This window comes from Pseudomonas sp. D2002, from assembly GCF_013385735.1.
Classification (GTDB): Bacteria; Pseudomonadota; Gammaproteobacteria; order Pseudomonadales; family Pseudomonadaceae; genus Aquipseudomonas.
Map to the genome: position 1 here is coordinate 1 of NZ_JACAPL010000009.1, position 99905 is coordinate 99905.

At 60.4% G+C, this 99905-nt stretch carries 95 protein-coding genes and 1 other RNA gene; 55 read left to right on the forward strand and 41 right to left on the reverse strand.

What is annotated here, in order from left to right; genetic code table 11:
* Positions 1-324: hypothetical protein (locus HX783_RS17700; RefSeq protein ID WP_177017758.1), on the forward strand; the 324-nt coding region annotated here is incomplete at its 5' end.
* Here HX783_RS17700 and HX783_RS17705 read toward each other — a convergent pair.
* On the reverse strand, positions 321-785 hold the full coding sequence (locus tag HX783_RS17705; RefSeq protein WP_177017759.1) for a TIGR02444 family protein: 465 nt from the start codon (positions 783-785) through the stop codon (positions 321-323). The genes HX783_RS17700 and HX783_RS17705 overlap by 4 nt on opposite strands.
* 50 nt (positions 786-835) lie before the next feature.
* Here HX783_RS17705 and abc-f point away from each other — a divergent pair, with 50 nt between their 5' ends.
* The 3 genes from abc-f (at position 836) to HX783_RS17720 (ending at position 4040) form a co-directional block, all read left to right on the forward strand.
* Positions 836-2746 carry a ribosomal protection-like ABC-F family protein gene (abc-f, locus tag HX783_RS17710; protein WP_177017760.1) on the forward strand — a complete coding sequence of 637 codons (1911 nt, stop codon included), beginning with the start codon at positions 836-838 and terminating at the stop codon, positions 2744-2746.
* The gene (locus HX783_RS17715; RefSeq protein ID WP_159960888.1) at positions 2746-3318 is read left to right on the forward strand and encodes a mechanosensitive ion channel family protein; all 573 of its coding nucleotides are present in this window, start codon (positions 2746-2748) and stop codon (positions 3316-3318) included. The genes abc-f and HX783_RS17715 overlap by 1 nt, the downstream gene beginning before the upstream one ends.
* Before the next feature lie 89 nt (positions 3319-3407).
* Positions 3408-4040 (forward strand): LysE family transporter, encoded by a 633-nt coding sequence (locus HX783_RS17720; RefSeq protein WP_159960886.1) that lies wholly within the window; start codon positions 3408-3410, stop codon positions 4038-4040.
* 154 nt (positions 4041-4194) lie between these two features.
* Here HX783_RS17720 and HX783_RS17725 read toward each other — a convergent pair whose 3' ends face one another.
* From HX783_RS17725 to HX783_RS17740, 4 genes are read right to left on the reverse strand one after another with little or no spacing between them, the layout of a single operon-like run.
* Positions 4195-4935, reverse strand: a complete 741-nt coding sequence (locus HX783_RS17725; protein WP_177017761.1) for a penicillin-binding protein activator LpoB — start codon at positions 4933-4935, stop codon at positions 4195-4197.
* Between the two features lie 3 nt (positions 4936-4938).
* Positions 4939-5526, reverse strand: a complete 588-nt coding sequence (lpoB, locus tag HX783_RS17730) for a penicillin-binding protein activator LpoB (RefSeq protein WP_159960883.1) — start codon at positions 5524-5526, stop codon at positions 4939-4941.
* 35 nt (positions 5527-5561) lie between these two features.
* Complete coding sequence (locus HX783_RS17735; RefSeq protein WP_008439304.1) at positions 5562-5933, reverse strand: YcfL family protein; 372 nt, start codon at positions 5931-5933, stop codon at positions 5562-5564.
* A gap of 10 nt (positions 5934-5943) precedes the next feature.
* Positions 5944-7338: a COG3014 family protein gene (locus tag HX783_RS17740; RefSeq protein WP_177017762.1), complete on the reverse strand. Its 1395-nt coding sequence runs from the start codon at positions 7336-7338 to the stop codon at positions 5944-5946.
* A 267-nt stretch (positions 7339-7605) separates the two neighbouring features.
* Here HX783_RS17740 and HX783_RS17745 point away from each other — a divergent pair, with 267 nt between their 5' ends.
* Complete coding sequence (locus tag HX783_RS17745) at positions 7606-9501, forward strand: FTR1 family protein (protein ID WP_177017763.1); 1896 nt, start codon at positions 7606-7608, stop codon at positions 9499-9501.
* A gap of 2 nt (positions 9502-9503) precedes the next feature.
* Entirely contained in the window at positions 9504-9959 is a 456-nt protein-coding gene (locus HX783_RS17750) for a YaiI/YqxD family protein (protein ID WP_177017965.1), read from the forward strand.
* Positions 9960-10130: 171 nt separating this feature from the next.
* On the opposite strand, the gene elbB is transcribed toward HX783_RS17750, so the two are convergent.
* Positions 10131-10796, reverse strand: a complete 666-nt coding sequence (gene elbB / locus HX783_RS17755; RefSeq protein WP_159960877.1) for an isoprenoid biosynthesis glyoxalase ElbB — start codon at positions 10794-10796, stop codon at positions 10131-10133.
* A 116-nt stretch (positions 10797-10912) separates the two neighbouring features.
* Between elbB and HX783_RS17760 the strand changes: the two genes are divergently transcribed.
* The gene (locus HX783_RS17760; protein ID WP_177017764.1) at positions 10913-12148 is read left to right on the forward strand and encodes a sterol desaturase family protein; all 1236 of its coding nucleotides are present in this window, start codon (positions 10913-10915) and stop codon (positions 12146-12148) included.
* Here the strand turns inward: HX783_RS17760 and HX783_RS17765 are convergent.
* Positions 12129-12776, reverse strand: coding sequence for a DedA family protein (locus HX783_RS17765; protein WP_159960873.1), 648 nt, complete (start codon positions 12774-12776; stop codon positions 12129-12131). The genes HX783_RS17760 and HX783_RS17765 overlap by 20 nt on opposite strands.
* Positions 12777-12984: 208 nt before the next feature.
* Here HX783_RS17765 and hemB point away from each other — a divergent pair, with 208 nt between their 5' ends.
* Positions 12985-13998: a porphobilinogen synthase gene (hemB, locus tag HX783_RS17770; protein WP_177017765.1), complete on the forward strand. Its 1014-nt coding sequence runs from the start codon at positions 12985-12987 to the stop codon at positions 13996-13998.
* 18 nt (positions 13999-14016) lie between these two features.
* A complete protein-coding gene (gene ppk1, locus HX783_RS17775; RefSeq protein ID WP_159960869.1) occupies positions 14017-16239 on the forward strand; it encodes a polyphosphate kinase 1 in 2223 nt (740 codons plus the stop codon).
* Between the two features lie 138 nt (positions 16240-16377).
* On the opposite strand, the gene ppx is transcribed toward ppk1, so the two are convergent.
* Positions 16378-17880, reverse strand: a complete 1503-nt coding sequence (gene ppx / locus HX783_RS17780; RefSeq protein WP_177017766.1) for an exopolyphosphatase — start codon at positions 17878-17880, stop codon at positions 16378-16380.
* 483 nt (positions 17881-18363) lie between these two features.
* On the opposite strand from ppx, the gene HX783_RS17785 reads away from it, so the two are divergent.
* The 4 genes from HX783_RS17785 (at position 18364) to HX783_RS17800 (ending at position 22865) form a co-directional block, all read left to right on the forward strand.
* Positions 18364-19005 (forward strand): DUF1120 domain-containing protein, encoded by a 642-nt coding sequence (locus HX783_RS17785; protein WP_177017767.1) that lies wholly within the window; start codon positions 18364-18366, stop codon positions 19003-19005.
* A 105-nt stretch (positions 19006-19110) separates the two neighbouring features.
* Positions 19111-19815 (forward strand): fimbria/pilus chaperone family protein, encoded by a 705-nt coding sequence (locus tag HX783_RS17790; RefSeq protein WP_177017768.1) that lies wholly within the window; start codon positions 19111-19113, stop codon positions 19813-19815.
* A gap of 7 nt (positions 19816-19822) precedes the next feature.
* Positions 19823-22330: a fimbria/pilus outer membrane usher protein gene (locus HX783_RS17795; RefSeq protein WP_305729337.1), complete on the forward strand. Its 2508-nt coding sequence runs from the start codon at positions 19823-19825 to the stop codon at positions 22328-22330.
* Positions 22314-22865, forward strand: a complete 552-nt coding sequence (locus HX783_RS17800; RefSeq protein ID WP_177017769.1) for a hypothetical protein — start codon at positions 22314-22316, stop codon at positions 22863-22865. Before HX783_RS17795 ends, HX783_RS17800 begins: the two co-directional genes overlap by 17 nt.
* On the opposite strand, the gene HX783_RS17805 is transcribed toward HX783_RS17800, so the two are convergent.
* From HX783_RS17805 to HX783_RS17820, 4 genes are read right to left on the reverse strand one after another with little or no spacing between them, the layout of a single operon-like run.
* A complete protein-coding gene (locus HX783_RS17805; protein WP_159960863.1) occupies positions 22837-23574 on the reverse strand; it encodes an amino acid ABC transporter ATP-binding protein in 738 nt (245 codons plus the stop codon). The two genes, HX783_RS17800 and HX783_RS17805, sit on opposite strands and share 29 nt — an antisense overlap.
* Entirely contained in the window at positions 23561-24211 is a 651-nt protein-coding gene (locus HX783_RS17810; protein WP_159960861.1) for an amino acid ABC transporter permease, read from the reverse strand. The genes HX783_RS17805 and HX783_RS17810 overlap by 14 nt, the downstream gene beginning before the upstream one ends.
* Positions 24208-24876, reverse strand: a complete 669-nt coding sequence (locus HX783_RS17815) for an amino acid ABC transporter permease (protein ID WP_177017770.1) — start codon at positions 24874-24876, stop codon at positions 24208-24210. Before HX783_RS17815 ends, HX783_RS17810 begins: the two co-directional genes overlap by 4 nt.
* 17 nt (positions 24877-24893) lie before the next feature.
* Positions 24894-25679: a transporter substrate-binding domain-containing protein gene (locus tag HX783_RS17820; protein ID WP_159960857.1), complete on the reverse strand. Its 786-nt coding sequence runs from the start codon at positions 25677-25679 to the stop codon at positions 24894-24896.
* Positions 25680-25934: 255 nt separating this feature from the next.
* On the opposite strand from HX783_RS17820, the gene HX783_RS17825 reads away from it, so the two are divergent.
* From HX783_RS17825 to HX783_RS17850, 6 genes are all read left to right on the forward strand, one after another.
* The gene (locus HX783_RS17825; protein WP_159960855.1) at positions 25935-26630 is read left to right on the forward strand and encodes a FadR/GntR family transcriptional regulator; all 696 of its coding nucleotides are present in this window, start codon (positions 25935-25937) and stop codon (positions 26628-26630) included.
* Between the two features lie 121 nt (positions 26631-26751).
* Positions 26752-27081, forward strand: a complete 330-nt coding sequence (gene trxA, locus HX783_RS17830; RefSeq protein WP_003213989.1) for a thioredoxin TrxA — start codon at positions 26752-26754, stop codon at positions 27079-27081.
* Between the two features lie 234 nt (positions 27082-27315).
* Positions 27316-28575 carry a transcription termination factor Rho gene (gene rho, locus HX783_RS17835; protein WP_159960853.1) on the forward strand — a complete coding sequence of 420 codons (1260 nt, stop codon included), beginning with the start codon at positions 27316-27318 and terminating at the stop codon, positions 28573-28575.
* Between the two features lie 156 nt (positions 28576-28731).
* Positions 28732-30735, forward strand: coding sequence for an acyltransferase family protein (locus HX783_RS17840; RefSeq protein WP_177017771.1), 2004 nt, complete (start codon positions 28732-28734; stop codon positions 30733-30735).
* 59 nt (positions 30736-30794) lie between these two features.
* Positions 30795-32261 carry a 4-hydroxy-3-polyprenylbenzoate decarboxylase gene (gene ubiD, locus HX783_RS17845; RefSeq protein ID WP_056860766.1) on the forward strand — a complete coding sequence of 489 codons (1467 nt, stop codon included), beginning with the start codon at positions 30795-30797 and terminating at the stop codon, positions 32259-32261.
* The gene (locus HX783_RS17850) at positions 32261-33229 is read left to right on the forward strand and encodes a CDP-6-deoxy-delta-3,4-glucoseen reductase (protein WP_159960849.1); all 969 of its coding nucleotides are present in this window, start codon (positions 32261-32263) and stop codon (positions 33227-33229) included. Before ubiD ends, HX783_RS17850 begins: the two co-directional genes overlap by 1 nt.
* Before the next feature lie 47 nt (positions 33230-33276).
* Here HX783_RS17850 and HX783_RS17855 read toward each other — a convergent pair whose 3' ends face one another.
* Positions 33277-33753, reverse strand: coding sequence for a sn-glycerol-3-phosphate transporter (locus tag HX783_RS17855; RefSeq protein WP_159960847.1), 477 nt, complete (start codon positions 33751-33753; stop codon positions 33277-33279).
* A gap of 287 nt (positions 33754-34040) precedes the next feature.
* Here HX783_RS17855 and HX783_RS17860 point away from each other — a divergent pair, with 287 nt between their 5' ends.
* Positions 34041-36428, forward strand: coding sequence for a TonB-dependent siderophore receptor (locus HX783_RS17860; RefSeq protein WP_159960845.1), 2388 nt, complete (start codon positions 34041-34043; stop codon positions 36426-36428).
* A 52-nt stretch (positions 36429-36480) separates the two neighbouring features.
* The gene (locus tag HX783_RS17865) at positions 36481-37134 is read left to right on the forward strand and encodes a gamma-glutamylcyclotransferase (RefSeq protein WP_177017772.1); all 654 of its coding nucleotides are present in this window, start codon (positions 36481-36483) and stop codon (positions 37132-37134) included.
* Here the strand turns inward: HX783_RS17865 and glpT are convergent.
* Both glpT and HX783_RS17875 read right to left on the reverse strand, forming a co-directional pair.
* The gene (gene glpT, locus HX783_RS17870; protein WP_177017773.1) at positions 37131-38468 is read right to left on the reverse strand and encodes a glycerol-3-phosphate transporter; all 1338 of its coding nucleotides are present in this window, start codon (positions 38466-38468) and stop codon (positions 37131-37133) included. The genes HX783_RS17865 and glpT overlap by 4 nt on opposite strands.
* Before the next feature lie 291 nt (positions 38469-38759).
* Entirely contained in the window at positions 38760-39737 is a 978-nt protein-coding gene (locus HX783_RS17875) for an NADPH:quinone oxidoreductase family protein (RefSeq protein WP_177017774.1), read from the reverse strand.
* A 150-nt stretch (positions 39738-39887) separates the two neighbouring features.
* On the opposite strand from HX783_RS17875, the gene HX783_RS17880 reads away from it, so the two are divergent.
* Positions 39888-40295: a flagellar basal body-associated protein FliL gene (locus HX783_RS17880; protein WP_159960837.1), complete on the forward strand. Its 408-nt coding sequence runs from the start codon at positions 39888-39890 to the stop codon at positions 40293-40295.
* Between the two features lie 119 nt (positions 40296-40414).
* On the opposite strand, the gene HX783_RS17885 is transcribed toward HX783_RS17880, so the two are convergent.
* The 4 genes from HX783_RS17885 to HX783_RS17900 form a co-directional block, all read right to left on the reverse strand.
* A complete protein-coding gene (locus tag HX783_RS17885) occupies positions 40415-41533 on the reverse strand; it encodes an ABC transporter permease (protein ID WP_177017775.1) in 1119 nt (372 codons plus the stop codon).
* Entirely contained in the window at positions 41533-44250 is a 2718-nt protein-coding gene (gene rbbA / locus HX783_RS17890; protein ID WP_177017776.1) for a ribosome-associated ATPase/putative transporter RbbA, read from the reverse strand. Before rbbA ends, HX783_RS17885 begins: the two co-directional genes overlap by 1 nt.
* The gene (locus HX783_RS17895; RefSeq protein ID WP_177017777.1) at positions 44247-45212 is read right to left on the reverse strand and encodes an HlyD family secretion protein; all 966 of its coding nucleotides are present in this window, start codon (positions 45210-45212) and stop codon (positions 44247-44249) included. Before HX783_RS17895 ends, rbbA begins: the two co-directional genes overlap by 4 nt.
* A gap of 141 nt (positions 45213-45353) precedes the next feature.
* Positions 45354-45803 (reverse strand): EVE domain-containing protein, encoded by a 450-nt coding sequence (locus HX783_RS17900; protein WP_159960829.1) that lies wholly within the window; start codon positions 45801-45803, stop codon positions 45354-45356.
* Positions 45804-45997: 194 nt separating this feature from the next.
* Here HX783_RS17900 and HX783_RS17905 point away from each other — a divergent pair, with 194 nt between their 5' ends.
* A complete protein-coding gene (locus HX783_RS17905; protein ID WP_165861623.1) occupies positions 45998-46147 on the forward strand; it encodes a hypothetical protein in 150 nt (49 codons plus the stop codon).
* A gap of 7 nt (positions 46148-46154) precedes the next feature.
* Here HX783_RS17905 and HX783_RS17910 read toward each other — a convergent pair whose 3' ends face one another.
* The 4 genes from HX783_RS17910 to HX783_RS17925 form a co-directional block, all read right to left on the reverse strand.
* Positions 46155-46784, reverse strand: a complete 630-nt coding sequence (locus HX783_RS17910) for a 5-formyltetrahydrofolate cyclo-ligase (protein WP_177017967.1) — start codon at positions 46782-46784, stop codon at positions 46155-46157.
* 58 nt (positions 46785-46842) lie between these two features.
* Positions 46843-47021: non-coding RNA, 6S RNA (gene ssrS, locus HX783_RS17915), on the reverse strand.
* A 30-nt stretch (positions 47022-47051) separates the two neighbouring features.
* A complete protein-coding gene (locus tag HX783_RS17920; protein WP_003213956.1) occupies positions 47052-47369 on the reverse strand; it encodes a cell division protein ZapA in 318 nt (105 codons plus the stop codon).
* Positions 47366-47575, reverse strand: coding sequence for a TIGR02449 family protein (locus tag HX783_RS17925; protein WP_003177365.1), 210 nt, complete (start codon positions 47573-47575; stop codon positions 47366-47368). Before HX783_RS17925 ends, HX783_RS17920 begins: the two co-directional genes overlap by 4 nt.
* 138 nt (positions 47576-47713) lie before the next feature.
* Between HX783_RS17925 and HX783_RS17930 the strand changes: the two genes are divergently transcribed.
* The 9 genes from HX783_RS17930 (at position 47714) to gcvH (ending at position 57086) form a co-directional block, all read left to right on the forward strand.
* The gene (locus HX783_RS17930; protein ID WP_017135268.1) at positions 47714-48271 is read left to right on the forward strand and encodes a YecA family protein; all 558 of its coding nucleotides are present in this window, start codon (positions 47714-47716) and stop codon (positions 48269-48271) included.
* 20 nt (positions 48272-48291) lie between these two features.
* Positions 48292-49614 (forward strand): Xaa-Pro aminopeptidase, encoded by a 1323-nt coding sequence (pepP, locus tag HX783_RS17935; RefSeq protein ID WP_159960827.1) that lies wholly within the window; start codon positions 48292-48294, stop codon positions 49612-49614.
* On the forward strand, positions 49611-50798 hold the full coding sequence (ubiH, locus tag HX783_RS17940; RefSeq protein ID WP_177017778.1) for a 2-octaprenyl-6-methoxyphenyl hydroxylase: 1188 nt from the start codon (positions 49611-49613) through the stop codon (positions 50796-50798). The genes pepP and ubiH overlap by 4 nt, the downstream gene beginning before the upstream one ends.
* Positions 50791-51276, forward strand: coding sequence for a DUF4442 domain-containing protein (locus tag HX783_RS17945; protein ID WP_177017779.1), 486 nt, complete (start codon positions 50791-50793; stop codon positions 51274-51276). The genes ubiH and HX783_RS17945 overlap by 8 nt, the downstream gene beginning before the upstream one ends.
* A gap of 9 nt (positions 51277-51285) precedes the next feature.
* Complete coding sequence (locus HX783_RS17950) at positions 51286-52503, forward strand: 2-octaprenyl-3-methyl-6-methoxy-1,4-benzoquinol hydroxylase (RefSeq protein ID WP_177017968.1); 1218 nt, start codon at positions 51286-51288, stop codon at positions 52501-52503.
* A 120-nt stretch (positions 52504-52623) separates the two neighbouring features.
* Positions 52624-53628 carry an extracellular solute-binding protein gene (locus tag HX783_RS17955; protein WP_159960819.1) on the forward strand — a complete coding sequence of 335 codons (1005 nt, stop codon included), beginning with the start codon at positions 52624-52626 and terminating at the stop codon, positions 53626-53628.
* Positions 53629-53794: 166 nt separating this feature from the next.
* Positions 53795-55411: an iron ABC transporter permease gene (locus HX783_RS17960; RefSeq protein WP_159960817.1), complete on the forward strand. Its 1617-nt coding sequence runs from the start codon at positions 53795-53797 to the stop codon at positions 55409-55411.
* A 156-nt stretch (positions 55412-55567) separates the two neighbouring features.
* Positions 55568-56650, forward strand: coding sequence for a glycine cleavage system aminomethyltransferase GcvT (gene gcvT / locus HX783_RS17965; protein ID WP_177017780.1), 1083 nt, complete (start codon positions 55568-55570; stop codon positions 56648-56650).
* A 52-nt stretch (positions 56651-56702) separates the two neighbouring features.
* Positions 56703-57086, forward strand: coding sequence for a glycine cleavage system protein GcvH (gcvH, locus tag HX783_RS17970; protein WP_177017781.1), 384 nt, complete (start codon positions 56703-56705; stop codon positions 57084-57086).
* Between the two features lie 125 nt (positions 57087-57211).
* Here the strand turns inward: gcvH and HX783_RS17975 are convergent, their stop codons facing one another.
* The 7 genes from HX783_RS17975 to HX783_RS18005 all read right to left on the reverse strand — a co-directional run bounded on the left by HX783_RS17975 (position 57212) and on the right by HX783_RS18005 (position 63295).
* A complete protein-coding gene (locus HX783_RS17975) occupies positions 57212-58354 on the reverse strand; it encodes a DegT/DnrJ/EryC1/StrS aminotransferase family protein (RefSeq protein WP_177017782.1) in 1143 nt (380 codons plus the stop codon).
* Positions 58355-58511: 157 nt separating this feature from the next.
* Positions 58512-59177 (reverse strand): outer membrane protein, encoded by a 666-nt coding sequence (locus HX783_RS17980; protein ID WP_159960809.1) that lies wholly within the window; start codon positions 59175-59177, stop codon positions 58512-58514.
* Positions 59178-59343: 166 nt separating this feature from the next.
* Entirely contained in the window at positions 59344-59658 is a 315-nt protein-coding gene (locus HX783_RS17985; RefSeq protein WP_003176799.1) for a DUF2388 domain-containing protein, read from the reverse strand.
* Positions 59659-59727: 69 nt separating this feature from the next.
* Positions 59728-60174: an NfeD family protein gene (locus HX783_RS17990; protein WP_159960807.1), complete on the reverse strand. Its 447-nt coding sequence runs from the start codon at positions 60172-60174 to the stop codon at positions 59728-59730.
* A gap of 10 nt (positions 60175-60184) precedes the next feature.
* Positions 60185-61105: an SPFH domain-containing protein gene (locus tag HX783_RS17995; RefSeq protein ID WP_024077991.1), complete on the reverse strand. Its 921-nt coding sequence runs from the start codon at positions 61103-61105 to the stop codon at positions 60185-60187.
* Positions 61106-61182: 77 nt separating this feature from the next.
* Positions 61183-62874, reverse strand: coding sequence for a GspE/PulE family protein (locus HX783_RS18000; RefSeq protein WP_177017783.1), 1692 nt, complete (start codon positions 62872-62874; stop codon positions 61183-61185).
* An 82-nt stretch (positions 62875-62956) separates the two neighbouring features.
* Positions 62957-63295: a hypothetical protein gene (locus HX783_RS18005; RefSeq protein ID WP_159960803.1), complete on the reverse strand. Its 339-nt coding sequence runs from the start codon at positions 63293-63295 to the stop codon at positions 62957-62959.
* Positions 63296-63422: 127 nt separating this feature from the next.
* On the opposite strand from HX783_RS18005, the gene HX783_RS18010 reads away from it, so the two are divergent.
* Positions 63423-63893 carry an Lrp/AsnC family transcriptional regulator gene (locus HX783_RS18010; protein ID WP_003195279.1) on the forward strand — a complete coding sequence of 157 codons (471 nt, stop codon included), beginning with the start codon at positions 63423-63425 and terminating at the stop codon, positions 63891-63893.
* Between the two features lie 110 nt (positions 63894-64003).
* Here the strand turns inward: HX783_RS18010 and HX783_RS18015 are convergent, their stop codons facing one another.
* Positions 64004-65371, reverse strand: coding sequence for an inorganic triphosphatase (locus HX783_RS18015; protein WP_177017784.1), 1368 nt, complete (start codon positions 65369-65371; stop codon positions 64004-64006).
* A gap of 158 nt (positions 65372-65529) precedes the next feature.
* Here HX783_RS18015 and argE point away from each other — a divergent pair, with 158 nt between their 5' ends.
* Entirely contained in the window at positions 65530-66678 is a 1149-nt protein-coding gene (argE, locus tag HX783_RS18020; protein WP_177017785.1) for an acetylornithine deacetylase, read from the forward strand.
* Between the two features lie 133 nt (positions 66679-66811).
* Positions 66812-68110 carry an amino-acid N-acetyltransferase gene (gene argA, locus HX783_RS18025; RefSeq protein WP_159960799.1) on the forward strand — a complete coding sequence of 433 codons (1299 nt, stop codon included), beginning with the start codon at positions 66812-66814 and terminating at the stop codon, positions 68108-68110.
* 130 nt (positions 68111-68240) lie between these two features.
* Here the strand turns inward: argA and tauA are convergent, their stop codons facing one another.
* Positions 68241-69227 (reverse strand): taurine ABC transporter substrate-binding protein, encoded by a 987-nt coding sequence (gene tauA, locus HX783_RS18030; protein ID WP_177017786.1) that lies wholly within the window; start codon positions 69225-69227, stop codon positions 68241-68243.
* Positions 69228-69597: 370 nt separating this feature from the next.
* On the opposite strand from tauA, the gene HX783_RS18035 reads away from it, so the two are divergent.
* The 8 genes from HX783_RS18035 to HX783_RS18070 all read left to right on the forward strand — a co-directional run bounded on the left by HX783_RS18035 (position 69598) and on the right by HX783_RS18070 (position 76871).
* Positions 69598-70968, forward strand: coding sequence for an OprD family porin (locus HX783_RS18035; protein ID WP_177017787.1), 1371 nt, complete (start codon positions 69598-69600; stop codon positions 70966-70968).
* Between the two features lie 273 nt (positions 70969-71241).
* Entirely contained in the window at positions 71242-71880 is a 639-nt protein-coding gene (locus HX783_RS18040) for a peroxiredoxin (protein WP_177017788.1), read from the forward strand.
* A gap of 316 nt (positions 71881-72196) precedes the next feature.
* A complete protein-coding gene (gene ssuE / locus HX783_RS18045; RefSeq protein ID WP_159960795.1) occupies positions 72197-72790 on the forward strand; it encodes an NADPH-dependent FMN reductase in 594 nt (197 codons plus the stop codon).
* 93 nt (positions 72791-72883) lie between these two features.
* On the forward strand, positions 72884-73852 hold the full coding sequence (locus HX783_RS18050) for a sulfonate ABC transporter substrate-binding protein (RefSeq protein ID WP_177017789.1): 969 nt from the start codon (positions 72884-72886) through the stop codon (positions 73850-73852).
* 25 nt (positions 73853-73877) lie between these two features.
* Positions 73878-75026, forward strand: coding sequence for an FMNH2-dependent alkanesulfonate monooxygenase (gene ssuD, locus HX783_RS18055; protein WP_177017790.1), 1149 nt, complete (start codon positions 73878-73880; stop codon positions 75024-75026).
* A 9-nt stretch (positions 75027-75035) separates the two neighbouring features.
* The gene (gene ssuC / locus HX783_RS18060) at positions 75036-75824 is read left to right on the forward strand and encodes an aliphatic sulfonate ABC transporter permease SsuC (protein WP_159960789.1); all 789 of its coding nucleotides are present in this window, start codon (positions 75036-75038) and stop codon (positions 75822-75824) included.
* Entirely contained in the window at positions 75821-76627 is an 807-nt protein-coding gene (ssuB, locus tag HX783_RS18065) for an aliphatic sulfonates ABC transporter ATP-binding protein (protein ID WP_017139537.1), read from the forward strand. The genes ssuC and ssuB overlap by 4 nt, the downstream gene beginning before the upstream one ends.
* A gap of 28 nt (positions 76628-76655) precedes the next feature.
* Positions 76656-76871 (forward strand): molybdopterin-binding protein, encoded by a 216-nt coding sequence (locus tag HX783_RS18070; RefSeq protein WP_003213899.1) that lies wholly within the window; start codon positions 76656-76658, stop codon positions 76869-76871.
* A gap of 136 nt (positions 76872-77007) precedes the next feature.
* Here HX783_RS18070 and HX783_RS18075 read toward each other — a convergent pair whose 3' ends face one another.
* Entirely contained in the window at positions 77008-77637 is a 630-nt protein-coding gene (locus HX783_RS18075) for a TetR/AcrR family transcriptional regulator (RefSeq protein WP_159960785.1), read from the reverse strand.
* 250 nt (positions 77638-77887) lie between these two features.
* Positions 77888-79264: a glutamine synthetase family protein gene (locus HX783_RS18080; RefSeq protein ID WP_010207341.1), complete on the reverse strand. Its 1377-nt coding sequence runs from the start codon at positions 79262-79264 to the stop codon at positions 77888-77890.
* Between the two features lie 608 nt (positions 79265-79872).
* On the opposite strand from HX783_RS18080, the gene HX783_RS18085 reads away from it, so the two are divergent.
* From HX783_RS18085 to HX783_RS18115, 7 genes are all read left to right on the forward strand, one after another.
* A complete protein-coding gene (locus HX783_RS18085) occupies positions 79873-81231 on the forward strand; it encodes a glutamine synthetase family protein (protein ID WP_017139534.1) in 1359 nt (452 codons plus the stop codon).
* A 59-nt stretch (positions 81232-81290) separates the two neighbouring features.
* On the forward strand, positions 81291-82655 hold the full coding sequence (locus HX783_RS18090) for an aspartate aminotransferase family protein (protein WP_177017791.1): 1365 nt from the start codon (positions 81291-81293) through the stop codon (positions 82653-82655).
* Positions 82656-82862: 207 nt separating this feature from the next.
* Positions 82863-83957 carry a polyamine ABC transporter substrate-binding protein gene (locus HX783_RS18095; protein ID WP_159961672.1) on the forward strand — a complete coding sequence of 365 codons (1095 nt, stop codon included), beginning with the start codon at positions 82863-82865 and terminating at the stop codon, positions 83955-83957.
* 143 nt (positions 83958-84100) lie between these two features.
* Entirely contained in the window at positions 84101-85195 is a 1095-nt protein-coding gene (locus HX783_RS18100; protein ID WP_177017792.1) for a polyamine ABC transporter substrate-binding protein, read from the forward strand.
* A 72-nt stretch (positions 85196-85267) separates the two neighbouring features.
* On the forward strand, positions 85268-86410 hold the full coding sequence (locus HX783_RS18105) for an ABC transporter ATP-binding protein (protein ID WP_003195240.1): 1143 nt from the start codon (positions 85268-85270) through the stop codon (positions 86408-86410).
* Positions 86407-87327, forward strand: a complete 921-nt coding sequence (locus HX783_RS18110; protein ID WP_145157884.1) for an ABC transporter permease subunit — start codon at positions 86407-86409, stop codon at positions 87325-87327. Before HX783_RS18105 ends, HX783_RS18110 begins: the two co-directional genes overlap by 4 nt.
* Positions 87324-88208: an ABC transporter permease subunit gene (locus HX783_RS18115; RefSeq protein WP_034116303.1), complete on the forward strand. Its 885-nt coding sequence runs from the start codon at positions 87324-87326 to the stop codon at positions 88206-88208. The genes HX783_RS18110 and HX783_RS18115 overlap by 4 nt, the downstream gene beginning before the upstream one ends.
* A gap of 124 nt (positions 88209-88332) precedes the next feature.
* On the opposite strand, the gene HX783_RS18120 is transcribed toward HX783_RS18115, so the two are convergent.
* Positions 88333-88971 carry an HD domain-containing protein gene (locus HX783_RS18120; RefSeq protein ID WP_177017793.1) on the reverse strand — a complete coding sequence of 213 codons (639 nt, stop codon included), beginning with the start codon at positions 88969-88971 and terminating at the stop codon, positions 88333-88335.
* Positions 88972-89272: 301 nt separating this feature from the next.
* Between HX783_RS18120 and HX783_RS18125 the strand changes: the two genes are divergently transcribed.
* On the forward strand, positions 89273-90238 hold the full coding sequence (locus HX783_RS18125) for a GlxA family transcriptional regulator (RefSeq protein WP_177017794.1): 966 nt from the start codon (positions 89273-89275) through the stop codon (positions 90236-90238).
* Here the strand turns inward: HX783_RS18125 and HX783_RS18130 are convergent.
* Entirely contained in the window at positions 90216-90569 is a 354-nt protein-coding gene (locus tag HX783_RS18130) for a carboxymuconolactone decarboxylase family protein (RefSeq protein WP_177017795.1), read from the reverse strand. The two genes, HX783_RS18125 and HX783_RS18130, sit on opposite strands and share 23 nt — an antisense overlap.
* A gap of 99 nt (positions 90570-90668) precedes the next feature.
* Here HX783_RS18130 and HX783_RS18135 point away from each other — a divergent pair, with 99 nt between their 5' ends.
* Complete coding sequence (locus HX783_RS18135; RefSeq protein WP_177017796.1) at positions 90669-91571, forward strand: AraC family transcriptional regulator; 903 nt, start codon at positions 90669-90671, stop codon at positions 91569-91571.
* A 134-nt stretch (positions 91572-91705) separates the two neighbouring features.
* Here HX783_RS18135 and HX783_RS18140 read toward each other — a convergent pair whose 3' ends face one another.
* On the reverse strand, positions 91706-94060 hold the full coding sequence (locus HX783_RS18140) for a penicillin acylase family protein (protein WP_177017797.1): 2355 nt from the start codon (positions 94058-94060) through the stop codon (positions 91706-91708).
* 159 nt (positions 94061-94219) lie between these two features.
* Between HX783_RS18140 and HX783_RS18145 the strand changes: the two genes are divergently transcribed.
* Both HX783_RS18145 and HX783_RS18150 read left to right on the forward strand, forming a co-directional pair.
* On the forward strand, positions 94220-95326 hold the full coding sequence (locus HX783_RS18145; RefSeq protein WP_177017798.1) for a GNAT family N-acetyltransferase: 1107 nt from the start codon (positions 94220-94222) through the stop codon (positions 95324-95326).
* Positions 95323-96201 (forward strand): hypothetical protein, encoded by an 879-nt coding sequence (locus HX783_RS18150; RefSeq protein ID WP_177017799.1) that lies wholly within the window; start codon positions 95323-95325, stop codon positions 96199-96201. The genes HX783_RS18145 and HX783_RS18150 overlap by 4 nt, the downstream gene beginning before the upstream one ends.
* Here the strand turns inward: HX783_RS18150 and HX783_RS18155 are convergent.
* From HX783_RS18155 to HX783_RS18170, 4 genes are all read right to left on the reverse strand, one after another.
* A complete protein-coding gene (locus HX783_RS18155) occupies positions 96179-97402 on the reverse strand; it encodes a DegT/DnrJ/EryC1/StrS family aminotransferase (protein WP_177017800.1) in 1224 nt (407 codons plus the stop codon). The genes HX783_RS18150 and HX783_RS18155 overlap by 23 nt on opposite strands.
* On the reverse strand, positions 97399-97812 hold the full coding sequence (locus HX783_RS18160; RefSeq protein WP_159960761.1) for a multidrug efflux SMR transporter: 414 nt from the start codon (positions 97810-97812) through the stop codon (positions 97399-97401). Before HX783_RS18160 ends, HX783_RS18155 begins: the two co-directional genes overlap by 4 nt.
* Positions 97812-98168, reverse strand: coding sequence for an EamA family transporter (locus tag HX783_RS18165; RefSeq protein WP_065902270.1), 357 nt, complete (start codon positions 98166-98168; stop codon positions 97812-97814). The genes HX783_RS18160 and HX783_RS18165 overlap by 1 nt, the downstream gene beginning before the upstream one ends.
* Before the next feature lie 90 nt (positions 98169-98258).
* Entirely contained in the window at positions 98259-98837 is a 579-nt protein-coding gene (locus HX783_RS18170) for a DUF6436 domain-containing protein (RefSeq protein ID WP_177017801.1), read from the reverse strand.
* Between the two features lie 99 nt (positions 98838-98936).
* On the opposite strand from HX783_RS18170, the gene HX783_RS18175 reads away from it, so the two are divergent.
* Positions 98937-99878: an alpha/beta hydrolase gene (locus tag HX783_RS18175; RefSeq protein WP_177017969.1), complete on the forward strand. Its 942-nt coding sequence runs from the start codon at positions 98937-98939 to the stop codon at positions 99876-99878.
* The last annotated feature ends 27 nt before the right edge of the window (positions 99879-99905 follow it).

Consider the following 99905-nt stretch of genomic DNA (forward strand, 5'->3'; position numbering starts at 1 on the left):
GCTGCCAAGCCAGCCGCTAAAACCGCTGCTGCAAAACCAGCTGCCAAGCCAGCCGCTAAAACTGCTGCTGCAAAACCAGCTGCCAAGCCAGCCGCTAAAACCGCTGCTGCAAAACCAGCTGCCAAGCCAGCCGCAAAACCAGCTGCTGCGAAACCAGCCGCCAAGCCGGCCGCAAAACCAGCTGCCGCCAAGCCTGCACCGGCCAAGCCAGCAACTCCAGCAGCTCCGGCTGCTACCCCCGCAGCTTCCACCGCTCCAACCGCATCGGCCAGCAGCACACCTGCACCGGTAGCGCCAAGCACCACCCCAACCAGCGCTTCCTAAGTGCTGGTGGCCATGACGCGCAGCAACTGCAGCGCGTCAGGGTCAAGGCTGGCGGCTTCGGTCGCCAAGCCTTCAAGCCATCCTTGTTGACCCTCGCTTTCTCCGATCGGCCATGTGTGCGCCAGCGCTTCCAGGCGCGTCAGCAACTGCCGTTCAGCTTCCAATTCCAGGGCTTTGAGCCGTTCGCGTAACGCCGCCAATTGCGCATCCTGTTGCGCCATGGCTCGCCATTGCACGCGCACCTGCCGTAAGGGTTCGACCACTTCTTTCTGCCACGGCTGGGCAATGCGCTGCAGCGCCTGCATGCGTTCGGGTGTCGACGCCACACTGCGCTGTTCAAGCCACGCGCCACAGAGCAACAGGCATACATCCGCGCCTTGCGCCTGCAGGCGCAGGCAAGCGGCTTCGCACCCTGGGCGGGCGTAAGTCGAGAGGGCAAAGCTCCACAGGTCAGCGCACATATTCACACCCAAGCCAGCGGCCAACGAAGCTGGTAGACTCCGCCGCCATTATGATCCGACTTCAAAGCCTAACATTACAGCGTGGCCCGCAACGTCTTCTTGAAGACGCCGAGCTGACCCTGCACGCCGGTCACAAAGCCGGCCTGATCGGTGCCAATGGCGCCGGCAAATCCACGTTGTTTGCGCTGTTGCTGGGCGAGCTGACCCCGGATTCCGGGGATTGCCTGCTGCCGGCCGACTGGCGCATCGCCCATATGCGCCAGGAGATCGACACCCTGGACCGCATCGCGATCGACTACGTGCTCGATGGCGACCTGCGTCTGCGCCAGGTGCAACACGACCTTGCCGAGGCCGAGAAAGCCCAGGACGGCGCCGCCCAGGCCCGCCTGCACGCCGAACTCGACAGCGCCGACGGCTACACCGCCGACGCGCGTGCCCGCAAGATGCTCGCCGGCCTTGGGTTTACCAACGAGCAGATGGATCGCCCGGTCGCCGACTTCTCCGGTGGCTGGCGCATGCGCCTGAACCTGGCCCAGGCACTGATGTGTCCGTCGGACCTGTTGCTGCTCGACGAACCGACCAACCACTTGGACCTCGATGCGATCCTGTGGCTGGAAGATTTCCTCAAGAGCTACCCGGGCACCTTGCTGCTGATTTCCCACGACCGGGATTTCCTCGACGCCGTGGTCGACAACATCGCCCACGTCGAACAAAAGAAAATCACGCTCTACCGTGGCGGCTACACCGCGTTCGAACGCGCGCGTGCCGAGCGTCTGGCCCAGCAGCAACAGGCCTTCGAGAAGCAGCAGGCGCAGCGTGCGCACATGGAAAGCTACATCGCCCGGTTCAAGGCCCAGGCCACCAAGGCCCGTCAGGCCCAGAGCCGAATCAAGGCGCTGGAGCGCATGGAAGAGCTGTCGGCAGCCCACGTCGATTCGCCGTTCGACTTTGTGTTCCGCGAGTCGGTGAAGATCTCCAGCCCGTTGCTGGACCTGTCGGATGCGCGCCTGGGTTATGGCGACAAAACCATCCTGGAGAAGGTCAAGCTGCAGCTAACGCCGGGTGCGCGCATCGGTTTGCTCGGCCCTAACGGTGCGGGCAAGTCGACACTGATCAAGAACCTGTCGGGTGAGTTGCAACCCCTGGCCGGCCGCCTGACCCGGGGTGAGAACCTGGTGGTGGGCTACTTTGCCCAGCATCAGTTGGACTCTCTCGATTCCAAGGCCAGCCCGCTGTTGCACCTGCAACGTTTGGCGCCGACCGAGCGCGAGCAAACCCTGCGCGATTTCCTCGGCGGTTTCGACTTCCGTGGCGCGCGTATCGATGAGCCGGTGCTGAATTTTTCCGGTGGCGAAAAGGCCCGACTTGCCCTGGCGTTGATCGCCTGGGACCGGCCGAACCTGTTGCTGCTCGACGAACCGACCAACCACCTGGACCTGGAAATGCGCCTGGCGCTGACCATGGCCCTGCAAGAGTTCAGCGGTGCGGTACTGGTGGTGTCTCACGATCGCCACTTGCTCAAGAGCACCACCGATAACTTCCTGCTGGTGGCTGACGGCAAAGTCGAAGAGTTCGACGGCGACCTGGACGACTACGCACGCTGGCTGACGGATTACCGCCTGCGCAACGCGCCGACCAGCAACACGCCGGTCAACCCGGACAAAACCGACAAGAAGGCCCAGCGCCAAGCCGCCGCCGCACTGCGCCAGCAGTTGGCGCCGCACAAGCGCGAAGCCGACAAGCTGGAAGCCGAGCTGGGCAAGGTGCACGAGCGCCTGGCCAAGATCGAAGCCAGCCTGGGCGACAGCGCCGTGTACGAGGCCGCGCGCAAGGACGAGCTGCGCGACCTGCTGGCCGAACAAGCCAAGCTCAAGGTGCGTGAAGGGCAGTTGGAGGAAACCTGGATGGAAGCCCTCGAACTGCTCGAAAGCCTGCAAGCGGAGCTGGAGGCGCTGTCCTGATGGAGGCGCTGCAGCTGCCGTTGCCCACCCAGTGGGTCGAGCCTGCCTGGGTTGGCGTGCAAATCCTGCTGATCCTGCTGGCCGGTTACCTCGCTCAACGCTTCGTCGCCAAGGGCCTCACTCGCCTGGGTGAGCGTTACCCGTTCCCGCCGCAACTGCTGATGCCCCTGCGTGGCGGCCTGCGCTGGCTGATCATGGGCAGTGCGCTGATCTTCGTGCTGGGTCGCCTCGGTGTCTCCGCCACAGTGTTGTGGACGGCGCTGTCGGGGTTTGTCGCGGTCGCCGCCGTGGCGTTCTTCGCCATGTGGTCGGTGCTGTCCAACCTGTTGTGCGCCATTCTGATTTTCACTGTCGGGCCATTCCGCCTCGGTGACATCGTCGAACTGGTGGATACCGTCGACAAACCCGGCGTAAAAGGCCGGGTGGTGGCAATCAATCTGCTCTACACCACGTTGATTGAAGTCGAAGAAGCAGGTTCCGACAGCGCGATGGTGCAGGTGCCTAACAGCTTGTTCTTCCAGCGCTCAGTACGGCGTTGGCCCGGCACCCACGTGTTTCCGGGCGACCGCTGACATCCCGCGCGATTAAAAATAGATAGCCAGCCTTTGGGCGGTGGAGTTAGCTTTAGGCATAACCGCTAACTCTCCCTCAGAGGTGTGTAATGGCACTCGACACATGGCTGGCCTTTTTCCTGGCCAGTTGGATCATCTCCCTTTCCCCCGGCGCCGGGGCCATCGCTTCGATGTCCAGCGGCCTGCAATACGGTTTCCTGCGCGGTTACTGGAACGCCATTGGCCTGCAGCTGGGCCTGGCGATGCAAATTGCCGTGGTCGCGGGTGGCCTGGGTGCCATTCTGGCGGCGTCTTCGAATGCGTTCTATGCGATCAAATGGTTTGGCGTGGCGTACCTGGTGTACCTGGCGGTCAAGCAATGGCGTGCCCTACCCATGGACATGAGCGAGGACGCGGCGATTCGTCCGATCGGCAAACCGCTGGCGATGATGTTCCGCGGGTTCCTGGTCAATGCGAGCAACCCTAAAGCCCTGGTGTTCATGCTGGCGGTGCTGCCGCAGTTCGTGGACCCGCACGCGCCGCTGCTGATCCAGTACCTGATCCTGGGTGCGACCATGATCAGCGTCGATATGATCGTGATGGCGGGTTATACCGGGCTGGCGTCGAAGGTCTTGCGCCTGTTACGTACGCCTAAGCAGCAAAAACGCATGAACCGTACGTTTGCCGGCTTGTTCGTCGGGGCTGCGGGTTTCCTGGCCAGCTTGCATCGCGCAACGACGTAAGCCGCAATTGAACTGAAGGAACCCAATCCAAAATGTGGGAGCGGGCTTGCTCGCGAAAGCGGAGTGTCAATCACAGGCTGTATTGACTGATCTACCGAATTCGCGAGCATGCCCGCTCCCACATTGGTTTTGCGTTGTCTGTGAACGCTTTGGGTCAGCGCAAAATCTTCGGCGCTTCATCCCTCGGCAGGTTATTGCGCAACGCAGGCTTGCCGGGGTCTTGATAGCCGCCGCCCAGCTGCTCCGCCAATTGCCGCGCCACATCCTCACCCAAGGCTTTCGACACTTCCTTCACCACGCGCGGCCGGTTCAGGCTCACGCGCACATCGCGGCTGTTCACCAGCTTGGTGTCCTGGCCTTCGCCCATGGCGGTAAACGCCGAGGTAATCTCGAAGGTGCGGGTGTTGATCAGGCTGAAGTCCGCCACCAGTGTCAGGCCCAGTACGGCCGAGTAGCTGTTGGTGTGGTCCAGGGCGTTGATGTCCTGGGTGAAGTCGATGTCTGACAGCGTGCCGAACAGCACGTAGTCTGCGCCCTTGAAGTTACCGGCCTTGATGCGCTTGATCACGTCATACACGTCGCCCTTGGCGTCGGCGGTATAGGGCGTGCCTTGCACCAGCTGAAACTGGTGCGATTTGAGAATTTCGCCCTTGATATCACCGCTGAATTTACGCAGCTCGGTCTGTTCGATGTAGCTGGTGCGGCTCTCGTACTCGCTGTAGTTCGACGCACCACTGGCGTGATACGCGCTGGCCTGGAAGTTGTTGCTGGCCGAGACCGCGTGGATGTATTCCTCAACCCGCGCCTCGTAGGCAAGGTCAGTCACCGCGATCTTCGGGGCGGCCGAGGCGCCAAAGGCGCACAGCAGGCCGATCATGCCGATCCATGCACGCATTGTTTAGCGCTCCGTGGTTTTGCGGATTTCTTTCTCGTCCATCCATTCGGCCAGGCCGCTCTCGACGTCGATCAGCTGCAGGCTGAACTTGTAGAACACGTCCTTGTAGTCCGCGCTGCGCTTGACGATGGAGCTGATCGAGCCTTCCAGGCGGTACTTGGCGGCCACCATGTTGCCGGTCTTGCTGACGGTCGACTTCTTGTACAAGCCGCTCTGGTTCTGCAGCTTCAACTGGTCGACCTGGCTCTGCATGTCGGTGTTGTCACTGGCGAAGCGCGCGGTGCCGGTCTTCATCAGCTGGGTCTTGATCGACGTGGTGATCTCGCGGGTGTCGATGTACTCGCTGGTCTTGTTCTTCACGTCGTACACCTGCACCACCGGGCGGCCTTGCAAGATGCCGGACTGGGCCAGGGAGCGGGTCATGCTTTCGGCGATCATCTGCAGGTCGGTGGAACCGAACTCGTTGGTCACCAGTTCCACGGCCTTGGTGTCGCCATAGCTGATGTTCTTGCCGCCGAGTACCGGCGAGGTGTTTGAGCAGCCGCTGGCGAGGAGGGCAACGACGGCGATAATCGAAAAGCGTGCAAACATGGGGAAATCTCTCTGAATACGGATTGAGCCGCGGCTCAAGGGGTTTTCACTTCAAGGCGGAAGTCTGCGGCCTGGGGCAGGTTGGCGATTGCCGGCAGGAAGGTCGCCTGGTTGGCGTACAGGTTCAGCACTTTCCAGGTTTCTTCATCGCCTACCGGGAAGCCGTCGGCACCCAGCCAGGCGAAGCGGTAATACATCATCTGGTTGCTGCTGGTGATGTTGCTCAACTGCACCTTGGCCGTGAGGAAGCCGTTTTCACGGGCGACACGAATGGCACCGACGGCGATGCCTTTGAATTTGCCCATCACCACGATTTTGCTGGCGGCGCTGCCGGGCTCTGGCGGCGGTGGGGTGGCGCAGCCCGCGAGCAGGACCAGCGCCAGGGCGCCGAGGATGAAATGACGCATAGCGTGTTCCTTAAGGTTGTTTGAGGGCGATGGCTTGAGTGGAAGTGCTCGGCACTACATGGGCCGCGAGGCCGCCAGCGAATACTTGGTTGCCGACCACGCGCAGGGTGATCACCTGGTAGCGCTGGTCGGCCTTGACCGTTACCAGCGTGCCGCCCAGGGCGTTGGGCAGGCTGACCTGATGGTCGCCGTGCTTGAGGCGCAGGCGCGTCACTTGGGTCATGTCCGGCAGGGTGCGCCAGGTGCGGGTGTCGGCGCCTTCGGTCACGGCCGAGGCGATGCCCAGCACCAGGCCTGCCATGGGGTTGGTCTTGTTCAGATTGTTCTGCGCGATGCCTCGGCTGACGGCACGCACCGTGGTGCGCAGGATGATCCCCGGCATGTCGTCACGCAGGGCGCGGCGCGACATGGCGGTGGTGCTGTTGAGTGCGGTGAGGTTCTGCTGCTTGCCATCCACGCCGATCTGGGCAAATGGCGCGGTGGAAGTGTCGGCCTTGATCACCGGGAACGACAGTGGCGTAATCACAAAGTGACCGTCGATCGGGATCGGCAGTGGCAGGCGAATCGAATCACGCGCCGGTGCCAGGCCGCTCTGGACCACGATCAGCACGTCAGTCTCATCGGCGCCGACCGTGGACTTGTCCAGGTCGAGCAATGCCTGTTCCAGCAGCGGTGTGTTGGGGCGCAGTTCGGCGGCCTTGCGATAGCCGGGTGCAGCCAGGTCTTTTTCGCCCAGGGCTTCGTAGACAAAGCCTGCCAGGTAATGGCTGAACGCACTTTGGTAGCTGTTTTTCAGGCCGATCACTTCCGGCGCGTTCAAGGTTTCAACCGGGTAACCGCGCAGGTCTTTGAGCTGGGTGGTGACGCCTTGGCGCTCGGCTTCGTTTTCGCGCTTGAGGTATTCCTTGTCACGCAGGTCGGCGATCACGGCTTCGCGTTCGTGGGTTTTCTTGATCTCGGTGCGGGCGCCGTCGAAGTCATTCAGGGCCAGCAGGTTCAAGGCCATCTGGGTGGTCAGCATGACTTTTTCGTAGTCATAGCCTTCGTAACGACGCACTTTGTCGTTGACCATGAAGCTGCCGAATTGGGCGAGGTATTTCTCGCTGTCGAACTTGACCGACTCTTCCCACTTGTAGACTTGCAGGTCGGCGCTGCGCCAGGCGGTCTGGCTGCCGGTGAGGTCGCCCTTGGCCCGCAACAGCTCGCCCTTTTCAAAGAAATAGAGCAAGTCCTTGTCTTCGCTGGTGTTGTTTTTTTCCAACAGGGTCAGGGCGCCTTCGACATTGCCGGTGGCCAACTGCTGGTTGGTGGCTTGCAGCTCAGTGTCGTAGCTGCGGAACATCGAGCAACCGGATAATAAGGTCACCACCGCGAGTGCGAGCGGGGTTAGGGCGCGAAAAGCCATTTAAACGTCTTCCCTGAAAGTAATCAGCTGATGCTCTAATTCCTCATAAGAAAGAGGAAATAAATTCCCTTTCGCAATAACAGGGCGCGGCATTATAGGCACCGAGACTGGCAAAACAATGGCTTTTTGCTCTGATGTGATCGTCAAGTGCCACCATCGCTGTTTTCGAAATGAGTCATCCTTTCCACGCGAAATCATTAACGCCTTGAGTCAAACCTTTTAACGATAAACAATGTGTTACTTCGCATTTCCACTTGAGATTCATTCATGACTGCCCCCTACCGTTTTCTCGCCTGGCTGCTGCTGCCAGCGTTGATGTCGTGCAGCGTCAACCTGCTGGCTGCGACTGCCGAGGGCGCCCCGCAAGCCCTGCATTTGCTGGATTACATCGGCGCTGACTACCCTCCGACGGTGGAGGCGGGCGAGGTGGTCGATGAGTCTGAATACCGCGAACAATTAGAGTTTCTCGGGGTGTTGCAGGGCCTGGTGGCTGAACTGCCGCAAAGGCCGGAGCGTGTGGAGCTGGTCAAGGGCGTCGATGAATTGTTAGCGGCGGTAACCGCTCGCCAGGAGGGCACGACAGTCGCCCGCCAAGCCCGCCAATTGGGCGCCAAGCTCGCGGTGGCGTATGAAGTCAGCCAGGCTCCGGCGATCACACCAGACCCCGCGCGTGGCGCGCCGCTCTACGCCCAGCATTGCTCGGTGTGCCATGGCACTGCCGGCGCGGGTGATGGTCCTGCGTCAACGGGCATGACGCCGCCGCCTGCTAACCTGCGCGACGCGGTGCGCCTTGATCGCCTCAGTCTTTATGCGATCTACAACACCCTTGGCCTGGGCGTCGAAGGCACCGACATGCCGTCCTTTGCCGATCAACTGGATGATCGTCAACGCTGGGACCTGGCAACCTATATCGCCGGCTTCACTGCCGACCCGGCCGCAGCAAACAGCGCACAACCTTTCAACCTCGCCGACCTGGCGCGCCAAACCCCCAATGAAGTGCTGGCCGCTGACGGCCCGGCCGCGGCCGCCACATTCCGCGCCCAGCGTGCACAACCGCCGCAGGTCAAGCGTGGCCCGGCGCAGTTGCTCGACTACACCGCGACGACCCTGGACAAAAGCCTCGCCGCCTTCCGCAACGGTGACCACGAACAGGCTTATGACTTGTCGGTAGCGGCTTACCTGGAAGGTTTCGAGCTGGTGGAAAGCTCGCTGGATAACGTCGACGCCAACGTGCGCAAGGACACCGAGAAAGCCCTGATGGCTTACCGGCAGTCATTGCAGGACGGCCTGCCGATCGAGCAGGTGCAGCAGCGCCTGGACGTGGCCAAGGGCAAGCTCACTGAATCGGCCGGCTTGCTGGGCAGTGATGGCTTGAGCTGGTCGTTGAGCTACATCTCCGGCTTGCTGATCCTGTTGCGCGAAGGCCTGGAAGCGATCCTGGTGCTGGCGGCTATCCTGGCGTTCCTGCGCAACACCGGCCAGCAGTCGGCAGTGCGCAGCGTTAACGTCGGCTGGGGCCTGGCGCTGTTGGCTGGCCTGGCGACCTGGGCATTGGCGGCGTATGTGATTGACGTCAGCGGCGCCCAGCGCGAATTGCTCGAAGGCTGCACGGCACTGTTCGCCAGTGTGATGGTGCTGTGGCTGGGCGTGTGGATGCACGACCGACGCCACGCAGCGGCCTGGCAGGATTACATCAAGAGCAGCCTGGTGGGCGGCGGCGGGCGGTTCGGCTTCGCGATGCTGGCGTTCTTCTCGGTGTACCGCGAGTTGTTCGAAGTGATCCTGTTCTACGAAACCCTGTGGTTGCAGGCAGGCCCCGCTGGGCACAACGCGGTGCTGGCCGGTGGCGCCACGGCGCTGGTGCTGCTGGTGGGCCTGGCGTGGGTGATCCTGCGCGGTTCGGCGAAGTTGCCACTGGCGTTGTTCTTCGGCATCAACGCGGCGCTGTTGTGTGCGCTGTCGGTGGTGTTCGCCGGGCATGGCGTGAAGGCGTTGCAGGAAGCCGGCATCTTCGGCACGCGACCGGTGGCGTTCTTTGACTTCGACTGGCTGGGTATTCACGCCGATGCCTATTCGTTGAGTGCGCAGGCCTTGGCGATCCTGGCAATTGTGGTGCTGTATGGCCGCAGCCGCCTGGCGGAAAAACGCCGCGTGGCAGCATGACGATGCGCGTTTGGATCGATGCAGATGCTTGCCCGCGCGCAGCCAAGGACCAAGTCGTGAAGTTCGCTCTCAAGCGCCAGTTCGACGTGGTGCTGGTGGCGGGGCAGAGTCAGATCAAGCCGAGTTTTGCCTGTGTGAAACTGATCGTGGTGCCCAGCGGCCTGGACGCGGCGGATGACTACCTGGTGGAGCACGCGGTGCCCGGTGAGTTGGTGATCTGCAGCGACGTGCCGTTGGCCGACCGGCTGGTGAAGAAGGGCGTGACGGCCCTCGATCCTCGGGGAAAGGAATTCAGCCCGGCGAACATGAGTGAGCGGCTGGCGGTGCGTAACCTGTTCACCGACCTGCGAGAGCAAGGCCAGATGGGCGGCGGCCCGCCGCCCCATGGGGAAAAGGACAAGCAGGCGTTTGCCAATGCTCTGGATCGGATTCTTACGCGGTTGATGCGCCAGGCCTGATTTTGTGGCGAGCGGGCTTGTTGTGGCGAGGGAGCTTGCTCCCGCTGGGTGGCGAAGCCGCCCCAACCCAGACGATGCGGTTATTCAGTGAAAATACGGTTGCAGGTTTGGGGCCGCTCCGCAGCCCAGCGGGAGCAAGCTCCCTCGCCACAGCCGCGCGTTTATCACCGCTTAGTCATTCTCGTGAGTCAACTCGAGCACGCGATCCACCAGCTTATTGATACCTGACGCCACCTCACTGATGCGCTTGCCGAGCATGTAGGCCGGGGTGCTCACCAGTTTGCGCGCGGTGTCTTCGACAATATCCTCAACCCCGCATTCCTGGTGAGTGGCGCCCATCTTGTCGAGGGCCGCGGCGGTGTCGGCGCAGTTGCCAATGGTGCAGGTCACGCCGGGGCCGTAGATCTTCGCGGCCAGCGCCGGCGAGATGCAGATCAGTCCCACCGGTTTGCCCGCTTCGGCAAAGGCCTCGGCCAGCGCCAGTACTTGCGGGTTGACGCTGCAACGCGCGCCTTCCACGGCAAAGTTCGACAGGTTCTTCGCCGCGCCAAACCCGCCGGGCACGATCAGCGCGTCGAAGTCTTCGGCACTCGCCTGCGCTATATCCTTCACTTCGCCGCGAGCAATGCGCGCCGATTCCACCAGCACATTGCGTGACTCGGGCATCTCTTCGCCGGTGAGGTGGTTGATCACGTGGTGTTGCGCAATATCCGGCGCAAAACATTGGACCTGAGCACCACGCTGATCCAGGCGAAGCAAGGTGATTACGCTTTCGTGGACCTCTGCGCCGTCGTACACGCCACAGCCGGAAAGGATCACTGCAATTTTTTTGCTCATGAATATTTCTCCCTATTTCGTGGCGTTAAATGTCTACTAATTTGTCACCTGTTGCCAATGGGATATCACGCCGCTGCCCCTAATCTTGATGTAACAAAAATAGACCGGACTAGCCCATGGACTTCGTGCCTTACGCGGTACCGTTTTTCATCGCCTTGATCGTGGTTGAGTTGCTGGCAGACCGCTGGCGCGGCGAGCGCAATTACCGGGTCGCAGATGCCATCAACAGCCTCAGCACGGGTGTGCTGTCCACCACCACGGGCTTGTTGACCAAAGGCGTGGGGCTGCTGACTTACGCATTCGCCCTCAAGCACCTGGCGCTGGTCGAGCTGCCCGCCGAGAGTGTGTGGACCTGGGTGTTCGCCTTTGTGTTCTACGACTTCTGCTACTACTGGCTGCACCGCTGCGGCCATGAGCGCAACATTCTGTGGGCCGCGCACTCGGTGCATCACCAAAGTGAGGACTACAACCTCACCACCGCCTTGCGCCAGACCAGCACTGGGTTTCTGCTGAGCTGGGTCTTCTACTTGCCCCTGGCCGTGCTCGGTGTGCCGCTGGTGGTGTTTATCAGCGTGGCGTCGCTCAATCTTCTGTATCAATTCTGGGTGCACACCCGCCATGTGCCCAAGCTCGGCTGGTTCGAGTGGTTCTTTGTCACACCGTCCAATCATCGGGCTCACCATGCACAGAATGCTCTCTACATGGATCGCAACTACGGCGGGGTGTTCATTATTTGGGACCGTCTGTTCGGCAGCTTCCAGGAAGAAGACGAAAACGAACCGGTGATCTTTGGCGTGACCACGCCCTTGGCCAGCTGGAACCCGCTGTGGGCCAACCTGCAGTTTTATGCCCAGCTGTGGAGTGACGCGCGACGTACCGAGCGTTGGTGGGACAAGCTGCGCATCTGGTTCATGCGCACCGGCTGGCGCCCGGCGGACGTGAAGGCCAAGTACCCGCTGGCCAAGCCCGACTTGAGCCAGTTCCGTAAATTCGAAGTGCCGTTGGATGCGCGCCAGCAGGTTTACATTGCCTTGCAATTTGCCGCGTATGTGGGGTTTGGCAGCTATTTGATGAATTTCGGCGAAGGGCTGCCGACGGCGGCCTTGGTCTTGGGCTGGAGTGCGATGGCACTGGGGTTGTTCACGTTGGGCGTCGCCCTGGAAAACCGCCCCTGGGCGCTGAAGGCCGAGCTGGTGCGCCTGGGGCTGAATGTGCCACTGGTGTGGCTGGCGCCGCTGGTCGGGCTGTGGCCGGCCAGCAGTTTGGGCTGGCTGGGTCTGGTGAGTTACAGCTTGCTCAGCGTAATCGGACTCTACTGTTGCAGGGGCCGGATTACTCGATTGGCGTCTTAGGCGCGTCGATCTTGGCGGGCTCGGCGAGTTGCTCTGCGGCCAGCCGGGCCTTTGCATCCTCGCAAGCCTGGCGGGCAATGCGCGCGTTCTTGAAGCGGCGACGCAGCCACAGGGCCAAGCCCAGCAACAACAGCGCGCCCAACACCCACAGCTCATATTTCTTGATGCTGCCGAGCATGCCTTCCAGCACTGCGCCAAAATGGTACGCCGCAGCGCCAAGCGCTGCTGCCCATACTGCCGCGCCAATGCCGTTAAGCAGCAAATAGCGCAAAGGCGGATAACCGGACAAGCCAATCGCCACCGGCATCACGGTGCGCAGCCCGTAGACGAATCGGAAACTCAGCACCCAGATGTCCGGATGCTTACGGATATGTTCCAGCGCTTTGTCGCCCATCAACTGCCAGCGCGGCTTGCGTGCCAGCAGTTTGCGCCCGTGCTTGCGCCCCAGGAAGTACCACAGCTGGTCGCCGGCATAGCTGCCGCAAAAGGCAACGACCACCACCAGGTTGATATCCATGTATCCACGGAACGCCAGGAAGCCTGCGAGAACCAAGATGGTCTCGCCTTCGAAGAAGGTGCCCAGGAAGAGCGCAAAGTAGCCGAAGTCATGCAGAAATTGTTGAAGCATGGTCTGGGGTGCTGGCGAAATGAACGCGCAGCCTACGCCTTCGTGAACATTCATGAAAGTATCGAGATGTGTCACGAAGTGAACAATTCCTACATAAACGACGAATGCGACTACAGGTCGCATCGATAAGCACAACTGTCATTCCTTCGTCATAATGGCCGCTTATAACTGCAACGCTCGCCCGTAAACGCGGGCTCAGGAGTCTGTCGTGAGCTTTACCCCTGCCAATCGCCTGTTCCCCGCCACCCGTCTGCGCCGCAATCGCCGTGATGATTTTTCTCGCCGCCTGGTACGTGAAAACGTGCTGACGACGAACGATCTGATCCTGCCGGTGTTTGTGCTGGACGGTGAAAATCGTCGGGAAGCGGTGGCTTCGATGCCGGGTGTGGAGCGTTTGACCATTGATCTGCTGCTTGAAGAAGCGGCGAATTGGGTTGAACTGGGGATTCCGGCGCTGGCGCTGTTCCCGGTGACACCGTCTGAACTCAAGTCCCTTGACGCTGCCGAAGCCTGGAACCCGCAAGGCATTGCCCAGCGTGCCACCCGCGCGCTGCGTGAGCGCTTCCCGGAACTGGGGGTGATCACCGACGTGGCGCTGGACCCGTTCACCACCCACGGCCAGGATGGCATTCTTGACGAAGACGGCTATGTTCAAAACGACATTACCGTCGATGCGCTGGTCAAGCAGGCGTTATCCCACGCAGCCGCAGGCGCCCAGGTCGTCGCGCCGTCGGACATGATGGACGGCCGCATCCAGGCGATTCGCGAAGCCCTGGAGCTGGCCGGCCACGTCAATGTGCGGATCATGGCCTATTCGGCCAAGTACGCCAGCGCCTATTACGGCCCGTTCCGCGATGCGGTGGGCTCGGCGCTGAGCCTGGGCAAGGCCAACAAGGCTTCGTACCAGATGGACCCGGCCAACAGCCATGAAGCCCTGCACGAAGTGGCGGCCGACCTGGCCGAAGGCGCCGACATGGTGATGGTCAAGCCCGGGATGCCGTACCTGGACATCCTTTGCCGGGTCAAAGAGGAATTCAAGGTGCCGACCTTTGTCTATCAGGTCAGCGGTGAATACGCCATGCACATGGCCGCGATCCAGAATGGTTGGTTGAGTGAAGGGGTGATCCTCGAATCCCTGACTGCCTTTAAACGTGCTGGCGCCGATGGCATTCTGACTTACTTCGCCGCCCGCGCTGCCCAATTGCTTAGAGAGCAACAATAGCCCTCACAGGAACACTCGATGAATACCGAAGGACTCTCAGAAGTTGCCGTAAAAGACGCTCACCCGGTGGTGGAACAAGTCACCGAAACGCCGCCTGAAATGGAGCCGGCACCGCCTGCCGTGGTAGCCGAGGCGCCCGCGCCGGCCCCGGTAGCGGCGGTGACCAACCTGGATGACAGCAGCCTGTACATCCACCGCGAGCTGTCGCAACTGCAATTCAACATCCGCGTGCTTGAGCAGGCGCTGGATGAGTCCTATCCGCTGCTGGAACGGCTGAAATTCCTGCTGATCTTCTCCAGCAACCTGGACGAGTTCTTCGAGATCCGCGTTGCCGGCCTCAAAAAGCAAATCACCTTCGCCCGCGAACAAGCCGGCGCCGACGGCCTGCAGCCGCATCAAGCGCTGGCGCGCATCAGCGAGCTGGTGCATGGCCATGTGGACCGCCAATACGCGATCCTCAACGACATCCTGCTGCCGGAACTGGAAAAACATCAGGTCCGCTTCATCCGTCGCCGTCACTGGACCACCAAGATCAAGACCTGGGTGCGCCGTTACTTCCGTGACGAGATTTCCCCGATCATCACGCCGATCGGCCTCGACCCGACGCACCCGTTCCCGCTGCTGGTAAACAAGAGCCTGAACTTTATCGTCGAGCTGGAAGGCATCGACGCCTTCGGTCGCGACTCCGGCCTGGCGATCATCCCGGCACCGCGCCTGTTGCCACGGATCATTAAAGTACCGGAAGAGGTGGGTGGCGCTGGCGACAACTATGTATTCCTGTCGTCGATGATCCACGCGCATGCCGACGACTTGTTCCAGGGCATGAAGGTAAAAGGCTGCTACCAGTTCCGCCTGACCCGTAACGCCGACCTGGCACTGGACTCCGAAGACGTCGAAGACTTGGCCCGTGCCCTGCGCGGCGAGCTGTTCTCACGCCGCTACGGCGACGCGGTGCGACTGGAAGTGGCAGACACCTGCCCTAAACACCTGTCGGACTACCTGCTCAAGCAGTTCAACCTGGCCGAGTCCGAGTTGTACCAGGTCAATGGCCCGGTCAACCTGACGCGCCTGTTCAGCATCACCGGCCTGGACAGTCACCCCGAGCTGCAATACACGCCGTTCACGCCGCAGATCCCGAAACTGCTGCAAAACAGCGAGAACATCTTCAGTGTGGTGAGCAAGCAGGACATTCTGCTGCTGCACCCATTCGAGTCGTTTACCCCGGTGGTCGACCTGCTGCGCCAGGCCGCCAAAGACCCGCACGTTCTGGCCGTGCGCCAGACGCTGTACCGTTCCGGCGCCAACTCGGAAATCGTCGATGCACTGGTCGACGCCGCGCGTAACGGCAAGGAAGTCACCGCGGTGATCGAGTTGCGTGCACGGTTCGACGAAGAGTCCAACCTGCAACTGGCCAGCCGCCTGCAAGCGGCCGGTGCGGTGGTGATCTACGGTGTGGTCGGCTTCAAGACCCACGCCAAGATGATGCTGATCCTGCGCCGCGAAGCCGGTGAGATCGTGCGTTACGCGCACTTGGGCACCGGCAACTATCACGCCGGCAACGCCAAGCTCTACACCGACTACAGCCTGCTGACCTCCGACGACGCCTTGTGTGAAGACGTCGGCAAGTTGTTCAGCCAGTTGATCGGCATGGGCAAGACCTTGCGCATGAAGAAGCTGCTGCACGCACCGTTCACGCTCAAGAAGGGCATGCTCGACATGATTGCCCGTGAGACCCAGTTCGCCCTCGACGGCAAGCCGGCGCACATCATCGCCAAGTTCAACTCGCTGACCGACCCGAAGATCATCCGCGCGCTGTACAAGGCCAGCCAGTCCGGTGTGCGCATCGACCTGGTGGTGCGCGGCATGTGCTGCCTGCGCCCGGGCATTGTCGGCGTGTCGCACAACATCCATGTGCGCTCGATCATCGGTCGCTTCCTGGAGCACACGCGGGTGTTCTACTTCCTCAACGGCGGCGAGGAGCAGATGTTCCTCTCCAGTGCCGACTGGATGGAGCGCAACCTCGATAAGCGGGTGGAAACGTGCTTCCCGGTGGAGGGCAAGAAACTGATCATGCGTGTCAAGAAGGAGCTGGAAAGCTACCTGACCGACAACACCCACAGCTGGAGCCTGCAATCGGACGGCCGTTACGTGCGTAACACACCAACCGGCAACCAGAACCCGCGCAGTGCGCAGGCGACGTTGCTGGAGAAGTTGGGTAGCCCGATTCTGGCGGTGAATTAAAACCCGACAGGGTTCAACAATGTGGGAGCGGGCTTGCTCGCGAAAGCGGAGTTTCAGTCAACAGATTCATCGACTGATCCACCGCTTTCGCGAGCAAGCCCGCTCCCACATTTGTTTTGCAGTGTTCTTTAGATCGGCTTAACGCAGGTTCAGCGTGAACCCCACCCGCGTCAGCCATTCCGCTTCCTGGGCGAAGTCCGCCTGGGTCAGCTGGTTTTCGTCCAGCCAGCCTTTGGGGAACACCACGTCCAGGCTGTCGCCGTTGGCGCGCAGGGTCACCTGGGGCATTTCCTGGGTGCCACGGATGTGGTGGAACAGAATCGCAAAGCGCAGCAGCACGCACAGGCGAATCAGCTTGATACCTTCGCCGCCGAAGTCGGCAAACTTGTCCTTGGGGATGTTGCGGCGATGGCCGCGCACCAGCAGGGCGAGCATCTGTTGGTCTTCACGGGAGAAACCGGCGAGGTCCGAGTGCTCGATCAGGTAGGCGCCATGCTTGTGGTAATGGTAGTGGGCGATGTCCAGGCCCACTTCATGCACCTTGGCGGCCCAGCCGAGCAGCTCGCGCCACACGCCGTCTTCCAGGTCCCAGTCCTCGGCCACCTGGTCGAACGCGTGCAGGGCTTTGCGCTCCACACGGGCGGCCTGTTCCAGGTCGACGTGATAACGCTCCATCAGCGAGCTGAGGGTGCGCTCACGCACGTCTTCGTGGTGATGACGGCCCAGCAGGTCGTAGAGCACGCCTTCGCGCAGGGCGCCGTCGCAGTGGTCCATGCGTTGTAGTTCGAGGGCGTCGAAGATCGCCTCGAGAATCGCCAGGCCGGCCGGGAAAATGGTGCGGCGGTCGGGTTTGATGCCGTCAAAGTCGATCTTCTCGGCATCGCCCAGCTTGAACAGTTTGCGCTTGAGCCACGCCAGGCCTTCGGCGTTGACCTCACCGGTGCCATGGCCGCCGGCCTTGAGGGCCAGGCCGATAGCGCGAATGGTGCCGGACGAGCCGATGGCTTCATCCCAGGTCAGGCGGTGTAGAGCGTGTTCGATGCTCATGATCTCCAGGCGCGCCGCCGTGTAGGCCTGTGCATAGCGCGCCGGGGTGATCTTGCCATCCTTGAAGTAACGCTGGGTGTAGCTGACGCAACCCATCTGCAGGCTTTCGCGCAGCAGTGGCTCGAAACGCTGGCCGATGATGAATTCGGTACTGCCACCGCCGATGTCCGCCACCAGGCGTTTTCCGGGGGTGTCGGCCAGGGTGTGGGACACGCCGAGGTAAATCAGGCGCGCTTCTTCACGGCCGGAAATGACTTCTACCGGGTGCCCGAGGATTTCCTCGGCGCGGCGGATGAAGTCGCCACGGTTGCGGGCTTCTCGCAAGGCGTTGGTGCCCACGATTCGCACAGCGCCCAAGGGCATGCCGTTGATCAGTTGGGCAAAACGCTTGAGGCAATCGAGCCCGCGCTGCATGGATTCTTCATTGAGCTGGCGCTCGTCGTCGATCCCGGCAGCCAGTTGTACTTTCTCGCCGAGCCGCTCAAGGATGCGGATTTCGCCGTTCTGGGCCTTGGCCACGACCATGTGAAAGCTGTTGGAGCCCAGGTCGATGGCGGCGATCAGGGACAGATTCTTGGCTTGGGATTGCGGCATGGTTTGGGGGTCTCGGTCGATAACCCGACCATCGTGCCACGATCGACCGCTGGCGCCAACGCGTTGTGCTTCAGTAATTTTTGTGAGGCTGGCTGTAGGGAATTCTTGTGGGAAATGTAGGGCGGGTTTGTAAGCAATAGTTGAATAGGGCCTTCGAGGCTGTAGGAGTAGATAACCACGCTCCATTGTAAGACCTGCTCAGAATTTGCTTACAGTAAGCGAGTAAATGGACTCGGCGTTATTTGCTTTTGTACTACCCGATCAGCGAGTTAGAGGGACAGTTTGTTTATATGCCTCCTACAGCGACTGTTGTGTTGTCTGATTCATTAATCAAGTGCCAAGGCGACAGACTGTCACCCGGCAATTTTGCCTGGTGGTATTTATTTATTGTTATGCATGTCCCGGAAGATAAATGATTGGGCGATGGAGTCGCCAAACACAAATAAAGAACACCTGATAACTTATTTTAGTGACAGGATGAGCATGAAAAAAATTGTTGGTTTGACTCTCGGTATTACCTGCCTGGCTGCGGCTTTAAGTGCCCAGGCAAACACGAACAGTGCGACATTGACCGTCATCGGCACGATCAAGCCTGCAGCGTGCAGCCTTAATCTTACTGGCAACGGTGAAATCAACTACGGCAATATTCGCTCGGGCGAATTGTCCCAGACGGCGTTCAACCCGCTCACGGAGAAGACCGTTGGCTTGAACATCCTTTGCAATGCGCCGACCACATTCGGGGTCACCTTCACCGATTTGCAAGCGGGCTCCAAGGTGCCGGGCATCCTGGGTGCGGGCTATACCGAAGCGCAGAGCTTTGGCTTGGGCGCTGTGGGTACCCGGCGAACCGGCGGCTACTCGGTTGCGCTCACCAACCTGCGGGCATCCAATACAACGCTGTATCCCATCATGCGTACTGGCGCCTCGTGGCAGCACAGTGACGGCAAAGTTGCACACCTGACCCAGTACTCGTGGCGCAATGGCTCGGCCCTGACGCCCGCCTCAATCAGTCAATTGACCGGCACTATTGCAGTCAAAGCTGTTATCAACAGGGCGGCGGAGTTGGACTTGAGGAACGACGTCTCCCTTAATGGGCGTGCGACGATTGTACTGAACTACACCTAAGCAATATAAAACAACCGATCCGGAAACTAACGCGTTCTGGTCGGTTGTTTTTTTGTGGGCGTTTGTCTGCCGGAAATCAAATTTATACGTTGTGGGGAACATTCAATGCGGTGTTGTTCGATACTAAGTCGAGCGTTGTTTTTTAGCCTGTTGTTTACTGCAGTTGCTGCGGCGGACGGTATGCAGCCTGAAACAACGGTGGTACTGCTCTATGAAGAAGAGGGCGAAGCCACAATAAACATCAAGAATACGGATGCAGGCCCGGCGTTGCTTCATTCAGTGGTAGAGAATGTGCCCGAGGACCTGGAGCCGCTGTTGATTGTCACACCGCCCATTACCCGCGTGGAGGCGGGCGACACGCAATTGGTACGCTTCATCAGTACCTTGAAGGAGCCGCTCAAGACTCAGCGGCTCAAGCGTGTGTCATTCGAGGGCATTCCCCAGGCGCGTGCCGAACAGGGGGCCACGATTGGTATCACCATCCGCCAGAATTTGCCGCTGATCCTGCACCCAAAAGGCCTGCCCCGGCATCAAACACCCTGGGAGTTACTGAAGTGGAAGCGGGTGGGTGAGCGTCTCACCGTGCATAACGACAGTGCCTATGTGGTGCGCATGGCGGCGGATGTGCAGTTGCTTCCACAAGGCATCAAGGCAGCGTTACCGCGTGCCTATATTTTGCCGGGCGAAGCGCTCGCCGTGTCAGCCGCAAGCCCCTTGGGCGGTGTGGCCGAAGTCGAGTTTCAGCCGGCGACTGTCTATGGGTTTGCGGTAGACGAATATCGGGCCGCAATCAATGCTGATGAGAGTTGACCGGCTCATGGCACGCCCTTCGAATCACGTCGCCCCCGCGTCGTTTTTGTTTTGCCGGCCGACGCTGCTCATGGGGTTTGCGACGCTGTGGGGGGCACCCGGTCTTGTTTCTGCGCTGGAGCTTGGCGAAGGTTTCGACGTTGCGGCGCTGACGGCCCACGGTATCGACCCGAAAGTGTCGGATTACTTCCGTGGCGCGGCGCGTTTTCGCGAAGGCGTCCAGGTGGTCGGGTTGCGCGTCAATGGAAACCCGCTTGGGTTGGTGGACGCACGGTTCGATCATGAAGGCCGATTGTGTTTCACGCCCGGATTGCTGGATAAAGCCGGCTTGGTAAAGCCCCGCACGATCATTCAGCAAGGCCTCACCCCGGATCAGGCCTGTCATGACTTTTTCGGGGAGTTCCCAACCACCATGGTGCGGTTGCGTCCCGGCATTGACGAGGTGGCGCTGGTGGTTCCGACCCAGTCATTGCGTGACCCACAGTGGGAGGCCGGGCATTTCTCCAAAGGCGGTTCGGCGGCGATATTCAACTACAACGTACTGGGTTTCGACAGCCGTTCGCGCAGTGGGTCCAGTCGGTTCGTTTCAGCCTATACCGAGGCAGGGTTTAACCTGGATGACTGGATTTTGCGCAGTCGCCAGTTTTATGTGGCCGACAACGGCAAGGTCCGTACCGAGCATCTGAACGCCTATGCCCAGCGGGATCTGGCCGCCCTGCAATCGACTTTCCAGGTGGGCCAGATCTCCAGTAATAATCCGCTGTTTGATGGCGTCCAGTTATCCGGGCTGCAGTTTTTCCCCGATGGCCAATCACGCACGCCTGCGAGCAGCAACCATGCGGTCGTCGAAGGGCTTGCGCAGAGCCAGTCACGCATTGAAGTGCGTCAGTCCGGTGTATTGATCCACAGCACGTTGGTGCCCGAGGGGCCTTTTCGGCTGACGGGCTTGCCATTGCTCAATGGCACCAGTGACCTGCAAGTCAGCGTGATCGATGTGCGTGGCGCAAGGCGCAGTTTCGTAGTGCCGGCCGCTTCCTTCGCGGGGGCTGTGCCAGCGGTGCCTGGTTACTATTTTTCTGCCGGCAAGCTGCGCAAGAACGCGAATGAGGAAGGCCCGACACCGTTGGTCGCCATGGGCGGCGGCACTTGGGGGTTGGGGCGCGATTCGTCTGCGGGCTTTGGTTTGTTGAGCACCGATGACTACTGGGCGGCCGGTGGCACCCTGAGCAGCATATTTTTCCAGCGGGTTTCCGTGGGCACGCGGCAAAACCTGTCACGAGACAGCAAAAACCAAGTGTCCGGGGTGCGTAGCAGCGTGTCCGTGAGCAGCCCGGTAGCTGGCGGCATCGATGTGAGCCTCAGCGCAACTACCCAAACCCGCGGTTATCGCGAGGTCGTTGAAGCCGGCCGGTCATACAGGGCCGATGAGCTGGGTTCGCGTTCCAAAAACCAGTACACGGCAAGCATCAGCTGGGCCGATCCCACGTTGGGCGTTTTCTCAACGGGTTTTACCCGCAGTGCTCAATTTGACGGGCGAACGAGCGAACATGTGTCGGCCTCGTGGAATAAGTCATTCAGTCACGCCGAGGTTGCGTTGATCGCGGACTCGCAGGTAGGCGGCACTCGGTTGGGCCGCGACACCCCGTCTGCCGACAGGCGACGGGACAGCGCCCAGGAGAACGACCTGTCGCTGCGGTTGCAGGTCAGCGTGCCCCTGGGCGGTGATCGTCGTGTGACGAGCTACACCAGTCGTCGCGGCGACCGCTTTACCACGGGTACAGCACTCAGGGATCGGGTCAATGAGTATGTGAACTATGAGGTGGGATTCGACCGCGACCTCAGGGCGCGGGAGCAATCGATTCGCGGGCAGGTGGACGTGTTGCCGCGTTATACCCAGGTGGGGCTGGGTGTCAGTCGTGACCCTCGCGGCACCAGCTACACCGGACAGTTGCAGGGCGGCGTAGTGGCTCACGAGGGTGGGTTAACCTTCTCGCCTTATACCGTGCAGGACACGTTCGGCATTGTCTCGGTAGGCGACATAGGCGCTGCAAAAGTCGAGACACCCCAAGGCCCGGTGTGGACCGACTACAGCGGGCAAGCGGTGATCGCAGGTTTGCCGGCCTACACCAACAGCCGAGTCGAAGTGCAGACCCAGTCGCTGCCCAAGCGTGTCGACCTGAAAAACGGCACCCAGGTGCTCGCTGCGGGCCGTGGGTCGTTCAACACCGTGAATTTCGATGTGGTGAAAGTGCGTCGTGTGTTGCTCACCGCGAATGATGAGCAGGGCCAGCCCCTGCCTCAGGGAGCCGCCGTGTTCGGCAAAGCCAATCGCTTCCTGACCAGTGTTGTGGGTGAGGGCATGATTTTCCTGAACGACGTCGACGAGGTGCAAAACCTGCGGGTTTCGTTGCCGGACTCTTCCACCTGCCTGTTGCGCTTTAACCTCGAGGCCAAGCCAAACAATGACAAGTTCTATGAAACCACCTCGGCGGTGTGCCATGGCCGCGACGCTTAAAAGCCTGTCTTTGGCGCTGCTGTGCACACTGCTGACAGCGCCTTACGCCTGGTCTGAGAATTGCCGGTTGTCGGTGAGCCAGCCGCGCATTGACTACGGCGCTATTCGCACAGAGGCGCTTGTTGAAAGAGCCGCCGTGACACTTGGCACCCGTTCTTTGCAGTTGAATGTACTGTGCGTGGAACCTGCGCAAATGACGTTGCGCTTTATCGGCGTCGCAGCGGATGGTCAGGGCTTTCGGTTTGGCCGCCAAGGGCGTTTTCGCCTGAGCCTCAAACATGCCCAGGTGGACGGGCATGCTGTCGGGTGGGTGGCTGCGCATTTGCCCGGCGAGCCTGCCAGCGGGCAGTTGCTGCCCGGCCAGACGTTGATGGCACGAGTCGCAGGAATGCCAATGATAGGTCGGCGATTGACCGCTCAAGTCGATATCGACACCGACCTGCCCGCAGGTGACATGCACGTGCGCGACGAAACGCGCCTGGAGGGGCAGGGCAGTTTCGAACTGCTCAGCTCGGCTGTTCCACCGAGCCAATGAAGTTGGCGAATTCCGGCGTTTTAGGGTTGGCGAACAGCGTCTTCGGGTCGCCCACTTCATGCACTTTGCCCTGGTGCATGAACACCAGCTTGTCGCCCACTTCCCGGGCAAAGCGCATTTCGTGGGTCACCATGATCAACGTCATGCCGTCGTTGGCCAGTTGACGCACCACGCTGAGCACTTCGTTGACCAGTTCCGGGTCCAGGGCCGAGGTGATTTCGTCGCACAGCAGCACCTTGGGTGACATGGCCAACGCGCGCGCAATAGCCACGCGTTGCTGCTGACCACCGGACAGGCGATCAGGGAAGGCATCGAACTTTTCCCCCAGCCCGACCCGCTCCAGCATCTGCTTGGCAAGTTGTGCCGCCTTGGCCTTGGGCACTTTCTGCACCACTTGCGGTGCGAGCATCACGTTTTCGCCCACGGTCAGGTGCGGGAACAGGTTGAACTGCTGGAACACCATGCCGACTTTCTGCCGCAGGCTGCGCAAGTCGGCGCGCGCGGCGTCGAGGTATTCGCCATCGACTTCGATCACACCGTCGTTGATCGACTCCAGGCCATTAAGGGTACGCAGCAAGGTGGATTTGCCCGAGCCACTGCGGCCGATGATCGCCACCACCTGGCCTTCTTCGACTGTCAGGTCGATGCCCTTGAGTACGTGGTGATCGCCGTAATACTTATGCAGGGCGGAAATTCTAAGCAGAGGCATGCAGTCTCCTTTCCAGGTAACGGGCACTGAGGGACAAGGGGTAGCAGAGCAAGAAGTAACCGAGGGCCACCAGGCCGTAGACCATAAAGGGCTCGAAGGTGGCGTTGGCGAGCATGCCGCCGGTCTTGGTCAATTCGGTAAAGCCGATGATCGAGGTCACGGCGGTGCCTTTGACCACCTGCACCGAGAACCCCACGGTGGGCGCCACGGCAATGCGCAGGGCCTGGGGCAGGATCACGTAGCGCAGTTGCTCAAGCGGGTTGAGGGCCAGGCTGGCTGACGCCTCCCATTGCCCGTGGGCGATGGATTCAACGCAGCCGCGCCAGATCTCGGCGAGGTAGGCGCTGGTAAACAGGGTCAAGGCAATGGCTGCCGCCAGCCAGGGTGAAATATCCACGCCGAGCAGGGCAATGCCGAAAAACACCAGGAACAGCTGCATCAACAGCGGCGTGCCCTGGAACAGTTCGATATAGGTGCGCGCGACATTGCGCGGGAACGCTTTGCGGCTGATGCGCATCGTCATCACCAGCAAGCCGATCAGGCCACCGCCGACAAACGCCACCAGCGACAGCAGCAGGGTCCATTGCAGGCCGGTGGCCAGGTTGCGCACGATGTCCCAGAAGGAGAAATCACTCATTGGCTGTTCCTCATCACGAAGCGGCGGCCAATCCAGTTGAGCAACTGACGAATCATCAGCGCCATGCACAGGTACACCAGGGTGGTCAGCGCGTAGGTTTCAAAGGCGCGGAAGTTGCGTGACTGAATAAAGTTGGCGGCAAAGCTCAGCTCTTCGGTGGCGATCTGCGAACACACGGCCGAACCGAGCATTACGATGATGATCTGGCTGCTCAGGGCCGGCCACACCTTGCCCAGCGCCGGCAGCAGCACCACGTGGCGGAACGCTTCGAAACGCGTCATCGCCAGTGCGGCTGCGGCTTCCAGCTGGCCACGAGGGATTGCCTGGATGCCGGCGCGGATGATCTCGGTGGAGTAGGCCCCCAAGTTGATCACCATCGCCAGCACAGCGGCTTGCCATTCAGTGATTTTCAGCCCCAGGGATGGCAGGCCGAAGAAGATGAAGAACAGCTGCACCAGAAACGGCGTGTTGCGGATCAACTCGACATACACGCCAAAGAACCAGGCAAACGGCTGGATCTTCCACGCTCGCACCACCGCGCCGACGGTGCCCAGGGCAACGCCCAGGATCGCGCCGATTGCCGTCAGCTCCAGCGTGAACAGGGCGCCGCGCAGCAGCAGGTCGGTATTGGCCAGCACCGGCATAAAGTCAAATTGATACGCCATGAATCAGCTCCGTCGCTTCAAAGATCTGCAGGCAGCGGCTCTTTGAGCCACTGCATCGCATTCTTTTCCAGGCTGCCGTCGGCCTTGGCCGCCACCAGGATCTGATTGACCTTTTCCAGCAGCGCCGGCTCGTTCTTGTTCACGCCCACGTACACCGGCGAGTCCTTGAGTTTCACTTTCAGTTCCAGCGCGCGTTTATTGCTGCGCTCGCTGATCGCGACCATCACCACGTTGCCGCTGGCAATCAGGTCAACCTGGCCGGCCAGGTAGGCGGCGATGGTCGAGTTGTTGTCTTCGAAGCGTTTGATCGTGGCTTCCTTGGGCGCAACGGCGGTCAGCTCGATGTCTTCGATGGCGCCGCGCGTCACGCTGATGGTCTTGCCCTTGAGGTCATCGGTGGTGTGGATGGCTGCCTCAGGCGGGCCGAATACAGCGAGGTAGAACGGTGCATAGGCCTTGGAAAAGTCGATGACCTTTTCGCGCTCGGCGTTTTTGCCCAGGCTGGAAATCACCAGGTCGACCTTGCCGGTGGTGAGAAACGGAATGCGGTTGGTACTGTTGACCGGGGTCAGCTCCAGCTTGACCTTGAGCTGGTCGGCCAGCAGCTTGGCGGTGTCGATGTCCAGGCCGCGGGGTTTCATGTCAGGGCCGACCGAGCCGAACGGCGGGAAGTCCTGGGGCACGGCGACCTTGAGGGTGCCACGGGCGACGATGTCGTCCAGACCATTGGCCTGGGCGGGTGCCTGGCTCAGCATCAGGCTGGCAAACAGGGCAGTGAGCAGGGCGCTGTAGCGCTTGGTCATGGCAACTCTCCGAAAAAGGCGAAGGGATTTTCTGAGTTTGCTCAGTGCACAGCCCATGCCATCACCGCTCGAATCGCCTGCAACGCCGGGATTTGTTGAGGCGCGGTGGTCTTACTGGTCTGAACAGTGGTCGCGCTTTTCGCACCTTTTTCGAGCGTCGACAAAACCCCGCGAGCCCCTTTGGGTCGTGGCTTGCCGCCGGCTTCGAATAGCTTTACAACTAGCCGCTCAGTTGTCTGGAACTATGAGTTTTTTATGAATTCCATCGCCCAAGCCGTACCGGAAGCGGCCCTGCAGGCCATCCGCAAACTGATCAAGGAACAGGGCTTTGCAGCGGGCGATGCATTGCCGTCCCAGCGCGACCTGGCGGTGCAGTTGGGGGTCAGTCGGGCGTCGCTGCGTGAGGCGTTGTCGTCCTTGAGTGCCTTGGGGGTGGTCAGTGTGCAACCCGGCAAAGGCGTGTTTGTGCAGGCGGTTGACGAGTCACCCGGGTTTGCCTGGCCCTTTGCGGCCCAGGCGACGCCGCTGGATATCTTCCAATTACGTTACGCCCTGGAGGGCTTTGCGGCGGGGCTGGCGGCGGTGACGCTGAGCGTCGATGAGCTGGACAGCCTGCAAGACAACGTTGAGGCCATGCGCAAGGTGCTCAAGGCTGGCGACTTTGAAGCTGCTGCCCGGCTGGACTTCGAATTTCACCAGCGGATCCTGCTGGCCAGCGGTAACCAGGCGATGGTGAGCATCTTGAGTGCGAGTGCCGAGGTGTTTTTGGAGAGCCAGAAACTACCGTTCATCCGGCCGGAGCGGGCGATGGAAACCTGGCAGGAGCACCGCAAGATCCTGCGTGCCCTGGCCCGACGCGCCAGTGCGGCGGCGCAGAAAACCATGCAGGAACACGTGCGCAATGCGGCATTGCGCACGGGCATCGCATTCGTGACTCCCGTGTCGTCATGAGTTGAGCTATACCCAAACTCATGCACCACCATAGCAAGAGTCAATCAGAGGCGGCTTCCTGAACGGGGGAAGGGCGGCTATGATGGGCCACGTTTTTTTTGCTTACAATCCGGAGACATCCATGAGCAACGATCTTATCAAGCACGTCACCGACGCGACCTTTGAGGCCGAAGTACTCAAGGCTCAAGGCCCGGTGCTGGTTGACTACTGGGCTGAATGGTGCGGCCCTTGCAAAATGATCGCCCCTGTTCTGGACGATATTGCGACCACCTACGAAGGCAAGCTGACCATTGCCAAGCTGAACATCGACGACAACCAGGAAACCCCGGCCAAGCACGGCGTGCGTGGTATCCCGACGCTGATGCTGTTCAAGAACGGCAACGTCGAAGCCACTAAAGTGGGCGCACTGTCGAAGTCTCAGTTGCAAGCTTTCCTCGACGCGAACATTTAAGCGTCGTTAAAAAAGCCCCGCAAATTGCGGGGCTTTTTCGTGAAACAGGGCTAGACGCTCCGAAATTCAGGTGGTACATTCGGCCCCGCACTGGTTTCTCCACTGCCCCCTGCAAGCCGTCGCCGACGCATTCCTTTTCGATTAGTACGCGATCCTGTCGCCTTCTCTGCGGCGCGGCCTCATTAAGCCAAAAGCTTAATTTCCCCCCTCCATAAATGATTACGTCATTCCTATATGAATCTGACTGAACTCAAGCAAAAGCCGATTACCGACCTGCTCCAATTGGCCGAAGAAATGGGCATAGAAAATATGGCCCGTTCGCGCAAGCAGGACGTGATTTTCTCCCTGCTCAAAAAGCACGCGAAAAGCGGCGAGGAAATCTCCGGTGATGGCGTGCTGGAGATTCTCCAGGACGGCTTCGGCTTCCTCCGCTCCGCTGACGCTTCCTATCTCGCCGGCCCAGACGACATCTACGTCTCGCCGAGCCAGATCCGTCGCTTCAACTTGCGCACCGGTGACACCATCGTTGGCAAGATCCGTCCTCCGAAGGAAGGTGAGCGTTATTTCGCCCTGCTCAAGGTCGACACGATCAACTTCGATCGTCCCGAGAACGCGAAAAACAAGATTCTCTTCGAGAACCTGACGCCGCTGTTCCCGACCGTGCGCATGAAGATGGAAGCCGGTAACGGTTCCACCGAAGACTTGACCGGTCGTGTCATCGACCTGTGCGCCCCTATCGGTAAAGGCCAGCGTGGCCTGATCGTCGCACCGCCGAAAGCCGGTAAGACCATCATGCTGCAGAACATTGCAGCGAACATCGCGCGTAACAATCCTGAAGTTCACCTGATCGTGCTGCTGATCGATGAGCGTCCGGAAGAAGTAACCGAAATGCAGCGCACCGTGCGCGGCGAAGTGGTTGCCTCGACGTTCGATGAGCCGCCAACCCGCCACGTGCAGGTTGCCGAAATGGTGATCGAGAAGGCCAAGCGCCTGGTCGAGCACAAGAAGGACGTGGTGATCCTGCTCGACTCCATCACCCGTCTGGCCCGTGCCTACAACACCGTGATCCCGAGCTCCGGCAAGGTCCTCACCGGTGGTGTCGATGCCCACGCCCTGGAGAAACCAAAGCGTTTCTTCGGCGCCGCGCGGAACATCGAAGAAGGCGGCTCGCTGACCATTATCGCCACCGCGCTGGTTGAAACCGGCTCGAAGATGGACGAAGTGATCTACGAAGAGTTCAAGGGTACTGGCAACATGGAACTGCCTCTGGACCGCCGTATCGCGGAAAAGCGTGTGTTCCCTGCGATCAACATCAACCGCTCCGGCACACGCCGCGAAGAGTTGCTGACCGCCGATGACGAACTGCAGCGTATGTGGATCCTGCGCAAATTGCTGCACCCGATGGACGAAGTCGCCGCCATCGAGTTCCTGGTCGACAAGTTGAAAGCCACCAAGACCAACGACGAGTTCTTCTTGTCGATGAAACGTAAGTAATACGACGCTTCAGGTCCGAAAAAATGGCGCCCTTTGGGGCGCCATTTTTTTTGCGTCACATTAAGGGAGGTTTGTTCGGCAGGGTTGTCAGTAAATAAACAACAAAGGTGGGCGCGCCTACGCTCACCTCAAACCGTCCCAGACTGACTACCATTTATGACCTCTCTTGCTTACCGAAGAGACATTGACGGCTTGCGTGCCATCGCTGTACTGGCTGTCGTGCTGTTCCATTTCGGGGTTCCAGGCGTTACTGGCGGCTTTGTCGGCGTTGATGTGTTCTTTGTGATTTCAGGTTTCCTGATCACCTCGATCATTTGGCGCGAACGTCAGGCCGGGCATTTCAGGTTTCTGGATTTTTGGGCCCGGCGGGCCCGGCGTATCCTGCCGGCGCTGATTGTCATGATGCTTGCGTCATTGGTGGTCGGCTGGTTTCTGCTGGCGCCCAAGGACTACGAAGAGCTGGGACGCTCAATTCACAATCAGGTGATTTTCATCTCCAACCTGTTCTTCATGCGTCAGGACGGCTACTTCGAGACCGCCTCCGATATGAAGCCGATGCTGCACACGTGGTCGCTTTCGGTTGAAGAGCAGTTCTACATCGCATTTCCGCTGTTGCTGGCGGTGCTGTCGCGCTGGCTGAAGCCTTGGCGCAGCGCGTTGTTTGTGCTGTTGCTGGTGTCATTTGCTGCCAGCGTGTGGGCGGTGTCCCATGAACCCGAAAAGGCGTTTTTCCTGCTGCCTATGCGTGCCTGGGAGCTGTTGGCAGGCGCCATGCTGGCGGTGTTGCCGGTACGCGCTGAGCGGGTAAGCCTGGGGTTGGCACAGGCCGTCAGCTTGATCAGCCTGAGCCTGGTTTTGGTCGCGGTATTCCGTTATGACGCCGATACGGCCTTCCCAGGGGCGGCGGCCCTGTTGCCGGTATTGGGTGTGGTGGGGCTGATTTGGGCCAACGGCCAACACACAACCCTGGTCGGGCGCCTGTTGGGCAGTCGTGTGTTGGTGGGCATAGGGCTGATTTCCTATTCCTGGTACCTGTGGCACTGGCCGGTGCTGGTGTTTGGCAAGTACGCCAGTATTTTTGGCCTCACGCCTTTGGAGCTGACGGCGCTGTTCTTCTTGAGCCTGCTGCTGGGTTATGGGTCCTGGCGGTTTATCGAAGGGCCGTTTCGTGAGCGGCGCCTGCTGGCAGGGAGCCGAGCGATCCTGGTGGCGGGTGTCATTGCCCTCGCCAGCCTGGGCCTGGCCGGAAAAGGCCTGGTGTGGTCGGATGGGTTTGCGCAGCGGCTGTCGCCTGAGGCATTGCAGTTTGCCCAGACGCACACCTGGAGCCCCAAGCTCATGAGCTGCCTGGGGGATGACAAGAAAAACAATCACCGTGAACCTTGCCATTTTGGCCCGCAAGCGAGCACGGCGCGGGCGCTGGTGTGGGGTGACAGCCATGCGTCAGCGCTGATTCCGGCGTTGAAAGATGGGTCAATCAAATACGACTTCAGCATCACTCAAGCGGGTTACGCCGGCTGCCTGCCTTTCTTTCGGGAAGAAAATACGCCCGGATGCAGAGCTTTCAACGAACGCACCGCAGCGTTGTTGAGCCGCGAGCACTTCAGCGATGTGGTGCTGGTCGCACGTTGGAGTCTCTACGTTTATGGGGAGCGCTCCGGCGATACCGGGGCTTCCATCCATGACCCGGCGACGGGGAAATATGACCGAGCCATCGCGCAGCAGCTGTTCGCCGAGGGTTTGAATGCGCAGGTGCAGCAACTGCGCGCCAGCGGTCACCGGGTATGGCTGGTCAAGGAAGTGCCGCTGCAGGATTTCAACGTGCCTTTCCGGCTCGCCCGTTTGGCGATGTTGGGGCGTCCGACCGACAAGGAGGGCTTGCCACTCGCCGAACACTTGGAGCGACAGGCCTATATAAGCGCCACCTTTGAACGACTGGCAGCGGCTGACCCAGGCGTTCGGGTGCTGGACCCGGCGCCCAAGCTGTGTGAGGTCAACAGCTGGTGCAGGGTCGAGCTTGATGGTCACGCGCTCTACACCGATGACAATCACCTTTCAATCGCGGGCTCGCGGCTTGTGGAAGGGTTCCTTGAACCGTTCTTCCGCACGCTGCGCAATACATCTGCTGACTCAGCCATGAGCCGCAATGACGTGCAATAAGCTGTCAGCGCTCGTAAGAGCAGGTAGGATGTACGCCTATTTTACGGGTGGCATGGTTAATGAAATTCAAGGATCTTCGGGATTTCGTGCAGCAACTTGAGCAGCGCGGAGAGTTGAAACGTATCCAGGTGCCGATTTCCCCGGTGCTGGAAATGACTGAGATTTGCGACCGTACCCTGCGCAACAAGGGCCCGGCGCTGCTGTTCGAGAACCCGACCGGCTTTGATATCCCGGTGCTCGGCAACCTGTTCGGCACACCGGACCGTGTGGCCTTTGGCATGGGCGCCGAGTCGGTCAGCGAGCTGCGCGAGATCGGCAAGCTGCTGGCTTTCCTCAAGGAGCCCGAGCCACCCAAGGGCCTCAAGGACGCGTGGTCGAAGCTGCCGATCTTCCGCAAGATCATTGCCATGGCGCCCAAGGTGGTCAAAGACGCCGTGTGCCAGGAAGTGGTCATCGAAGGCGATGACGTCGACCTTGGCATGCTGCCCGTGCAGACCTGCTGGCCCGGCGATGTCGGCCCATTGATCACTTGGGGCCTGACCGTCACCAAAGGCCCGAACAAAGATCGCCAGAACCTCGGTATCTACCGTCAGCAAGTGATCGGCCGCAATAAGGTCATCATGCGCTGGCTGAGCCACCGTGGCGGTGCGCTGGACTTCCGTGAGTGGTGCGAAAAACACCCCGGCAAGCCGTTCCCGGTGTCCGTGGCCCTGGGCGCTGACCCGGCGACCATTCTCGGTGCCGTCACGCCGGTGCCTGACAGCCTGTCCGAATACGCCTTTGCCGGCCTGCTGCGTGGCAATCGCACCGAACTGGTGAAGTGCCGTGGCAACGACCTGCAAGTGCCGGCCACCGCCGAAATCATCCTCGAAGGCGTGATTCATCCGGGCGAAATGGCCGATGAAGGCCCTTACGGTGACCACACCGGCTATTACAACGAAGTCGACAGCTTCCCGGTGTTCACCGTCGAGCGCATCACCCATCGGATCAAGCCGATCTACCACAGCACCTACACCGGCCGTCCGCCGGATGAGCCAGCCATTCTCGGCGTGGCGCTCAACGAAGTGTTCGTGCCGATCCTGCAAAAGCAGTTCCCGGAGATCACCGACTTCTACCTGCCGCCCGAAGGCTGCTCGTACCGCATGGCCATCGTGACCATGAAGAAGTCGTACCCGGGCCACGCCAAGCGGGTAATGCTGGGTGTGTGGTCGTTTTTGCGACAGTTCATGTATACCAAGTTCGTTATTGTCACCGACGACGATATCAATGCGCGGGACTGGAACGACGTGATCTGGGCCATCACCACGCGCATGGACCCCAAGCGCGACACGGTGATGATCGATAACACGCCGATCGACTACCTCGACTTTGCCTCGCCGGTGTCGGGCCTGGGTTCGAAAATGGGCCTGGATGCCACCCATAAGTGGCCGGGTGAAACCACCCGCGAGTGGGGCCGGGTGATCGTCAAGGATGAAGCCGTGACCGCGCGCGTGGATGCGATCTGGAAAGAATTGGGAATAGATTGATGCGTGTAACCCTGCAACCTTCCGGCGCGGTACTGGAACTGGTCCCTGGCGAGCGAATCCTCGAAGGCGCACGGCGCCTGGGCTACGAGTGCCCGCAGGCCTGTCGCAATGGCGTGTGCCATGTGTGTGCGGCGCTGCTGGTCGAAGGCCGGGTGCAGCAAGCCGGTGAAGTACGCGACCATGGTGAGTTCTACACCTGCATCGCCGAACCGTTGGAAGATTGCATTGTGTTGTGGGATGGCGTGCTGGCGCCGGGAGAGTTGCCGTTGCGCAAGTTGTCGTGCCAATTGAGTGAGTGTGTGGAAGTCGGTGGCGATGTATGGCGCGTGCGCCTGCGTGCTCCGGCCGGTAAGGCCGTGCGCTACCACGCCGGGCAATACCTGATGATCGAGCGGGACAATGGCGAGAAGTCGGCATTCTCCCTGGCCTCGGCGCCCCACGCCGGGCGTGAGCTGGAGTTGCATGTGCTGGTGCGCGAAGACAGTGCCCGCAACCTGATTGAGCAATTGCAGCGCAATCAAATGGCGCGTGTCGAGCTGCCGTTTGGTGACACACACCTGGCCGAACTACCCGACGGGCCGCTGGTATTGATCGCCGCCGGCACCGGCATGGCGCAGATGCACAGCCTGATCGAACACTGCCGCGCTTCCGGCTTCAAGCACCCGGTGCACCTGTACTGGGGCGTGCGTCGCCCGGAAGATTTCTACGAAATCGAACACTGGGACCAGTGGCAGCAATTGCCCAACCTGTTCCTGCACAAAGTTGTCAGCGACCTGTGCGGTTGGGAAGGGCGCTGCGGGCTGCTGCATGAGGCGGTGTGTGAAGACATCAGCGACCTCAAGGCCGTGCATGTCTATGCCAGCGGTTCGCCAGCGATGATCTACGGCACCTTGGATGCGCTGGTCGACGCCGGCATGGATGCGCACCAGATGCGCGCCGACGTGTTCGCCTACGCGCCGCGTCCCTGATTTTGTATCCCATCAAACTGTGGGAGCTTATTCAGCTTGCCTGATGGTCAGAAACGCACACCCGCCGTCAGCATTGCCGCATTGAAACCCAGCAACACCAACTCGCTGGCCACCGGGCCGAAGTTCACGCCCACAGAGGGAATGATCGCCGGTGCCACGCCAAAACGGTTGAGTGGGATTTTGTCGCGGTACTTGCCGCGATAGCCCTGAAGCGCGCCTGCAGTCACTTTCATATAGAACGGCGATTCGCCAATGTCATAGCGTTTGCCGGCGTAAACGTAATATGAACGTTGGCTGAACGAGTTGCGAAACGTCGCCCCGCCATACACCAGCCCGGAGGCTTCATTACGCTCCAGGTTGATCAAATCCTGATTGTTGTTGTGCTGCGGGTCTGGCGAAAAGTGCCGGGTGTAGACGCTCGTCTGGGCGTACCAGAAGCCCTTATCGTCTTCGGCGGCGGCCTCAGAGGCCAGGGCGGCAGCGGCTTGTGCCATCAGCAGTAAGCCAGAAAAAAAGTACTTCATGGTCCGACCTCGATAGTCGTTTGAGTGGGCGGCTAATGGGGGTCGCTAAACTTCTACAGTTTGGCGGCTAACGTTCTGCGCGGCCTGAACCTGCGCTGAAAACATGGCTGCCTATGCTTATTCTTTTTGGGTATTTTAGATGTAGGAATAATCTCATTAAGCTATAAGGCAACGGACTACCGACTATCAGCCAATAACCAATAAATGACCGCCACCGCCGCCAGCCGGATCGATCGTACGAACTCAGAGCATTGAAGTTCTGATTGTTGATTCAAAAGGGGAGCGGTATGGGGAGCTACAAGAAACACGCGCTGTACACAGCGATTTTGTCGGCCAATTTGCTGACCGCTGTGGGATTCAACTCAGTCCTGGCGGCCGAAACGGCCACCGCCGACGCACCAAAACTCGACACCGTGATCGTCACCGGCACCCGCGCCCAAGAGCGTACCGCCAGTGCTTCGCTGTCACCCATCGATGTGATTTCCGGCGATACCTTGCGCAGCACCGGCTCCGATGAGCTGGGTGCGGTGTTGGCGCGCCTGATTCCGTCGATCAACTTCCCGCGCCCAAGCCTGGTAGATGGTGCCGAACTGGTGCGCCCTGCGCAGTTGCGCGGCCTGTCGCCGGATCAGGTACTGGTGCTGGTCAACGGTAAACGTCGTCACACCAGTGCCTTCGTCAACCTTGGCGGCGCCGTGGGCCGTGGCTCGGCGCCGGCGGATTTGAATGCCATCCCGCTGTCGGCGGTCGACCATATTGAAGTGCTGCGCGATGGCGCCTCCGCGCGTTATGGCTCGGATGCAATTGCCGGGGTGATCAACGTGATCCTCAAGCACGCCGACCATGGCGGCTCGATCTCGACCAAGTTCGGCGAATACAAAAAGGGTGACGGCATCCAGCGCAATGTCAGCGGCAATACCGGGTTTGCCTTGGGCGACAACGGCTTTATCAACGTGTCGGGCGAAGGTGCCGACAACGACTACACCAACCGCGCCGGCGATGATTTGCGCCCAGGCAGCGTGGGTTCCACTACCTATGGCCAGCGTGTATTCCGCCAGGGTGAACCGGCCACCAACGAAGGCAAGTTCCAGTTCAACTCCGAATATTCCTTCAACGATGCAGCCGAGTTCTACACCTTTGGCGGCTACAGCAAACGGCGCGGCGAGACGGCGGCGTTCTACCGGGCGAGCAATGCGTCCAATAACATCCCCGCGCTCAACCCCAATGGCTACCTGCCGCTGATCAAGGGCAACCTGGAAGACACGTCATTGGTGGTCGGCCTGCGCGGCTTGCTGGCCTACGACTGGCATTACGATCTGTCGGCCAACTACGGCAAAAACCAGTACGAGCTGAGTACCGAAACCATCAACACCTCACTCGGCCTGGCCACGCCGCGCAAGTTCGACAACGGCACCTTGAGCAACGACCAGAAGCAAATCAGCCTGGACCTGTCCCGTGAATTTGACGTGGGTTTCCTGCCGTATCCGGTGTCCGTGGCATTGGGTGGCGAATACCTGCGCCAGGGCTATGAAATCGAAGCCGGCGACCCGGCGTCCTACTACCAGACCGGCAGCTCGGGCCTGGGCGGCTTCCGGGATGCCGACGCCGGCAGCAGCTCGCGGCACAACTGGGCCCAGTACCTCGACCTGGAAACCAACTTCACCGAAAAACTCAGCGCCTCGGCGGCCGTGCGGCATGAGGATTACAGCGACTTCGGCTCCAACGTCAGTGGCTCGCTGTCGGCGCGTTATGACTTCACCCCGCAAGTGGCGTTGCGCGGCAGTATTTCCAACGGGTTCCGCGCGCCGTCGCTGGCCCAGCAGAACTTTGCCTACACCTCGTCGCAGTTGATTGGCAGCACCATTCAGGAAGCGGGCACGTTCCCGGCCAACAGCAAGGTCGCCCGTCTGCTCGGCGCCGAAGACCTGAAGGCCGAGAAGTCGCGCAACTACAGCCTTGGCCTGGTGCTGGAGCCTGCGGATGACCTGACCGTGACACTCGACGTCTACCGCATCGACATCCGCGACCGCATCAGCCTGTCCTCCAACCTCAACTTGAACCCGGCGACCGTTGCGTACCTGCAAGCCAACGGTGTCGGCAACATCAACTACACCAGCGCGCGCTACTTCACCAATGCCACAGACACCAGCACCGACGGCGTCGACCTGGTGGCCAACTATCGCTACCAGTTCGATAACGGCATTCGTTGGAACAGCACCGTAGGCTACAACTACAACCACACCAAAGTGACAGACGTGAAGGCCAACCCGGCCATTCTGGACAGCCTCGGTGCCAACCTGGTGCGAGTGGACCGTCGCGAGCGGATCGGTTTGCTCGGCGACACCACCCCGCAGCACAAACTCAGCCTGGGCAACGATTTCACCTATGGCAATTGGGCACTGCACAGCAACCTGGTGCGCTATGGTGAGTTCACCAGTTACCAGGCCGACAAGGTCAACGACCAGACCTTCAAGGCCGCGTGGGTGCTGGACGTGTCGGCGGACTACAAGCTGAAGAACTGGACCTTCACCCTGGGCGGCGACAACGTTACCGACAAATACCCCGAGAAGGTCAATGCTTACGCCAGCAGCGGCGGCAACCTCGCCTATAGCACTTTTTCGCCGTACGGTTACAGCGGCGCGTTCTATTACGGTAAAGTTGCTTACAACTGGTAATAGCTTCTCATAGCAACATTTGCAGTCACACAGGAGACCTAAGCGATCCGCCATGACCGTTATTGAAACCGATCTTTTGCAATTGGCTTACCCTCCGCGGCTCGATTTGGGGCCGCAACTTACTCACGAGCAATTGATGAGTTCGATGCAGGCCACCATGGCCAAGCATAAGGGTGGGCCGGTCTGGCTGTTCGCTTATGGTTCGCTGATCTGGCGCCCCGAATGCTCGTCGACCCAGCGCATGCGCGCACGGGTTCATGGCTATCATCGGGGCTTGTACTTGTGGTCCCACGAGCACCGGGGCACGCCGGAGTCGCCGGGTTTGGTGTTCGGGCTGGATCGCGGCGGTTCCTGCAGCGGGTTTGCCTACCGCTTGCCGGACGATCAACTGGAGGCCTCGCTTTACGCCTTATGGCAGCGCGAGATGCCTTACCCTTCTTACCGGCCACACTGGCTCAACTGCCGTCTGGAAGATGGCACTCAGGTGCAGGCGTTGGGGTTTGTGTTGGAGCGGCATTTGCCCAGCTACGCCGGCAACTTGCCCGATATCGTGCTTAACCACGTGTTGGAAAGCGCTTGCGGGCGTTACGGCACTACGCGCGATTATGTCGAGCAAACCGTTAACGCCCTGCGTAGCCACGCCATGCCAGATAAAAATCTGGAGGCGCGGCTCAAGCGGTGTAAGAAGGATTGTTCCGGCGATTAACGCGCCGTGCTGACGCTGTTGGTGTGCCACAGCGTTGGGATCAGGAAGGCAATCGCCAACAGGCACGCGCCCACCAGCAGCACAAAACCACCATCCCAGCCGAAATGGTCAACGGTGTAGCCCATGGCCGCACTCGCTGCCACCGAACCACCCAGGTAACCGAACAACCCGGTGAAACCGGCTGCGGTGCCCGCGGCTTTTTTCGGTGCCAGTTCCAGCGCCTGCAGGCCGATCAGCATCACCGGGCCGTAGATCAGGAAACCGATGGAGAACAGCGCGATCATGTCGATCATCGGGTTGCCTGGCGGGTTGAGCCAGTAAACCAGGGTCGCCACGGTAACCAAGGCCATGAACACGATGCCGGTCAGGCCACGGTTGCCGCGGAAGATCTTGTCTGACATCCAGCCGCACAGCAGCGTGCCTGGAATACCGGCCCACTCGTAGAAGAAATACGCCCACGAGGTTTTATCCACGTCGAAGTGCTTGGCTTCCTTGAGGTACGTCGGTGCCCAGTCCAATACGCCGTAGCGCAGCAGGTAAACGAAGACGTTGGCAAAGGCGATGTACCACAGCATTTTGTTGCGCAGCACGTACTTGACGAAGATTTCCTTGGCGCTGAATTCGTCTTCGTGGCTGGCGTCGTAGCCTTCCGGGTAATCGTTCTTGTATTGCTCGATCGGCGGCAGGCCGACCGATTGCGGGGTGTCACGCATGGTGATGAACGCAAACGCCGCCACCATCAACGCTACGGTCGCCGGCACATAGAACGCTGCGTGCCAGTCGTTGAACCAGGCCATGCCGAGCAGGAACAGCGGGCCGATCAGACCACCGCCGACGTTGTGCGCCACGTTCCAGACCGACACCACGCCGCCGCGTTCTTTCTGCGACCACCAGTGCACCATGGTCCGCCCACTTGGCGGCCAGCCCATGCCCTGGGCCCAGCCGTTGATGAACAGCAAAATGAACATCATGGTCACGCTGGACGTTGCCCAAGGTGCGAAACCGAAAATAAACATCACCCCGGCCGAGATCAGCAGGCCGAAGGGCAGGAAATAGCGCGGGTTGGAGCGGTCGGACACCAGGCCCATAAGGAACTTGGACAGGCCGTAGGCAATCGCAATCGCCGACATCGCCAGGCCCAGCTCACCTCGGGTGTAACCCTCGTCGATCAGGTAGGGCATGGCCAGGGAGAAGTTTTTGCGCAGCAGGTAATAACCGGCGTAGCCGAAGAAAATACCGGCGAAAATCTGCCAGCGCAGGCGTCGGTAAGTACTGTCTATTTTTTCTTCAGGCAGAGGCGCCTGGTGTGCGGCAGGACGAAAGAAAGCAAACATTCAAGAGCTCCAAATTTCTTGTTTTGACTGCGGATGCGAATGTTACAGTTTCGTTACCGAAAATAGCATCGCCTCTTATCCGCAAACACAGGAAATGGGAGCAATTGCATGTTCTCTTATGAACATGTCGCGAATAGATAAGTGTGGGTCGGTATCAGTGCTTAAGGCCCATGCAGATCAACTGTGGGAGCTGGCTTGCCTGCGATTGCGGTCTGCCAGCTAAGTGGGTTTGGCTGACCCACCGCTATCGCAGGCAAGCCAGCTCCCACATTGGATTGCATTTCAAAGCGGTTAGCGGGTCTGGACGACAACCTTTCCGACAGCCTTGCGCTGCCCCAAGTCATTAATCGCCTGTGCCGCCTGCTCCAGCGGATACACCTGCGACACCAGCGGCTTCAACTTCCCCTCGGCGTACCAGGTAAACAACTGCTGGAAGTTCGCCGCATTGTCCTGCGGCTGGCGCTGGGCGAACGAGCCCCAGAACACCCCAACCACCGACGCGCCCTTGAGCAGCGCCAGGTTCACCGGCAGCTCGGGAATGCGTCCGCTGGCGAAACCGACCACCAACAGGCGGCCGTTCCAGGCAATGCCGCGCACGGCCTGGTCAAACAGGTCGCCGCCGACCGGGTCGTAGATCACATCGACACCGTTGCCGTCGGTCAGGCGCTTGATCTCATCCTTCAGGCTGGCTTCGCTGTAGTTGATCAGCTCATCCGCACCGGCGGCCTTGGCCACGGCCAGTTTGTCGGCGCTGCTGGCGGCGGCGATCACGCGGGCGCCCATGGCTTTGCCGATTTCCACGGCGGCCAGGCCTACGCCACCGGAGGCTCCGAGCACCAACAGGGTTTCGCCGGGTTGCAGGTTGGCCCGTTGCTTCAACGCATGCATCGAGGTGCCGTAGGTCATGCTGAAGGCGGCGGCGGTGTTGAAATCCATGCTCGGCGGGATCGGCAGCACGTTATAGCCGGGCACCGCGACCTGCTCGGCAAAGCTGCCCCAGCCGGTCAGCGCCATGACCCGGTCACCGACTTTCAGGTGGCTGACCTTCTCGCCCACTTCACTGACCACGCCCGCCGCTTCGCCACCCGGCGAAAACGGAAAGGGCGGCTTGAATTGGTATTTACCCTCGATGATCAGGGTGTCCGGGAAGTTCACCCCGGCCGCGTGCACGTCCAGCAGGATTTCGTTCTTCTTGATCGCGGGGCTGGCGATCTCTTCCAGCACCAGGGTTTCGGCGGGGCCGAAGGCTTTGCACAGCACAGCTTTCATCGGGCTATTCCTTTTGGTGTCGTGGCCGATAAGTGTAGGAGGGTACGCCCGTGGGTCAACGAGCATGCCCGGGCCTGATAAGTCGCCATAAGCTTGTGCTCAGCCTTGCTAGCGTTATGCTAGCCGGCAACCGAATTTGAGGAATGAACCGTGAAAGCTTGGATCCTGTTGATGCTCGCCCTGACCTTGCCGATGGCAGCCCAGGCCGAAGAAGCGAAAGAAGGCGAAGCGCCGAAGGTCAGCTACATCAGCCTGACGCCGCCATTCGTGGGTAACTACGGCCTGGATGGCAGCGCAAAGCTCAAGGTGTTCAAGGCTGACATCGCCCTGCGCGTGACCGGGCCTGAAGCTGCTGCCGCGGTCAAAGCCAACGATGCGTTGATCCGGAACCAACTGGTGGCGCTGTTTACCCAGCAGACCAACGAGGCCATGAGCACCGTTGAAGGCAAAGAAAAACTGCGCCAGGAAGCCCTGAAGCAAACGCAGCAAGTGATGAACGACGAAACCGGCAAGCCGATGGTGGAAGATCTGCTCTTCAATAACCTGATCATCCAGTAAAGCGGGCGCTTCGCGCCTTTCGCGAGCAAGCCCGCTCCCACATTCGACCGCATTCCTCTCGTTGAGCTCGGTCAAAATGTGGGAGCGGGCTTGCTCGCGAAGGGGCCTCTGCAGGCGCCTCAAGAAGCCAGGCTCTTCCTGAACCGAGCCAACGCCACCGCAAAAAACACTAACCCAATCCCCGCCAGCGCCAGCAAATCCGGCCACACCACAATCACGCCCGCATCCCTGAACAGAATCGCCGCGCTTAAACTCACAAAGTGCGTCGACGGCGAGCCCTGCATCACCCACTGCAACCACTCGGGCATGCTGTCCAGCGGCGTGCTGCCACCCGACAGCAATAGCATTGGAATAATCACCGGAATCGCCAGCAGCCCGAACTGCGGCGTCGAGCGCGCCAGGGTGGCGAGGAAGATCCCCAGCGCGGTACTCGCAAACAGATACAGTGCCGTCACAAACAGAAACAGGCTCAGCGATCCGGCCAACGGCACACCGAGCAAGCCTTTGACCACCAGCTCCAGCGACAGCCACGTACACAGCACCACCACCAGCATGTTGCTCCAGATTTTCGCCAGCATGATTTCCAGTGCGGTCAGCGGCAGCACCAGCAGATGGTCGAGCGTGCCGTGCTCACGTTCGCGCAGCAGCGCGGTGCCGGTGAGCACGATGGCGAGGATGGTGATGTTGTTGACGATCTGGATCACCGCCAGGAACCAGCCGCCTTCCAGGTTGGTATTGAACAGCGCGCGGGTGGTGAGCAGTGCGGGTGCCTTCTGGCTGGCGTCGGCCTGGCCGCTGTAGTTGAGCAACTCGCGCTGGAAAATCCGGCCGATATACCCCGCGCCCATAAACGCCTGGCTCATCGCCGTGGCATCCACGTTGACCTGCACACCCGGCTGGCGACCCGCTAACAGGTCAGCCTGGAAGTTCGCCGGCACATTGATCACGAACGTGTACTCGCCACTGTCCATGACCTTGTCCAGTTGGTCGTAGGCCAGCGGCGCAGGCGGCTGGAATTCGGGCGGTTGCAACGCCTCGGCCATCTGCCGCGAGAGCGCGCTGTGGTCTTCATCGACAAACGCCACACTGGCGTTGTGCACCCCTATTACCGAGCCGGCGGCGGGCATATAGATTGCGACCGTAAAGGCGTAGGCCAGAAACAGCAGCAATACGCTGTCGTGACGCAGGCTGGTGAGTTCCTTGAGGCCCAGGCGCAGGATATGAGCGAGCTTGTGCATCAGGCCTCCTGCTTCTTGAGCATGATCAGGCTCAGCCCGGTGAACCCGACGAAAAAGCCGAACAGCGCCAGGCACTGCGGCCATAACTGGCGCAGGTCCAGGGCCTTGGTGAACGTGCCCACGGCGATGTCCAGGAAATGCCCGGCCGGAAACAGCATGCCCATCGCTGCGGCCGCGCCTTCCAGGGATGAGCGCGGCACGATCAGCCCCGAGAACTGGATGGTCGGCAGGCTAGTGATGATCATGGTGCCGAGGATCGCCGCGATCTGCGTGCGCGTGAACGCCGAAATCAACAGGCCCATGCTGGTGGTGGCCAGCACATACAGCAGGCCGCCGAATGCCAACGCCAGGCCGCTGCCCTTGAACGGCACACCGAACAGCCAGCGGTTCATCGCCACCAGCAACGCCAGGTTGACCAGGCTCACGGCCAGGTACGGCGCTTGTTTGCCCAGCAGGAACTCCAGGCGGGTCAGTGGCGTGGCGTAGAAGTTAGTGATCGAGCCCAGCTCTTTTTCACGCACGATGCCCAGTGCAGTGAGCATCGCCGGAATAAACGCCAGGATCAGCGCCATCACGCCGGGGCCGATGGCATTCACGCTGACCACGTCCTGGTTGTAGCGAAAACGTGTTTCCAGCTTGGCGGCGGCTTGGTTGCTGTGGGGCAGGCTGCTCAGTTCGGCGAGTTGCTGAAGGTTGCCTTGATGGACGGCTTCCACATAGTTACGGCTGGTTTCCGCGCGAAACGGCATGCCACCGTCGATCCATGCGGCCACCGTGGGTTGGCGGCCGGCGTACAGATCGCGGCCAAAACCCGGCGGGATTTCCAGGGCCAATTTGATTTCCGAGCGTTGCAGGCGCCGGTGCAGTTCGCTCGCATCGCGAATCGGCGCCTGCTCGGCGAAGTAGCGCGAACTGCGGAAGGCTTCGAGGTAGGCGCGGCTTTGTGGGGTCTGGTCCTGGTCATAGACGGCGAAAGCCAGATTCTCCACGTCCAGGGAAATCCCGTAGCCGAAGATCACCATCATGAACATCGCCCCGAGCAAGGCAAAGGCCATGCGCACTTTGTCGCGCAGCAGCTCCTTGCCTTCGCGGCTGGCCACGGCTAATAGCCGTGAGAGGCTGAAGCCGCGTTTACTGACGGGCGGCGGGCTGCTTTCGCTGACGGTTTTGCTCGGCGCGGCGGGCTCGGGTTCGCCCTGTGCCTGCTCCAGGCAGGTGACGAACGCAGCTTCCAGGGTGTCGCCATTGAATTGCTGTTGCAGTGCATCGGGTGTGTCACACGCCAGCACCTTGCCCGCGTGCATCAGGGAAATGCGGTCGCAGCGCTGGGCTTCGTTCATGAAATGGGTGGAGAGGAAAATCGTCACGCCCTGTTCGCGGGACAGTTCAATCAGCAGCCGCCAGAAATCATCCCGCGCCGCTGGGTCGACGCCCGAGGTGGGCTCATCGAGGATCAGCACTTCCGGGCGATGCAGCACCGCCACGGCCAATGACAGGCGCTGGCGCAGGCCGAGGGGTAATTCGCCGGAAGGTTGCTCAGCCACGCTGCCGAGGTCGAAGCGTTGGATCAACTCGTCGATACGCGCGCGGCTATCGGCCTTGGGCAAGTCGAACAGTTGCGCATGCAGTACCAGGTTTTGCACAACGCTGAGTTCGCCATACAGCGAGAAACTCTGCGACATGAACCCCACACGCTTGCGGGTCGCCAGGTCCTTGGCATTCACCGGGTTGCCGAGCAGCGTGGCACTGCCCTCGGTGGCCGGCATCAGGCCGGTGAGGACCTTCATCGTGGTGGTTTTGCCGCAGCCGTTGGAGCCGAGAAAACCAAAAATCTCGCCGCGTCCAATCGCGAAGCTGACCTTGTTCACTGCCGTGAAATCACCAAAGCGCAGGGTCAGGTCGTGAGCTTCGATGGCGATGTCGGTATTGCCACTTTCGCGTGGCGGAATCACCAGTGGCTGGTTGTTATGGGCGCTGTCGCCCTGGAAGTGGGTGAAGGCTTCATCCAGTTTCCCGCTGGGTGTTGCGCCTGCCAGCTCACTGCTCAGGCCGTCGGCAATGAGCTTGCCGCGATCGAGCATCAGGCAATGCTCGAACTGTTCGGCCTCTTCCATGTAGGCCGTGGCCACCAGCAGCGTCAGTTGCGGGCGTTCGCGGCGTACGCTGTCGACCAATTCCCAGAAGCGCCGGCGCGACAGTGGGTCGACGCCGGTAGTGGGTTCGTCGAGGATCAACAGGTCCGGGTCGTGGATCAGCGCGCAGCACAAACCGAGCTTCTGTTTCATACCGCCGGACAACTTGCCGGCCGGGCGCTCGGCGAAGCGCGCGAGGTCGGTGGCCAGCAGCAAGTTGTGCATGCGCTGTTCGCAATCGGCTTTCGACAGGCCGAACAGCGTGGCGAAGAAGCGGATGTTCTCGCTGATCGACAATTCGGGATACAGGTTGCCGCCCAAGCCTTGGGGCATGAAGGCGATGCGCGGGTAAAGGCTGTTGCGATGGCGACGGTCTTCGATGGAGCCGCCGAGCACCTCAAGCTGGCCTGCCTGCAGCTTTTTAACCCCGGCGATCAACCCCAGCAGGCTCGACTTGCCCGCGCCATCCGGGCCGATCAGTCCGCAGCGCGTACCCGCGGGCAGGCTGAAGGCGATGTCGACCAGTGCCTGTTGCTTGCCGTAGCGGTGGTTGATCCCGGTGGCGTGCAGCGCCAGGCCGGTCATTGCAGGTTGGCCGGCCAGTCGATATCCGCCGTGCGCACATAACCGGCGCCGGGCATGCCCGGTTTGGCTTGCGGCACAGCGCTGGGTTGGGTCAGGCGCAGTTTGACGCGGAACACCAGCTTCTGACGTTCGTCGCGGGTTTCCACTTCCTTGGGGGTGAACTGCGATTTGGCCGCGACAAAACTGATTTTGGCCGGCAACGGCTGCTGGGGCAGGGCGTCGAGCAGGATGCGCGCGTCACTGCCGACGGTCAGGCGACCGGTGACGGAGGCGGGCAAGTAAAGGTTCATGTATTGATCATTCGGATCAATCAGCAACAACACGCGCCCCCCCGCGCCGAGCACTTCGCCCGGTTCGGCCAGGCGTAACTGGATGATGCCGTCGATGGGCGCGCGCAGGCTGCTGTCGTCGATTTCGCTGGTGAGCTGCGCCACCTGGGCCTGGGCGGCGCCGATGGCGGCCTTTACCGCGTTGACCTGGGCCTGCGCGGCAATCACCGCAGCATTGCCGGTGTTCTGGCGCGCTTGCTGCTGGTCGATCAACTGGCTGCTGGCGAAGCCGCGCTTGTACAGCTCCTGGGTGCGCTTGAGTTCCTGGTTGGCCAACAGTTGCTCGCTTTGGCGCAATTGCACGTTGGCCTCGGCGGCGGCGAAGTTTTCCTTGGCGCGCAGCACTTCGGCTTCGGCCTGGGCGCGTTGGGCTTCGAGGGTGCGGGTGTCCATGCGCGCAAGCAATTGGCCCTTGAGCACCTTATCGCCTTCATCCACACGCACTTCGGCCAGGCGCCCGGGGATCTTGGCGGCGATCTGTACTTCGGTGGATTCCAGGCGCCCGTTGCCCATGCTCAAGCCTGCGGGCAGGCGGTCCTGGGTGGACCGCCAATAACCGAAGCCGCCGGCGCCCAGCAACAGGGCGATCAGGGCAACGGCAAATAGGCGTGACATAGAACGGTTGGTAGACATGGCTGCATCCTGCGGCATTAGCATCCTAGTTTGACCGGTATCGCCCGAGGGGCCGTTGATACCGGTCAAATGAAGCGCAAGCCTAACCCGCTTGGCACGCAGATGCATGCGCCAGAAGTGTGACCGCAGGGTTCTGCCTTTTCAGCGCAGGGCGAGCACCGCTGCCCATTGCTCGGCGGTCACCGGCATCACCGACAACCGGCTGCCTTTTTGCACCAAAGGCAACTCGGCGAGCGCGGTTTGTTGTTTCAAATACCCCAGGCCCAGCACTTTTGGAAACGTCTCGACGTGCGCCACGTTGATTGCGCTCCAAGGGTTTTTCTCGGTGCTGGCCTTGGCGTCGAAATAGTGGCTTTCAGGTTCCAGCGCAGTCGGGTCCGGGTAGGCGGCCTCTATGATTTTGCCGATACCGGCAATGCCCGGCTCGGGGCAGCTGGAGTGGTAGAAGAAAAACTCATCACCAACGGCCATGGCACGTAGGAAATTGCGCGCCTGGTAGTTGCGAACCCCATCCCAGCGGGCTTCGCCGAGCTTTTCCAGGCCGTTGATGGAGAGTTCGTCGGGCTCGGATTTCATCAGCCAGTAGGCCATTTTTGGGCTCCTGAAAAAGGCATTGGGCAAGTTGTCAGGCAATTCCATGACAAACCGACAGTCGGTTGGCGCCAAGGTTTGCGTGTTGGTTCACGTTACCGCAGAATGCCCGCTTTTAAGCTTGACGCAGCTGCAACGGACTACTTTGGAACGTTGTTGTCATCGTGTACGAGGTGCCTGAAGGGGGGCAATCGATGCAACGTAAACCGGATTTACTATGGATTTTGGTTATTTTGTTTGGTCTGGGCGTCGTGACCACCGGGTATGCGCAAAGCTTGTGGTCGAACAAGACCGATGCGCCCGTTGAACTGGCTCAGCAGCAGTCACAACCGTTCAAGCGTTAACACCTTTTCAAGGCGTCGCTGACTGCAGCGACGTTTCTGCGACATACCACTGCTTATCGGTGACAGTGCCTGCCAGCGGCACGTCCCAGCTCGCTTGCGCCAAGCGCTCGACCTTCTGACATTCATGGGCCAGCCCCAGCAGCGTCGGCTTGCGCCAGCTTTGGCGCCGAGCGAGGTAGGCCAGGCTGCGGTCGTAAAAACCGCCGCCCATGCCCAAACGCCCACCCACATCATCGAACCCCACCAGTGGCAGCAGCACCAGATCGAGCGCCCATACTTGGCGTTGGCGATTGGCGTTCACGCGTGGCTCCAGAATGCGAAAACGGTTGGGCAGCAACTTATCCCCAGGCCGTACGCGCTGGAATACCATCTTGGTGCGGGGCCAGGCGCTGAGCACCGGCAAATAGGTCGCCTTGCCCCGACGCTGAGCAGCGCGCAGCAGCAAGCGCGGATCGATTTCACCGTCCGTCGGTAGATACAAAGAGATATGTTTGGCCCGGCGAAACAGCGGGTGCTGTGCCAGTTGCCGATACAGGCCATGGGCGGCCTGGCGCTGCTCGCTGGGCGTCAGGGCGCGGCGGGCTTTGCGCAACATGCGTCGAAGTTGCGGACGGGAAAGCGGCGCAGGTTCGGTCATGGTTTTTCGGCTCATAAAACAATGCCAGTCCTGGGACTGGCATTGAGTTTGGGAATTCAGGCTCCCCGACAGAGCCGCTGTCGACTTAGCCCTTGAACCCGAAAGTTCAAGGTGGAAGATGCAGTAGGCTTTAAGGCTTTCCGTCTAGCGGACATGCACACCAGCCCAACGTGCAACTTCCAGGGTAGTGCGAATCGGCTCAGGGACATCGCCGACTGGCAAACACGCCAGGGAGTGGGGCGAGTATACCTTAAACAGTCTCGGCAATCAGCCCTTGGGTGGCTCTGGATCGGTAGAAAGTACCAGATCGACGCGTTCCAGCAGGTCACGCACTTGCTCGCGCGTCGAGCCGCTGGCCTGCACGTCAGGCCGTTCCTGCTTATGCAGCAAATCGTGGGTAATGTTCAGCGCGGCCATCACAGCGATGCGGTCGGCGCCGATGACTTTGCCGCTGCTGCGGATTTCACGCATCTTGCCATCCAGGTAGCGGGCAGCACTCACCAGGTTGCTGCGTTCTTCCTGGGGGCAGATGATCGAATATTCTTTGTCGAGGATCTGCACGGTAACGCTATTGCTTGAACTCATGAGTCTTGCTCCAGGGCCTTCAGGCGCGAAATCATCGATTCGACCTTACGCCGGGCGATTTCGTTTTTTTCAATGAGGTGAGCGCGTTCCTCGCGCCAGGTCTTTTCCTGAGCTAATAGGAGTCCGTTTTGACTCTTAAGTTGCTCGACCCGATCAATTAGCAACTCGAGTCTGGCCATCAGCGCTTGCAGGTCGGTGTCTTCCATTGGGTTCCACTGGATTTGTCTGATGAATGGCAACTGCAGGATAAACGATCTGACGCCCTCGATAGTCTTGGTACGTCTGCCGGTGCTAGGATACAGCGCTTCATTCTAGACATTGCGCCGTCTGGCGCCTAGCTCACCATGCCTATTCAGAACTCCCCGTACGACGCTTTTTCCAAATTGCTGAGCTCCAGCGGTCATCCTTGCTCGCCCGCCGAACTGCACGGCGTGCTGTTGGGCCGCAGTTGCACCGGTGTTGGCTTTGATGCCGACAACTGGCTGGCGGATGTGGCCGAGCTGCTGGAAACCGAGCCGACCGAGAACGTGCGTAATGCGCTGATCGGCCTGCAAGAAATGGTCAAAGGCGAGCTGACCGGTGATGACGTCACCGTGGTCCTGCTGCTGCCGACCGACGACGCGCCGCTCACCGAACGCGCTGCCGCGCTGGGCCAATGGTGCCAGGGCTTCCTCCACGGTTTCGGCGTGAACGCCGGCGGCCTGGAACTGAGCACCGACGCCAAGGAAGTGCTGCAGGACCTGGCAGCGATCTCCCAGGTGCAAGACGCCCTGGAAGAATCCGAAGACGGCGAAGGCGACTACATGGAAGTGATGGAATACCTGCGCGTCGCGCCGCTGCTGCTGTTCACCGAGACCAAGAAATCTGCTGAGCCCGCCGCACCCAAGCCGTCGCTGCACTAAGTAAGGAAGCCCATCTGCCCATGATCCATATCCCGAAAGCGGAATACACCCGTCGCCGCAAGGCGCTCATGGCGCAGATGGAACCCAACAGCATCGCGATCCTGCCGGCCGCCGCCGTGGCGATCCGCAACCGTGATGTCGAGCACGTTTACCGCCAGGACAGCGACTTCCAGTACCTCAGCGGTTTCCCCGAGCCCGAAGCGGTGATCGTGCTGATGCCCGGTCGCCAGCACGGCGAGTACGTGCTGTTCTGCCGCGAGCGCAATGCCGAACGCGAATTGTGGGACGGCCTGCGCGCCGGCACCGAAGGCGCGATCCGTGACTTTGGCGCCGACGACGCGTTCCCCATCACCGATATCGACGACATCCTGCCCGGCCTGATCGAAGGCCGTGACCGGGTGTACTCGGCCATGGGCAGCAACGCCGAATTCGACCGGCATGTGATGGAGTGGATCAACGTGATCCGCTCTAAAGCGCACCTCGGCGCCCAGCCACCGAACGAATTTGTTGCCCTGGATCACCTGCTTCACGACATGCGCCTGTATAAATCGGCGGCAGAAGTGAAGGTGATGCGCGAGGCTGCGCGAATTTCCTGTGCGGCCCACGTCAAGGCGATGCAGGCCAGCCGCGCCGGGTTGTATGAGTTCAGCCTGGAAGCCGAGCTGGATTACGAATTCCGCAAGGGCGGCGCGAAGATGCCGGCCTATGGCTCCATCGTCGCCGCCGGGCGCAACAGCTGCATCCTGCATTACCAGCAGAATGACGCCGTGCTCAAGGACGGCGATCTGGTGCTGATCGACGCCGGTTGCGAGATCGACTGCTATGCCAGCGACATCACCCGCACCTGGCCGGTCAGCGGTAAGTTTTCGCCCGAGCAAAAGGCGATCTACGAGATTGTGCTGGCCTCTCAGGAAGCCGCCTTTGCCGAGATCGCGCCGAACAAACATTGGAACCAGGCCCATGAGGCGACGGTGCGTGTCATCACCGCCGGGCTGGTGAAGCTGGGGCTGTTGCAAGGCGACGTCGACGAGTTGATCGCCAGCGAAGCCTATCGCGCCTTCTATATGCACCGCGCCGGCCACTGGTTGGGCATGGATGTGCATGATGTGGGCGAGTACAAGGTAGGCGGCGAATGGCGGGTGCTGGAAGTCGGCATGGCCTTGACCGTGGAACCCGGCATCTATATTTCGCCGGATAACCAGAACGTGGCGAAGAAATGGCGTGGCATTGGCGTACGCATCGAGGACGACGTGGTAGTGACCAAGCAAGGCTGTGAAATTCTGACCGGCGGCGTGCCCAAGACCGTCGCCGAGATTGAAGCGCTGATGGCGGCTGCCCGATGAGCCGGGTCAACCTGGCCATTATCGGCGGCGGCCTGGTGGGCGCCAGCCTGGCGTTGGCGTTGCAGGCAGGCGCCAAGGCGCGTGGCTGGAAGATCGTGCTGATCGAACCGTTTGCGCCGGGTGACAGCTACCAGCCGAGCTACGACGCGCGTTCGTCGGCGTTGTCTTACGGCGCTCGGCAGATTTATCAGCGCTTGGGTTTGTGGCAGGACATTTCCCGCCGCGCCGAGCCGATCAAACAGATTCACGTGTCGGACCGTGGCCGCTTCTCCACCGCGCGCCTGTCCGCAATGGAAGAGGGCGTGCCAGCCCTCGGCTATGTGGTGGAAAACGCCTGGCTCGGCCAGTGCCTGTGGCAAGGCCTGGACAAAGAAGTGGTCAGTTGGCGCTGCCCGGCGGAAGTCACCCGCATGGAGCCGCTGCCCGATGGCTATCGCCTGACTCTCAACGATGAAACCGTGCTGGAGTGCGACCTCGCGGTGCTGGCCGACGGCGGCCGCTCCGGTTTGCGCGAGCAATTGGGCATCGGCGTGAAAACCCGGCCCTACAACCAAAGCGCGCTCATCGCCAACATCACCCCAAGCGAAGCCCACAACGGTGAGGCCTTCGAGCGTTTTACCGATGAAGGCCCGATGGCCTTGCTGCCGCTGCCGGACAACCGCTGCGCGCTGGTGTGGACGCGCATCGGCATGGACGCCCAGCGCCTGGCCAACCTCGATGAGCGCAGCTTCCTCAGTGAATTGCAGGGCGTGTTCGGCTACCGCCTGGGCACCTTGAAACAAGTCGGCGCGCGGCACCTGTACCCGCTGACGCTGGTGGAAGCCGAAGAACAAGTACGCTCGCACCTGGCCGTCCTCGGCAACGCCGCCCACAGCCTGCACCCGATTGCCGGGCAGGGGTTCAACCTGTCCCTGCGTGACGCGAACGCCTTGGCCGAAGCCTTGCTGGCCGGGCCAGCGGTGCCGGGCGATTTGGCGACCCTGCAAAGCTATCGCGAGCGTCAGCACTTGGACCAGAAGCTCACCGTGGGCTTCTCCGATCAAGTCACGCGCCTGTTTGGCAGTGCCCAGCCGTTGGTGGCCTTGGGCCGCAACATGGGCCTGCTCGGCCTGGACCTGTTGCCGCCGGCCAAACGTTGGTTCGCCCGTCAGGCCATGGGCCTGGGCACGCGCCCCGATGCGTAACTGGCTGACCCGGCGCCTGGGCAAGGCGCGGCTGTTGCGCTGGGTTATGTCCTTGTACCCGCCGTACCTGGGCGCTGGAATCCGGGTGCAGACACTCAGCGCCGACTTCCGCCATGTCAAGGTGCGCATGGGCCTGGGCTGGTACAACCGCAACTACGTCGGCACGCAATTCGGCGGCAGCCTGTATTCGATGGTCGACCCGTTCTATATGTTGCTGCTGATGGAGAACCTGGGCCGCGACTACATCGTCTGGGACAAAGCCGCGAGCATCGACTTCGTGTCGCCGGGCAAAGGTCCGGTGTATGCCGAGTTCTCCATCGACGAGGCCTTGCTGGATGAGATCCGCAGGCAGACCGAAGGTGGCGAGAAATACTTGCCTCACCTCCAGGTGCAGATTCATGACGGCTCCGGCACCTTGGTGGCGCGGGTCGACAAAACCCTTTACGTGCGGCGCAAGCCGCCAGCAAAGCAGGCTTAAAGCATGGACATGCGCGCAGATGTGCTGATTGTCGGGGCCGGAATGGTCGGGAGCGCCCTGGCGCTGGCGTTGCAGGGCAGTGGCCTGCAGGTGTTGTTGCTCGATGGCAGCTCGCTGAGCGTCAAGCCGTTCGACCAGGATGCGGCCTTCGAACCCCGCGTAAGCGCCTTGTCGGCTGCCAGCCAGCGCATTCTTGAGCGCCTCGGCGTGTGGGACGGCATCGTCTCGCGGCGCGCCAGCCCTTACGGCGACATGCAAGTGTGGGACGGCAGCGGCACCGGGCAGATCCACTTTTCGGCCGCCAGCGTGCATGCCGAAGTGCTCGGGCATATCGTCGAGAACCGCGTGGTTCAGGATGCCTTGCTCGACCGCCTGCACGATTGCGACCTGGGCCTGTTGGCCAATGCACGCCTGGAACAGATGCGCCGCTCCGGCGATGAATGGCTGCTGACCCTGGCCGACGGCCGCAAATTGCGCGCGCCGCTGGTGGTGGCTGCCGACGGTGCCAACTCCGCCGTACGCCGCCTGACCGGCACCGCCACGCGCGAGTGGGATTACCTGCATAACGCCATCGTCACCAGCGTGCGCAGCAGCCAGGCGCACCAGCGCACGGCGTGGCAACGCTTTACCGACACCGGGCCGCTGGCGTTTCTGCCGTTGGTGCGCGATGGGCAAGAGGATTGGTGCTCGATCGTCTGGTCGACCACACCGGCTGAGTCCGAACGCCTGATGGCGCTGGATGACGACAGCTTCTGCCGTGAACTGGAGCGCGCCTTTGAAGGGCGACTCGGCACGGTGATCAGCGCCGACCCGCGTGTGTGTGTGCCTTTGCGTCAACGTCACGCCAAACGCTATGTGGCCGAAGGCCTGGCGCTGATCGGCGACGCCGCCCACGTGATCCACCCGTTGGCGGGGCAGGGCGTGAACCTGGGTTTCCTTGATGCGGCGGTGCTGGCCGAAGTGCTGCTGGCGGCGACCGAACGCGGCGAGCGCCTGGCGGATGTGAAGGTGCTGAGCCGTTACGAGCGTCGGCGCATGCCGCACAATCTCGCGCTGATGGCCGCGATGGAAGGTTTTGAACGGTTGTTCCAGGCCGATCAGCTGCCACTGCGCTGGTTGCGTAATGCCGGGTTGAAACTGGTCGACCAGATGCCGGAAGCCAAAGCCGTCTTCGTCCGGCAGGCCTTGGGTTTGACAGGCGATCTCCCGGAGCTGGCCAAACCCTGAACTTGAAATACCAACCCTTGTGGGAAAGAGCTGTGCAACATCTGGTAACGCCTGCACCGAGCGCCACCAAATGTGAGTCCCTATCATTTGCTTTCAATTTGCATATGAGAGACCGCACCCATGTTGGCACCCAAACGCCTCCTGACTGCCCTGGCACTCACCCTTATCGGCAGCACCACCGTGCAGGCAGCCGACGAAGTCGTGGTCTACTCCTCGCGCATCGATGAACTGATCAAGCCGGTGTTCGACGCCTACACCAAAAAGACCGGCGTGCAGGTCAAGTTCATCACCGACAAGGAAGCCCCGTTGATGCAGCGGATCAAGGCCGAAGGCGAAAACGCCACGGCTGACCTGCTGCTCACCGTTGATGCCGGCAACCTCTGGCAAGCCGAACAGATGGGCATTTTGCAGCCGTTCACCTCCGAGGTGATCGACAAGAACATTCCCCTTCAATACCGCTCTTCGAACCACGCCTGGACCGGCTTGAGCCTGCGCGCGCGGACCATCGCCTATTCCACCGACAGGGTAAAACCGGGTGACCTGACCACTTACGAAGCCCTGGCCGACAAGCAATGGGAAGGCCGCTTGTGCCTGCGCACAGCGAAGAAGGTCTACAACCAATCGCTGACCGCCACGCTGATCGAAACCCATGGCGCGGCCAAGACCGAAGAAATCGTCAAGGGTTGGGTCAACAACCTGTCCACCGATGTGTTCTCCGATGACATCGCCGTGCTCGAAGCCATCAACGCCGGGCAGTGCGACGTGGGTATCGTCAACACCTACTACTACGGCCGCCTGCACAAGCAGAAACCGGACCTGGCAGTGAAGCTGTTCTGGCCGAACCAGGGCGACCGTGGCGTACACGTGAACCTGTCGGGCATCGGCCTGACCAAGCACGCGCCGCACCCGGAAGCCGCCAAGGCCTTGGTGGAATGGATGACCACGCCTGAGGCGCAGAAGATCTTTGCCGATGTGAACCAGGAATTCCCGGCCAACCCGGCCGTGCCGCCGTCGGCGGAAGTGGCAACCTGGGGCAAGTTCGTGGCCGACACCTTGCCGGTGGAAGTGGCGGGCAAGCGCCAGGCCGAGGCGATTCGGTTGATGGATCGCGCTGGCTGGAACTAAGTACAATTTGTAAGACGCCGCCGATCTAAATGTGGGAGCGGGCTTGCTCGCGAATGCGTCGTGTCAGTCGATACATGTGTGACTGATACACCGCTTTCGCGAGCAAGCCCGCTCCCACATTGGTTCGAGGTGACGTCTAAATCATCATTTCTTAGAGAGCTTTTCCTTGGCCCACCCCGCCCAACGCCGCTGGTACCTGCCGGTCTTCACCGTCGCCGCCCTGGTGCTGCTGCCGCTGAGCGTGCTGTTGCTGTCCTGGCAAAGCATCGATCAACAGATCTGGTCCCATCTGTGGGAAACCCAGATGCCACGCCTGCTGGGCAACACCTTGACGCTGGTGCTGGGCGTCGGTGTTGGCGTCACGCTATTGGGCGTGAGCCTCGCGTGGTTGACCAGCCTCTGCGAATTCCCTGGGCGGCGCTGGCTCGACTGGGCGTTGATGTTGCCCTTCGCGATTCCGGCCTACGTACTGGCTTTTGTGTTTGTCGGCTTGCTGGATTTTTCGGGGCCAGTGCAAACCTTGCTGCGCGAGTGGTTTGGCAACGGCCTGCGCCTGCCACGCGTGCGTTCCACCAGCGGCGTGATCATCGTGTTGGTGCTGGTGTTCTATCCCTACGTCTACCTGCTGGCGCGTACGGCGTTTTTGGCTCAGGGCAAAGGCCTCATGGAAGCGGCGCGGGTGCTGGGACAATCGCCCTGGCAAGCGTTCTGGCGCGTGGCGTTGCCCATGGCACGGCCGGCGATCGGTGCCGGTGTAGCCCTGGCGTTGATGGAGACCCTGGCGGATTTCGGCGCTGTCTCGGTGTTCAACTTCGACACCTTCACCACGGCCATCTACAAAACCTGGTACGGTTTTTTCAGCCTTTCCAGCGCCGCCCAGCTGGCCAGTCTGTTGCTGTTGGTGGTGATGCTGGTGCTCTATGGCGAACGGCGTGCTCGCGGGGCCAGCCGCCCGAGCAATGAGCGGCCACGGGGCAAGGCGTTGTATCACCTGCGTGGGGTCAAGGCAGCGGCAGCCAGCACGTGGTGTGGCTTGGTATTCGCCTGCGCCTTTGTCATTCCGATGCTGCAGTTGGTCGCCTGGTTCTGGCAGCGTGGGCGGTTTGATCTGGATGAGCGTTATACCGGCTTGATTGTCCACACCCTTTATCTGGGTGGCATCGCGGCGCTGATCACGGTCAGCGTGGCGTTGATATTGGCCTTTGCCAACCGCTTGGCGCCGACCCGGGCGATTCGCTCCGGCATCAGCCTGGCCAACGTCGGCTATGCCTTGCCGGGTTCGGTGCTGGCGGTGTCGATCATGTTGGCGTTCAGCTACCTGGACCGTGAGCTGGTGGTGCCGTTGTCGGGCTGGCTCGGCGGCGCGGGCAAGCCCTTGTTGCTGGGCAGCCTGTCGGCATTGGTGCTGGCCTATCTGGTGCGATTCCTGGCGGTGGCCTATGGGCCGCTGGAAAACAGCCTCGCGCGAATCCGCCCGTCGTTACCCGAAGCAGCCCGCAGCCTTGGGGTGAGTGGGCCGCGACTGTTTTGCAAAGTGTATCTGCCACTCTTGCTGCCGGGCACGTTGAGCGCGGCGCTGTTGGTGTTTGTCGATGTGCTCAAGGAAATGCCCGCGACCCTGCTGATGCGCCCGTTTGGCTGGGACACCCTGGCGGTCCGGATCTTTGAAATGACCAGTGAAGGTGAATGGGCGCGCGCCTCGTTGCCGGCGTTGACGCTGGTGTTGGTGGGGCTGTTGCCAGTGATCGGCTTGATCCGACGCTCGGCACGACAAATCGGTTAGGTGCCAGTCCTACAGCTTGCGGCTACAATGCGCGGCATTCGGTGCGCTCCGTCTTTCGGAGCGAGTCGCTGTATGCAGCTGCAGGCCTTGTAATCCAGGGCTTTCAGCGCAAACAGCAACTCTGCGCATCTTCGCCAAGCCCGGAAGGAGAAACCCATGGGACAGCGTACGCCTCTGTATGACCTGCATCTCGCCCTCGGCGCGAAAATGGTCGATTTTGGCGGTTGGGATATGCCTTTGCATTACGGCTCGCAAGTTGAAGAACACCATCAGGTGCGACGCGACTGTGGGGTGTTCGATGTATCTCATATGACCGTGATCGATGTCACAGGCCTTCAGGCCAAGGAATGGCTCCAGCGCCTGCTGGCCAATGATGTCGATCGTTTGCATGGCTGCGGCCGTGCGCTTTACAGCGCCATGCTCAACGAGCAGGGCGGCGTGGTGGACGACATGATCGTCTACCGCACCGAAGCCGGTTACCGGCTGGTGGTCAACGCGGCTACGCGTGATCAGGATATGGCCTGGATGCAGGCGCAGTTGGGCCATTACGCGGTGCAACTGCATGAGCGGCCCGAGCTGGCGATGCTCGCTATCCAGGGCCCGCACGCCCGGCAGAAAATCGCCGAGCTGGTCACCCAGTCTCGCGGCACGCTTATCCACCAGCTCAAGCCCTTTGAAGGCCAGGCCGACGGCGATTGGTTTATCGCCCGCACGGGCTATACCGGTGAAGATGGCCTGGAGATTGTCCTTCCCGCTGATCAGGCGCCTGGGTTTTTCAACGACCTGGTCGGTGCCGGTATTTCACCCATCGGCCTGGGCGCACGCGATACCCTGCGCCTGGAGGCCGGTATGAACCTGTATGGCCAGGATATCCACCAGGATGTTTCGCCCCTGGCGGCCAACATGGCCTGGAGCATTGCCTGGGAGCCTGCCGAGCGCCAATTCATTGGCCGCGCGGCTTTGGAGGCGGAAAAGGCTGCCGGTGTGCAGTTCAAACTGGTCGGGCTGGTGCTGGAAGAACGTGGGGTTTTACGCGCTCACCAAGTGGTTCGTATCGCCAATGTTGGCGAAGGGGAGATCACCAGTGGTAGTTTCTCTCCTACGCTAAGCAAATCCATTGCACTGGCGCGCGTGCCGACGGCAACTGCTGATCGGGCCGAAGTGGAAATCCGTGGCAAGTGGTATCCGGTTCGAGTGGTCAAACCGACCTTCGTGCGTCATGGCAAAACCTTGATCTAACTATTTCCGGCAGGCCTGAGGCCGCTGACATTTCTTCTTGAGGAAACAGACTATGAGCGATATCCCTGCCGACCTGCGTTTTGCCGAAAGTCACGAATGGGCCCGTCTGGAAGCTGACGGCACCGTGACCGTCGGTATCTCTGACCATGCTCAGGAAGCGTTGGGTGATGTGGTGTTTGTTGAGCTGGCCGAGGTTGGCGCCAAGTTTGAAGCTGAAGGCCAGGCTGGTGTGGTCGAATCGGTGAAAGCGGCTTCGGACATCTACGCCCCGGTAGCTGGCGAAGTGATTGCGGTCAACGAGGAATTGAGTGGTAGCCCTGAGCTGCTGAACTCCGACCCTTACAGCGCCTGGATCTTCAAGCTCAAGCCAAACAACCCGGCTGATCTGGAAAAGCTGCTGGATGCTGCTGGCTACAAAGCTGCCATCGGCGAATAAACGCAAAACCCATGTGGGAGCGGGCTTGCTCGCGAATGCGGTCTGTCAGTAACGGATGTCCTGACTGATACACCGCATTCGCGAGCAAGCCCGCTCCCACATTGTGCTGTGCCAGCCTTAAATGATCAGTCTGCTTTCAACACCGCTTTTACCGCTGCCACCGACCGCTCCACGTCCGCCTCTGTCATAGCTGTGAACATCGGCAACGACACGATCAAGCGCCCTACACGCTCCGACACTGGGAACATGCCTTCCTTGAAACCCTGCGCCCGATAGAGGCTCAGCAGGTGGATCGGCGGGTAGTGATAGCCAATGCCGACGCCATGGGCTTGCATCTGCTCCATGAACGTCGCGCGGGCGGGCAGGCCGTCCTGACGCTCCGGCAACACCAGCTGGAACAGGTGCCAGTTGCTGTTCTCGAAATCCGCTGGCGGCAGTTGTGCGCCATATTGCTCTTCGAAGTCACTGCCGAAGCACTTGAAATAGTGCCGCGCCAGGTTCTGGCGATGTGCCGTGATCTTCTCGATGTGGGCGAACTGGCCCAGGCCGATGGCCGCTGCAATGTCGGTCATGTTGAACTTGCCGCCCAACACATCCACGTCCAAGCCGTCGAAGCCGGTACGGGTAACGCCCTGCAGGCGATATTTTTCCGCCAGGCGGGCCTCCTCGGCATTGTTCAATACCAGGCAACCCCCTTCCGAGGAGGTGATGTTCTTGTTGGCCTGGAAGCTGAACGACACGAAGTCCCCGGTGGCGCCAATACGTTCGCCATCCCAGCTGGATCCCAAGGCCTGAGCCGCATCTTCAACGATGCGCAGGTTGTACTTGTTGGCCAGTGCGTACAGCATCGGCATGTCCAGAGGCAGGCCTGCCAGGTAGACCGGGATGATTGCTTTGGTACGCGGGGTAATCGCGGCTTCCACTTGGGCCAGGTCGATATTGCGGGTGACCGGGTCGATATCGGCAAACACCGGCGTGGCGCCTACTTCGAGAATCACGTTGGCCGTGGCGACCCAGGAGATCGGCGTGGTGATCACTTCGTCGCCAGGGCCAATACCGGCGATGCGCAAGGCAATTTCCATGGTGCAGGTGCCGGAGTTGAAGGTGCGCACCGGGCGGCCGCCAAAGTATTCCGACAGTTGCGCTTCAAATGCCTGCACTTTCGGCCCGCTGGTGATCCAGCCCGAGCGCAGTACATCGCCGACCGCCGAGATGGTGGCTTCATCGATGGTAGGTTTGGAGAACGGCAGAAAGGGCTGTTGGCTCATAACGACGAAGGCATCCGTTTCAGGTAGGCGATGAGTAAGGGCGTATCAGTACCGGCATGGTTGCACGGCTCGACTGAATATAGCCTGTCGCCTGTGAATGAATCGTCATGTTGCGCACAAAAAAATGCCGCTTTATCAGCGGCATTTTTGCAGCAGGTCAGAAGGCGACGCGAGCCTCAAGAAACACATTTTGCTCTTTGAGCTTGCCTTTGAGCTGTTCATCGCGGGCGTTTATGCGGTTAGCGAAGGTGTTGTAGCCGGTCTCCACCTTGCCCATGTCCACGTAACGCCAACCGGTGCCCAGGGTGACTTTTTCGCTGACCTTGGCATCCAGGCCCAAGCCAACGCTGTAGGCGAAATTGTATTGGCGGTTGCTGGCGAACTGACGGTTAGGGTTGCCCTGATAACCTTCGGCATCAATTTGCGCCATGCCTATACCAGCCATACCGTAGAACGACAGCCAGTCGTTGAGCGGGATGTTTTTATAGCCGTTGAGCATCAAGCGCTGGCTGTCGACTTCCAGGCGATTGACGTTGGCATTGAAGGGCGCCCAATAAGAGTCGAACGTCGAGCTGTTGCGTGTGGTGTATTCACCTTCCAGGCGCCAGCCATCAGCAAAGGCGTAACCTGCGGCGAATGAGCCAGTGAATGCTTTGTTGCTATCAGGTGCCTCCACGCGATCAGTCACCCGTGGGCTGGTCAGTTCTGCGCTGGAAAGGTTCTGGCGGGCACTGTTCAGCTTGGCCGAGCCATACCAGCCTTCTGCCTGAGCATAAGGTGTCGCGATAGCGGCGAGGAGCAGCATGGAAGAGAGTTTGCGCATGGGAGTCGATTCACCGGGTAAAAAGGGAATCGGTAGAATGCTGTTCGATGCGCATAGTGATCGACAGGACTTTTCCTGTTCAGCCAGCAACTCTCTTCCTGTCATCGTAGGAAAAAGCGCAAAAAAAATGCCGCTCCCAGGGAGCGGCATTTTTTGTGGGGCGGTGTTACTCGGTCACAGCATTTTTCGCGAGGATGGCGTTGGCCAATTCCATGTCAGTGGCTTGCAAGCCAGGGTTATCGGCGCGTACTTTCTGCATGGCGGCTTCCAGGTATGGGCCACGGATGCCGCCGTCGCTGGCAACAAAGCTGCCTGCGTCGTCTTGAGCGGCGACCACCAGCTTGTGGTCCTTGAACGTCAGGTACGTCGAGCCGGTAGTGGCGCCGGACGAGATGACATTGCGCCAGAAGCTGTCGGCCATGGCTGAGCCGACAGGAAGGGAAAGCACAGCGAGGGTTGCGACAGCATATTTGAGACGCATGATGGGTGACTCCGACTGGGTTATCTGAACAGTTTGATTGTAGATAGCCCAGCCGAGTTCCATCACTGACTAAACAGTTTCGACCTGTAAAATTACGCCGTCCTGACCAGTGACACGTACATGAGCGCCTACTGGACTGTCCGGCCCGGTCGCCATCCACACGCTATCACCGACTTTTATCTTGCCCCGGCCATCAATGATCGCCTGATGCACCATAAAGGTGCGACCGATCAGCTCAGAGCCACGCATGTTCAGCCCCGGCTGGTCACTGACCTTGGCGCTGCTACGCTGGCGTTTCCACCAGTACACAGCGGTCAGGATCGATAGCACGGCGAATAGCAGCAGTTGCCATTCCAGCCCGAGCGGTGGAACCAGGAACTTGATCACGCCCACGGCGGCGGCGGCGATCCCCATCCACAGCAGGTAGCCACCGGCGCCGAACACCTCAAGAATCAGTAGCACCGTCCCCAGTGCCAGCCAATCCCAGAACGACAGATGCTGCAGGAAATCCCACATGGCGATGGCCTCAGCCTTTCTTGTTGTCGAAGGTTGCCTTGACGATTTCGCCGATACCGCCGACGGCACCAATCACTTGGCTGGCTTCCAGCGGCATCAAGATGACTTTGCTGTTGTTGGCCGAGGCCAGTTTACCCAAGGCGTCGATGTATTTTTGCGCAACAAAGTAGTTGATGGCCTGCACGTTACCGGTGGCAATTGCTTCGGAGACCACCTGGGTTGCACGGGCTTCCGCCTCTGCCTGACGTTCACGGGCTTCAGACTCCAGGAACGCGGCTTGACGGCCACCTTCTGCTTCGAGGATCTGCGCCTGCTTCTTGCCCTCGGCAGTCAGGATTGCGGAGGCTCTCAGGCCTTCAGCTTCCAGGATTTGTGCGCGTTTGATCCGCTCGGCTTTCATCTGGCCGGACATTGCGGCCATCAGGTCGGCAGGTGGGCTGATGTCCTTGATCTCGATCCGGGTGATCTTGATGCCCCACGGCGCCGTTGCTTCATCGACGGTGCGCAGCAGTTTTTCGTTGATACCGTCACGTTGGCTCAGCATCGCATCCAGCTCCATGGAGCCGAGTACGGTACGGATGTTGGTTTGCAGCAGGTTACGAATGGCATGCTCGAGGTTGTTGACCTCGTAGGCGGCCTGGGCGGTGTTGACCACCTGGAAGAAGCACACGGCGTCGATCTGCACGGTGGCGTTGTCGGCGGTGATCACTTCCTGGGGTGGGATATCCAGCACGCTTTCCATCACGTTGATCTTGCGACCGATGCGGTCCATGACCGGGATGATGATGTTGAGGCCGGGTTTGAGGGTGTTGGTGTAGCGGCCGAAACGCTCGACTGTCCATTGGTAGCCCTGGGGCACCACTTTAAAACCCATGAACAGGATGGCCACGGCCAAACCCACGAAAAGAAGCAGTACGGTTCCGATCTGCATTGCGATTCCCTATCTGATGGTGTCAGTGAAACAACGTTCGGTCGATTGTAACGGTCTGGTCACAGATAAGGACGGTTTCACGGCCCAACAATAAAAGCATTTGTATCTGAATCCCCAGGCGTTACCCGTAATACTTCCGCCAGGGTTGTCAGCCCGGCGTTGACTTTGTCGATGCCGGCCATGCGCAGGCTTTGCATGCCTTGCGCCAGCGACGCACGGCGTAGAGCTTGCACGTCGGCGCCAGGGGTGATCAGCGCCTTGAGCTTCTCGTCCACCACCATGATTTCGTAGAGCCCGGCCCGGCCTCGATAACCGCTGTCACGGCATTGCGCGCAGCCGACAGCCTCATGCGCATCGCCCGGAGTATTCACCGCACGCTTGCAGTGCGGGCACAAAAGCCGCACCAAGCGCTGCGCCATCACCCCTATCAGCGTAGCTTTGATCAAATAATGAGCAATGCCCAGCTCCTGCAAGCGGCTGATGGCGCTGGGTGCATCGTTGGTGTGCAGCGTCGACAGCACCAAGTGCCCGGTAAGTGCGGCCTGGATCGCCATTTCTGCGGTTTCCTGGTCACGAATCTCACCGATCATGATGATGTCCGGGTCTTGGCGCAGCAGGGCGCGGATGCCACTGGCGAAGGTCAGGTCGATATTGTGCTGCACTTGCATCTGGTTGAAGGCGGGCTCCACCATTTCTATCGGGTCCTCCACCGTGCACAGGTTGACCTCGCGGGTCGCCAGCCGCTTGAGTGTGGTGTAGAGCGTACTGGTTTTGCCCGAGCCGGTCGGCCCGGTGACCAGGATGATGCCGTTGGCCTGACGGGTCATGGCATGCCAGCGCTGCTGGTCTTCAGACGACAAGCCTAGCTGGTCAAAATCCTTGAGCAGCACCTGTGGGTCGAAAATCCGCATCACCAGTTTTTCGCCAAACGCCGTCGGCAAGGTTGAAAGACGCAGTTCCACTTCGACGCCCGCCGGGCTTTTGGTCTTGACCCGGCCGTCCTGGGGTTTGCGTTTTTCCGCCACATTCATCCGGCCCAGGCTTTTCAGGCGGCTGACCACCGCCATGGTGACTTGTGGCGGGAATTGATAGACGTCATGCAACAAACCGTCGATGCGAAAACGCACCCGGCCCTGTTCGCGACACGGTTCTATATGGATATCGCTGGCCCGTTGGCCAAAGGCGTACTGCAACAGCCAGTCGACGATATTGACGATATGCGCGTCATTGGCGTCCGGTTCCTTGTCACCGGCGCCGAGGTTGAGCAGGTCGACGTTGCCCGCCACCGCCACCTTTTGATCCGCGCCGCTGACCGACTTGGCCAACCGGTAAAACTCGTCGATGCAACGCTGGATGTCCTTGGGGTTGGCGACCACGCGTTTGATCGAGCGCTTGAGCACTTGCGCCAACCCAGCCTCCCATCCACAGACATACGGCTGGGCGCTGGCGACGGTGACGGTCTGCGCATCCACAGCCACCGCAAGAATGGCATGGCGTTGCGCAAACGCATGGGACATCAATGGCACCACCGTCGCCACGTCGATATTCAGCGGGTCGATACGCAGATAAGGCTGCCCGACATGCCCGGCAAGCCATTGTGTCAGCGTTTCGAGGCAAGGCCCCAGCGCCGCGATGCATTCCAAAGGATGTTGAATAGAGGGCTCCGTCGCCAACCGTTGCGCCATGTCCGCTGTCACCAGCCCTTGTTCAACCAGGTCAGGCAGCAATCTATGCAGTTCCAGCGGGTGATCGTGCAAAGCGGCGGGCATGCGGATTTCCTGGTTGGCGTCGGGCGTAATCCCAGGCTAGTCAGCCCCTGAAAAAACGCGGCCCAGGGTGTATTTCAGCCTTTTACAGACTGGCCGCCGCCACCGCCGCAGGCCGCAAAGAATCAGCTGGCCACAGTTCCAGCGAACACACGCTGATCAGGTTTCGAATCTTTTCACCAATCACTTGGGCGCGGTGCCAGCTCAAACCGTCCATCACAATTTCTATGTTCAACAGGTCATCTTCGCGGTTCACATTGACCTGTTGCGGCGTCAGGAACTGCAGCGCGAAATAGTTAAGTACCCGGCACAGCACATCCGGTTCTGCCTCGGCGATGATTTGATAATGCGCCTGACACTGGGCGCTGTTGACGGCCCACGCATCGACGCGGGTTGCAGGGTGGTTGGTTTCGACGGCGTGCATGCTGACTCTCCAAATTCGACTGGAGAAATTTTTACATTCGCCTGGGGAGATTTCTTATCTAAGATGGGCCATATCAACAGAAAATAGACTAAAACAATTCAAGTTAAGCATCATCACGGGTATTTTTATGCACAGCGAATTAGACGCCTACGACCGCCGCATCCTGGCGTTACTGCAAGAGGATGCTTCGCTTTCCAGCGCGCAGATCGCCGAGCAGGTCGGCCTGTCGCAATCGCCGTGCTGGCGGCGTATCCAGCGGCTAAAGGAAGAAGGCGTGATTCGCGGCCAGGTCACTCTGCTGGACCGCAAGAAGATCGGCCTCAACACGCAGATTTTTGCCGAGGTCAAACTCAACGCCCACGGCCGATCCAACTTCACAGAGTTCACCGAAGCGATTCGCGGGTTTCCGGAAGTGTTGGAGTGTTATGTGTTGATGGGGGCGGTGGACTTTCTGCTGCGCATCGTGACCTCGGACATTGAGGCGTATGAGCGGTTTTTCTTCGAGAAGTTGTCGATGGTGCCGGGGATTCAGGAGGTGAATTCGATTGTGGCCTTGTCGGAGATCAAGTCCACCACCAGCTTGCCAGTGTTGCGTTGACTGTGGGAACGGGCTTGCTCGCGAATGCGGTGTGTCAGTTACTAAGAAGTCGACTGATCCACCGCTTTCGCGAGCAAGCCCGCTCCCACATTTGACCGAGTTGCCCGGTATTACAGGCGCAGCAGGGTCTTCCACGCGCGGTTCTGATACACCGCAATCGCCTGATGCATACGCGCATCCAGCGACTCGTCGGTGATCGGCTGGTTAGCCAATACGGCCAGCTTGTTCAGCTCGCCATACAAACGGTCCAGCTCCGGGATGTCCACCACCTGACGCGCGTGGTGCAGCCAGGCCTGAATGCGTTCGATGCGCGGCAGTTGCTCGGCCAGGTCTTCCGGCTGCTGCTGATAGCGCGACAGCTGCAGGGCAACGGCGTCGTCAGCCAGCAGGCGTGGCAGCCAGTTGGTGATTTGCGCAGCGCCCTGCCGGTTGCCACGCACGTTGCGGTCGGCGGTCCAGGTGCGGGCCAGCAGCCAGCGCGAGGTGTTCAGCGAGAACAAGCCCCAGCGCACGTCTTCCAGTTCTTCGACAAATTGTTCCGGTGCGGCTTTGCGGATGTCTTCGTCGTCGTCACCGGCCTGCACCAGTGGGCGCCAGTCTTCCAGCAACGCGTCGAGTGCGCTGCGCAGTTCGCTGGTGGATTGACGCGGAGCGGCCTGGCCGAGGCTGCCGATCAATGCGCGCAGTTCACCGAGGTTGTCGACCCAGTCCTGCAACAGGCGCCAGTGGCCGTTGAAACGGTATTGCTCGGCCAGACGCTGGCTGCTGCCCAGCAGGTGCCACATGATCGCGGCGAAGGCGTCATCCAGCGGCATTTCGGCGTGGATCTGCGGCGCCGGCAGGCTCAGCGAGTAGCTGCTGGCGTCATACAGACGGTAGCCACGCTCGGCCTTGCTGATATCGCACGGCATCAGCGCCAGGGTGGCGGCCAGCTCGGCGGCCAGTTCCAGCAGGGCAGCCGGTTCACCTTCGCGCAATTCCAGTTCCAGCTCGCAGATTTCTTCTTTCTGCTTGCCGATCACCACATGGCCCAGGTCCAGGGCGGCTTCGATCACGACTTTGGCCTTGCCACGACCCCAGGCGATTTCGGCGCGTTCACGCACGAAGTCGGTGGTGAAGATCGGCTTGAGGGTCTTTTTGTCCAGCTCGGCCAGTTGCTCTGGCCAGCACTCGCCGTCGAGCTTCTTCACGTCGAGCTTGGCTTTGGGCAAGTCCCAGTTGTATTCGTTACGTTCCGACAAGCCGGCGACGCTTTGGCCACGGGTCTTGAGGGTCTGGATGATTTCATCACCGTCCTTGCGCAAGCGCAGGGCGACTTTGGCCTGGGCCAGGTCGCGCTCGGGGGTGTCGAAATACTGGTTCATCAACTCACGGCGTTCCCAGCCACTTTTGTTGCGTTTTTTCAGTAGCGGGTGCTCACGCAGCGCGGCGAGTGTTTCGCGGCTGACGCGGAGCTTGATTTCGGTTTCTTTCTGCATGGCCGGAAAATCCAGGATCGGGAGCGCAGCCGGGGAAAAGAGTGGCTGCCAAGGTCGTGCAGTGTACAGGACTGAGCCCGGCAACGCGCCGCAACGGTTTATTGTGTCGTGCAGATGGTTCTATAGTGGGGCTTATCCGGGACGTTGAGAGGCCGCGCATGCCGTTACCTACTATGAAAGAGCAGTTCGCCGCATTGATTGCCGCGCCGTCGGTCAGTTGCACCCAAGCGTCTCTGGACCAGACCAACCGCCCGGTGATCGACCTGCTCGCCAGTTGGCTGGGCGACCTGGGTTTTGCCATCGACATCCAGCAAGTCAGCCCCGGCAAGTTCAACTTGCTCGCCAGCTTCGGCAGCGGCCCTGGCGGCCTGGTGTTGGCCGGCCATAGCGATACCGTTCCCTATGACGCCGCGCTGTGGAAGACCGATCCGCTTAAGTTGACGGAAGTCGACGGTCGCTGGGTAGGATTGGGCAGTTGCGACATGAAAGGCTTTTTCGCCCTGGCCATCGAAGCCGTGCTGCCCTTGCTGGACCAGCCCTTCAAACAACCGTTGCTGATCCTCGCCACCTGCGATGAAGAAAGCTCCATGTCCGGCGCCCGCGCGCTGGCCGAGGCCGGGCGCCCGCTGGGCCGCGCGGCGGTGATCGGCGAGCCGACAGGCCTCAAGCCGATCCGCCTGCACAAAGGCGTGATGATGGAGCGCATCGACATCCTGGGCCAAAGCGGCCATTCGTCGGACCCAAGCCTGGGCCACAGCGCCCTCGAAGCCATGCACGATGCGATCGGTGAGCTGCGCGGTCTGCGCCTGGCGTGGCAGCGCGAGTACCGCAACCCGCAATTCAGCGTGCCGCAACCGACCATGAACTTCGGCTGCATCCACGGCGGCGACAACCCCAACCGTATCTGCGGTCAATGCTCCCTGGAATTCGACCTGCGACCCTTGCCGGGCATGGACCCGCAGGTGCTGCGCGATGCCATCCGGCAAAAGCTCGAACCCTTGGCTGAGCGCCACAAGGTCAAGATCGACTACGCGCCGCTGTTCCCCGAAGTACCGCCGTTCGAGCAGGCCGAAGACGCCGAGCTGGTGCGGGTTGCGGAACGATTGACCGGTCATCGTGCCGAAGCAGTGGCGTTTGGCACCGAAGCGCCTTATCTTCAGCGCCTTGGTTGTGAAACCCTGGTGCTTGGCCCTGGTGATATCGCCTGCGCCCACCAGCCGGGCGAGTACCTCGAAATGTCACGCTTGACGCCTACAGTGCGTCTATTGCGGGAACTGATCGAACATTACTGCCTGAAACCTGCATAAATTAACCCCCGCCCATTCGTACATAAGGAGAGCGAGCGTGTCGCCAAGCCTGTTCCGACGATAACCATCAGCCCGCTGTGCGCTTTCGCGATTCATCCTTTTTTGGCTGCTTTTTATTACAGGCCCAGGTTTTATGCCCGAATACGTCAATTGGCTTCGTCACGCTTCGCCTTACATCAACGCCCACCGCGACTGCACCTTTGTAGTCATGTTGCCCGGCGATGGTGTGGAACACCCGAACTTCGGCAATATCGTCCACGACCTGGTGCTGCTGCACAGCCTGGGCGTGCGGCTGGTATTGGTGCACGGTTCGCGCCCACAAATCGAAGCGCGCCTTGAAGCGCGCGGCCTTACCCCGGCTTATCACGAAGGCTTGCGCATCACCGACGCGGCAACGCTGGAGTGTGTGATCGACGCGGTCGGGCACCTGCGCATTGCTATCGAAGCGCGCCTGTCGATGGACATGGCCTCTTCGCCGATGCAGGGCTCGCGCCTGCGGGTGGCAAGCGGCAACCTGGTCACGGCGCGGCCGATTGGTGTGCTCGAAGGCGTGGATTACCACCACACCGGCGAAGTGCGCCGGGTCGACCGCAAGGGCATCAACCGCCTGCTGGACGAGCGCTCCATCGTATTGCTGTCGCCGCTGGGTTATTCGCCCACCGGTGAGATTTTCAACCTGGCCTGCGAAGACGTCGCCACCCGCGCCGCCATCGACTTGGGCGCCGACAAGCTGCTGCTGTTTGGCGCGGACCTGGGCCTGATCGACGAACATGGTCGCCTGGTCCGTGAGCTGCGCCCGCAACAAGTGCCGGCGCACCTGCAACGCCTGGGCAGCAACTATCAAGCTGAACTGCTCGATGCCGCCGCCGAAGCGTGCCGTGGCGGAGTAGGGCGCAGCCATATCGTCAGCTACGCCGAAGACGGCGCCTTGCTCACTGAGCTGTTCACCCGAGATGGTGGCGGCACGCTGGTGGCCCAGGAGCAATTCGAACTGGTGCGCGAAGCGGCGATTGAAGACGTCGGCGGTTTGCTTGACCTGATCAGCCCGCTGGAAGAGCAGGGCATTTTGGTGCGGCGTTCGCGTGAGGTGTTGGAGCGTGAGATCGAACAGTTCAGCGTGGTCGAGCGCGAAGGCATGATCATCGCCTGTGCGGCGTTGTATCAGATCGCCGATTCGGATGCGGGTGAGCTGGCGTGCCTGGCGGTCAACCCGGAGTATCGTCATGGCGCACGCGGTGATGTGTTGCTGGAGCGCATCGAGACCCGTGCTCGGGCCAAGGGGTTGAAGACGTTGTTTGTACTCACCACCCGAACAGCGCACTGGTTCCGTGAGCGCGGGTTTGAGCCGAGCAGCGTAGACCGCCTGCCATCGGCGCGGGCGTCGCTGTACAACTATCAGCGTAACTCGAAGATTTTTGAGAAGGCGCTGTAAGCCGATTTCGGAAGTGAAGCAGGTCTAAATGTGGGAGCGGGCTTGCTCGCGAAGGCGGTGGATCAGTCAACAAATTCAGTGACTGGCACTCCGCTTTCGCGAGCAAGCCCGCTCCCACATTTGATCGCGTTTAGTCTTTGATGAATTTATCGGTCACAAAGGCCGAGTAATCCGGCAGCACCGTTTCAACCTTCCCTTGCTCCTTCAAAAACTTCGCCGTCTCCCCAATCGCCTTCGCCGTGCCCCCTTTAAGCAGGGCATCGGTTTGTTGTGCCTGGGCATCCGGGAAAGTGGTGCCGGCCAAAAGCTCTGGAATGTCGGCGGCATTTGAACCTGTCAATTTGGCGATTTTCTGCACCGGCTCCGACTCCACCGTCCAGCTGTCTTTATGCGCGGCATAGTCGGCGAAAGAATCCAGCGTGACCTTGGCAAACTTGGCCACTAAGTCAGGATGTTTTTCCGCAAAATCCTTGCGCGCCACCCACACTTCAAATGTCGGCGCGCCCCACTGACCCACCTGGGCCGCGTCTGTCAGGGTTTTGCCGGTCTTGCGGATTTCGCCCAGGGCCGGTGACCACACGAACGCACCGTCGATATCGCCACGTTTCCACGCGGCGGCAATTTCGGCGGGTTGCAGGTTCACCACTTTGACTTTCCTGGTGTCCAGCCCCCAATGCTTCAGCGCGCCGAGCAGGCTGTAATGAGAGGTTGAGACGAACGGTGTGGCGATGGTTTTGCCGACCAGATCCTGCGGTTTGTCGATACCGCTGCCGTTACGCACCACCAAGGCTTCAGAAGCATTGATCTGCGCCGATACGATAAAGGCCACAATGGGTAGATTGCGTGAAGCCGCCGCTGCGAGGGGGCTGGAGCCCAGGTTGCCGATTTGCACATCGCCGGACGCAATCGCGGTTACAACCTCGGGTCCGCTGTTGAATCGGCGCCAGGCGATCTTCTCGCCGATGGCCTTTTCGTAGAGGCCATCGGCCTGCGGAACCTTGCTGGGGTCGATGCCGGTTTGGTAGCCGATGGTTAAATCGGCCGCTTTGACACCAAAAGAAAGAATTAGTGACACAAAAACTGTAACAAATTGACGGGAGGATGTGCCTTTGGCCATGATGGCGTCGCCTTTTTGATCGTGGGTGACGTATGCAACAGTACGGCCACACTAATCGATCTAAAAAAAGGCGAGTAAATACCATTTAGGAATTAGCTTATGGAGCGGTTGGTCTACGCTGATCGGCTCGCCTCATGCAAAGGCTTATTCCTGAATCGTATGAAAAAGAATGAAACAATTCTTTTTGGGTGTATGAAAAACTCATTACCCTGCAGGGACCAAATCAACTGCGGTTAGACGAAGGTAGTAGACATACAAAGTTACGATTGACTTGGTAGTCACTATCTGGCGCTAATCGCGCATCTGTGGATCCGGGGCGTCAGACCCAGGACCTAAGAAATACAAAAATTAGAAATGAGAGGAGCGGTACATGAAGAAGTCAACATTGGCGTTGGCCGTGGCTGTAGCTGCGATTGCCCAACAGGCAAACTCCGCCGGTTTCATCGATGACAGCAAAGTAACACTGGGTCTGCGTAACTTTTACATCAACACCGACAACCGTGACTCGGCTGCTGGCACTGCTGCCAACAAGCGCGCGGGTGTTCAGAGCAAGAACGAAGAATGGGGCCAAGGCTTCGATCTGCGCTTCATCTCCGGTTTCACCCAAGGCACCGTAGGCTTTGGTCTTGACGCTATTGGCCTGCTGGGTGTTCGCCTGGATTCCGGCGGAGGCACCAACGGCGCGACCGCTTCGTCTTACGGCGGCACCGTGTTCCCGAGCAAGTCCAATGGCGAAGCCGTTGACAACTACTCGAGCCTGGGCCTGACGGCTAAAGCCAAGATTTCTCAGACCGAACTGAAGCTGGGTACCCTGCAACCTAAGCTGCCAGTTATTGTGACCAACGACGGTCGTCTGCTGCCGCAGACTTTCCAAGGTGGCCAGATTACCTCCAACGATATTAAAGACCTGACGCTCGTTGGCGGCCAGATCGAAAAGGCCAAAGGCCGTAACTCCAGCAACGTCGACAACCTGTCGATCGCTGGTGCCAACAGCCGTGGCGTCAACTGGCGTGACAGCAACAAGTTCTACTACGCCGGTGGTGACTACAAAATTACCAAGGACCTGACGGCCCAGTACTACTACGGCAATCTGGAAGATTTCTACAAGCAACACTTCCTGGGTCTGACTCACAACTGGGCAATCGGCCCGGGCGTACTGAAATCTGACCTGCGTTACTTCCACAGCACTGATGACGGTAAAAACGGCAGCGAGTCGGCTTACTACTCCTCGGGCAACTACAACGGTTTCGCTTCAGGTCGTGGCAAGGTCGATAACAACCTGTACAGCGGCCTGTTCCTGTACACCGTTGCCGGTCACACCTTCGGTGGTGGTTACCAAGTCAGCAACGGTAGCAGCGACTTCCCTTGGCTGAACCAAGGTGACGGTTCGTCGGCTTACCTGACTACCGACATGCAGATCGCCAAGTTTGCCCGTGCTGGTGAACGTACCTGGCAAGCTCGCTACGCATTCGACTTCGCCCAAGTTGGCGTCCCTGGCTTGACCGCTGGTGTTGTGTACCTCAAAGGTACTGACATCGACACCGTCAACGCTTCGCGTGCCGAGTTCACCGGCCAGTCCGAATGGGAACGTGACATCACCGTTGCTTACGTCATTCCAGAAGGCCCGTTCAAAAACCTCGGCGTCGCTTGGAAAAACGCTATGTGGCGCAACGATGTTGCTTCCGCGCGCGATCAAGACGAAAACCGTGTAATCGTCAGCTACTCGTACGCGTTCAAGTAACTGTGTAAAACCTTGCCCGGCGCAACGCCGGGCAGGGTGTTTTACTTTCAAGTCGGGCTCAACCCCCGCAAGCCCTTCCTGAATCCCCTCTTTGTACAGCGTCTCAAGGCCTTCTCGAACCTTGAAGTGGATGTTGACCCTCGCCGTTTCCCGCGTCCAATGAATTGATTTTTAATATTCATTTATCGTCTAAATAAATCGATATTTATTCTTTTTAAATAATCCGCAACCCATGCACAGTGGGCTCCATAAGCACTCATCAGGAGCCACACCATGAGCCTAAGACTGGGCGACATCGCCCCCGACTTCGAACAGGATTCCAGCGCCGGCAAGATTCGTTTTCACGAATGGCTGGGCGATAGCTGGGGCGTGCTGTTTTCCCATCCGGCTGACTTCACCCCGGTGTGCACCACTGAGCTGGGCTTCACCGCCAAGCTCAAGGACGAATTCGTCAAGCGCGGCGTCAAGGCCATTGCCCTGTCCGTAGACCCGGTGGACTCGCACCACAAGTGGATCGAAGACATCAACGAAACCCAGAACACCATCGTCAACTTCCCGATCCTGGCCGATGCCGATCGTAAAGTCTCGGACCTCTATGACCTGATCCACCCGAACGCCAGTGACACCCTCACCGTGCGCTCCTTGTTTGTGATCGATCCGAACAAGAAGATTCGCCTGACGATTACCTACCCGGCCAGCACCGGTCGCAACTTCCATGAAATCCTGCGGGTCATCGACTCGCTGCAGCTGACCGACAACCACAAGGTCGCCACGCCCGCCAACTGGCAGGACGGTGATGAAGTGGTGATCGTGCCGTCGCTCAAGGACGAGGAAGAGATCAAGAAACGCTTTCCGAAGGGCTATCGCGCTGTGAAGCCGTACCTGCGCCTCACCCCACAACCTAACCGTTAACACAGAACTAAATGTGGGAGCGGGCTTGCTCGCGAAAGCGGTGTGTCATTCAAAGATGCATCAACTGAAAGTCAGCATTCGCGAGCAAGCCCGCTCCCACATTTGTCGGCATTTCCAGTCTCACATAGCAGGGGTTTTCAGGCCGTTTCGACGGCCTTTTTTTTCGCCTTGAGATTAATAATCCTCATATGCATTTATAGAATAAACAAATGAAAAAATAAGATTTATAGATATATAAATCACCTGATATGGTCTGTCCCATCTTGGCGCCATCGCCACACAGCGAACCGCCGACACTTGCTCAAGGAATACCTGCATGCTGGTCGTAACACTTGGAGGCAGCCCCAGCCAGCGTTCCCGCTCCGGGGTCTTGCTGGAAAAAACCCGTCAGTGGCTGCAAGACAAAGGCGTGGAAGTGGTGAGTTATCAGATACGGGACTTCCCGGCCGAAGACTTGCTGCACGCGCGCTTCGACAGCCCCAAAGTCATCGACCTGCTGCAACAAGTCGCCAACGCCGACGGCCTGGTTATCGCCACGCCGGTGTACAAGGCCTCGTTTTCCGGCGCACTGAAAACCGTGCTGGACCTGCTGCCCGAGCGCGCCCTGGCACACAAGATCGTATTGCCGATGGCCACCGGCGGCAGCATCGCCCACATGCTGGCGGTGGATTACGCCTTGAAGCCGGTGTTGTCGGCGCTCAAGGCCCAGGAATTGCTCCACGGGATTTTTGCCGAAGACAGCCAGATCGCTTACGCCGAAGGCAGCGCCCAGGCGCAACTGGTGCCAGTGCTCGAGCAGCGTTTGCACGAGGCTCTGGAAACGCTCTACGGCGCCATGGCTCGTCGCCCGAAACCGCTTGACCCCCATGTGTTGAATGAACGTTTGTTGAGTGCTCGCTGGAGCATTTAAGCCGTACCGGATTTTGTAGTACTCACCTTACTCAGCCGCCAACGGCCAAGCAGGTGCAGCCAACCCCCTCATCGCATTTTTGGAGAGAGCGCCATGCGCACTGTCATCTTGCGTCGTGGTCTGGTCGCACTGTTTGCTGCGGCTGTGTCCTTCGGCGCCATTGTTCAAGCCCAGGCCGCCGAAACCCTGCGGATCGGTTATCAGAAGTACGGCACGCTGGTGCTGCTTAAAGCCAAGGGCACCCTGGAAAAACGCCTGGCCGCCCAAGGCGTGCAGGTGCAATGGACCGAGTTCCCCGGTGGCCCGCAACTGCTCGAAGGCCTGAACGTCGGCTCCATCGACTTTGGCGTCACCGGTGAAACCCCACCGGTGTTTGCCCAGGCTGCCGGCGCCGATCTTCTGTATGTCGCCTACGAGCCGCCAGCGCCAACCAGTGAAGCGATCCTGGTGCCGAAAGACTCGCCGATCAAATCCGTGGCCGAGCTCAAGGGCAAGAAAATCGTGCTCAACAAAGGCTCCAACGTGCACTACCTGCTGGTGCGTGCGCTGGAAGATGCCGGCCTGAAATACACCGACGTGCAAACCGTGTTCCTGCCACCCGCCGATGCCCGCGCCGCGTTCGAACGTGGCAGCGTCGACGCGTGGGTGATCTGGGACCCGTACCAGGCCGCCGCCGAGAAACAACTGCAGGCGCGCACCCTGCGTGACGGCACCGGCATTGCCGACAACCACCAGTTCTACCTGGCCACCAAGCCGTACGCCGAACAGCACCCGCAAGTGATCAAGGCGTTGGTCGAAGAAGTGCGCGCGGTGGGCGAATGGTCCAAGGCCAACCCGCAGGACGTCACCGAACAAGTCGCGCCGCTGCTTGGCTTGCCGGCTGATATCACCCTGACCTCGGTGAAACGCCAAGGCTACGGCGCGTTGTTCCTGACCCCGGAAGTGGTCGCTGCCCAGCAGAAAATCGCCGACGCCTTCTACCAACTCAAATTGATCCCCAAACCCTTGAGCATCAAGGACGTGATCTGGACGCCACCCGCCGCCGTTGCCAAAGCGCCGTAATCCGACTTCTTCAGGAGACAACTCCATGAGCCTCAATATTTTCTGGTTCCTGCCTACCCACGGCGACGGCCATTACCTTGGCACCGCCGAAGGCGCTCGCGCCGTCGACCACGGTTATCTGCAGCAAGTGGCCCAGGCCGCTGACCGGCTGGGTTTCGGCGGCGTGCTGATTCCTACCGGTCGCTCCTGCGAAGACTCCTGGCTGGTGGCCGCCTCGCTGATTCCAGTGACCCAGCGTTTGAAATTTCTTGTCGCCCTGCGCCCCGGGATCATTTCCCCGACGGTGGCCGCGCGTCAGGCCGCGACCCTGGACCGGCTGTCCGGAGGCCGCGCGTTGTTCAACCTGGTCACCGGCGGTGACCCGGAAGAGCTGGCCGGTGATGGTTTGTTCCTCAGCCACGAAGAGCGCTACCAGGCCTCGGTGGAATTCACCCGTATCTGGCGCCGTGTGCTGGAAGGCGAAACCGTGGATTACGACGGCGAGCACATCAGCGTCAAAGGCGCCAAATTGCTCTACCCACCGATCCAGCAGCCGCGTCCGCCGCTGTACTTCGGCGGCTCCTCCGAAGCGGCCCAGGACCTGGCAGCAGAACAGGTGGAAATGGTCCTGACCTGGGGCGAACCACCGGCTGCGGTCGCGGAAAAAATCGCACAGGTACGCGCTAAAGCCGCGAAACTTGGGCGCACTGTGCGCTTCGGTATTCGCCTGCACGTGATCGTGCGCGAAACCAACGAAGAGGCATGGAAAGCTGCCGACAAACTGATCTCCCACGTGGACGACGACACCATCGCGCGTGCCCAGGCTTCCCTGGCGCGCTTCGATTCCGTCGGCCAGCAACGCATGGCCGCCTTGCACGGCGGCAACCGCGACAACCTCGAAGTCAGCCCCAACCTGTGGGCCGGCGTCGGCCTGGTACGTGGCGGTGCAGGCACCGCGCTGGTGGGTGATGGGCCAACCGTTGCGGCACGCGTCAATGAATACGCGGCGCTGGGCATCGACACCTTCATCTTCTCGGGTTACCCACACCTGGAAGAGTCGTATCGCGTCGCTGAGCTGCTGTTCCCGCACCTGGATATCGAACGTCCCGAGCTGCCGAAAAGCGCCGGTTACGTCAGCCCGTTCGGCGAAATGGTCGCCAACGACATCCTTCCCAAAGCTGCGTCGCAGAGCTGAGGCGTAGTCATGAATTTTGAAAAATTAAGCCATCGCGTTGCGCCTTGGGTGCTGCCGATCCTGTTGCTGGCGGTGTGGCAGTTGTCAGTGTCGGCAGGCTGGTTGTCGACCCGTATCCTGCCGGCGCCGAGCGCCGTGATCGAGGCCGGGATCAACCTGGTTCGTACCGGGGAAATCTGGACACACCTGGCCATCAGCGGCTGGCGTGCCGGCCTGGGCTTTGTGATCGGTGGCAGCATCGGTCTGGCCCTGGGCTTTATCACCGGCCTGTCGAAATGGGGCGAGCGCCTGCTGGACAGCTCGGTGCAGATGATCCGCAACGTGCCGCACCTGGCGCTGATCCCGCTGGTGATTTTGTGGTTCGGCATTGATGAGACGGCGAAGATTTTCCTGGTCGCCCTCGGCACGCTGTTCCCGATTTACCTGAACACCTACCACGGCATCCGCAACGTCGACCCGGCGCTGGTGGAAATGTCGCGCAGCTACGGCTTGTCCGGTTTCAGCCTGTTCCGTCAGGTGATCCTGCCGGGCGCGCTGCCGTCGATCCTGGTGGGCGTGCGCTTTGCCCTGGGCTTTATGTGGCTGACGCTGATCGTGGCGGAAACCATCTCGGCCAGTTCCGGTATCGGTTACCTGGCGATGAACGCCCGCGAATTCCTGCAAACCGACGTGGTGGTATTGGCCATCGTCATGTACGCCATCCTCGGCAAACTGGCCGACCTGGCTGCCCGTGGCCTGGAACGTGTGTGGCTGCGCTGGCACCCGGCTTACCAAGTGAATAAAGGAGGTGCGGCATGACCGCTCAACAACCTCCGCGTCTGCTCAAGGGCATTCCGCTGGCGGTGCGCAAATTGCGCAAGGCCTTTGGTGCGCGGGAAGTCCTCAAAGAGATTGATCTGCACATTCCGGCCGGCCAGTTCGTGGCGGTGGTCGGTCGCAGCGGCTGCGGCAAAAGTACCTTGCTGCGCCTGCTCGCCGGGCTGGACAAAGCCAGCGGCGGCGAATTGCTGGCCGGCTCCGCGCCGCTGAGCGAAGCCATTGAAGACACGCGGTTGATGTTCCAGGAAGCGCGCCTGCTGCCGTGGAAAAAAATCATCGACAACGTGGGCCTGGGTCTCAAGGGCAACTGGCGCCCTAAAGCGCTGGAAGCCTTGGAAGCGGTTGGCCTGGCCGAGCGCGCCAATGAGTGGCCAGCGGCCTTGTCCGGTGGCCAGAAGCAACGTGTGGCCTTGGCGCGTGCGCTGATCCACCAACCGCGCTTGCTATTGCTGGATGAACCGCTGGGCGCGCTGGATGCCCTGACCCGCATCGAGATGCAGCAACTGATCGAAAACCTGTGGCAGAAGCATGGCTTCACTGTGTTGCTGGTCACCCACGACGTCAGCGAAGCCGTGGCGATTGCCGACCGGGTGATCCTGATCGAAGACGGCGAGATTGGCCTCGACCTGATCGTCGACCTGCCGCGCCCACGCGCCCGGGGCTCACATCGCCTGGCGGCGCTGGAAGCCGAAGTGCTCAACCGTGTGCTGTCGTTGCCCGGCTCGCCACCGGAACCCGAACCTGTTTCACCGCTGCCTACGCAATTGCGTTGGGCTCAATAACTCACTTGTCCCACGAAGGAAAAACACCATGACTATTAAAGCCATCAACGTGCGTAACCAGTTCAAGGGCACCATCAAGGAAATCGTCGAAGGCGACGTGCTGTCGGAAATCGACGTGCAGACGGCGTCCGGCATCGTGACGTCTGTGATCACTACTCGCTCGGTCAAAGAGCTGGAATTGGTGATTGGCAGCGAAGTGATTGCCTTTGTGAAATCCACTGAGGTGTCGATCGCCAAGTTGTGATCGAATTCTGCGGTGCTCTTGATGCCGCCTTCGCGAGCAAGCCCGCTCCCACATTTGACCGAGTTCCAACTGTGGAATGCATTCAAATGTGGGAGCGGGCTTGCTCGCGAAGAGGCCGTCCCAGCCACCACAAGGCTCAGCGCTTAGGCAAATACGCCGGCAAATAAAGCCCCACATACGCATCAAACACCCGCATGCCTTCCTCCGCCATGCGCGGCGTAATCTGCCCGTGCTGATGCACTGAGCGCGCGTACACGCGGTCGCTCAACTCCAGCGCCAAGGCAAACACGTCCACATCCGCTGGCAGCGTCGGCACGTCGAAATGGCGGCTGAACACTTCGAGCATCAAATCCCCCAACTCCAGATCATGCTGACGGTCCGCCTGGGTCACTTCGGTAAGGCCATGCTGCGCCAAGATCAACTGCCGCGCGGCCGCGTCGTTGCTGTAGATGCTCAGCATGCGCTGCTCGACGATGTAGGACAGGTCGCGCCAGTGTTTGAGTGAATCATGGTCGATGGGCGCCTGAATCGCAGCGCGGAAAGCCGCGTGTACATCGGCAGTCAGCGCTTCCAGCAAGGCCGGCACACTGGCGAAAAAGTGATACACCGATGACGGCGGAATCTGCGCGCGCTCGGCCACGCTGTAGATCGACAAACTGGCCACGCCTTCGGTCGCCAGCAAGGTACGGGCGGCGTCGAGGATCGCATCGATCCGGGCCTGGCTGCGGGCGCGGGGTTTGCGAGGGGCGGCGGGGCGGGTGGTCATGGAAGTCTCCTACAAGGCAGAGCGCATTGTACGCAGAGCCACTGGATGATCCATAACTTGTGGCGAGGGAGCTTGCTCCCGCTGGGCTGCGCAGCAGACCCAAAACCATCGCCCCGGTTCTGCCTGGAGGAACTCGGTGATCTTATTGGGGCCGCTTCGCAGCCCAGCGGGAGCAAGCTCCCTCGCCACAACAGCGCAAAAAAATGCCGCAGGCCATTAAGCCTGCGGCATTTTTTAAAGCAGCAACTGCTTACACAGTATGCAGATACCAGTTGTACTCAAGGTCGGAGATGGAGTGTTCGAACTCTTCCAGCTCACTTTCCTTACAGGCGACGAAGATATCGATGTACTTGGGATCGATGTACTTGGCCATCACCTCGCTGTCGTCCAACTCGCGCAAGGCATCGCGCAGGTTATTCGGCAGGCTCTGTTCGTTCTGCTCGTAGCTGTTGCCTTCCACCGGTGCGTTCGGTTCGATCTTGTTGGTCAGACCGTGGTGCACGCCTGCCAGGACCGAAGCCATCAGCAGGTAAGGGTTGGCGTCGGCGCCGGCCACGCGGTGTTCGATACGTACGGCATCGGACGAGCCGGTCGGTACGCGAATCGCCACGGTGCGGTTGTCCAGGCCCCAGCACGGCGAGTTCGGCACGTAGAACTGTGCGCCGAAACGGCGGTAGGAGTTGACGTTGGGGCACAGGAACGCCATTTGGGCGGGTAGGGTCTCGAGCACACCGCCGATCGCGTGACGCAATGCGGCGTTCTGCTCGGGATCCTCGCTGGCAAAGATGTTCTTGCCGTCTTTGTCCAGGATCGAAATGTGTACGTGCAAACCGTTGCCTGCCTGGCCTGGGTAAGGCTTGGCCATGAAGGTGGTGTCCATCTCATGGTCGTAGGCGATGTTCTTGATCAGGCGCTTGAGCAGTACCGCGTAGTCGCAGGCCTTGATCGGGTCGGCCACGTGGTGCAGGTTCACTTCGAACTGCGCCGGGGCACTTTCCTTGACGATGGCGTCAGCCGGGATGCCTTGCTCTTTGGCCCCTTCCAGAATGTCCTGGAGGCAGTCGACGTATTCGTCGAGGTCGTCGATCAGGTAGACCTGTGTCGAGTGCGGGCGTTTGCCGGAGATCGGCGAGCGGGGCGGTTGTGGGCGGCCGTTCACGTTCTCCTGGTCGATCAGGTAGAACTCAAGCTCGAAGGCGGCGCAGATGGTCAGACCGAGGTCGTCAAATTTGCTTACAACTTGGCGGAGCACTTCGCGAGGATCGGCGAAGAAAGGTTCACCTTCAAGTTCGTGCATGGTCATCAGCAGTTGCGCGGTTGGGCGCTTTTGCCAGGGTTCATTGCACAGGGTATCGGGGATTGGATAACAGATTCGGTCAGCATCACCGATGTCCAGACCCAGGCCGGTGCTTTCCACCGTCGAGCCGTTGATATCCAGGGCAAATAAAGAGGCAGGCAGGTTAATGCCCTTCTCGTAAACCTTGTGGAGGCTGGTGCGTTCGATGCGCTTGCCGCGCACCACACCATTCATATCCGCAATTAGAAGGTCTACGTACAGAACCTCAGGATGATCCTTAAGGAACGCGTTCGCTTCGTTAAGCTGAACGGCACGCGGGGGTACCGACATGATGCAACACCTTTGTTGTTAAAAATATCAATCATTGATCTTTTCTGGTTTCAGTCAACCCGAACGGCATGCCGAAGTCAAGCGAGGGCTTTTTTGCCCTAAAAAAGCGCCGTGAGGCCTTTTTTGGGGCTTTTTGGGGCGGTTTTTTGGGATTGAAGGCCTTGGGACTAGCAGGCTTGAGCGGGCCGTGTTGTATTTTTTACGGGGGTGTTGTGTAAAAAAATGAACAAGGCTAAGCTCGATTCAAACCCATAACAGCAATAATACCGGGGTGCTTCATGTCTCGCCTGCCGCTACTCGGCGCTTCAACCTGTTTCAGACAAGTCTTGTCACCCGTTCAATTTTCCCTCGTGAATGACCGCGCCCCGGCCAATATTCTTGACGCCTTGGCTGACCTCTTTTCTGCTCCCTCATTTCCTTCGTGCCTGTCACTGAGCGGCTCCCGTGCGGGGTGCTGCTCATGATTCTGCACGACTTTGGCGTGAGGAATGCAACGCTGCAGCAAATGGCAGGTAAGCTCCTACCCTGAACGAAAAGACGACGCGGATGCTGCGTCCACCAACGCCTGGCCTTTAACGGATGCCAGGAAACCCAGCCCAGAGGCATTTATGAGTAACAACCTCGACCAGCTCACCGATTGGTTGAAAGACCACAAGATCACAGAAGTCGAATGCATGATTGGCGACCTCACCGGCATCACCCGGGGCAAGATCTCGCCGACCAACAAGTTCATCGCCGAAAAAGGCATGCGCCTGCCCGAGAGCGTTCTGTTGCAGACCGTGACCGGCGACTATGTCGAAGACGACATCTATTACGAATTGCTCGACCCGGCCGACATCGACATGATCTGCCGCCCCGACCAGAACGCGGTGTTCCTGGTGCCATGGGCCATCGAGCCTACCGCCCAGGTGATCCACGACACCTACGACAAGCAAGGCAACCCGATTGAGCTGTCGCCGCGCAACGTGCTCAAGAAGGTTCTGAAACTCTATTCCGACAGAGGCTGGCAGCCCATCGTGGCGCCAGAGATGGAGTTTTACCTGACCAAACGCTGCGAAGACCCGGACTTCCCGCTGCAACCGCCGATTGGCCGTTCCGGCCGCCCGGAAACCGGTCGCCAGTCCTTCTCTATAGAAGCCGCCAACGAATTCGACCCATTGTTCGAAGACGTCTACGACTGGTGCGAACTGCAGGAGCTGGACCTCGACACGCTGATCCACGAGGACGGCACGGCGCAGATGGAAATCAACTTCCGTCACGGCGATGCCCTGTCCCTGGCCGACCAGATCCTGGTGTTCAAGCGCACCATGCGTGAGGCCGCGCTCAAGCACAACGTGGCCGCCACTTTTATGGCCAAGCCGATGACCGGCGAGCCCGGCAGCGCGATGCACTTGCACCAGAGCATCATCGACATCGCCACCGGCAAGAACGTCTTTTCCAATGAAGACGGGACCATGAGCCAGCTGTTCCTTAATCATATTGGCGGCCTGCAGAAATTCATCCCTGAATTGCTGCCGCTGTTTGCGCCTAACGTGAACTCGTTCCGCCGCTTCCTGCCCGACACCTCGGCGCCGGTAAACGTGGAGTGGGGCGAAGAGAACCGCACCGTCGGCCTGCGCGTACCGGATGCCGGCCCGCAGAACCGTCGCGTGGAAAACCGCCTGCCGGGCGCCGACGCCAACCCGTACCTGGCGATTGCCGCCAGCCTGTTGTGCGGCTACATCGGCATGGTCGAAGGCCATAACCCGAGCGCGCCGGTGGTGGGCCGTGGTTATGAGCGCCGCAACCTGCGCCTGCCGTTGACCATCGAAGACGCCCTGGAGCGGATGGAAAACAGCAAGACCATCGAGAAATACCTGGGGCAAAAATTCATCACAGGCTACGTCGCGGTCAAGCGGGCCGAGCATGAAAACTTCAAGCGCGTGATCAGTTCGTGGGAGCGGGAATTCCTGCTCTTCGCCGTCTGATGCGCCGGGCGCGCCGTAGGAAAGGCGCGCCCTCACCTGAAAAAGTCTAGGAGATTGGTATGTCCAGCAACAACCCGCAAACCCGTGAATGGCAAGCCTTGAGCAATGATCACCACCTGGCGCCGTTCAGCGACTTCAAGCAATTGAAAGTGAAAGGCCCACGGATCATCACCAAAGCCCACGGCGTTTACCTGTGGGACAGCGAAGGCAACAAGATCCTCGACGGCATGGCCGGCCTGTGGTGCGTGGCGATCGGTTACGGTCGCGATGAACTGGCTGACGCCGCCGCCAAACAGATGAAAGAACTGCCGTACTACAACCTGTTCTTCCAGACCGCGCACCCGCCGGTACTGGAACTGGCCAAGGTCATCTCCGACATCGCGCCGGCCGGCATGAACCATGTGTTCTTCACCGGTTCGGGCTCGGAAGGCAACGACACCATGCTGCGTATGGTCCGCCACTATTGGGCGATCAAGGGCCAGCCAAACAAGAAAACCATCATCAGCCGCAAGAATGGCTACCACGGTTCCACCGTGGCCGGCGCCAGCCTGGGCGGCATGACTTATATGCATGAGCAGGGCGACTTGCCGATTCCGGGCATCACCCACATCGCCCAGCCGTACTGGTATGGCGAAGGCGGCGACATGAGCCCGGAAGAGTTCGGGGTGTGGGCCGCCAACCAGTTGGAAGAGAAGATTCTGGAACTGGGCGTGGACAACGTCGGTGCCTTTATTGCCGAGCCGATCCAGGGCGCCGGTGGCGTGATCGTGCCGCCTGAGACCTACTGGCCGCGCATCAAGGAAATCCTCGCCAAGTACGACATTCTGTTCGTCGCCGACGAAGTGATCTGCGGTTTCGGCCGTACCGGTGAGTGGTTCGGTAGCGACTTCTACGGCCTCAAGCCCCACATGATGACCATCGCCAAAGGCCTGACCTCGGGCTACATCCCGATGGGCGGCCTGATTGTGCATGACGACGTGGTCGCGGTGCTCAACGAAGGTGGCGATTTCAACCACGGCTTCACCTACTCCGGTCACCCGGTGGCGGCAGCGGTAGCCCTGGAAAACATCCGCATCATGCGCGATGAAAAAATCGTTAAGCGTGTGCACGACGAAACGGCACCGTATTTGCAGAAACGTCTGAGGGAACTGGCTGATCACCCGTTGGTGGGTGAAGTGCGCGGTGTGGGCATGCTCGGTGCGATTGAGCTGGTGCAGGACAAGGCCACGCGCAAACGTTACGAAGGCCGTGGTGTGGGCATGATCTGCCGCACGTTCTGCTTCGAGAATGGCCTGATCATGCGCGCCGTGGGCGACACCATGATCATTTCGCCGTCGCTGGTGATCAGCAAGGCGGAAATCGACGAGCTGGTGACCAAGGCTCGCCAGTGCCTGGACCTGACTTTGGCGGCATTGCAGGGCTAAGTGCTAGGCTCAGTGCGCAGCGGCTTCGGGCGCTGCGTCTGGACAGTTACAAATAGCAGTATTAAAGGGGGCTTTGGTTGAAAGCCGGCCCCTGAACTTGCCAGACTGTCGCCCTGTTTTGTTGCCCTTTGGAAGGGCCGTGAGACGACTAAAGAACGTGGCCCAAAAAAGAAAAAATTGGAGCATCACCAAATGAAGGCATTAGGTTTGAAGAACGCTGGCAAGACACTCCTCGCCTTGTCCCTGATGGGCGCAATGGCGGGCGCGGCCCAGGCAGACAGCAAAGTGCTGCATGTCTATAACTGGTCCGACTACATTGCTCCGGACACCATCGCCAACTTTGAAAAAGAGTCGGGCATTAAAGTGGTGTACGACGTTTTCGACAGCAACGAGACCCTCGAAGCCAAGTTGCTGGCAGGCAAATCCGGTTACGACATCGTCGTACCGTCGAACAACTTCCTGGCCAAGCAAATCAAGGCGGGCGTCTATCAGGAGCTGGACAAGTCCAAGCTGTCGAACTACGACAACCTGAACAAATCCCTGCTTAAAGCCGTGTCGGTCAGCGACCCGGACAACAAGCACGCGTTCCCGTACATGTGGGGTTCCATCGGCATCGGCTACAACCCGGAGAAGGTCAAGGCTGCACTGGGCGTGGACAAGATCGATTCCTGGGACGTGCTGATGAAGCCGGAAAACATCGCCAAGCTGAAAAGCTGCGGCGTGAGCTTCCTTGATTCGCCAACCGAAATGCTGCCGGTGGCATTGCACTACCTGGGCCTGCCGACCGACACGCAAAAGAAAGCTGACCTGAAGCAAGCCGAGGACCTGTTCCTCAAGCTGCGCCCATCGATCGGCTACTTCCACTCGTCCAAGTACATCTCCGACCTGGCCAACGGCAACATCTGCGTCGCCGTGGGTTACTCGGGTGACATCCAGCAGGCCAAATCCCGCGCGGCTGAAGCCGGTGGCAAGGTCAAGGTTGCCTACGACATTCCGAAAGAAGGCGCCGGCAGCTTCTATGACATGGTCGCTATCCCTAAAGATGCCGAAAACGTCGATGCTGCCTACAAGTTCATGAACTACCTGCTGGAGCCAAAAGTGATGGCGGCCATCACCAACAGCGTACGTTTCCCGAACGGTAACGAGAAGGCGACCCCATTGGTCGACAAAGACATCACCAGCGACCCGGGCATCTACCCGTCCGCCGATGTGCAAGCCAAGCTCTACGCCATTGCTGACTTGCCGGCTGCAACCCAGCGTGAAATGACCCGCAGCTGGACCAAAATCAAATCGGGCAAATAAGCCTTAAACCTGTGGGAGCGGACTCGCTCCCACAAATTAAATGACAGAAAGTTTTGCCGGATCGGTTTATCGAGGGTAAGTTGCGCGCCGGTTTTGTTGCCGGGCAACAACTTTAAGGCCCAACTATTTAAGAGGACCTCCACTTGCCAATTTCTTTATTTCGCAAAGCGGTGCTGGTGGGTGCAGGTATCACGCTGGCTGTCAGCGTGCAGGCCGCGCCGACTGTGCATATTTATAACTGGTCGGATTACATCGGCCCCGAGACCCTGGCCAACTTCGAAAAGGCCAGCGGTATCAAGCCGGTGTATGACGTGTTTGACTCCAATGAAACCCTGGAAGGCAAGTTGCTCGCCGGGCATACCGGTTACGACGTGGTCGTGCCGTCCAACCATTTCCTCGGCAAGCAGATCAAGGCCGGGGCGTTCCAGAAGCTCGACAAGTCATTGCTGACTAACTATTCCAACCTTGACCCGGCGCTGCTCAAACGCCTGGAAAGGAACGACCCGGGCAACCAGTACGCGGTGCCGTACCTGTGGGGCACCAACGGTATCGGTTACAACGTCGACAAGGTCAAAGAAGTGCTGGGCATCGACCATATCGATTCCTGGGCCGTGCTGTTCGAGCCGGAGAACATGAAGAAGCTGGCGACCTGCGGCGTCTCGTTCATGGACTCGGCAGATGAAATGCTGCCGGCAGTGCTCAACTACATGGGCCTGAACCCCAACAGCACCAACCCGGCTGACTACAAAAAAGCCGAAGAGAAACTGCTGAAAGTGCGTCCTTATGTGACCTACTTCCATTCTTCCAAGTACATCTCGGACCTGGCTAACGGCAACATCTGCGTAGCAGCAGGCTTTTCCGGGGATGTGTTCCAGGCCAAGGCCCGTGCGGCCGAGGCGGGCAAGGGCGTGAACATCGCCTACACGATTCCGAAAGAAGGCGGCAATTTGTGGTTTGACGTGCTGGCCATCCCGGCGGACGCGGCCAACGTCAAAGAGGCCCACGCCTTCATCAACTATTTACTGCAACCTGAGGTGATCGCTCAGGTCAGTGATTACGTCGGTTACGCCAACCCTAACCCAGGGGCGGACAAACTGATGGAGCAATCGATACGCACCGACGCAGCGGTTTACCCACCGCAGGCGGTTCTCGACCGGACGTTTGTCAACTTCGAGTTACCCCCGAACGTGCAACGTTTAATGACCCGTAGCTGGACCAAGGTCAAGACGGGCAAGTAAGGCTTAAGGCTCAAACTATCCAAGGTTTCGCCTGTATTGGGCGAACCTCAAATTTTGTTGGGAGTTTCGTAAATGGCAGTTGCCTCCGGCGCCTATAAGAAAGCCCTCGAGGGCGACCAGACACCGAAAAAGGTGTTGGTCAAAATCGACCGGGTCACGAAGAAGTTCGACGAGACGATTGCCGTGGACGATGTGTCCCTGGAAATCAAGAAAGGCGAGATATTCGCCTTGCTCGGCGGGTCGGGTTCGGGCAAATCCACTTTGCTGCGCATGCTCGCAGGCTTCGAGCGCCCAACCGAAGGTCGCATTTACCTCGACGGTGTGGACATCACCGACATGCCGCCCTACGAGCGGCCGATCAATATGATGTTCCAGTCCTACGCCTTGTTCCCGCACATGACCGTGGCGCAGAACATCGCCTTCGGCCTGCAGCAGGACAAGATCCCCAAGGCCGAGGTCGACGCCCGCGTGGCCGAGATGCTCAAGCTGGTGCAGATGAGCCAGTACGCCAAGCGCAAGCCGCATCAACTGTCGGGCGGTCAACGTCAGCGTGTGGCGCTGGCGCGCTCGCTGGCCAAGCGCCCGAAACTGCTGCTGCTCGATGAGCCGATGGGCGCCCTCGACAAGAAGCTGCGTTCGCAGATGCAACTGGAGCTGGTGGAGATCATCGAGCGCGTGGGCGTGACCTGCGTGATGGTGACCCATGACCAGGAAGAGGCCATGACCATGGCCGAGCGCATCGCGATCATGCACCTGGGCTGGATCGCCCAGATCGGCAGCCCGATCGACATCTACGAAACGCCTACCAGCCGCCTGGTGTGCGAGTTCATCGGCAACGTGAACATCTTCGACACCCAAGTGGTGGACGACGCCGAAGGCCACGCGGTACTCAAGTGCCCGGACCTGGACCGCGACATCTACGTGGGCTACGGCATCGCCACCTCGGTGGAAGACAAGTCGGTGACCTACGCGATTCGCCCGGAAAAGCTGCTGGTGACCACCGAAATGCCGACCTGCGAGCACAACTGGTCCAGCGGCAAGGTGCACGACATCGCCTACCTCGGCGGCCATTCGGTATTCTACGTGGAACTGCCTAGCGGCAAGCTGGTGCAGTCCTTCGTCGCCAACGCCGAACGCCGTGGCCAGCGCCCAACCTGGGGTGACCAGGTTTATGTGTGGTGGGAAGACGACAGCGGCGTGGTACTTCGCTCATGAACATGAAGAAATTCAAACGCCAGCTGCAACGAATAACACCCGGTGGCCGGCATGTGGTCATCGGGATCCCTTTCCTCTGGCTGTTCCTGTTTTTCGCACTGCCGTTCTTCATCGTCTTGAAGATCAGCTTCGCCGAAGCCGACGTCGCGATCCCGCCTTACACCGAGATCTACACCTTCGTTGAGCAAAAGCTGCAATTGGTGCTCAACCTGGGCAACTACGCGATGCTCGGCGACGACGAGTTGTACATCGCCGCGTACCTGGGCTCGCTGAAGATGGCGTTTTTCAGCACGATCCTGTGCCTGTTGATCGGCTATCCGATGGCCTACGCGATTGCCAGCGCGCGCAAAGAGATGCAGACCGTGCTGGTGCTGCTGATCATGATGCCGACCTGGACCGCGATCCTGATCCGCGTGTATGCGTGGATGGGCATCCTCAGCAACAACGGCTTGCTCAACGGCTTCCTGATGTCCATGGGGTTGATCAACGAGCCGCTGCAGATCCTCAACACCAACATCGCGGTGTACATCGGCGTGGTCTATTCGTACCTGCCGTTCATGATCCTGCCGCTGTACGCCAACCTGGTCAAACACGACCAGAGCCTGCTGGAAGCCGCGTCCGACCTGGGTTCGAGCACTTTCAACAGCTTCTGGAAAATCACCGTGCCGCTGTCCAAGAACGGCATCATCGCCGGCTGCATGCTGGTGTTCATTCCAGTGGTGGGCGAGTTCGTGATCCCGGAACTGCTCGGCGGCCCGGAAACCCTGATGATCGGTAAAGTGTTGTGGCAAGAATTCTTCAACAACCGTGACTGGCCGGTGGCGTCTGCCCTGGCGGTGGTGATGCTGGCGATCCTGATCGTGCCGATCATCCTGTTCAACCGCAGCCAAGCCAAAGAGATGGAGGGCAAGATATGAAGCGCTTCAGTTTCTCGAGTTTTATGCTGGTGGCGGGGTTGTTGTTCATCTACCTGCCGATGCTGATCCTGGTGATCTACTCGTTCAACGAATCCAAACTGGTGACGGTGTGGGGCGGTTGGTCGATCAAGTGGTACGTGGGCCTGCTGGACAACACCCAGTTGATGGGCTCGGTGGCACGTTCCCTGGAAATCGCCTGCTACACGGCGGTGGCCGCAGTCGCGTTGGGTACGTTGGCGGCGTTCGTGCTGACGCGTATCAGCCAGTTCAAGGGCCGCACGCTGTTCGGCGGCCTGGTGACGGCGCCGCTGGTAATGCCCGAGGTGATCACCGGTCTGTCGCTGTTGCTGCTGTTCGTGGCCATGGCGCAGATGATCGGTTGGCCCCAGGAGCGTGGCATCGTCACCATCTGGATCGCCCACACCACATTCTGTGCGGCATATGTGGCGGTGGTGGTGTCGGCGCGCTTGCGTGAGCTGGACCTGTCGATCGAAGAAGCGGCGATGGACCTGGGCGCGCGGCCGTGGAAGGTGTTCTTCCTGATCACCATCCCGATGATCGCGCCGTCGTTGGCGGCGGGCGGCATGATGTCGTTCGCGCTGTCGCTGGATGACCTGGTACTGGCCAGCTTCGTGTCCGGCCCGGGCTCGACCACCTTGCCGATGGAAGTATTCTCGGCCGTGCGTCTTGGGGTTAAACCCGAGATCAACGCCGTGGCCAGCCTGATTCTGTTGGCGGTGTCGCTGGTGACCTTTCTGGTGTGGTTCTTCAGCCGCCGTGCCGAAGAACACCGCAAGAAAGCCATCCAGCAAGCGATTGAAGAAGCCGCTGCGGATGGCTGGCAACAGCCGGACAAGCGCCGGGCGCCTGCTCCGGTCTAACCCGCACTGATCGTTCCCACGCTCCGCGTGGGAATGCCTTCTGTGATGCTCCGCGTCATGCTTCCAAGAGCGGACGCAGAGCGTCCAGGGCTGCATTCCCACGCAGAGCGTGGGAATGATCTGGTCAGGCCCACGGCGACTTGCGAATCACCTCGACAAAGTTCATCGGCTTGAACCCCGACTCCTGATCCACCAGCACATCGGTCTTCACGTTGCCAAACGTGGTCTGCGGGCGATGGCGCAAGCCGTCGGCAAACGCGCAGATGATGCATTCCTTGAACCCTTCACCGCGTGGGTGCGCATGCACCACGGCTTCGCGCTGCACGCTGGAAAACGCGGCGTAGTCCATGCCCAGCACGTCCATTTCCACGCCGGCAGTCACCAGCGCCACCGTCGGGCGCAGGTGCTGCGGCACGCCGGGCGTGGTGTGCAGGGCGATGGACAGCCACACTTGCTCGATATCGTCATCGCTCAGCCCGTAAGGCTTGAGGAACGCCACCGCGGCGTTGGCGCCGTCCACTTCGAAACGCTCGTTGTCACTGCGATGGCCTTCGACCAGGCCGAGGTCATGGAACATCGCGCCGACGTACAGCAGCTCAGGGTTGTAGGCCAGTTGCTTGCGCTCACCGCTCAATGCGCCGAACAGGAATACGCGGCGGGAGTGGTGGTAAAGCAGGTCGGATTCGACGTCACGGATGTATTCGGTGGTGGCCTTGGCCAAGGCGCTGTCCGGGATCTGGATGCCGGCGATGGTGGTGCTCATGGTCGTTCTCCTCAACAAAGCGCCGGGGGTGGCGCCGATGAGTCCAGTCTGGTCGCGCGCCCGCGACGGGGCTATCGCGGCGAGGGTGCGATGTCGGCCAATGTGGCTTCACATCGTGCCAGTTGGAACAGTCTCTTGAAGTCTAAGAGGATCAAATGTGGGAGCGGCGGTGCGACGATTCGACTTGCTCGCGAAAGCGGTATGTCAGTTAATGCATGTGTCAACTGAACTACCGCATTCGCGAGCAAGCCCGCTCCCACAGGGGTTTTGCATTTATTCAGTTAGAAAAGGTATTTGCAGCATGGGCAAAACCGTCGCCATCCTGATCTTCCCCGGCGTTCAGTCACTGGACGTGACTGGCCCCATGGATGTGTTCTGCGAGGCCAACCGTTTTTTGCCGCCGCACGACCATTACCGGCTTGAAGTACTTGGCCTGGGCCACGGCAGCATGGCGGCCTCCAACGGCTTGTCGTTGCAGGCTCACACACATTACAGCGAAGCCCTGCAAGCCTACGACCTGCTGCTGGTCGCCGGTGGCCCGCAACTGCCCTTCGAAGATTTCGGCGCGCCATTTGATGATTGGCTGCGCGCCGCCGCCGCCCGCGCGCAACGCTTCGGCTCGATCTGCAACGGCGCCTTCATGCTGGCCCGTGCCGGCTTGCTGGATGGCAAAACCGTCACCACCCATTGGAACGACGCCGCCGACCTGGCGCGCTTGTGCCCCTCGGCCCAGGTCGACGCCGACCGCCTTTACGTGCAGGACGGCAACCTCTACACCTCGGCTGGGGTCACCGCGGGTATCGACTTGTCGCTGTTCCTGCTGGCCCAGGACCACGGCCCGGAAGTCGCGCTGAGCGTGGCCAAGCGCCTGGTGGTATTTACCCAGCGTTCGGGCGGGCAATCGCAGTTCAGCCCGTTTCTTACACCCCACGCCGAAAGCACCTCGGCGGTGGCGTTGGTGCAGTTGTACGTGCTGGCGAACCTGACCGGGGATTTGACCATCGCCGACCTGGCCAAGGCGGCCAATATGAGTGCGCGCAATTTCTCCCGGGTGTTTGCCCGTGAGGCGCGCATAACGCCAGCGGAGTTTGTTGAGCGGGCGCGGGTGGATGCGGCGCGGGTGATGCTCGAAAGCAGCCCCGCACCGCTCAAAACCGTGGCCTATCAATGCGGCTTTCGCGACGCCCAGCACATGCGCAGTGTGTTCAGCCGCCGGCTGGGCGTGACGCCGCAACAGTTCCGGCTTAACTTTGCGGCGCCGGTTTAAGCGTGTCGTAGGCTTCCAGCGCGCGTAGCGAGTAGATGTACGCGGCGCCGGCATTCATCGAGATTGCCGTGGCCAGCGTTGCCGCCACTTCTTCGCGGGTCGCGCCGGCCTTGATCGCTGCGTCGGCATGCACGCCGATGCAACCGTCGCAACGCGTGGTAATGGCCACGGCGATGGAAATCAGCTCGCGGGTCTTGGCGTCGAGTGCGTCGTTTTCTTCGGCAGCCTCTTCCAACGCCATGTAGGCTTTGACCAGCTTCGGGTTGCTCTTGCCCAGCGCGCCAAAGGCTTTTTTCACGGTAGGCAGCAAGTCGGACCAGTTATTGAACATCGCGGTAACTCCTGAACAGGTGAGGTGTGAAGCCAGTGTCTGCTGTTCGGTGTTGGCGTTATTGTTCAATCCGCTCATCTTTTTGACCGATGCTCGCAAATGAATTCGATCGACACCCTTATTGCGCTGGCCAACCTGCGCGGCAGTCTGGATTTGCGTTGCCAGTTCCAGGGCGACTGGGCACTGGATCACCCGCCAGAGCACCTCGGCGTGGCGCCGTACCACATCGTGCTCAGCGGCACGTGCCGTGCCGAGCTGTCGGGCGGGCAGCAGGTGACGCTGGAGGAGGGCGATATCCTGCTGATGCCCGGTGGCGCTACGCATTTGTTGCGCAGCCAGGGCGCGCGTATCCGGCCGATGCAGCCAACGGTGATCGAAGGTGGTGTGCTGCCGGTGTATCGCCTGGGCGGCGAGCGAACGGAAGTGGACATGCTCTGTGGCAGCTTTCACTACAACCGCCAGTCGCTGCTGTTCGGCGCGTTGCCGGAGTACCTGGTGGTGTCCAGCCGCCAATGGCAGGGCGACGGGCAACTGGCGGCACTGATCGCGCTGTTGCGCAGTGAAGCGGACGGCCAGCAACTGGGCGCACGCTCGTTTATCGACGCGCTGTCGTCGGCCTTGTTCACCCTTATTCTGCGCACTTGGCTGACCTGCCAGGCACCCGTGGCAGGCACCTTCGCTTTGCTCGCCGACAAGCGCCTGGGCAAGGCCTGGCAGGCGATGCTGGCCGAGCCCGGCCACGAGTGGACCATCGACAGCCTGGCGGCTGCGGCGAGCATGTCGCGGGCGACCTTCATGCGCGCGTTTGTGAAAGTGGCGGGTGTGTCGCCGTGGGTGCTGCTGACCCAGCTGCGCATGGAGCGGGCGTTCAACCTGCTGCGCCAGTCGCGCCTGAGCCTGCTGGATATCGCCGCCCAGGTGGGTTATCAGTCCCAGGCGGCGTTCAGCAAGAAGTTCAAGGAAACCTATGGCGAGGCGCCGGGGCGAATGCGCACACGATAGTGGCTACAACACAAGGCAAATGTGGGAGCGGGCTTGCTCGCGAATGCGGAGTATCAGTCACCCGATGTTTCGACTGACCCACCGCATTCGCGAGCAAGCCCGCTCCCACATTGAACCGCATTTCTTCAGGGCTATTACCGCGCTGGCAACAACTTCAACGTACCCCGCGTATTCGCCGTCACTTCCTCATCACTGAAATGCGCCTGCTCATACCCGCCTTCGATGTAGGTTTCCGCCTGGTCGCCATAGTGCGAATCAAACGGCACGCCGCTTTGCCCCACCGGGTTGATGGTCAAGGCGTGGGCCGGGTCGGCGAAGTCGATCAGCCGGCGCGTCGATGGCCCGTAGGTGACTGGCCACGGCGCGGGGCCGATCATGGCGGACTGGTTGTTCGGCACCTCGTGGGTGCCGGGGGCGGGGAAGGGGCCGACGTTGAAGAGCTTGTCCAGCGGCTTCTGCATGCCCAGCGGGTGGCCGTGGGTCAGGGTGTGCGCCTTGCCCCATTGCCACTGGCTCGGGTCGTCGCCGAAGGTGGCTTTCAGATGCGCCAGGCTGTTGTCCCACGCGAGCTTGACCGTGTCGGCGCGCTTGCCGTCCCACCACGGCGAGTCCGCTGAGGCCGCCAGGCGCGGCAGCGCCGCATCGATCACCCGCGTGGTGAGCAGGGTCTTGAACATCGCGTCGCCCAGTTTCGGGTGAAAGGCCGCGTCGGTGAGGTTGAACAGGAACTGGTTGAACACTGTGGCGCTGGTGGAATCCAGTGGGTAGTCGCCTTTCCAGGCGGCAAGCTGCTCCACCAGTTTCAGCTGTGCCGGGTCTTTGACCACCTCACGCAGCACCGGCAACAGCGGCGCCAGCAAGCGTGGGCCATAGGCGGTGGTGGTGCCCAGTTGCAGGGCCTGGCTGTTGTTCACGTCCCACTTCACGCTTTTGTCGCTCAGCTGCGTGTTCAACTGTTGGCCACGGTCGGCCAGGTTGTAATAACCGGGAATTTCCATGCCGGTGGGCGACACCGGCTGGGCATTCGCCGACACCACATAACCGCGCGCCGGGTTTTCTTCCTGCGGGTTGGCGCTGAACGGGTAGAAACCGAGCTTGTCGGCCTGGGCGGTGCTGCCGTCGAGGATAAAGCCGGGGTTGACCCCTGCCGGGCGAATCGGCAACTGCGCGGCCGCCCACCAGCCGATATCACCCTTGGCGTTCGCCCACACGATATTCAGCCCCGGCGCCGACACCATGGCCGCCGCCGCGCGTGCCTTGGCCAGGGTGTCGGCGCGGTTGAGTTGGTAGAAACCTTCGAGGATCGGGTTTTCGGTGTCGAGGAACGCCCACCACATCGCAATCGGTGTCTTGCCGGCGCTTTCGCCGAGCACATCATTGATGATCGGTCCGTGGGGCGAGCGACGCAGGGTGAGTATCACCGGGTCTTGGCCTTTGACCGCGATCTGCTGCTCGCTGCTGGTCATGTCGACCCACTGGCCGTGATACCAGACCTGGTTGGGGTTGTCCGGGTTGACCTTTTCGGCGATCAGGTCGAGGTCATCGTTCTGGAACATGGTCAGGCTCCAGCCGAAATCCAGGTTGTGGCCCAGGAACGCCACCGGCACCAACGCGTTGTGATAACCGTAGAGCTCAAAGCCAGGCGCCGAGAGCTGCGCTTCGTACCACACCGACGGCACCGAGAAGCGGATATGCGGGTCGCCCGCCAGCAAGGGCTTGCCACTTTTGGTGCGGCTGCCGCTGATGGCCCAGGCGTTGCTGCCTTCGAACTGCGGCAGACCGTTGTCGGCCAAGGCCTGATCGCTCAGGGAGGCGATGGCACCGAGGGTTTTCCAGTCGCTGGCGGCCAGGTTCAGCGCGCCCTTGGGTTGCCAGTCGAGGTCAAAGACTTTCAGGTAATCGCTGCCCAACTGGTCGCGAACGTACGTCAGCAACGGCTCGGTACGAAACGCGGCAGCAAAGCTGTAGGCCATGTACCCGGCGACGCTGATGGTGTCCTCGGCGGTAAACGGCCGCTTGGGGATGCCCAGCACGTCGAACTCCATGGGGCTGGCGTGGCTGTCCTGATATTGGTTGATGCCGTCCAGGTAGGCTTGCAAGGCTTTCCAGGCCTTGGAGTCGTGGTCAATGTGTTCCACGTAACTCAAGGCGCGTTCACGGATGCGCAGGCTGCGGAACAGCTTGTCGGTCTCCAGCACTTTCGGCCCCAGCACCTCGGCGAGTTCGCCACGGGCCAGGCGGCGCATGATCTCCATCTGGAACAGCCGGTCCTGGGCGTGCACGTAGCCCAAGGCTCGGTACAGGTCGGTCTCGTTCTCGGCGCGGATGTGCGGCACGCCACGGTCGTCATAACGCACGGTGACCGTGCCCTGCAGGTTGGCCAGTGTTTCGGTGCCCTGGCGAGTGGGCTGCTTGCTGTAGACATACCAGCCGGCGCCGGCCATGAGGGCGGCAATCAGGATAGCGAGCACGGTCAGGCTGCGTTTCATGGACGGTCCTTGGTCATTCACCTTTCAAGTCAGCGGAGTCTAATAGGTTTTTGACGAGGGCTGAGGGAAATGCTGATGTGCCTTGTCGACAGCCGAGGTTCAAGTGGAGAACACCCCATAGGCAGTATTATTCCACCTGTCATCTTTGAGCTTTTTGTCATGACTTGCGCCACGCAACCCCTGCCAGACTCCAGCCGCCCCGAGGCTACCTACGCGTGCTGCCTGGAGGCACAATCGCTGATCGAGCGTTTTTTGCAGCACCCGCCGGTGGGTTTCGACGTGCACCTGTCCGAACAGGGCCTGCCGTACTTCTTCACGCCCTTCGACCTGCTGACCACCGCCGACGATGAGTTCGAAAAACGCGTGCGTGGTTGGCCGGGGTATCGTTTCTGGCATACGTGGCTGCGCATCGACAGCTGTTTTGTCGGCACCACGGTCAGCGAATACTCGCCGTTGCCCCAAGGCGTGTCGCCGCAGGACCTCGCGCAGTGGCTGCAATATGAATGTGCGCCGCAGCGCAAACTCACCGTGATCAAAGACGTGCCGTGCAACTCGCCGCTGCTCAGCGACGCCGATAACCGCTACGCGCAAGACCTGATCGATGACTGCACCCGGCGTGGCTTCATCAGCCTGGAAGGCCAGGCGCTGGCGTATGTGCCAATCGACTTCACCACCATCGACGAATACCTGGCGCGTTTGTCCCACAGCCGTCGGCGCAATATCCGACGCAAATTGCGCAGTCGCGAGGCATTGCGTGTGGAAGTCCTGGACACCGGCGACGCACGCTTCAACGATGACGCCTGGCTGGCGCACTTGTACGCGCTGTACCGGGCCGTCTACGACCAGAGCGAGATCCATTTTGACCTGCTCACGCCGGAGTTTTTCAGCGGTTTGCTGAGGGACGCCGCCAGCACTGGGCGGGTCTTTTGCTACTGGCACTGCGATGGGTTGATCGGCTACAACCTCTGCTACGTGGAGGGCGACAAGCTGCTCGACAAGTACATCGGCCTGAATTACCCGCAGGCGCTGGAGTTCAACCTGTACTTCGTCAGTTGGTTTGTAAACCTGGAGTACGCCGTCGCCAACGGCCTGAAGTTTTACGTGGCCGGTTGGACCGACCCACAGGTCAAGGCCAGCCTCGGCGCCGACTTTACCTTTACCCGCCATCTGGTCTGGGTGCGCAACCCGCTGTTGCGCAAGCTGGGCAATCGATTCCGTCATCACTTCGAAAGCGATGCCCAGTGGCAACAGGAGCAGGCGTCATGAGCCAGGATCGAGCACCGCTGATTCTGGATTTCGATGGCGCCGTCAGCGACATTCCCGGCGCGATCACCTTGCCGTTGCAGGCCTGGCAGGAAAAAATCCGCTTCGGCTGCCGCTGGGCGCAGTTCAAAGAGCTGGAGACCGCACTGCACGCGCAGATGCCTAGCGACTACGGCTGCGTGTTTACCGGCAGCGGCGACTATCACCACCTCAGCCAGCTGCTGTTGAACCGACTGCCCAGCCAGCAGAAGTTCCAGCTGATCATTTGCGACAACCACCCGGACAACATGCGCTACCCGTTCGGCATTCATTGCGGCTCGTGGGTCTATTGGGCCAGCCGTTTGCCGCAGGTCGAGCACGTGCATGTGCTGGGCATCGGCTCGCAGGACATCGGCCTGGGCCACGCCTGGGAGAATCACTGGTCGCCGCTGCTCAAGCGCAAGCTGACCTACTGGAACGTCAACGTCGACACGCGCTGGATTAACTGGATCGGCGCCGGCCGCAGCAACCGCGCGTTCAGCCACCCGGATGAGCTGATGCGCGCGTTCCTGGCGCAGTTAGACCGTTCGCTGCCGGTTTACTTGTCCATCGATAAAGACGTGTTGAGCCCCGAAGTGGTCAATACCAACTGGGACCAGGGTGAATTCCTCGAGCAGCATTTGAATGACCTGATCAGTGCCTGCCAGGGCCGGATCATCGGCGCGGATGTCACCGGTGATGTGTCGGCCTACCACTACGAAAGCAAATTCAAGCGCTGGTTGAGTGCCTCCGATGGCCAGGAGGAACTGCCTGAGGCGCAAGTGCAGATCTGGCAACAGCAGCAGAACGAGCTGAACAGCCGTTTGGTGGCGCGTATCAACGAGGGCTGGCGACGATAGCTTTTAGCCGGGCCAGTATTTGCTCGAAGAGGGCGTCCGTCAGCCAGTGGCTGTTGCTGATCGACAGCGTGCGCGTGGCGAAGGCCTGGGCCTGGGTCATGTCGCTGCCAGGCTGCAACAGCGGGGCCACGGCCGGGTAGTCCGGCAAGGTGTGGATAAACAGGCGGGTCACGCCCAGCCCTGAGGTCCACAGCTGCGCCATTGCTGCATCACGCATCGTTGCCGACGGCATTATCACCATCAGAAACGGCCAGGTGCCTTGCTGCCCCGGCCGGTCCATCACGACCGAAACGCCGGGCAATGCATTCAGGCGTGCGGCGCGGCGCAGTGCCCGGTTGCGGCCTTGCTGCAAGTGATCGGGCAAGCGCGCCAGCGCGGCGGCGCCGACCTTCTGGCGATAGGCGCCGAGGTGGTGTAGCGGGATGTCATTGACCGAAAAGTCGTCGCCCACGGCCGCCACTTCATCGCCTTGGGCCAGCGCCTTGCGCAGCGCAATCCCATACACGTAATGCAAACCCCGCGGCTGGTAGGCCAGGGCGTAACCCCACAATTCGGCGCTGCGTTGCAGCTCCCAGCGCAGGCTGAAAGGCAAGTCGTGGCGGCACTGTCGGTGCAATGCCTGATGCAACACCGGGTCGCGGCTGAACAGCACGCCGCCTTCGGCCGTCGTCAGGCCTTTGCCCAGCGCCATGCTGAAAAAACCTACATCGCCTTTGAGCCCGACGCTGTGGCCATCGTCGAGTGCGCCCATGGCTTGCGCGGCGTCCTCGATGACCGCCGCGCCGACTGAGTCAGCAATGAGTTTGGCGGTGTCGACATCTGCCACGCGCCCCGCCAAGTGGGTAACCACCACGGCCAGTGTGCTTTCATCGCACAGCTGCTTGAGGTGTTGTTCGTCCAGGTCAATGCTGCCCGGTTGCAAATCACAGGGCACCACCCGCAACGGCGGGCAGTAATGCGCGGCCAATGCCACCAACGGGCAGGTGTAAGCGGGCACGATGAGTTGGGTGCGGCCGGGCATGCGCTGCTGCAAGGAGCGCAGCGCGATGACCAGCGCCGCCGTGCCTGAGCAGGGCAGCGCAGGCGTTGGAATCGAGAATTGGCGGGCCAGCGAATCGGCCAGGTCTGCGGAGCTTCCGAGCAAATCCCGCCAGCGCAAAGGCAGCCCTGCGGTCGGCGGAATCTCCCATCGGCGTGTCATGACACCGGGGCCTGCAACGGCTCGACCTCGGCCGGTTTGCTCTCTTTGTCTTCGCTGCGTGCCAGGCACAGAATGCCCGCGATAATCAGTGCGCCACCGATGATTTTAGGCAGGGTCAAGGTGTCATCGAACAGCCAGACAGAGATCAGCGTCACACTGATCAGCTCCAAGTGCGAGGCCGCAAATGCCGGGCCCACCGGGGCGTATTTGAGCAGCGTCATCCAGGTGAAGAAGGCGCCGATATAGCCGACAAAGGCGCCGTAGATCCACGGCGCGCCAAATACGCGAACCAGCCAGGCGGCGTCCATGGTCAGCGGCTCGGCATGCACCGAGGCGAATTTGAAGCTGACCTGCGCCAAGGTGTCGAAAATGATCAGCGCGAGAAAACCCAGGATGTAAAAGCGTTTCATCATTCAAACCCTACGACAGTCACACCACAGGCGATCAGCATGATGCCGATCAGGCGCCATTTGCTCAGGCTCTCTTTGAACAGGAACCGTCCGGCAATCATGATCACGACAATATTGATCGAGCCCAGCATCACGCCCACCGACAGCGGCACCAGGGTCAGGAACGCCAGCCACAACACGAATTCGAAGACGTAGCAGATTACCCCCAGCCAGATCCACGGCCGCTTGAGCATGTGCTTCCAGTGGGCGATGCCATCATGCTCGGCGCTGGCCGAGGCGGCGGCTTTAAAAGCCAACTGGCCGGACGTATCAACGATAACGTTGAGCATCCAGAGGATGATGGTTAACTGGCTCATGTATTCCTACGCTTACAATCTTGCTGAAAACGTACGATACAGCAGCCCAATGCTCGGGTGATTGGAGTTTGCCGGTTGAACAGGCTGTGTTCAGTTTGGTGCCTTGCTCCACTCGCAATAGCAGCCCACCGCCAGCGTATGAGTGGCATCGACCTCGCGCCCGGCCTGAAGGGCTTGCAGGATCGGCTCGATAAAGCTGTTGCTGGAGTTACACGTAAGCCCTTCGCTGTATGGCCCGAAATACGCAAGTTTGCCCGTGCGGTCCCAGATCCCGACAGCCGGAGTCGCCGGCACGTGGTCGGCACCGAACAGGGAATTAAGGGTTTTCATTTTGCGCAGGTTGTCGGGCAGTTGGCCGTGGCTGCCGGCCTTTTGCAGGGCGTAGAACTCGACGCCTTGGGGCGCGTAATGCTCGATCATCTCGCCCAGGTGTTGCTGGTTGCCGACGTTGCACGGGCAGGCCGGGTCCCAGAAGTGCACCAGGCGGATCGGGCCGGGGCCGGCGAGTTCGGCGGGCAGGCGCAGGGCATCGCCGGAGAACACCGCCGTGTGTTCGCTGAATGCGCGCAAGTAGCGGCCCTGAAACCAGTCGTACGCCGCCCACAGCACGCCGGCGCAGATGACCAGGATCAGGCTGGCGAACAGGGCGGAACGGTAGGGCTGTCGCATTCAGATCAATCCTCGAAGGTCGCGTAGCTTGCCATGCTTGCCCTGACAGATGAATATCACCGCTCGATATTCATCTTCACCGTCAGTCTGGAACCCTTTATGCCTGTGAGCTTTGACCCCGATCATCTGCGCGACAGCTTGCGGCCACTTGTGGATGTGCAACCGCTCAGCGCCGAGGCGCGGGTCTACCAGCGTTTCTACGGGCTGGACCTGGCCGCGCGCAAAGTACCTGCCGTGAGCCGTCTGGGGCGCTTTGAGGTGGATGGCTTCCAAGTGGTCGCCCAGGTGTGGTGGCCGCCTGCGCCTGTGGCGACGCTGTTCATGTTCCACGGCTTCTACGACCACATGGGCCTGTACCGTAACGTGGTGGACTGGGCACTGGACCAGAACTTCGTGGTGATTGCCTGCGATTTGCCCGGCCATGGCCTGTCCAGCGGCGCACGGGCCAGCATCGACGATTTTGCGGTGTATCAGCACGTGGTGCAGGCGCTGTTTGCGCAGGCCGAGGCGCTGCAGTTGCCGCAGCCCTGGCACTTGTTCGGGCAAAGCACCGGCGGCGCGGTGGTGGTCGACCATTTGCTCCATCACGGCGCCGACAGCCCGGCGCAGGGCAAGACCTTCCTGTTGTCACCCTTGGTGCGCCCGCGTGCGTGGGGTTGGTCGCAGGTCAGCTATTACTTGCTGCGGCCGTTCGTCAAAGGCATCGCGCGACGTTTCAGCGAAAACACCCATGACCCCACGTTCAAGCCGTTCCTGGAAGCCGACCCGTTGCAGCCGCGCCAACTGCCCACGGCCTGGGTGGGTGCGCTGGCGCGCTGGATCAAGCGCATCGAAGCCGCACCGCGCAGCCCGCGGCGGCCGCTGATTGTGCAGGGTGAGGAAGACATGACGGTGGACTGGCAGCACAACTTGCAGGTGCTGCGGGGCAAGTTTGATCAGCCTGAAGTGTTGATGATCCCGCGTGGCAGGCATCATTTGGCGAATGAGATTGCGGAGATTCGCCAGGAGTATTTCAAGTACCTCACCGACCATCTGAAGTAAGCACGCTTCAACTGTGGGAGCTGGCTT

Excerpts from the sequence above, each read along its gene's own strand:
- HX783_RS17705 (WP_177017759.1), bottom strand. The coding sequence starts at position 785 with ATGTGCGCTGACCTGTGGAGCTTTGCCCTCTCGACTTACGCCCGCCCA.
- abc-f (WP_177017760.1), top strand. The coding sequence starts at position 836 with ATGATCCGACTTCAAAGCCTAACATTACAGCGTGGCCCGCAACGTCTT.
- HX783_RS17715 (WP_159960888.1), top strand. The coding sequence starts at position 2,746 with ATGGAGGCGCTGCAGCTGCCGTTGCCCACCCAGTGGGTCGAGCCTGCC.
- HX783_RS17720 (WP_159960886.1), top strand. The coding sequence starts at position 3,408 with ATGGCACTCGACACATGGCTGGCCTTTTTCCTGGCCAGTTGGATCATC.
- HX783_RS17725 (WP_177017761.1), bottom strand. The coding sequence starts at position 4,935 with ATGCGTGCATGGATCGGCATGATCGGCCTGCTGTGCGCCTTTGGCGCC.
- lpoB (WP_159960883.1), bottom strand. The coding sequence starts at position 5,526 with ATGTTTGCACGCTTTTCGATTATCGCCGTCGTTGCCCTCCTCGCCAGC.
- HX783_RS17735 (WP_008439304.1), bottom strand. The coding sequence starts at position 5,933 with ATGCGTCATTTCATCCTCGGCGCCCTGGCGCTGGTCCTGCTCGCGGGC.
- HX783_RS17740 (WP_177017762.1), bottom strand. The coding sequence starts at position 7,338 with ATGGCTTTTCGCGCCCTAACCCCGCTCGCACTCGCGGTGGTGACCTTA.
- HX783_RS17745 (WP_177017763.1), top strand. The coding sequence starts at position 7,606 with ATGACTGCCCCCTACCGTTTTCTCGCCTGGCTGCTGCTGCCAGCGTTG.
- HX783_RS17750 (WP_177017965.1), top strand. The coding sequence starts at position 9,504 with ATGCGCGTTTGGATCGATGCAGATGCTTGCCCGCGCGCAGCCAAGGAC.
- elbB (WP_159960877.1), bottom strand. The coding sequence starts at position 10,796 with ATGAGCAAAAAAATTGCAGTGATCCTTTCCGGCTGTGGCGTGTACGAC.
- HX783_RS17760 (WP_177017764.1), top strand. The coding sequence starts at position 10,913 with ATGGACTTCGTGCCTTACGCGGTACCGTTTTTCATCGCCTTGATCGTG.
- HX783_RS17765 (WP_159960873.1), bottom strand. The coding sequence starts at position 12,776 with ATGCTTCAACAATTTCTGCATGACTTCGGCTACTTTGCGCTCTTCCTG.
- ppk1 (WP_159960869.1), top strand. The coding sequence starts at position 14,017 with ATGAATACCGAAGGACTCTCAGAAGTTGCCGTAAAAGACGCTCACCCG.
- ppx (WP_177017766.1), bottom strand. The coding sequence starts at position 17,880 with ATGCCGCAATCCCAAGCCAAGAATCTGTCCCTGATCGCCGCCATCGAC.
- HX783_RS17785 (WP_177017767.1), top strand. The coding sequence starts at position 18,364 with ATGAAAAAAATTGTTGGTTTGACTCTCGGTATTACCTGCCTGGCTGCG.
- HX783_RS17790 (WP_177017768.1), top strand. The coding sequence starts at position 19,111 with ATGCGGTGTTGTTCGATACTAAGTCGAGCGTTGTTTTTTAGCCTGTTG.
- HX783_RS17795 (WP_305729337.1), top strand. The coding sequence starts at position 19,823 with ATGGCACGCCCTTCGAATCACGTCGCCCCCGCGTCGTTTTTGTTTTGC.
- HX783_RS17800 (WP_177017769.1), top strand. The coding sequence starts at position 22,314 with ATGGCCGCGACGCTTAAAAGCCTGTCTTTGGCGCTGCTGTGCACACTG.
- HX783_RS17805 (WP_159960863.1), bottom strand. The coding sequence starts at position 23,574 with ATGCCTCTGCTTAGAATTTCCGCCCTGCATAAGTATTACGGCGATCAC.
- HX783_RS17810 (WP_159960861.1), bottom strand. The coding sequence starts at position 24,211 with ATGAGTGATTTCTCCTTCTGGGACATCGTGCGCAACCTGGCCACCGGC.
- HX783_RS17815 (WP_177017770.1), bottom strand. The coding sequence starts at position 24,876 with ATGGCGTATCAATTTGACTTTATGCCGGTGCTGGCCAATACCGACCTG.
- HX783_RS17820 (WP_159960857.1), bottom strand. The coding sequence starts at position 25,679 with ATGACCAAGCGCTACAGCGCCCTGCTCACTGCCCTGTTTGCCAGCCTG.
- HX783_RS17825 (WP_159960855.1), top strand. The coding sequence starts at position 25,935 with ATGAATTCCATCGCCCAAGCCGTACCGGAAGCGGCCCTGCAGGCCATC.
- trxA (WP_003213989.1), top strand. The coding sequence starts at position 26,752 with ATGAGCAACGATCTTATCAAGCACGTCACCGACGCGACCTTTGAGGCC.
- rho (WP_159960853.1), top strand. The coding sequence starts at position 27,316 with ATGAATCTGACTGAACTCAAGCAAAAGCCGATTACCGACCTGCTCCAA.
- HX783_RS17840 (WP_177017771.1), top strand. The coding sequence starts at position 28,732 with ATGACCTCTCTTGCTTACCGAAGAGACATTGACGGCTTGCGTGCCATC.
- ubiD (WP_056860766.1), top strand. The coding sequence starts at position 30,795 with ATGAAATTCAAGGATCTTCGGGATTTCGTGCAGCAACTTGAGCAGCGC.
- HX783_RS17850 (WP_159960849.1), top strand. The coding sequence starts at position 32,261 with ATGCGTGTAACCCTGCAACCTTCCGGCGCGGTACTGGAACTGGTCCCT.
- HX783_RS17855 (WP_159960847.1), bottom strand. The coding sequence starts at position 33,753 with ATGAAGTACTTTTTTTCTGGCTTACTGCTGATGGCACAAGCCGCTGCC.
- HX783_RS17860 (WP_159960845.1), top strand. The coding sequence starts at position 34,041 with ATGGGGAGCTACAAGAAACACGCGCTGTACACAGCGATTTTGTCGGCC.
- HX783_RS17865 (WP_177017772.1), top strand. The coding sequence starts at position 36,481 with ATGACCGTTATTGAAACCGATCTTTTGCAATTGGCTTACCCTCCGCGG.
- glpT (WP_177017773.1), bottom strand. The coding sequence starts at position 38,468 with ATGTTTGCTTTCTTTCGTCCTGCCGCACACCAGGCGCCTCTGCCTGAA.
- HX783_RS17875 (WP_177017774.1), bottom strand. The coding sequence starts at position 39,737 with ATGAAAGCTGTGCTGTGCAAAGCCTTCGGCCCCGCCGAAACCCTGGTG.
- HX783_RS17885 (WP_177017775.1), bottom strand. The coding sequence starts at position 41,533 with ATGCACAAGCTCGCTCATATCCTGCGCCTGGGCCTCAAGGAACTCACC.
- rbbA (WP_177017776.1), bottom strand. The coding sequence starts at position 44,250 with ATGACCGGCCTGGCGCTGCACGCCACCGGGATCAACCACCGCTACGGC.
- HX783_RS17895 (WP_177017777.1), bottom strand. The coding sequence starts at position 45,212 with ATGTCTACCAACCGTTCTATGTCACGCCTATTTGCCGTTGCCCTGATC.
- HX783_RS17900 (WP_159960829.1), bottom strand. The coding sequence starts at position 45,803 with ATGGCCTACTGGCTGATGAAATCCGAGCCCGACGAACTCTCCATCAAC.
- HX783_RS17905 (WP_165861623.1), top strand. The coding sequence starts at position 45,998 with ATGCAACGTAAACCGGATTTACTATGGATTTTGGTTATTTTGTTTGGT.
- HX783_RS17910 (WP_177017967.1), bottom strand. The coding sequence starts at position 46,784 with ATGACCGAACCTGCGCCGCTTTCCCGTCCGCAACTTCGACGCATGTTG.
- HX783_RS17920 (WP_003213956.1), bottom strand. The coding sequence starts at position 47,369 with ATGAGTTCAAGCAATAGCGTTACCGTGCAGATCCTCGACAAAGAATAT.
- HX783_RS17925 (WP_003177365.1), bottom strand. The coding sequence starts at position 47,575 with ATGGAAGACACCGACCTGCAAGCGCTGATGGCCAGACTCGAGTTGCTA.
- HX783_RS17930 (WP_017135268.1), top strand. The coding sequence starts at position 47,714 with ATGCCTATTCAGAACTCCCCGTACGACGCTTTTTCCAAATTGCTGAGC.
- pepP (WP_159960827.1), top strand. The coding sequence starts at position 48,292 with ATGATCCATATCCCGAAAGCGGAATACACCCGTCGCCGCAAGGCGCTC.
- ubiH (WP_177017778.1), top strand. The coding sequence starts at position 49,611 with ATGAGCCGGGTCAACCTGGCCATTATCGGCGGCGGCCTGGTGGGCGCC.
- HX783_RS17945 (WP_177017779.1), top strand. The coding sequence starts at position 50,791 with ATGCGTAACTGGCTGACCCGGCGCCTGGGCAAGGCGCGGCTGTTGCGC.
- HX783_RS17950 (WP_177017968.1), top strand. The coding sequence starts at position 51,286 with ATGCGCGCAGATGTGCTGATTGTCGGGGCCGGAATGGTCGGGAGCGCC.
- HX783_RS17955 (WP_159960819.1), top strand. The coding sequence starts at position 52,624 with ATGTTGGCACCCAAACGCCTCCTGACTGCCCTGGCACTCACCCTTATC.
- gcvT (WP_177017780.1), top strand. The coding sequence starts at position 55,568 with ATGGGACAGCGTACGCCTCTGTATGACCTGCATCTCGCCCTCGGCGCG.
- gcvH (WP_177017781.1), top strand. The coding sequence starts at position 56,703 with ATGAGCGATATCCCTGCCGACCTGCGTTTTGCCGAAAGTCACGAATGG.
- HX783_RS17975 (WP_177017782.1), bottom strand. The coding sequence starts at position 58,354 with ATGAGCCAACAGCCCTTTCTGCCGTTCTCCAAACCTACCATCGATGAA.
- HX783_RS17980 (WP_159960809.1), bottom strand. The coding sequence starts at position 59,177 with ATGCGCAAACTCTCTTCCATGCTGCTCCTCGCCGCTATCGCGACACCT.
- HX783_RS17985 (WP_003176799.1), bottom strand. The coding sequence starts at position 59,658 with ATGCGTCTCAAATATGCTGTCGCAACCCTCGCTGTGCTTTCCCTTCCT.
- HX783_RS17990 (WP_159960807.1), bottom strand. The coding sequence starts at position 60,174 with ATGTGGGATTTCCTGCAGCATCTGTCGTTCTGGGATTGGCTGGCACTG.
- HX783_RS17995 (WP_024077991.1), bottom strand. The coding sequence starts at position 61,105 with ATGCAGATCGGAACCGTACTGCTTCTTTTCGTGGGTTTGGCCGTGGCC.
- HX783_RS18000 (WP_177017783.1), bottom strand. The coding sequence starts at position 62,874 with ATGCCCGCCGCTTTGCACGATCACCCGCTGGAACTGCATAGATTGCTG.
- HX783_RS18005 (WP_159960803.1), bottom strand. The coding sequence starts at position 63,295 with ATGCACGCCGTCGAAACCAACCACCCTGCAACCCGCGTCGATGCGTGG.
- HX783_RS18010 (WP_003195279.1), top strand. The coding sequence starts at position 63,423 with ATGCACAGCGAATTAGACGCCTACGACCGCCGCATCCTGGCGTTACTG.
- HX783_RS18015 (WP_177017784.1), bottom strand. The coding sequence starts at position 65,371 with ATGCAGAAAGAAACCGAAATCAAGCTCCGCGTCAGCCGCGAAACACTC.
- argE (WP_177017785.1), top strand. The coding sequence starts at position 65,530 with ATGCCGTTACCTACTATGAAAGAGCAGTTCGCCGCATTGATTGCCGCG.
- argA (WP_159960799.1), top strand. The coding sequence starts at position 66,812 with ATGCCCGAATACGTCAATTGGCTTCGTCACGCTTCGCCTTACATCAAC.
- tauA (WP_177017786.1), bottom strand. The coding sequence starts at position 69,227 with ATGGCCAAAGGCACATCCTCCCGTCAATTTGTTACAGTTTTTGTGTCA.
- HX783_RS18035 (WP_177017787.1), top strand. The coding sequence starts at position 69,598 with ATGAAGAAGTCAACATTGGCGTTGGCCGTGGCTGTAGCTGCGATTGCC.
- HX783_RS18040 (WP_177017788.1), top strand. The coding sequence starts at position 71,242 with ATGAGCCTAAGACTGGGCGACATCGCCCCCGACTTCGAACAGGATTCC.
- ssuE (WP_159960795.1), top strand. The coding sequence starts at position 72,197 with ATGCTGGTCGTAACACTTGGAGGCAGCCCCAGCCAGCGTTCCCGCTCC.
- HX783_RS18050 (WP_177017789.1), top strand. The coding sequence starts at position 72,884 with ATGCGCACTGTCATCTTGCGTCGTGGTCTGGTCGCACTGTTTGCTGCG.
- ssuD (WP_177017790.1), top strand. The coding sequence starts at position 73,878 with ATGAGCCTCAATATTTTCTGGTTCCTGCCTACCCACGGCGACGGCCAT.
- ssuC (WP_159960789.1), top strand. The coding sequence starts at position 75,036 with ATGAATTTTGAAAAATTAAGCCATCGCGTTGCGCCTTGGGTGCTGCCG.
- ssuB (WP_017139537.1), top strand. The coding sequence starts at position 75,821 with ATGACCGCTCAACAACCTCCGCGTCTGCTCAAGGGCATTCCGCTGGCG.
- HX783_RS18070 (WP_003213899.1), top strand. The coding sequence starts at position 76,656 with ATGACTATTAAAGCCATCAACGTGCGTAACCAGTTCAAGGGCACCATC.
- HX783_RS18075 (WP_159960785.1), bottom strand. The coding sequence starts at position 77,637 with ATGACCACCCGCCCCGCCGCCCCTCGCAAACCCCGCGCCCGCAGCCAG.
- HX783_RS18080 (WP_010207341.1), bottom strand. The coding sequence starts at position 79,264 with ATGTCGGTACCCCCGCGTGCCGTTCAGCTTAACGAAGCGAACGCGTTC.
- HX783_RS18085 (WP_017139534.1), top strand. The coding sequence starts at position 79,873 with ATGAGTAACAACCTCGACCAGCTCACCGATTGGTTGAAAGACCACAAG.
- HX783_RS18090 (WP_177017791.1), top strand. The coding sequence starts at position 81,291 with ATGTCCAGCAACAACCCGCAAACCCGTGAATGGCAAGCCTTGAGCAAT.
- HX783_RS18105 (WP_003195240.1), top strand. The coding sequence starts at position 85,268 with ATGGCAGTTGCCTCCGGCGCCTATAAGAAAGCCCTCGAGGGCGACCAG.
- HX783_RS18110 (WP_145157884.1), top strand. The coding sequence starts at position 86,407 with ATGAACATGAAGAAATTCAAACGCCAGCTGCAACGAATAACACCCGGT.
- HX783_RS18115 (WP_034116303.1), top strand. The coding sequence starts at position 87,324 with ATGAAGCGCTTCAGTTTCTCGAGTTTTATGCTGGTGGCGGGGTTGTTG.
- HX783_RS18120 (WP_177017793.1), bottom strand. The coding sequence starts at position 88,971 with ATGAGCACCACCATCGCCGGCATCCAGATCCCGGACAGCGCCTTGGCC.
- HX783_RS18125 (WP_177017794.1), top strand. The coding sequence starts at position 89,273 with ATGGGCAAAACCGTCGCCATCCTGATCTTCCCCGGCGTTCAGTCACTG.
- HX783_RS18130 (WP_177017795.1), bottom strand. The coding sequence starts at position 90,569 with ATGTTCAATAACTGGTCCGACTTGCTGCCTACCGTGAAAAAAGCCTTT.
- HX783_RS18135 (WP_177017796.1), top strand. The coding sequence starts at position 90,669 with ATGAATTCGATCGACACCCTTATTGCGCTGGCCAACCTGCGCGGCAGT.
- HX783_RS18140 (WP_177017797.1), bottom strand. The coding sequence starts at position 94,060 with ATGAAACGCAGCCTGACCGTGCTCGCTATCCTGATTGCCGCCCTCATG.
- HX783_RS18145 (WP_177017798.1), top strand. The coding sequence starts at position 94,220 with ATGACTTGCGCCACGCAACCCCTGCCAGACTCCAGCCGCCCCGAGGCT.
- HX783_RS18150 (WP_177017799.1), top strand. The coding sequence starts at position 95,323 with ATGAGCCAGGATCGAGCACCGCTGATTCTGGATTTCGATGGCGCCGTC.
- HX783_RS18155 (WP_177017800.1), bottom strand. The coding sequence starts at position 97,402 with ATGACACGCCGATGGGAGATTCCGCCGACCGCAGGGCTGCCTTTGCGC.
- HX783_RS18160 (WP_159960761.1), bottom strand. The coding sequence starts at position 97,812 with ATGAAACGCTTTTACATCCTGGGTTTTCTCGCGCTGATCATTTTCGAC.
- HX783_RS18165 (WP_065902270.1), bottom strand. The coding sequence starts at position 98,168 with ATGAGCCAGTTAACCATCATCCTCTGGATGCTCAACGTTATCGTTGAT.
- HX783_RS18170 (WP_177017801.1), bottom strand. The coding sequence starts at position 98,837 with ATGCGACAGCCCTACCGTTCCGCCCTGTTCGCCAGCCTGATCCTGGTC.
- HX783_RS18175 (WP_177017969.1), top strand. The coding sequence starts at position 98,937 with ATGCCTGTGAGCTTTGACCCCGATCATCTGCGCGACAGCTTGCGGCCA.